Here is a 115,343-nt window from a genome sequence, read left to right on the forward strand (position 1 = left end):
ATTTCGAAAGAAAGGATAGAAAAATGGAAAAGAAAGGGATTATTTTTGATTTAGACGGAACGATTTTGGATTCGATGCATATCTGGGAAGAAATTGATAAGAAATTTCTTGGAAAAAGAGGACTGGAAGTTCCGGAAGATTATTTGAGAAGTATTGCGCCTCTTGGGTTTGAACGGGCGGCAGTCTATACCATTGAACGGTTTGGATTTTTAGAAACACCTGAGCAGATCATTGCAGAATGGTACCAGATGGCAACAGATGCTTATGCAAATCAAGTACAGCTAAAGCCGTCAGCAGAGGAATATCTTCGTTATCTGAAAAAACGGGGGATCAAGATTGGAATTGCAACATCCTGTGAACCACAGATGTTTTTGCCGGCATTGGAGCGAAATGGAATTTTGGATCTGTTTGAGTCCTACACAACTGTGCGAGAAGTACCGAGGGGAAAAGAGTTTCCGGATATTTATGAGAGACAGGCTGAAAAGATGGGACTTTTGCCGGAAGAATGTGCAGTATTTGAAGATATTCTAAAAGCGGTACAAGGGGCGAATGCAGGAGGATTTTATACGGTAGGTGTGTACGATGCACATTCAAAAGATGAATGGGAAGAAATCCAAAGGCACGCAGACAGCTTTATTTACAGCTATAAGGAGTTGATCAGATGAAGAAGATTATTTTAGCTTCCGGTTCGCCGAGACGCAGAGAATTGCTTGCGCAGATCGGATATACATTTGAGGTTGTGACAAGCGAAAAAGAAGAGGTATATCAAAGCACGGAACCGCAGGAAATCGTAAAGGAACTGGCGCTTTTAAAAGCAAAGGACGTGGCGGAGAAGACTGCATCGGATAGAGAAGAAGATTGTGGACAGATAATCATCGGTGCAGATACTGTTGTGGCGCATGAAGGGAAGATTTTAGGAAAGCCAAAAGATAAGGAAGATGCAGAGCGCATGCTGGAAGCACTTCAGGGGGATACCCATGATGTTTATACCGGAGTAGCTGTGATCTGCTATGACAAGGAGGGGCAAGAAGAAGTCATTTCCCATGCGGTCCAGACAAAAGTATATGTAGATGTAATGACAGAGGAGGAGATTCAGTCTTATATTGCGACTGGGGAACCAATGGATAAAGCGGGCGCATACGGAATACAAGGCAGATTTGCAGCACATATTGCAAAGATTGACGGGGATTACTATAATGTGGTCGGACTTCCGGTGTCTTATATTTATAAAGTGCTTCGGGAAAAAATCTGATTATTAAACATGGAAAAAGCCTTTGTTTTTGCGATTTGAAGGAAGTTATAGGGTGAAAAGCAGGAAAAAATAAAAAAACATAGGAATGTAGAAGAAAATCTTTTACATTCTCTTTGTTTTATATTATAATACTGTTGCAATATGCAGAGATGCCGGATTTATGATTCTGACATCCTGTGCAGGAAGCAAGTAAATTAAAGAAATAGATTTGGAGAGTGCAAAAGATGGAACGTAAAGTAGGTACTATATCAAGAGGAATCCGCTGCCCGATCATCAGAGAAGGCGACAACCTCGCAAATATTGTAGTAGAAAGTGTATTAGATGCAGCAACAAGCGAAGGCTTTGAGTTAAGAGACAGAGACGTCATCTCCCTGACAGAGTCAATCGTTGCAAGAGCACAGGGAAACTACGCTTCTGTTGAGGCAATCGCAAGTGATGTAAGAGAAAAATTAGGCGGTGAGACAATCGGTGTTATTTTCCCGATCTTATCCAGAAACCGTTTTGCGATCTGCTTAAAAGGAATTGCGATGGGCGCAAAGAAAGTAGTTCTTATGCTGAGCTATCCGAGTGATGAAGTTGGAAATCAGCTTGTATCTTTAGACAAGCTGGATGAAGCAGGAATCAATCCATACAGCGATGTACTTACTTTGGAGAAATACAGAGAACTGTTCGGAGAGAATAAGCATGAATTTACAGGTGTAGATTATGTAGAATATTACGGACAGCTGATCAGAGAAGCAGGTGCAGAAGTAGAGATTATCTTTGCAAACAATCCGAGAACAATCTTAGATTATACAAAGAATGTAATGACTTGTGATATCCACACAAGAGCAAGAACAAAACGTATTCTCAAAGCAGCAGGTGCAGAGCGTGTATGCGGAATGGACGACATCCTGACAGCGCCGGTAGATGGAAGCGGATGCAATGAGAGATATGGTCTGTTAGGCTCTAACAAGTCTACAGAAGGCATGATCAAGTTATTCCCAAGAGAGTGCCGTGATCTTGTAGATGAGATTCAAAAACAGATCTTAGACAAGACAGGAAAACATGTGGAAGTAATGGTATACGGAGATGGAGCATTTAAAGATCCTCAGGGAAAAATTTGGGAATTAGCTGATCCGGTTGTATCTCCGGCATTCACAGACGGACTTCGCGGAACTCCGAACGAAGTAAAATTAAAATACCTTGCAGATAACGATTTCAAAGATTTAAGCGGAGAAGCTTTAAAAGAAGCAATTTCCAAGAGAATCAAAGAAAAGAGTGACAATCTTGTCGGAGATATGGCTTCTCAGGGAACGACACCGAGACAGCTCACAGATCTGATTGGTTCCCTCTGTGACCTTACAAGTGGTTCCGGAGACAAAGGAACACCGGTTGTGTTAGTGCAAGGATACTTTGATAACTACACAAACTAGTGTAAAAAGCAGAAACGATACAGCAGTAAGAACTGTTAAAAGTTTATAAAGACTGGAAATGAGGCATTGTCGATGATCAGAAGATCATTTGGCAATGCCTTTTTCAATAGTTCAAAAAATGCAATATTTTGTATAAAAAGCACAAGAAAATGTGAAAGAAAGGTGATACGATACAGTTAGATGAAACAGCAAAGGGAGGAAAAGAACTATGGAAATTAAAAAAGAGAATATGGAGTGGCTTGCAGAAGCGATGCACTATGTAAAGAGCAAAGTGAATGAGAGTCTGCCAAAGTATTCAACAGTTTTTCCGACATCAAGTTCCGAAAACCTGATTTATGGAGAAATGGGGAATAAAGATTAGACAGAAGGATTTTGGACAGGGATTTTGTGGCTTTTGTATGAAGACACAAACGAGGAAAAGTATCTTTCTGCATTGGAGACATTGCTCCGCACATTTCAAGAGAGATTAGATCAGAACATTGGTTTAAATACACATGATATTGGATTCTTATACTCTTTATCCACACTTGTGGGTTATAAAATTACAGGAAATGAAAAGGCACTGGAGTTCTCGGTGCGCGCTGCAGATTATCTTATGGAACGATACAGTGAAAAGACTCAGATTATTCAGGCATGGGGCGTTTATGGATTTGCGCTCAGCTATGCACATACGGGAATTCTTGCATGTGGGCTTCTGGAATTAAGTAAGCACCTTCCGGTCTTAGATCCAAGAAAGAAAGAATATGAGGAAACGGCAGTTCAAATTGTGAAGTCACTGTTTGAAAATTATACAACGGAGAAAGATCTTTCAAATGGGATTATCAAACATGGAGTATATGCAATTCCATTCCATGTTGGAGTCGATGAATGTTGTATCTGGGGAGACTATTTTTATGTGGAAGCATTAATGCGTTTAAGAAATGTCTGGAATATGTATTGGTAAGGGAGAAGAATGAGATGATTCTGCATGCGTTGGAAAAAGTAGCATCCGAAAAAGGGTTTTCGGTAGACAATTATGGGATGTATTCTGCAGAAGACGAGTGTCAGTTGACATATGTGCAGGTTGGGATTCTTGCAGCAGTTTTATTAAATGCAGGGGCGGCGGACTATGTGATCACCGGATGCGGAACTGGTGAAGGAGCTATGCTTGCATGTAATTCTTTTCCAGGTGTGATTTGTGGACATGTAGAAGATGCATTAGATGCTTATACATTTGCACAGATCAATGACGGAAATGCAATTGCAATCCCATTTGCAAAAGGATTTGGATGGGGTGGAGAACTGAATTTGGAGTATATCTTTGAAAAACTATTCGCAGAAGAGAGTGGACAAGGATATCCAAGAGAGCGTGCAGTTCCGGAACAGAGAAATAAGAGGATTTTGGATGAAGTAAAAAAAGTGACTTACAAAGATCTGCCTACAATCTTAAAAGAACTTGATCGTGATCTTGTGAGAGGGGCATTGCAGGGGAAAAGATTTGAGGAACTTTTCTTTGCGAATTGCAAATGTGAAACGCTGGCAGAATGTGTGAGAGAAATTTTGAAGGAAGATTAAGATGTTAAAAGTAACAATAAAAAATGCCGAGGGACAAGAAATATTAAGTAAAGAGGGAGAGCAGGAAATTGCATTTCTCTGTGAACGAACTTATGAAGAGGGGGATCGTATTGTAGTGGAAAGCAGTGAGAAAAACTTACCGAAATCTGGCGCTGAATGTCAACAATCAGTCATGTAGTACAACTTGTTATCCACATGTATCTGCAAATGTAGAAACGAGAGGAGAAGCTGTCTTTGCAGCAGTCAATGTAGTTGACGGAGTGACTGCAAATGAAGGACATTGGAAGTGGCCGTTTCAATCGTGGGGAATTAATCGTCGTGAGGATGCGGCGATCAAGATTGACTTTGGAAGAGAAGTGGAGATCGATCGGATCATTCTTTATACGAGAGCAGATTTTCCGCATGATAGTTGGTGGGAGCAGGCTACAATCCGTTATTCGGATGGAAGCACAGAGAAAATTTCGATGAAGAAGAGCATACTTCCACATGAATTTATGATTGAAAAAAGGAAAGTGAGCTGGATAGAACTGTGCGATCTGATCAAAGCAGACGATCCATCGCCATTTCCGGCGCTGACACAGATTGAAGTGTACGGAAACGACTTGTAAGTGAAGAAAATTCCAAAAAAGTTACCACATCCTTCAGGATTGCGCTAACTTTTTTTCTGTTGCGGTTTTATTTGGGTTTGCAGGATGCTGTGTATCTAAAGCCGCTCGGAATATTAAGAAGAAAACTGCGAGTATTTCTTCGGTGAGATGCCGACTGCCTTTGTAAATGTCTTCAGGAAGTTACTGTAATCGTTGAACCCGCATTCCTCACATGCCTCATTGACCGATTTTCCTTCAGCAAGCAATGACTTTGCGATCGTGATTCGTTTGGCAGTAATATATTTGTTGATCGTTGTCCCGGTCGCAGATTTGAAAATGCGGCACAGGTAGGAAGGACTCAGATAGAAATTTTCGGAGAGTTCTTCGATTGTCAGTGGATTCTGAATGTGCTGGTTGATATAAGTCAGAATCCGGTCAACCTGCTGGTGCTGTGTCCAGCGCACAGAAGATGTGACAGGAAGATTGTTGTCAGAGAAAATTTTATTCAAAAATACCATTAATTCTGTGAACGTGGCTTTCTCTATAAGATCTGCGCCGAATCCATCTGTGCTGACAAGTTTATGAATGAAGTACTGAAAGAGCTTTTGCTCCTCGGCATTCAGAGAGCGCTTGTGCAGATTTGGATTGGAAGCATCACGAGAAGAAAAGCAGTTATCCAGGTTGGTCTGCCCAGAAGAAAGCTGTTTTAAAAAGTCTGGGAAGATAGATAAAACAATCCGCTCATGGACTTTCTCATCAATATAAGTTAAATGGTGGCTTTCATACTGATTAATGAAGAAAATATCCCCTGGTTCGATGCTGTAGAACCGGTTATCATCATTGTATAAGTGGGAAACAGCAAAAGTTTTCTGATCTAAACAAGAAGCGATTGCTTCTTTACATGAATGTTGTAATTCCATATCAAACCTTCTCAAAATTTGATAAAATTATAGCAGATTTTGTGGATTTTTACAATTCGTCTTTGGGTGATTGTACTCTTTTAAAAAGTATTTGCTGCCTTTTTCGGAAAACACCTGCTGCCGTATATTGACATTCTAGGAGCGTCAATTTATAATCAACAATTAGGGGACTAACAAATGGAGGATAATATGGAACGGGACATTGCGATTGGCAGAATAATCGGCATTTTGTCAAATCAGATCAAGAGACAATTTGACAGTTCTGCCTCAAAGACAGGTGTGACCGGAGTGCAGGGACGGGTGTTGCATTATCTTTTGGGACAGCCAAGAGAACAGGAGATTTTTCAGAAGGATCTGGAGGAAGAGTTTAATTTAAGAAGATCTTCAGCTACGGGTATCTTACAGCTTATGGAGAAGAACGGATATATCGAACGGGTTCCGGTGGAATATGATGCGAGATTGAAGAAAATAGTAGTACTTCCGAAAGGGTTGGAGGCAAGTGCGGCAGTGGATGAGGATATACGATATGTAGAATCTAAGCTGCAAGATGGCCTGACAGAGGAAGAATTGGAAATTTTTCGACGGGCAGCAAAGAAGATGCTAAGAAATCTTCAACAGTCGAGGGATGGAGAAGAAAAAGGATAATTTTATCTTGTAAGGGAAAAGAGCGGATAGCTGCAAGGCTAAAAATAGAATTGACAAGTGAAAATAACCGTGCTATTCTGTTACGGTGTAAAATAAAGTGCCGGATGGGCTATAAATTTTTTCTGTTTCTGATTTAAACAGAAAAGATTTATAGCCTTTTTGTGTACTAAAAAAGGAAAAGATAAAGGAGGAATTGTTAAATGAAACAATCAGAAAATCAAATGGGAACGAAAGCAATTTTTCCTCTCTTGATGGGGATGTCTGTTCCACCGATGATTTCGATGCTGATTCAATCTTTATACAATATCGTAGACAGTATTTTTGTAGCTAAGCTGGGAGAGGAGGCGCTTACAGCAGTCTCTCTCGCTTATCCGCTTCAGAATTTAGTACTTGCCGTGGCGGTAGGACTTGGTGTAGCAACGAATGCAGCGATTGCAAGAAATCTTGGAGCAAAAAAAAGTGAGGAGGCAAATGATGCGGCGGCACATGGGCTTGTACTGACAGGTATTCATTCGATATTTTTTATTTTGCTTGGAATCTTTTTTACAAAACCATTTTTGCAGATGTTCACAGATAATCCGACTGTGCTGGAATGGTCCTGTCAGTATTCTTATATTGTAATCTGCCTTTCGTTTGGATCGCTCTTTCATATTGAAATTGAAAAGATGTTTCAGGCGACAGGAAATATGTTTTTACCGATGATCATGCAGGGGGTGGGAGCGATTGTGAATATTATCCTTGATCCGATCATGATCTTTGGACTGTTTGGATTCCCGGCGATGGGAGTACGGGGAGCAGCGACAGCGACGATTCTTGGACAGTTTTCCGCGTGCATGTTATCCATCATCTTGTTTTGTAGACACAGTGGAGGGCTTCAGATTCATATGAAAGGATTCCGCATGAAGGGAAGGATTGTCAGACAGCTGTATCTTGTGGCAGTTCCATCTACGGTGATGATGTCCCTTCCGTCTATCCTGATTGGTGTTTTGAATGGAATTCTAGGAGCTGTTTCCCAGACAGCAGTTGCGGTACTTGGAGTATATTTTAAACTTCAGATGTTTGTCTATATGCCGGCAAATGGAATCATTCAAGGAATGCGTCCGATCATCAGTTACAATTATGGAGCAGGGGCTAAGAAGAGGCTTCATGAGACAATTAAAGTTAGTGTGCTGGTGACAGCGGTCATTATGGCAGTGGGAACGATTTTGTTTATGGGATTCCCGGAGCCGGTTCTTTCTTTGTTCAGTGCCACAGAAGAAATGCAGAAGATGGGAGCACAGGCGCTTCGGATCATTGGAACTGGATTTATTGTATCTACATTAGGAACAGTATTTGCTGGTGTGTTTGAGTCGATGGGAAAAGGAATTGCGTCTCTGATCGTATCTCTGTTACGACAGCTGGTCATCATTGTTCCATGTTCTTTGATGCTGATCAAGGTGATGGGAGTTGCGGGAGTGTGGTTGACATTTCCAGTATCAGAGGCAGTGGCAGCAGTTGTTGCCTCTATTCTTCTGTACCGTATGATGAAGAAAATTTAGCATGCATAGTTTAGGGCGGCTGGATAGCACCTGTCCACAATCTTAAAGAAAGATTCAGAAAAACAAGGTGGAATTTTTCAGAAAAAAGTAGTAAAATATAGGAAAGATACAGAAAATAAAACCGATACGCACAAGAAGGGGGCGTCAGTATGAATCAGGAATTGATCAGACAGTTAAAATATGTGAAGCAATGCATTGTAAACAAAGAAATGCGTGGAAATGACTGGGAGGAACAACAGGAGGCTGTCAACAAGTTGGAAGAAGTCATTAATTATCTCAAAGATGAAGAAGGGAAAGCGGTCGAGTTCGATTCTTGATCGGCGAGACGTGGCAGCCGACTTAAAGAATGTGAATCGTATATAGAAGAAAGTAACGGCAGAGAAGGGAAGACCGATTTTGCCGGATGGAAAATCCCCCTGGGCAGACAAGGCGATAAGCGGAAATCTGCTCAGGGATTTTTTGTTCCTGTTTCCAGTTGTGGACAGGAACAATTTTTATTTGCTGAGGAAATTGCTGAGATATTGCTATTCACTTTCTGGATATGATATAGTTGGTGTGGAAAAGGAATATACTGACCATTTTTGGAAGGACAAAACAGAAGAGAATAAGGGAGAGACATATGGCACAGAAGAAGATAACAGCATTGATTTTTGATATGGACGGACTGATCTTTGACTCAGAGCGCGTTGTGCAACGTTCCTGGAACCGAGCAGGAGAGGTGCTCGGAATTCCCAAAATGGGAGAACATATTTATCATACGATTGGATTTAATGTGGTGAGAAGAGAACAATATTTTCGCACAGCCATCCGGGAAGATTTTCCGATGGATAGGTTTAATGAACTGACAAGAGCATTTTTTAAAGAAATCGTAGCATCTGAAGGTCTGGCGATGAAACCGGGGGTGAAAGAGCTGCTTGCCTATGCAAAAGAGAATGGGTATAAGCTTGCGGTCGCCTCGTCTTCGAGAAGAGAACATGCGGTGAACTTGTTGACAGAAGCAGGAGTATACTCGTATTTTGACGGTAGTGTTTTCGGGGATATGGTAAAAAATGCGAAGCCGGATCCGGAAATTTATCGGACTGCCTGTGAAGTGATCCAGGCAGTGCCGGAGGAGACGGTAGCATTGGAGGATGCACCGGCGGGTGTGAAATCTGCATCAGGGGCAGGTCTTCGGGCGATTATGATCCCTGATCTTGTACAACCAGATGAGGAGACGATGAAGGATGTCTGGAAAAAGTACAATACACTTCTGGATGTCTTGGAGTTATTAAAAGAACAAGAGGCAGATAACAAAAGGAATATGTCCGGGGGGAAGGAATAAAAAGAGAAAAAGGAGAGGGAAATGAAAATGAGAGAAAAATCAAGAGAAAATCATAGTGGAAGTCAGGCTTTGGCAGGACATCGCAAAGCACTTTTTCTGACGATTCTTGCGCTGGCATGGCCGACACTTTTGGAACAGATGCTGCAGACACTTGTACAGTATATTGATGCGGCGATGGTCGGAAGAATCGGCGCAGAAGCCACGGCAACGGTCGGGATGAGCACGTCGGTCACATGGCTTGTGAACGGACCGTTGTTTGCAATGGGAATTGGATTTATGGCATTTATTTCAAGGGAAATGGGAGCAGAAGCATTTGATAATGTGAAGAGGGCATCTGTGCAGGCAGTGATCGTTACCGTGGTGACCGGAATCGGAGTTGGGGTATTGACACTTGCTGTCAGTCCGATTCTTCCAACGTGGATGGGAGTAGATCCGGCGATCAAAAAGGATGCGTCCCTCTATTTTGCGATCATCTGCCTTCCGATGCTCTTCCGCAGTGCGATCATTATTTTCGGAGCGCTGCTTCGGGCAGTGGGAGATACAAAGACACCAATGTATGTCAATGTTTGTATGAATCTTGTGAATATCGTCCTGAATTACCTTTTTATCTATGATACAAGAATGATCAAAATCGGTGGAGCTAGTGTGAAGATGTTTGGATTCGGATATGGGGCAGTCGGAGCCGGAATCGGAACGGCAGTCTCCTTTGTAGTTGGCGGAATCTTTATGACGATTGTACTTTATAAAAACCGATATGTATCTCCGGCGGGATGTGAAATCCGACCGGAGCGGGAAATTATGGAACCTTGTATTCGCGTTGGATTTCCGGTTGCGATGGAACGCATGGCTACCTGTCTTGGTCATGTCGTGTTTGCATCGCTTGTGACAGGACTTGGAACAGTGGCTTTTGCGGCGCACTCGATTGCACTGACAGTAGAACAGGCGTTTTACATCCCGGGATATGGAATGCAGGCCGCAGCAGCTACTTTGGCAGGAAATGCCATTGGTGCAAAAGACCAGAAGAGGCTACACGAATTGACAAGGATGTTGATCGTGATCATTCTTGTGATTATGACTGTATCCGGAGCGCTCTTATTTTTCATGGCACCACAGCTTTTGCAGCTGTTTACGAAGGAAAGTGATGTCATTGCACTTGGAACGGTTGTCCTTCGTATGGTTGCAGTATCAGAGCCACTATTTGGTGTATTGATTATCCTCGAGGGAATTTTCAATGGGGTAGGAGATACGGTAAAGCCGTTTTACTATGCGCTATTCAGTATGTGGTGTGTGAGAGTGTTAGGAACATTCTTCTGTGTCAAAGTATTCCATCTTGGACTGTATGCAGTGTGGGGATGCATGATCGCTAATAATGTCTGTCTGGGAAGTTTGTTTATCCTGCGATATCTGCGGGGAGGCTGGAATCCACTGAATAAAGAAAAAAGTAGAAAATAAAAATAGTAGTAGGAATCGTGATAAGTTCAGGAAGGCAATGTGGTAGTGAGGCGATCATATGAAGAAAATTGTAATAATCCCAGATTCTTTTAAGGGAACGATCAGCAGCCAGGAGGCAGGAAGAATTATTGAGGAAGAGGCAAAAAAGAGATGGCCGGATGTGGAAACAGTTCGGATGGAAATAGCGGACGGAGGGGAGGGAAGCGTGGATGCTTTCCTCTCTGTTTTAGATGGGGAGAAAAAACAAGTCAAGGTGAGGGGACCTTATGGCGAGCAGGTGGAAAGTTTTTATGGGAAAATAAAAGAAACAGCAGTCATTGAAATGGCAGCAGCGGCAGGACTTCCTCTGGCAGGGGAACACTTAAATGCCGGGGAAGCTACAACTTATGGGGTTGGAGAGTTGATTTTAGATGCGCTTCAGGGAGGAGTGAAGAAAATCATATTAGGACTTGGGGGAAGTGCTACAAACGAAGGGGGTGCTGGTGCGCTTGCGGCATTGGGAGTTAAATTTTTGAATGAGAGAGGAGAAGAATTTATTCCGGTTGGGAATACTTTACATTGTATTAAAAAAATTGATCTGTCAGAGCTTGACCAACGAATAAAGGAAACGGAAATTTTGGTTATGTGTGATGTCAGTACCGTTTTGTGCGGAGCAAACGGAGCAACTGCAATATTTGGACCACAGAAGGGGGTAGAACCGGAGGAAGTTTCCAGATTAGATTACGGATTGAGACATTTGGCAGAGAAAATATATGAGGTGACCGGAAAGGAAATTTTGCAATTAGAAGGAGGCGGAGCTGCCGGGGGAATGGGAGCCGGCATTGCAGCGATTCTTGGGGGAAAGCTGATGAGTGGAATTGATGTTATGCTGGATACGATCACATTTGAGGAGGTTTTGAAAGATACATCCATGGTAATTACTGGGGAGGGAAAGATTGATGGACAGAGTTCCTATGGAAAAGTAATTTCAGGGGTAGCGAAACGGGCAAAGAAATATCAGGTTCCGGTGATCGCACTTGCGGGGGCAGTTACAGAAGATGCAGATCTGTTGTATGAGATGGGAGTCAGTGCAATGTTTGGGATTAATAGAAGAGCATTGTCATTTGAGGAACTAAAAGCGACAACGAAAATGGATTTGAGAAAGACAGCAGAATCAATCTTCCGTTTGATGGATCTGTCCTCAAAAGTTTAGTTTTTTTTCACTTGACGATGAATGAAATTTGACAGATAATAGAGTTCGATTTAGAGAGAGGAACATAGCAGGACGAAACAGGCGCACTTGTGGCTGTCGGAAGAGGAAAGAAGAAAAAATATATTGAAATAGAATGAAAGAAGAGGAGAATTTATGAAGAGTTTTTATACAAATGGAACGATTTTGACCATGGAAGATGACGCACTGTATGCAGAGGCAGTGTGTGTGGAGAATGGGCGGATCAAGGCGGTCGGAACAGCCGGGGACGTGTTGAAGCTTCGGGAGGATGCAGATGAGATGATTGATCTGAACGGTGCGGTGCTGATGCCGGGATTTATTGATGCACATTCTCATTTTGTCGGTGCAGCCAATGCGATGACACAGTGTGATCTGTCTCTTTGTAAGGATTTCGGAGAGATCATAGAATTGATGAAAGCGTTTAAAGAGAAGAGAAATCTGCCGGGGGATGCATGGATCATCGGATGTAATTATGACCAGAACTTTCTTGCAGAGGGAAGACATCCGGATAAGACGGTGTTAGATCAGATCAGCAGTGAGAATCCAGTTCTCTTAATCCATGCATCTTCTCATATGGGTGTGACAAACAGCCGTGGACTGGAGGTTCAGGGGATTACAGAAGCGACAGAGGACTGTCCGGGTGGACGTTACGGAAGAGTCGCAGAAACGAGAGAACCAGATGGTTACATGGAAGAGAAGGCATTTCTGGCATTCCAGGAAAAGCTTCCGATGACATCGATGGAGGAGTTGATGCGACTGATCGGGGAAGTGCAGAAGATGTATGCAAGCTACGGGGTAACAACGGTACAGGATGGAATGGTTGCAAAGCCGTTGTTTCAGCTGTTAAAGTATGCATCGGGTGCAGGACTTCTGAAGCTGGATGTCGTTGGCTATGCTGATGTAATGACTGCAGCAGATTTGCCGGAGACGGAGCCGGAATATGCGGGACAGTATAAAGATCATTTTAAAATGGGCGGCTTTAAAGTGTTCCTGGATGGTTCTCCGCAGGGAAGAACAGCGTGGATGACAACACCTTACGAGGGAGACGACACATACTGTGGGTATCCGATCCACAGCGATGAGAAATTAAGGGAGTATATTGCAGTCGCTTTGGATAAAAAGCAGCAGCTTCTCGCACATTGTAATGGGGATGCGGCGGCAGAACAATATATCTCGCAGTTTGAGAAAGAATTAGAAGCAAGAGGAGAGAAAGACAGCAACCGTGCAGTGATGGTACATGCGCAGCTTGTCAGAAAAGATCAGCTGGGACGAATGAAAGCAATCGGGATGATTCCGAGTTTTTTCGTGGCGCATACTTATTACTGGGGGGATATTCATATCAAAAATTTTGGAGCGCAGAGGGGAAGCCAGATTTCACCGGTAAAAGATGCGCTTGAGGATGGAATGAAGTTTACATTTCATCAGGATACACCGGTAGTTCCGCCAGATATGATGCGGACAGTTTCTTGTGCAGTGAACCGTGTGTCAAGAACCGGTCAGGTGATTGGGGAAAATCAGAGAATCCCGGTGCTTGATGCGCTCAAAGCGATTACAAGTTATGCGGCATACCAGTACCACGAGGAGCAGGAAAAAGGAACAATCGCTGTTGGAAAATATGCGGACTTTGTCGTGCTTGATAAGAATCCTCTGGAGACAGATGTGAAAGCACTCGCGGATATCCAGGTGCTTATGACATTGAAAGAAAATGAAGTAGTCTATCGCAGAGAAGAAGTGCAAAAAGAGAACGTAAGAGAAGGAGAGGCAAGTCATGAATAAGCGCAGCAAAGGGATTGCACTGGCAGTGATCACTGCAGTTATGTGGGGGATTATGGGGATTTTCGTGAGAGATCTCTCGAAATACCAGTTTTCCAATATTGAGATTTCTTTCTTCCGATGTGCTCTGGCGGGGGCGGCGTATTTTGTATTCCTTCTGATTACAAAGCCGGCAGCGCTTAAAATCAATCTGAAAGGGATTATTATTTGCATCGTGTATGGGGCAGTCGCCTACAGTATCAGCTTTGTCAGCTATAGTGTGGCAGTATCGAGAATTCCGGTTGGGGTTGCGACAGTACTGATGTTTATGAGTCCAATCTGGGTTGCAATCCTTGGAAGGTTTATGTTTGGGGAAAAACTCGAGAAAAGCAAGATTATCACGATCTTTGTCTGTCTGATTGGCGCCATACTTGTGGCAAATCTGATCGGAGGAGGAAATATCAAACTGGATGCGATCGGTATTCTTGCGGGAGTGGTCAATGGAATCGGTGTCGCGTTGCAGATCTTGCTTCCAAAGTTTTTCGCGAAAGATTATGACCGAGATACACTGCTTGTCTACGGATTTCTTGGAGCGGCAGTGGTTCTGTTGTTTGGAATGGATTTTGGTGCAGTTGCAGGACATTTTGCGGCGGCTCCGGTGACCAATCTTTTGTGGGATCTGTTTGGGATTGGAATCCTCTGTACGATGGTGGCGAATGTGGCATGTGTGAAATCTACTCAGTATGTAGAGGCGACGACGACGAGTATTCTATCTGCACTGGAAGTTGTTGTAGGGACATTGGTTGGATTCCTTGTGTTCCATGAGCATCTGACTATTTTGCAGATGATCGGGGCGGTCATTATCGTTGTAGGTGCGATTGGATCTGAGCTGGTTCAGGGGAAAAAGAAGACGGAATTTAAAAAGTAGAGTGAAATAAAAATAAAGTGGACAGCTTGCAAAATCTGATGAAATCTTATAAAATGCAGAGGTAATTTTGCAGAAAGATTTAGAAAGGGGATATTTATGCCAGACATCAGAAGTACGTGCAGCTGTCCGTTAATCTTTACACATCGTATACTGGGAGGAAAATGGAAGATGAGAATTTTGTGGCATATCATACACGGGGAAAATCGTTTTTCCGAATTAAAAAAAGCACTTTCCGGCATTTCGGAGAAGGTACTTTATACAAGTTTAAGAGAACTGGAAGAGGCAGAGATACTGGTCAGAGAAGTTGAGCAGGAACAGAAGCCGTCCATTATCCGCTACTATCTGGCGGAAGAATACGCGGAGGTGAAAGAAATGGTCCGTGCTGCTCACAGCTTTGCCGAAAAATATGTCAGAAAGAATGAGATCAGACAGTGTGGGGACTTACAAAAAAGTAAGGTATTGCAGGAAAAAGAAAAACTGTGTATAGTTGACACGGAATAAGAAATGAATATATTTTTTTACCCATGAGTTAGTGTAAACTAATATATGTAAAATAAAACTAATTGGAGGTGGTGTTATTAAAAAATATATATCAACGATCATTCTGGCAGTGGCGCTTGTGATCTTATCGATCGTATCACTTTTTATCGGCGTGATCGACACAGATCCCGGAGCGCTTTTGACAGGAAATCCGGAGACTGTGAAATTGTTTCTGATCTCGAGAGTGCCGAGACTGCTTGCAATTTTATGTACTGGAATCGGTCTGAGTACGGCGGGACTGATCATGCAGCAGCTCTGCATGAATAAATTTGTCTCTCCGTCCACAGGAGCCACAATTTCATCTGCCCAGCTTGGGATACTGCTGGCGCTTGTATTTCTGCCGAATTCCTCGCTGTGGGGCAGAGCGGCTTTTGCATTTGTGGCGGCGATACTCGGAACATGGATTTTTGTATGGTTTATCCAGCACATTCAGTTCAAAGATGTGGTACTCGTCCCGCTTGTAGGAATTATGTTTGGAAATGTGATCGGAGGCATTACGACTTTCATCGCATATAAGTATGAGATGACACAGGCGCTTTCTACCTGGCTTGTGGGACACTTCTCAATGGTACTCAGAGGCAGATATGAGATTGTATATATGACGGTGCCGCTGGTGATTCTTGCTTTCGTGTTTGCCAATCATTTCAATATTGTGGGAATGGGAAAGGACTTTTCAAAAAACCTCGGTGTTCCGTATAATTTTATTCTGTTTATGGGAATTACGATCGCTGCGATGATCACAGCCTCTGTGATTGTTGTAGTTGGTTCTGTTTCCTATATTGGACTGATCGTACCGAACATTGTTGCGATGTTCAAAGGAGACAAGATCCGCGGTACTTTGATCGATACGGCTCTTTTCGGAGCGTTATTCGTGTTGGTGTGCGATATGATCGGGAGAGTTGTGATTATGCCGTACGAGTTGCCGATTGAGCTGATCATCGGAACAGTAGGAAGTGTTCTGTTCGTGATCCTGCTATTGTATCGTCTGAAGAACGGAAGAAAAGCAGTCCGGTTTGGGAAAGGAGGGATTGGCAATGGGCAGTGCGGCGCATAGAAAAAACAGACGGAAGCTGGCATTGCTGGTATTTCTTGTGGTTGTGTCTGCCGCTGCATACCTGTTTACCGACGTGTCATTTGCAAATGAGCGGCTTTTCCGCTATGCGATGAAGATAAGGATTCCGAAGCTGATCGCAATGCTTGTCACGGCGGCTGCGATCGGAGGGGCCTCCATTGTATTCCAGTCTGTGATCAACAATACGATTGTAACGCCTTGTCTTCTGGGAATGAACTCTCTGTATACACTGATCCATGCCGTGGTCGTGTTTGTGGCGGGATCGGGAAGTTTCCTTGTGGTGAACGGGAACATTTCTTTTGCGGTGGACCTTGTTTTGATGGGAGTGGCGGCGACAGTCATTTACAGTTATCTGTTCCGTAAGACGAATCATAACATTTTGTATGTGCTTTTAATAGGGACGGTACTGACATCGTTTTTTGGGAGTATTCAGAGTACGCTTGTCAGAGTGATGGATCCGAACGAATATGACAGTCTGCTTGCGTCGCTTGTGGCAAGCTTTAGCAATATCAATTCGGAAATTATTGTGTTTGCGGTACTGCTGCTGGCAGTTCTGATATTTGCACTACGAAGAGAACTTGCGCTTCTGGATGTTCTGACACTCGGAAGAGATCAGGCGGTCAATCTCGGGGTGGACTATGACCGGGCGATTCGAAGACTTTTACTTGGAGTGGCACTCTGTATTGCGATTGCCACAGCGATGGTAGGTCCGATCTCATTTCTGGGACTGATCATTGCGAACCTGTCCAGACAGCTTTTGAAGACGTACCGCCATTCACAGCTGATCGCGGGATCAGCACTGTTTGGGATGATTGTTCTGGCAGGAGGCCAGATGATCGTAGAGCAGGTGTTCGTCTACGCAGTTCCGGTTAGTGTATTTATTACAGTAGGGGGCGGGATTTATTTCCTGTATCTTCTGCTTGGAAAAAGGAGGGTTAATTTTTGAGAATCCATGAGTTGAAAAAACAGTATGATGGGAAGACCGTTGTGGATTCCGTTTCCTTTGAGATACAGAAAGGGAAAGTGACTGCCCTGATTGGCCCGAATGGTGCCGGAAAATCCACGGTTATGAGTATGATCTCACGTCTGATCGCAAAAGATGAGGGGCTTGTGGAAGTAGAAGGAAAAAGCATTGAAAAATGGAAGAGCAAGGAGTTATCCAAACATCTGGCGATTCTGACTCAGAGCAACCATATCCAGATGAAACTCACTGTCAGAGAACTGGTGGCATTTGGGCGGTTTCCTCACACAGGAGGAAGGCTTACAGAGGAAGATGAAAAGATCATAGACCAGGCAGTTGCCTATATGGAACTGAAGGAGTTTGAAGACCGTTTCATCGACGAGTTGTCAGGAGGACAGAGACAGAGGGCATACATTGCCATGGTAATTGCGCAGGATACCGAATATGTGCTTCTCGATGAGCCGACGAACAATCTGGATATTTACCATGCGACCAACCTGATGAAAATGGTGAGGAAATTAAGTGATGATCTCGGAAAGACTGTGATACTTGTACTGCATGAGATTAACTATGCATCTTTTTACTCGGACTATATCTGTGCGTTTAAGGATGGGAAAATTGCAAAATACGGAGCAGTCGAGGAAGTTGTGACAAAAGAGGTGCTCTCAGAGATTTACCAGGTAGATTTTGAAATATTGAGGATCGAAGGGAAACCACTGTGCATCTATTATTAAGGCAAAGAGAATTACGGTAAAAGAAACAGAAAATAAAAAGAAAGCAAAGGAAGGAAAAGGAGAAAACGATGAGAAAATTAACAGGAGTATTACTTGCGGGAGCGATGGCGGTCAGCCTGGCAGCATGCGGACAGGCGGAGGAGAAAAGCAATACCTCCAAAAAGGCGGAGACAGAACAGACAAAGGAGCAGACACCGGAGAATGTGATGATCAAATCCTTTAATGGAAACAAGGAAGAGGTGAATCTGGAAGTTCCGTACGATCCGGAGAGAATCGCGGTGCTTGATATGGCATCACTTGACATTCTCGATAATCTGGGAATGGGAGACCGTGTTGTAGGTTCCGCTTCTACCTCTCTGGAATATCTTACTGATTATGTGGATAATGAAGAGGTAGCAAATCTGGGAACGATCAAAGAAGCGGATCTTGAGGCTGTTATGGAGTGTGACCCGGATGTGATTTTCATCGGAGGACGTCTGGCATCTTCTTATGACGCGCTCAGTGAAATCGCACCGGTCGTATTCCTCTCCACAGACAGTGAGCTCGGCATTGTAAAGAGTGTGACAAAAAACGCGGAGACCATCGCATCTATGTTCGGTCTGGAAGATGAAGTATCGAAAAAGACAGAAGGGTTTGACGAACGTATTAAGGCACTGAAGAAAACAGCAGAAGGCAAAACAGCATTAGTTGGTATGACGACAAGCGGAAGTTTCAACTTGATGGGGAATGATGGACGCTGCTCGATTGTTGGAAGAGAGGTTGGATTTGAAAATCTTACTGCGGCAGAGAGCACATCGACACATGGAAATGAAGCATCTTTTGAGACGGTAGTGGAGAAGAATCCAGACTATATTTTTGTTATGGACAGAGATAGTGCGATTGGTGCAGACGGGGCACAGACCGCGAAAGAAATTGTGGAGAATGAACTTGTCATGGGAACAGATGCATATAAGAATGGACGGATTATCTATTTGGAACATCCAGCAGTGTGGTATACAGCAGAAGGGGGGATCACAGCACTTAACATTATGCTTTCTGACCTGGAGAATGCACTGTAAGAGAACAAAAGCATTGTAAAATACTGTTGCAGAGTGATAAAATTATAGAGAAGGAAAAGGTATTTTCCGGCTACAGAACATGTACCGGAGGATGCCTTTTTTGAAGTTACATTTTTACAGAGCATTGCATCTGTTTTTAAAGCGACTGGATCGATGTATTTGTGCAGGGAACCTGGTGGGAATCTGACAGAAAGACAGAGGAGACATGTCCGGCAACCGTAATCTGGAGACAATACCTTGACAAGTATATACTTTATCTCGTATGCTTTTAGAAAGCCCTTTCACGGGGAAATGTAATAAGGAGAGGAAATGGAATCAAGAAACATGAACATTTATGATATAGCAAAAGAAGCAGGAGTCTCAATCTCTACGGTGTCGAGAGTGCTCAATCATAAGGGCAACGTAAATCCTGCGACGAGAGAGCGAGTAGAGGAGGTACTTGAACGCAATCACTATACACCAAGTGCCATTGCACGAGGCATGGTCAGTAAGTCTATGCGTACGGTTGCAGTGCTTACGGTGGATATTCGTGTGCCGCACTATGCTCGGACGGCATACACGATTGAGCGGGAATTAAGTCACAGAGGATATGAGGTTACTCTCTGCAATACAGGTGGAGAGGCAGAGGAGACAGAGAAATATCTGCAGACGATGTTGGAGAAAAAGGTAGATGGAATCGTTCTAGTCGGATCTGTGTTTAATACGATCTGTAAGAAACCAGAAATTAAAAAGCTTCTGCGGACGGTTCCGGTTGTTTTGGCAAATGGAAAGCTGGAAATGGCTAATTCCTATTCGGTTCTCGTAGACGATAAGTATGGAATTGCACTTGCGGTAAATGAATTGCTCAAAAAAGGACACAGAGATATCTATTATGTAAAGGATATGGATACCGTCAGTGCCCGGCTCAAATGGGAAGGATTTGTCGATACACTGCAGCGTGCCGGAATTGCTGAGGCAAAGAAGAAGGTATTACATACAACATCTGATCTGGAAGGCGGAATGCGGGCAGTCAGAGAGCTGATCCAAAGCGGAAAGAAATTCTCAGCATTGGTCTGTGGAGAAGATATTACAGCGGCAGGTGCAGTGAAAGCACTTTTGCAGGAAGGTTACCGGATTCCGGAAGACGTGGCTGTGACAGGGTACAATAATTCAGAATATGCAAGGATCTGTGAGCCGACACTTACAACGATCGACAATAAACCGGAACTTGTTGCGATGTTCAGTGTACAGCTTTTGACAAGTCTGATCGAGAAGACAGATGCATATTCTTCCTGCACGATCCAGCCGGAACTTGTAGCGGGAAAGACAGTCTGAGTTCTTCAGGCCTTATAGGCTGAAGAACTCTTTGATCTGTTCTGCAATAATGTTCATTAATTTTGTCCTCGCTTCGATACTTGCCCATGCGATATGAGGTGTAATAAGAAGGCGGTTACTGTCAGAAAAGCCGCGGAGCGGATTGTCTGTGCACATGGGCTCTTCAGACAGGACGTCTAGACCGGCAGCTCGTATTTCGTCTGTTTCCAGTGCCCGTTTCAAATCTTTCTCCACGACGATCGGACCGCGACCAAGATTTAAGAAAATAGCGTTTTTCTTCATTTTTCGAAATGCCGAAAAATCGATGAGATTTTCCGTATACTTATTTAACGGTGCATGTACGGATACAATGTCGGCAGTCTCAAGGAGCAGATCAAGGGAAACTTGATGAAAACCTTCTTGAGGAGCCGCGCCTGAAGGTGAAGAGTAAATCACGTTTGCTCCGAATGCGTTTGCAATGGAGGCAACTCTTCGACCAATATTTCCAAGACCAATGATTCCCCATGTCTTGCCTTTCAGTTCATAAAAGGTCTTCTCAAAATGTGTGAAGATCGTATCATTTGTATAATGGTCATTTTTGACATAATCGTCATAATATCTCAAATGTTCCAGAAGATAAAACAGCATGGCAAAGGTGTGCTGTGCAACCGATTCCGTAGAGTATCCGGCAACATTCCGCCATGCAATGCCACGTTTGTCTAAATACTCTTTATCAAGATTGTTCGTGCCGGTAGCTGTTACACAGACTAATTTAAGATTTTTTGCAGTTCCAATCGAAGCCTCGTTGATCAGGATCTTATTTACAATAATCACATCGGCATCCAAAACGCGCCCGGGAACTTCCTCCAGAGTAGAAAAAGAGTATTTGACAACCTCTCCGAACTGGTCAAACTGGGAGAGGTCAAGATCATCGCCGATTGTCTTCGCATCTAAAAATACAAGTTTCATATAGTAGTCTCCTTTCTGTTCGCTGCATGGCAGGTTGTTGCCTGTAGACATTTTCTATGACAGCGATAGTTTATAAAAGTTTACCATGAATGTACTAGTTATGTAAATTCTTTGTTTTCGAATATCTTTGAGAATGCCATTGGTGAGATAAATTCCTGATGTAGAACAAGATATTGTGAAAGCCCTTTCTTGAAAATGATTTAAAAACCTTTCCGGAACATAATAAATGTTAAAAATAAATCGTTATTTTGCACTAAAACAAATATAAAAAATAGACATAATGACGAAAATAGTTGTTTTTCATTACATATATTGACAAAAAATGATAGATAACTATAATGAAAAATAAAGAAAGCGCTTTTATAAAGTTTCAAAAAATAATTAGTTTGTTTTGAAATTGACAATTGTAAAAGGCAAAATGTTTCAGAAAGTTGAAAGGAGATCACATAATGAGAGTTCAATATGATGTGATGGTGCAGGAATTTGCACGTGTATTAGAGAAAAAAGGATTTCGGAGAGAGGATGCAGAGAGTGCAGCAGTGATTTTTGCACAGAACAGTCTGGCTGGTGTGTTTTCTCACGGACTCAATCGCTTTCCGCGTGTCGTAAGTTATCTGGAAAAAGGAGAGATCGATCCAGATGCGCGCGCAACATGCGAGATGAGTATGGGTGCGATTGAGCGATGGGATGGACATCGTGGATTTGGTCCGCTGAATGCAAAGCGTGCAATGGACCGAGCATGTGAACTTGCAAAAGAATATGGAATCGGATGTGTTGCTCTTGGAAATAACAATCACTGGATGAGAGGCGGCACTTATGGATGGCTGGCAGCGGAGAACGGATGCATCGGAATCTGCTGGTCTAACACAATGCCGAATATGCCTGCATGGGGTGGAGCAGACAGAAAGATCGGAAATAATCCGCTGATCATGGCAGTTCCTCGCTCGAATGGAGAACATGCAATGGTAGACTGTGCCGTGTCACAGTTCTCTTACGGAAAGATTGAAGACTGTCGTCTGCGCGGTGTGCAGCTTCCGGTTCCGGGTGGATATGACACAAAGGGAGAACTCACAACAGATCCGGCAGAGATTGAGAAAACATGGCGCGTACTTCCGATGGGATATTGGAAGGGAAGTGGACTTTCTATTATGTTAGATTTGATTGCGACGGTTCTGACAAATGGAAATTCAGTACAGAAAATCGGAACATTCGGAGACGAAGTCGGGCTGACACAGATTATGATCGCAGTTGATCCGACAAAATTCCAGACAGCAGAAGAGACAGATAAGATTGTGGACGAGATTCTTGCAGATATCAAATCTTCAGAGCCGGTTACCGAAGGCGGAGAAGTCTTCTATCCGGGTGAACTGGAATTGAACAGCATTCGTGACAACAAAGAACATGGAATCCCAGTTATTGAGGAAGTATGGGAATCTGTTCTGAAAATGTAAAGTGACAGATACTAGGAGGAAAAGTTATGGAATATATCATTGGTATTTTGCTGCTCATCTCATTTGTCGGACTGGCAGTCTATGCGGTTCGCGGTGGAAATTTGATGATGGGTATGCTCATTATGGGAGTGATCTGGACAGTTCTCCCACTCATTGGAAATACATTTGCAACAAATCCTGATTTTATAGCGGCTTACCCGGGAGTGACGGATATTTCTTTCGTAGATGCAATCACGAAAGTCTTCCAGTCAGGACCAGAAGGATGGGGAAGCGTACTTGTAAATGTTGTGTTCGGCGCATGGTTTGGACGTGTGCTGTTAGAGACTGGAATTGCGGATGCATTGATTCGAAAAGCCGTAGAGCTTGGCGGAGATAAACCGATTGTTATATGTGTGCTTCTGTCAACAGTGACAACAGCTATTTTCTCTACATTATTTGGAGCAGGTGCAGTAGTTGCAATCGGTGTGATCATTCTTCCGATCCTTATGAGTCTTGGGATTCCGAAAACGCTTTCCATCGGTTCGTTCATGATGAGTGTCGGTGCAGGAATGTATTTAAACCCGGTGCTTTCTGGTCAGTTCCTCGCATTCTTCCTCGGGGAGGATGGAAAACAACTGATCACATACGATGATCCTGCACGCTTAAGATGGGCGGTGATCGGCCTTGCAGTACAGCTTGTTCTAGTAATCACAATGTGTGCATTTACACTGAGAAAGAAAAAGACAGTACATGCGTGGAGTGCTTCGGCGGCGAGAAAAGCCCGTCCGGGATATGTGCCGACGCCGGCTCTGATCGCTCCGATTCTTCCGGTGCTTCTGCTTGTTATTCTCGATGTGCCGATCATTCTTGGATTTATTATAGGAAGTTTCTACGCACTGATCATCTGTGGAAGATTAAAGACATTCCGCGGGGCATGCCGTGTGCTGAATAAAGATTTCTATGACGGTGTAGTAGACACTGCTCCGCTTGTAGGATTCCTTCTGATGATCCCGATGTTCAACAAAGCAGCAGAACTTTGTGTTCCATATTTCAATGCACTGCTTGGAAATGTTATTCCGAACAACACACTAATCATCAGCATCGCATTTGCAGTACTGGCACCGCTTGGATTGTTCCGTGGACCGTTTACCTTATTTGGATGTGGAGCAGCTACGCTCGGAATTTTAAAAGGAATCGGATTTTCCACTCCATATCTGTATGCGCTGATGGTCATTCCTTCGATCACGATGAATGTATCAATCTGTATGACACAGAGCTGGATCGCATGGGGTGTAAGCTATGCAAAAGTTTCTACAAGAGAACATTTGAAGAAGACATTGCCGGTTGCATGGATCATCTGCGCAATTATGCAGGCAATCACATATATCATGTTTGGTTAAGGAGAGGGTGAAAATGAGTAATAGAAAAGTACGCATGGGAATAGATGTCGGCGGAACCCATACAAAGGCAGTTGCGATCGACAATGCAACACATCAGATCATCGGAAAGTCTTCCGTGAAAACATCGCACGATGACAAAGCAGGTGTGGCAGCCGGTGTTGTTCAGGCATTTCAAAATTGTCTGAAAGAAAACCAGATCGATCCGAAAGATGTTATCTTCGTTGCCCACTCTACGACGCAGGCAACCAATGCGTTGATCGAGGGTGATGTGGCGCATGTAGGTGTAGTCGGAGTCGGACCGAAAGGGGTAGGAGGATGGCTTGCAAAAGCACAGACAAATATGAAAGACATCAATCTAGGGTCCGGAAGATTTATCCGTCTGCACAATCGCTTCATTTGTGATGAGAAACTGTCTGACCAGCTTGTGACAGATACGATCAAATCTCTCGTAGGAGAAGGGGCGCAGGTAATTGTTTCCAGTGAATCTTACGGTGTAGACGATATGGAAAATGAGACAGGGATCTGTGCGATTGCGAAAAATATGGGGCTCGAAGCGACGGCGGCAAGTGAGATCACAAAGCTTTACGGACTTACACGCCGTACACGGACAGCTGCAATCAATGCTTCTATCCTGCCGAAAATGCTGAACACTGCTAATTCTACAGAGCAGAGTGTCAGAAGCGCAGGTGTGGAAGTGCCTCTTATGATCATGAGAGGTGACGGCGGTGTTATGGAGATCAGCGAGATGAAGAAACGTCCGGTACTGACGATGCTTTCCGGACCGGCAGCCTCTGTGATGGGAAGTCTGATGTATCTGCGCGCTTCTAACGGTGTATATTTTGAAGTAGGTGGTACGACAACGAATATCGGTGTCATCAAAGACGGACGTCCTGCCATCGATTATTCCGTTGTAGGAGGACACAGAACTTATATCAGCAGTCTGGATGTGCGCGTGCTCGGTGTAGCAGGTGGAAGTATGGTGCGTGCGGATAGAGGCGGTATCAAAGATGTAGGGCCACGTTCGGCGCATATCGCAGGGATGGATTATGCTGTATTTACTCCGGAAGAAGAAATCGTAGATCCGAAAGTTGTTTTCTTCAGCCCAAAGGAAGGAGATCCGGATGACTATGTGGCAATCGAATTGAAGAGCGGGAAACGGATCACAATCACAAATACTTGTGCGGCAAATGTCCTTGGATTGATCAAGCCGGAATATTTCGCATATGGAAATGCCAATGCAGCAAGAAAAGCAATGCAGCCGCTTGCGGATTACATGGGAAAAACAGTGGAAGAAGTCGCAACACAGATACTGACAAGAGCTTACGAAAAGATTCAGCCGATCATCATGGATCTGGCAGAAAAATATCGTTTGGAAAAAGATCAGATCAGTCTTGTCGGAGTCGGCGGAGGTGCCGCATCTCTGATCGGGTTCTGTTCAGATAAAATGGGACTTCGTTACTCGATTCCGGAAAATGCGGAAGTAATTTCTTCTATTGGCGTTGCGCTCGCGATGGTGCGTGATGTTGTAGAGCGTGTTGTGCCAAATCCGACACCGGAAGATATCCGCTCCATCAAGGCGGAAGCAATCGACAAGGCGGTAGAAAGCGGTGCGGCAGCCGACAGTGTGGATGTCCACATTGAAATTGATCCGCAGACATCGAAACTGACTGCAATCGCACTTGGATCTACAGAAGTGAAGACAACAGACTTATTGAAAGAGTGTACGCCAAAGGAAGCATGCGAGCTTGCGGCAGAAGATTTAAAAGCATCCAAATCAGAAGTCAAAGAAGAATGTGCGACAAAGAACTTCTATGTATTTGGGATGGAACGAAAAGGAAAACATCCAGTCCGTATCCTCGATAAAAAAGGATTTATCAAAGTGCAGAGAAATGATGCAAAAGCAGTGTTATGCAAGGCAGGAAGTTATCGTAATATTGTTTCTCAGCTCTGGGAGGAACTGGCCATTTATCAGCAGGATGCAATCTTAAGACCGGATTATTATATTTGCGCCGGTGCGAGAGTCATGGACTTTGCAGGTTCTATTGACCTGGATAAGATCATGATGCTGATGGAAGTAGAGATGCAGATGATCAATCCGGGAGAGGATGTGATCATCGTGGGAGCAAAGAACAGTTTGTAAAAGAGAAAGGGGTGCCTTTTATATGGAAGGAAGCAGAAAAAAAGAAAAGTGGAATCGTTTGGTAGATGCATTTTCCTTAAAAGGCACTTCTTATGTGGTTCCGCAGTATCCTCAGGTGGAACCGGAGCAGATGGCAGAGGAATTGTCAGAGATATCAGAAACAGTCTGGGGAATGTATGCCTTTGCACGGGAACCACTGGAAGGAAGATTTACAAGAGAGCAGAAATGCCATTATATCGCAAAAGCCAATGCCTGTGGAAGAGAATGGGCAGATAAAGTTGCCAAAGAGTATGGGACAAACGATCCGAAACTTCTGGCAGAACGGATGGGAATGAAAGTCTTAAAGAAAAAGACACCGACAGGAGGCGGAATCGTGTTGTTTGCACAGTTTGTTCAGCCGGATGAGATTACAATTTTTACGGACTGTATTGCAAAGGCACAGCGCATTTACAGAGCGTGTGGCTGTCCGCTTCTGGAGTCGGAAAAACTGACCTCGGTACTGCTTGCCCACGAACTCTTTCATGCGGTGGAAGAGAGGCATGAAAAAGAAATCTATACCCGCACGGAGAAGGTAGAGCTGTGGCGCCGCCCGTTTTCCAACCGTTCATCGATCGTCTGCCTGTCTGAGATTGCAGCAATGGCATTTGCGGCACAGATGACAGGGATCGAGGTATCGCCTTATATGCTCGATGTTCTGCTTGTGTATGCTTATGATCAAAATGCTGCGTGGGGGCTGTACGAGGAAGTGTGCAGTCTGCGGGCAGAAGAGCAGAAACTGCAGGAAAAAAGAGAAAACAAGAATACTTGTCTGGACTGAGATCCGGACAGACAGGGGGCAAATCATGCTGACAACAACAATGAAATACGCTGAAAAATATAATTATCTTGATGAGAAATTTCAGAAGGCATTCTGCTTTCTGAGAGAGACAGATCTTCTGGCACTGCCTGTCGGGAACGTTCCGATCGACGGGGAAGAGATCTATGCAAACGTGCAGAGCTATACGACAATGACACCGGAAGACTGTCCGTTTGAAGCACATCGCAAGTATTTCGATATTCAATATGTCGCAGAGGGGGAGGAAGTCTTCGGTTATGAGCCTTTGGATAATCTGACTCCTGCGATGGAATATGACGAAGAGAGAGATCTGATTTTCTATGAAGAGCCGGATCAGAGCGGCTCCATCGTCTTAAAAGCAGGAGATTTTGCAATCGTGCCTCCGGAGGATGGTCATGCACCACGGAGAATGACAAAAAACGGAGCATGCCAGGTGAAGAAAATTGTAGTTAAAGTAAAAGTATAAGTAATGTCATGAAAGAAAAAGTCTTATGCCAGTTGTGGTGTAGGGCTTTTTTTCATGGGAATCACTATGGGATTCTATGTGATAAGAAACATGTGTTGCGTGAAAAAAATCAGCAGACTTTGTAGAAAAATAGGGAGGAGTATGATAAAATGAAACCATATTTTTATGAGGAGGGATTACTATGAAATATTGTCAGCAATGCGGTGCACAATTGGAAGAGGAAATGAAGTTCTGTGTATATTGCGGTGCGAGTGCGGAAGATAGTGCGAATGCACAGCAGGAGCAGAATCCATGGAACAACTACAACAGCAGTCATCAGTCTCAGGAAACGTATGGCCAAAATCGGTCTGAACAGAACGGGCAAAATATGAACTGCCAGAATAATGGCTTTCAGAATAATAATGCCGCAGGTTATGGCCAGATGCCGGGACCTTACGGAGGAGGTATTCATGGGATTGAGAGAAGAAGTATTCCGCTAAGTGTCATTTTGACGATTGTCACATGTGGACTTTATGGATTATACTGGATCATCAAATTAAATGATGAGATCAATCAGCTTGCCGGAGAGCCGAACGCAACTTCCAGCGGAATGGTAATCTTACTTTCTATCGTCACATGTGGAATCTATGAGTTTTACTGGCTGTATAAGATGGGAGAGCGCGGCGATAAGATCAAAGGAGTGAATTCAAGTTCCGGTATCCTTTATATTGTCATTGCTATTTTAGGACTGAGCATTGTTGACTTGTGCCTGATCCAGGATACGGTCAATAAGAAGGTGGGAAATTAGGAACGGTTTAGGAAAAGAGCAAGATGAAGAAAAAAGCAGGGACAATATGGACCGTGCTGGCAGTCGGAGTGATCTATTTTTGTTGGCTGAAGGTGACAGGGATCGGGATTCCGTGCATATTTCGTAAGATCACAGGGTGGTATTGTCCGGGATGTGGGATAACCACCCTGATTTTATGTATTTCTGAGCAGGATTTTGTGGGGGCTTTTCGGGCAAATCCATTTTTGTTTGTGACAAGTCCGTTTCTTCTGGGAGAACTTGCTGCAGAGTGGATCCGGGTAAAAAGAGGGAAAAAGATGCCAGGATGGAATGAAAAGTTGTTAGTTGTGTATACGATTTTTTTGTGTGCATTTGGAATTTGGAGAAATGTAGCATAGATTCGGTGTTGTGGTGGCAGAGAAAGAGGATTGACGGAAGCTTTTGAAAATGTTAAGATGAAGCAGTTTCAAAAGGAGGAAAAAAAGATGAAAGATAAAAAGAATAAAAAAATATGGATTGCCCTTGCAGTCTTTGTAGTTGTGATCGCTTTATTTGCAGGAGCTTACATGATGTTCCGGCCGCAGGCACAGGAAGGAAGCAAGTCGGTGACGATCACAGTTGTAAATAAAGATGGAGAAAAGAAAGAGTATCAGATCAAGACAGATGCAGAATATCTTCAGCAGGCGATGGATGAGGCAAAAGAAGAAGGGCTTACTTATTCAGGGGAAGACAGTGAGTATGGCCTTATGGTAGATACGGTAAACGGTGAGGAAGCCGTGTTTGAGAAAGACGGTGCCTACTGGGGCTTTTCTGTCAATGGTGAATACTGCAATTACGGGATTTCAGAGCAACCGGTAGCAGACGGAGATGCATTTGAGATTGCGTATACAGTAGGAGAATAGTAATGAAAACAAGAGAGCTTGTTGGAAATGCATTTCTTGCGGCGATTCTGGTCATAGTCCAGGTCGCCTTTTCTTTCCTGCCAAATATCGAGTTTGTATCACTTTTGATCATTCTTTATACACTTGTATTTGAAAAACGTACAGTAGTGATCATCTATCTGTTTGCGCTTCTGGAGGGAATCCTCTATGGCTTCGGGGTGTGGTGGATCATGTATCTGTATGTGTGGACGATTTTATATCTGCTTGTGCGGATATTCAGAAAGAACAACAGCCTGCTTCTGTGGGCGGTTCTGAGTGGATTTTTCGGACTGGCGTTCGGCATGCTGTGTGCAGTTCCATATGCAGTGACAGGAGGAATTGGAGCCGGAATTGCATGGTGGATCAGCGGGATTCCGTTTGACATTCTGCATGGAATCGGCAATTTTATCACGGTTCTTATTTTTTTTAGACCACTTCAGTATATCCTGCGGAAAATCAAGTAAAAAAACTTGACAAATCCGCAGGGCGCATGGTAAGCTATACTGGCGAATGGAAGTAGGTCTTTTTTTTATGCCTAAATTTGGGTAGTCTCGCAAACTACCATGTAACACAGAATTCAATTTAAAAAAAGCGAGGTGGAAGTTGTGCGCACAAGAATCACATTGGAATGTACAGAATGTAAACAACGTAATTACAACATGACAAAGGATAAGAAATCTCATCCGGAACGCATGGAAACAAAAAAATACTGTAAGTTCTGCAAATCACACACATTACACAAAGAAACGAAATAGTCGTTGAAAGGAAGTGAATGTTATGGGCGAAAAAACTAAGGATAAGAAAAAATCCGAGAAAAAAGCTCAGAAGACAAGCTGGTTTCAAGGCATGAAAGCTGAGTTTAAGAAAGTTATTTGGCCAGACAAGAAAACACTTGCGAAACAAACGGCAGCAGTCGTTTCAGTGTCCGTTTTTTTAGGGGCATTGATTTCAGTTATCGATGTTATCGTAAAATACGGTATTGATTTATTGGTGAAATAGGAACGGATATGTGAACTGTTAGCAATAATGAAAGGTGATTTTATGTCAGAGGCAAAATGGTATGTAGTTCATACCTATTCCGGGTATGAAAACAAGGTGAAAGCCAACATTGATAAGACAATCGAAAACAGACATCTGGAGGACCAGATTCTTGAAGTCCGTGTTCCGATGCAGGAAGTGATCGAGCTGAAGAACGGTGCCGAGAAAGCGGTTCAGAAGAAGATGTTCCCTGGATATGTTATGATTCACATGATCATGAATGATGACACATGGTATGTCGTAAGAAATACACGAGGTGTGACAGGATTTGTAGGACCGGGATCTAAGCCGGTTCCGCTCACAGAAGAGGAAATGCTGCCGCTCGGAATCCAGAGTGAAAGCATTGTCGTTGATTTTGAGGAAGGCGATACAATCACTGTTGTTGCCGGAGCATGGGAAGGGACAGTCGGAGCAGTTCAGACAGTAAACCCAGCAAAACAGAGTTTGACAATCAATGTTGAATTGTTTGGTCGTGAAACACCAGTCGAATTAAGTTTCACAGAAGTTAAAAAGATGTAACAATAAGATATGGTCTTTGGAACGGAACAAAGACTATCACTTAACAAATCGAGTGGGAGGGAAATCCCCGCGAATACCACAAGGAGGTACTGAAAAATGGCAAAAAAAGTTCAAGGTTATATTAAATTACAGATTCCAGCAGGAAAGGCAACACCAGCACCACCGGTTGGTCCAGCTCTTGGTCAGCACGGTGTAAACATCGTTGAATTTACAAAACAGTTCAACGCAAGAACAGCAGATCAGGGAGACCTTATCATTCCTGTTGTGATCACAGTTTACAATGACAGAAGCTTCAGCTTCGTAACAAAGACACCACCGGCAGCAGTATTGATCAAAAAAGCATGTAACATCAAATCTGGTTCAGGTGTACCGAACAAGAACAAAGTTGCTACAATTACTCAGGAACAGTTAAGACAGATCGCTGAGACAAAAATGCCAGACTTAAACGCTGCAACAATCGAAGCTGCTATGAGCATGGTAGCTGGAACTTGCAGAAGTATGGGTGTTAAAGTAGAAGAATAAGAAGATTGTAAACAGTTAATGTGGGAGGGCTAGCTCCCGATACTACCACTAGGAGGTTATTTAATATGAAAAGAGGAAAAAAATATATTGAGGCTGCTAAGTTGATCGAGAGAGGAAATCTCTACGACAAAGAAGAAGCAGTAGCATTAGTGAAAAAATCTGCAGTAGCAAAATTCGATGAGACAATCGAAGCACACATCAGAACTGGATGTGACGGACGTCACGCTGACCAGCAGATCCGTGGTGCGGTTGTATTACCACACGGAACAGGTAAAAAAGTTCGTATCTTAGTATTTGCAAAAGACGCAAAAGCAGAAGAAGCAAAAGCAGCTGGAGCAGATTACGTTGGAGCAGAGGATTTAATCCCAAGAATCCAGAACGAAGGATGGTTTGATTTTGATGTTGTAGTTGCTACACCAGATATGATGGGTGTTGTAGGACGTTTAGGACGTGTACTTGGACCAAAAGGTTTAATGCCAAACCCGAAGGCTGGTACAGTAACAATGGACGTTACAAAAGCAATCGCAGATATCAAAGCCGGTAAAATCGAGTACAGATTAGATAAAACAAACATTATCCATGTGCCATTAGGAAAAGCTTCTTTCACAGAAGAACAGTTAGCGGACAACTTCCAGACGCTTATTGATGCAATCAACAAAGCAAAACCAGCAGCAGTTAAGGGACAGTACTTAAAGAGCGTGACTCTTACTTCTACAATGGGACCTGGTGTAAAAGTAAACCCAGCAAAATTAGCTTAATTTGTTATTGACATCAAATATATAAAGATGCTATAATAGCAGAGCAATAACTGCCGAAGACAGTAGGTGCCGTAAGGCATAAGGAGAAAACGCCTACCGAGGAGATGTAAATTCTAAATATGAATTTTCTAGCCTCTCTGTCTTTTGACAGAGAGGTTTTTATATCGGCGGTATAAATCTATAAGGAGGTATACCATTCATGGCAAAAGTTGAGTTAAAACAACCGATCGTACAGGCTATCGCGGAAGACATCCAGGGTGCTCAGTCAGCAGTTTTAGTTGATTATCGTGGATTAACAGTAGCAGAAGATACTGAGTTACGTAAACAGTTAAGAGAAGCTGGTGTAATCTACAAAGTCTGCAAGAACACAATGATGAGAAGAGCATTCGAGGGAACAGAGTTCGCTGAACTTGATTCTTACTTAGAAGGACCAAGCGCGATCGCAATTTCTAAAGACGATGCAACAGCTCCGGCAAGAATTCTTTGCAAATTTGCAAAAGACGCAAAAGCATTAGAATTAAAAGCTGGTGTAGTAGAAGGAACTGTTTATGACAGCGCAGCTTTAAACGAGTTAGCGAAGATTCCTTCAAGAGACGAATTACTTTCCAAATTCCTTGGAAGCATTCAGTCACCAATTACAAACTTTGCTCGTGTTATTAAACAAATCGCTGAAAAAGATGGCGAAGTTGTAGAAGCGGCAGCAGAGGAAGCAGCTGAAGTAACAGCTGAATAATCTATAAAAATCAAAAAACGAAAATAAAGCAAATTTTATGGAGGTAAGTAAAATGGCAAAATTAACAACAGCTGAAATGATCGAAGCGATCAAAGAATTATCAGTATTAGAATTAAACGAATTAGTAAAAGCATGTGAAGAAGAATTTGGTGTATCTGCAGCAGCAGGTGTTGTAGTTGCAGCAGCAGCTGGAGACGGAGCTGGAGCAGCAGAAGAGAAAGATGAGTTCGACGTAGAATTAGTTTCTGCTGGAGCATCTAAAGTTAAAGTAATCAAAGTTGTTCGTGAAATCACAGGACTTGGATTAAAAGAAGCTAAAGAAGTAGTAGACGGAGCTCCTAAGGTAGTTAAAGAAGGCGTTTCTAAAGCAGAAGCTGAAGAAATCAAAGCTAAATTAGAAGCAGAAGGTGCTGAAGTTAACTTAAAATAATTGTATTGTGAAAACACTACAATAAAATAAGATGAGGCTGTCATCCTTGCAGAAAATGCAGGATGGCAGCCTCATTTGCATATGGGGAAAAGTGCTTTAAACTTTAAAAAAGTATCTTGTTGAGTCATAAAATGAGGTGCTATAATGAGAAAAGATCAGGCGAAAACAGATGAAAGATGCTGAAAGAGAGGTGGGGAAACGATATGTTTACACAAAAACTTATGCAGGAGATAGAGCGTAGCTTTGAAGCGCAGCTGAACCGTCTTGGAGAGAGAAGAACAGAGGTGGAGGCTGCCCTTGTCAAATGCAGTAACGATGAGGCGGAGGCGCTGAAATGTCTTTATGCTTCGATGCCGGTCAGCGATGCGGCAGATTATGAGGCGGAATTGTTTTTATCTTATGCAAAACATGGAGTGTTTTTATGGGAGGCAGGTCCATTTGCAGGAACGATTCCGGAGGAGATTTTTGCGGGCTACATACTCCACCATCGAGTAAATAATGAAGATCTGACACCGTGTCGGCCGTTTTTCTATGAAAAGTTGCATAAGAGGATTGAGGGGCTTTCGATGGCGAAGGCGATTTTGGAGATCAATTACTGGTGTGCCGAGGAGGCGACGTATCGCACGACAGATGACAGAACTGCAAGTGCAGAGTGCGTGTACCGTTCCGCATATGGCAGATGTGGGGAGGAGTCCACCTTTGCAGTATCCGTGTTCCGAAGTGTCGGGATTCCGGCAAGGCAGGTGTATGTTCCACTTTGGTCTCACTGTGATGATAATCATGCGTGGGTGGAAGTCTGGAGCGATGGAACGTGGAAGTTTCTGGGAGCATGTGAGCCGGAGGAAGTTCTGAATAAGGGGTGGTTCACGAATGCATCCTCCCGGGCAATGATGGTACATTCCCGCTGGCTGCTTCCGGTCAGACCGCAGGAAGAGCAGGTCGGACGAACAGGTATGGCTCTTGTGGCTAATCAGCTGAAAACGTATGCAAAAACGACCACTGTGGAAGTGACGGTGCTCAATGTTGACAGTACTCCGGCTTCGGGAGCAGAGATCCGCTTTGGGGTGTTGAACTATGCAGAGTTTGGAGAAATTGCCTGTGCCCGTGCAGATGCAAAGGGAAAGAAGGTGCTGGAGACTGGATTTGGCACTTTGCAGGTGACTGCATACAAGGATGGAGCCTATGCGGAACAACTCGTAGATGTGGCAGAGCGGCACAGCTGTATACTTAGACTGGGGCAGACAGCATGTCAGCCAGATGTATGGACGGAGATGATCGTAATCGCTCCGAAAGATTCTCCGGTCAATCGTTGCGTGCAGTCGGAAGAAGAAATTTTGTTTGGAAGAGAAAAAAGCAGAAAAGCGACAAAAAAACGCATGGCAAAGGAAGCGGCTTTTTATGATGAAGATGTGGCGGTAAAGGCAGCAGAATGTATGCCGGAGCGGTTTCGGGCGCGTGCAGTGGAGATTATGAAGCTTGCGTGTGGAAATCAGAGAGAGATTGCAAAATTTCTTGAAAAGGAGATGGAACCTGCGCTCAAGATGGAGCTGTTAAATAGTCTTCGGGAGAAAGATTATCTGGATATTACCGCAGATAGTTTAGAAGAACATTGCAGGCAGGCGGCAGTCTTTGCAGGAAAATGGGACAAAGAGTTATTTGTACCGTATATCTTATGTCCGCGCGTGGATAATGAGATGATTCGTCCATTCCGAAGGTTTCTGCTGTCATGGCTCTCGGAGAAAGAGAGGCAGAAGATGGCGGAGGAGCCAAAGTATGTGTGGGAATTTGTCTGTGCACATCTGAAGTCAGATGAGCAGTTAGAGTATGGAAATCTGATCACTTCTGCACAGGGCGCATTTACCACCGGATATGGAAGTGCACTGACCAAACGGGTAGTAAGTGTGCAGATATTAAGAACACTTGGAATCCCTGCCCGTCTGAATCCTTCTGACCAGATACTGGAAGTGTGGAAGGACGGTGCATTTGTGGCATTGGAAGAGTATGAAGGACAGTCGGAAGTGCGGACAGCTGGGATTGTTGTCGAGAAGCAGGAAGGAAAGACATGGACATACTATCAAAACTGGACGATCGCGAAATTTGATGGAACGAAATACCAGACATTGCGGCTGAGTGATGAGAGCGGGCTTCCAGTCTATGGGGAGATTCCTTTGTTCCCGGGACGGTATAAGATTCTCACAGCGAACCGTCTGCCAAATGGAAATGTGTTTGCCAAACAGTTTGTGTTTGTATTGAAAGAAGGGGAAAAACGGCATATTGTTCTCGAACAGAAGGAGGCAGATGTCAAAGACATGCTGGAAGAGAATGCAATCACAGATTTTACGGTGCAGAAAGAAGACGGAACGCAATGTCATCTTTCGGAACTGGTAAACGAAAAGGAAGGGCTCTTTCTCTGGTTGGAGGAAGGAAAAGAGCCGACCGAACATCTTTTAAATGAGATCCGACAGAGGAGTGAGGCATATAATCAACTGCCTGCGAATCTGTATTTTGTAGTCCGGGATATGGAAGTGAAAAAGGATCCGACGCTTGCGAAAACACTCGCAGAACTGGAGCATGCCCAGTTTCTTGTAGACGACTTTGGAGCAGATATGGAGACGCTGGCAAGAAGGATGTATCTGGAGCCGGGCAAACTGCCGCTGATTGTCATTGTTGATCAGGAAATGAGAGGAATCTATGGTGTTGCAGGGTATAATGTGGGAAGCGCAGATATGATTCTGAAAATTTTAAATAGATAAAGGTGAGAGGATAGATAGAAAAAGGAAATGTGACGGGTGGATTTCCATATGTGGGAAGTTTAATCGATTGAAAAAAGCAGGAGTTGTCTTAAAGGCAATTCCTGCTTTTTCACAACAGAAGATTTTTATTCTCGGACAAGCGAATCACGGTTCGGTTGAGGTTTGCGCTCCACAAGTTTTTTGCCGGAAGAGAATGCAATCAACAAGCCAAGTCCCATGAGTAAAAGAGCAAAGAATAATTGTAATCCATCTGTTAAGAAGGCAAATCCTCCGGTTACGAATATTTTTTTGCAGATGGAGTAAACGCTCATTCCTAAGGATGTCATGGTCACAACTAACATCATTGTCATTGGTGCGTATAACATGAATCCCTTTCTGCCTGTCACTTTTAAGAACACAGATAAAGAAATCAATACCATAGCGGCTAATAACTGATTTGCAGAACCAAACAGTGGCCAGATGTTATTATATCCACCTAAGCTTAACAGATACCCGCCGGCCAGTGTGATGATTGTTGCAAAGTATTTGTTTGTCAGAACTTTTACAGCCGGTGAAACTGCTTTGCCTTCTTCGATTTCAAATAATTCCTGAAAAGAGAGTCTTCCGATACGTGCAACAGCATCTAAGGAAGTTAAAGCCAAAGCAGAAACGAACATAGTCATGATGCATAATCCCCATTCTTGAGGCATTCCAAGCTTACTGATCAATCCCGTTACCCCTACGGAGAATTTCGTAAAAGGAGTAGCGGTGTCTGCCAATGCCATAGCGGCCAGATCATTATTTAATACACCGGTGTCGGCTAAATTTGTCAAAGAGCCTACAATTACAATTACTAATACAGCTAACAGAGATTCCAGAAGCATACTGCCGTAGCCCACTTGCAGCATGTCTTTTTCATTTCGAATCTGTTTGCTGCTCGTCTCGCTTGATACTAAAGAATGGAATCCGCTTACTGCACCGCAGGCAATGGTGACAAACAGTGTCGGAAATAAATAACTTCCATTCGCAGAGACAAAACCGGTGAAGACCGGTGTTGAAATCGTAGGATTTGAAATCACAACTCCGATGACAGCTGCAATGATCATTCCTACAAATAAGAAGGTAGTCAAATAATCACGCGGTTGTTTTAAGAGCCACATAGGGGTGACACTTGCGAAGAAAATATAAACAAACACTAAATATAACCAGCTTTGCTTTTGCAGATAAACAGGAAAAGCAATTCCTGCTGCAAGCATAGCGACAATTAGTACGATTCCTAAAACAGCTTGTTTCCAGCCGTCGATTTTCGTTTTGCGTAAGAATAATCCAAATGCAATCGCCACAAAAACATAAAGAATAGAAATGGAAGCAGCCGCAGCATTTGGTTGTAATTTGGAGCCGTCAGCGCGAAAACCATGAAAAGTTCCCGCAACCATATCTGCGAAAGCCGCAATGACCAATAATGTAAATAACCAGCAGAATAAGAAAAATAACTTTCTTCCGGTCTTTCCAATATATACTTCAATAAGCTGGCCGATTGATTTCCCATCTGATTTTACAGAAGTATAAAGGGAAGCAAAATCCTGAACGGCTCCAAAGAAAATACCTCCGACTATGATCCATAAAAATGCAGGAAGCCAGCCAAACATCATTGCCATCACAGGACCGGTGACAGGACCCGCGCCGGCAATAGAAGAAAATTGGTGGGCAAAGACCTCCCATTTATTGCTCGGGACATAGTCAACCCCATCCTCTTTTTTTACTGCGGGTGTTTTAGCAGTTACATCAATTCCCCACTCTTTTACTAAGTAGCGGCCATACAGCAGATAAGCTCCGATTAATACAACAGCCGTAATTCCTAATAATAATAATCCATTCATACAGTTCCTCCTTTGCATATTCCTTTTTGATAACAGCATGAAATAAAAATAAAAAACTTCGTCTAGCCTCACAGAGGAGAAAACGAAGACGAAATCACAGATTTGTTTTGTAGTACTACTTAGATTGCATAAAAATACAGTGTAACTTTTGGCCTATTTCTTGCTTTATCCCAGTGCTGAAAGCTTTTGTGAAGAAAAAGCAGGAAAAAAGTTATCTTGATATTGTATTTGTATTCATGCGTTGCGTATATATTACAAGAAAAAATACTAGATGTCAATTATTTTTTTGAATAAAATTAAATTGAACTACATATTGAGAAAATACAAAGAAATGTCAAACGGTTATTGACAAAAAAGAGGAAAAAGGTGTAATCTGATAACTAAATAATTTTAGGAGGAGTTACAATGGAAGTAAAATTTATACCCGCAGAACAATTAAAAGAAAAGCCGGATGAGAATGCGTTAGGCTTTGGAAAATATTTTACAGACTATATGTTTACGATGGACTGGACGAAAGAAAAAGGCTGGCATAATGCAACGATTGAGCCTTATGGACCAGTTTCACTGGATCCGGCAACAATGGTTTTACATTATGCGCAGGAAACCTTTGAGGGATTAAAAGCATATAGGACAAAAGAAGGAAAGCTACTTTTATTCAGACCAGAAATGAATGCGAAAAGGTTTGCAAATTCCAACCGCCGTCTTTGTATGGAAGTATTGCCGGAAGAACTGTTTGTGGATGCGATTGCTACTTTAGTCTCTTATGAAAAAGACTGGATCCCAACGGCGGAAGGAACTTCTCTTTACATTCGCCCGTTTATGTTTGCAACGGAACGTGCGGTGGGAGTACACCCAAGCAATGCATATAAATTTATGATCATTCTCTCGCCGGTTGGGGCATATTACCCGGAGGGAGTGAATCCGGTTAAAATTTATGTAGAAGATGAATACGTGCGTGCTACGAAAGGCGGTACAGGATTTGCAAAGTGTGGTGGAAACTATGCTGCAAGTATAGCGGCTCAGGTGAAAGCGGAAAAGTTAGGGTATACGCAAGTATTGTGGCTTGATGGAGTAGAAAGAAAATATGTAGAAGAAGTAGGGACGATGAATGCGATGTTTATCATCGATGAAAAAATTGTGACTGCACCGTGTGATGGAACGGTTTTACCGGGAGTCACTCGTGATTCTGTGATCCAATTGTTAAAATCCTGGGGATATGTCGTAGAAGAGCGTCATTTGTCAATTGATGAATTAATGGAAGCAGGAAGAAACGGAAAGCTGCAGGAAGCTTTTGGAACCGGGACAGCAGCTGTCATTTCCCCAATCGGCAAATTAAATTATAAAGGGGAAAGTATTACCATCAATGACTTTCAAACCGGAGAAATCACACAGCGGTTATATGATACATTGACCGGAATCCAGTGGGGGAAATTAGAAGATTGCTTCCACTGGACGTATGAAGTGAAATAGTGTCGTTCATACGTCCAAATTTTTTAGAGCATAATATTAAAGCGGGTTATTTGCACGTGTTGCGATCAGTTCGCCTGCGATGCTGACTGCAATCTCGGCAGGAGTCTCCGCGCCGATGGAGAGCCCGATCGGGGACTTGCAGCGGTTAATCTCTTCCTTGGTAAATCCGTCAGCCAGAAGTTTTTCGCGGAGTGTCTCGCATTTTCGTCGGCTTCCCATGATGCCGATGTAGGAGACGGGTGTCTGCATCACTTGTTTTTGGACAATGTAGTCACAGAGATGTCCGCGAGTCATAATGCAGACATAGTCTTCCGGATGAAAGTCGATCAGATCTGACAGCTGCTCAAAGTTTCCAGTGATGCAGCGGCAGGCAGAAGGGAATAGTTCTGGGTTGGCAAATTCTTTTCGGTCATCGAAGACGACACAGCGAAAATCCAAATGTGTCAGTACCGGAACAAGTTCCTGCGCCACATGTCCGCCTCCAAAGATATAGACAGTTCCGGCTTTGATGAGGGGTTCGATGTAATAATGCCTGCCGGCAATACTATATTCGGACGGCTCTTCTGGAAGTGCATATCCAGAATCTGTCAAATTGCGCAGTGAGGCGTCTATGGTATCGGTCATATACTGGAAGGTCCAGTTGGATTCTTCCGTCAGATCGAGGAGGAGCCAGAGTTGTTTTGCCTGATCCCAGTTGGCGAGCAGTGAACGGCACTGATCTAAAAAGACTGTATTCTCATGGGAGACATATTGAAAATAGGCAGTGACCTGACCGCCGCAAACCATTCCGAGATCGGCAGCATCATTTGGTCTTAAGACAAAGTCTTTCAAAAAGGAAGTCTGCTCTTGGATCCCGAGAAGCGCCTGCTTTGTTGCTTCGTATTCAATGGAGCCTCCGCCAATCGTTCCGTGGGACGTTCCGTCAGCGAGGACGATCATGCGGGAGCCGGCGCCGCGGGGAGCAGAGCCGGAGCTTTTTGTCACAGTCACGATCATACAGTCATTTTCGGATTCTCCATGTTCTAAAAGGATTTCGAAAAGTTCTTTCATAGTTTTCATAAGATTCTCCAATCTAAATTTTTAATAGTTAATCTTTTTCCCCAATCTAAATTTTTAATTAGGAATCTTTTCCTCTAATCTAGGTTTTTAAGAGGTGTTTTTTGTCCGGTAAAAATTTCTTGAAACAGTTCTGAGGCATAGGCAGAAAGCTGTTCTTCTGCGCGCAGATAATTCTGTAAAAATACCGTTCCCTCTTTTGTGAGAGAGGAGGAACCGCCCCCGCCCCCGCCTGTTTTTGTGTGCAGCAGAGAAAAGCCGAGATGACTTTCCACGGACTTGATCGTCTTCCAGCCTTTGCTGTAAGAAATTTGCATATGCCGGCACGCGGTCTGCATGGAACCGGTATGCTCGATCAGCATCAAAAACCGGGCTGTCTCGGATGTGAAAAATGGGATTTCTCGGCAAAGCTGAAATTCTCCGACGGCGTAGATTGGAAGTGTCTCATTTTTATTGAAGCGTTCAGTATCGGAATCTACGGTGTCTGCGGATAAAATGATGCCGGAATCGCTGACGGAAACTTCTGCTGTGCGGGCGGCGATAGACGGTTGGCGCAACGCACCGCGCAGTCCGTTTTCGCCGGTGTATGTCAGTATTTCTGAAAATAATTCTTCCCGGAGCAGGATCGGATGGCCCCGGTGACCTTCAAAGACCGGGCGGACGCAGGGGGCATCCTCAGACAGCATGGTCTCCAGTGTCTGTGACAGAAGGATCGGATATTTGGCAGGGAGGATAAATACGCTGTCGCAGAGATCCTCCATGTAGTTAAGCCCGGTACAGATTTGGTCAAACATAGAGAGTGTTTCATACTGAGGACTGTACAGACAGATCGTCTGCAGCCCGGATATTTCTTTTTCCACCTGGTCGGCTTCTTCTCCGGTGATCACGGTAATTGGGGAAATTCCTGCCCGTTTTAGAGCCAGGATCACACGGCGGATGACAGAGACGTGATCCAGTTCCAAAAGTGGAAGGAAAGTGCTGTCCTGCTTCCCTCTCTTTGCCGCTAAAATAATCGCACCTGTTTTCATAAAGTCTCAAAAACTCCTTGTAATTTCTAAGAAAATTATATATGATGTATTTCGATATGTAAATAAAAACATAACGAACGGAGTGAGAAAATTGAAATTATGTAAAACAGAAGAGGCAGTCGGACAGATTTTGTGCCATGATATCACACAGATCATTCCGGGTATCGTAAAAGATGCCGTGTTCCGAAAGGGGCATGTGATCAAAGAGGAAGATATCCCCGTACTGTTAAGTGTCGGAAAAGAACATATTTATGTGTGGGAAAATGATGATACGATGCTTCATGAAAATGAGGCAGCAGAGGTTCTATACGAGATTTGCAAAGGGGAAGCGATGCATGGCTCGGAGGTAAAAGAAGGGAAGATCGAACTGATTGCAGACTGTGACGGCGTGCTGAAGATTGACAGAGAGAAGCTTTTTGCAGTCAACAGTCTTGGACAGATGATGATTGCTGCAAGACATGGAGATTTTCCGGTCAAGGCCGGGGAGAAGATTGCAGGGACAAGGATTATTCCGCTTGTGATCGAGAAGGAAAAGATGGAGCGGGCAAAACAAGTGACAGAAGGCGGACCGATTTTTTCCATTCTTCCGTATGTGCAGAAGAAGATCGGGCTTGTGACGACTGGAAGTGAAGTCTACAAGAGGAGAATTCAGGATAAATTTTCACCGGTGATCAAGGAGAAGCTGGCAGAATATGGCATGGAAGTGGCAATGCATGAGATCTGCAGCGATGACCATGAACAGATCACAGCTGTGATCCGGGCGATGCTGGATGCCGGGATGGATATGGTCATCTGTACTGGGGGGATGAGCGTCGATCCGGATGACCGCACGCCGCTTGCGATTAAAAACACAGGCGCAGAGATCGTCACTTACGGAGCGCCGGTGCTGCCGGGAGCGATGTTTCTTCTCGCCTACTATGAGGGAGAAAGACCGGTTGTCGGATTGCCGGGCTGCGTGATGTATGCGAAACGGACCATCTTTGATCTGGTGCTTCCGAGGCTTCTGGCAGGAGAGAAGATCAAGGCAGAAGAATTTTACGCACTTGGAGAAGGCGGGCTCTGTCTGTCCTGCCCGGTCTGTACATTTCCAAACTGCGGATTCGGAAAAGGAGGATATTAATGAGCGGATTTACACATTTTGATGCGAGTGGCCATGCTGTGATGGTCGATGTCAGCGAGAAGCAGGAAACACAGCGCGAAGCGACAGCGAAAGGAAAGATCTATATGAGTCCGGAATGTTTTGCGCTTGTTAAAGCAGGAGAAATGAAGAAGGGTGATGTCCTCGGTGTTGCAAGGATTGCCGGGATCATGGGAGCCAAAAAGACATCTGAGCTGATTCCGCTCTGCCATATTTTAAATCTTTCTAAAGCGGAAATCACATTCACATATCTGGAGGAAAGCTGCGCGATCGAGGCGGCGTGCACGGCAAAGACGGTCGCTAAAACCGGCGTGGAGATGGAGGCGCTGACGGGAGTTAATATCGCGCTGCTTACAATCTATGATATGTGTAAGGCGGTGGATAAGGCAATGCGTATTTCCGATATCCGGCTGTGCAGAAAGACCGGGGGCAAGAGTGGGACACTTATTTTGGAAAGCGAGGACGAATAGGTGAAAGATTCGTATGGAAGAGTCATTGATTATATGCGGATTTCCATCACGGACCGATGCAATCTGAGATGTCGCTATTGCATGCCGGATGGGATCAAAAGCATTCCGATGGAGCAGATCCTTACACTGGAAGAGATTGCAGAAGTCTGCCAGATTGCTTCGGAACTTGGAATCACAAAATTTAAAGTGACCGGAGGGGAACCGCTTGTGCGGAAAGGCTGCATCGAACTGATCCATATGCTGAAAGCACTTCCGCACACAGAGCAGGTGACGTTGACGACAAACGGGATTCTCCTTGCAGTGTATGCGAAAGAATTAAAAGAAGCGGGGCTCGACGGCGTCAATGTAAGTCTGGATACGCTGTGCGCAGAAAAATTTGCGGAGATCACCGGATATGACAGGCTAAAGGATGTGCTGGAAGGAATCCGTACCGCACATGCGCTTGGACTGAAAGTCAAGATCAACACGGTACTTCAAAAGGGCGTCAATGAGGGAGAATGGGAAGCGTTGCTCCAGATTGCAAAGGAAACACCGATCGATATACGGTTTATTGAGATGATGCCGATTGGGCACGGCAGCAGGAAGGCATCTGTTTCCAATCAGGAGTTGTTGGAAAAGATCCGTGGAAAATATGGCGAAATGACAGAAGAAGCAAAGAAGCAGCAGAGCGGTGGGCGAGGAGCATTTTCTGGGCATGGCAATGGACCGGCAGTGTACTACCAGATACCGGGATTCCAGGGAAGTGTTGGATTTATTAGCGCATTGCACGGAAAATTCTGTGACAGCTGCAATCGGATACGAATGACAGCGGAAGGCTTCATAAAGCCATGCCTGTGTTATGATACCGGGATTTCAATAAAAGAGGCGATCAGAAACCATCAGCCGCAGAAAGTGAGGCGGTTGCTTGCACAAGCAATTTCAGAGAAACCGGAAGCACATTGTTTTGAAAAGAAAGAGGAAATCACAGAAAAGCGGGAAATGTCCCGGATAGGAGGATAATATGGGAATCATCAGGGGAATCTGTACAAGCGATATCAGAGGAATTCAAAAAAGCGAAGTGCAGGAAGCAGATATTGAAGTAGACTGGGGGATTGTTGGCGATGCACACGGGGGGAAATGGCACCGTCAGATCAGTCTGCTTTCGTTGGAGCGCATTCAGGAATTTCGTGAGCGAGGGGCGGATGTGGAATTTGGCGCATTCGGAGAAAATATTATCGCGGAAGGGTACGATTTTAAAAATCTTCCGGTTGGTTCGCGCTTCCAGATTGGTGAAGTGATCTTGGAGATGACACAGATTGGGAAAGAATGTCACAGTCATTGCCAGATCTTTCAGAAAATGGGGGACTGTATCATGCCAAGAGAAGGCGTGTTTGCGCAGGTGATCCACGGAGGACATATTAAAGTCGGAGATGAGATCAGGCTGCTGGAGCAAAGTGAATAAAAGAGAAGGGAAAAGGTGGATTCGATGCATCTGAGGAAAATGGTGGGAAGCGGAAAGAAAACATGGAGACGGGCAGGCGCCCTATTGCTGGCAGGATGCCTTTTGAGCGGAAGTGCGGTTGGGCTGACCGGCTGTGCCGGAAAAAATGAAAAGACGGAACCGCAGGGGAAACAAGCAGAAGCAAAAGCAACACAGAAAAAGGGGAAAGCAGATCCCGGCAAGAAAGAAGAGACGGAGATCCAGGTATTTATCGCTGCGAGTCTGAATACGGTCATGACAGAACTGGCAGAAAATTATGAGAAGGAGCATCCGGAAGTGAAGATCACCTACAATGCGGATAGTTCGGGGACACTTCTCACACAGATTGAGGAAGGATACGAATGCGATATCTTTTTCTCCGCAGCGCAAAAGCAAATGGATCAGCTTGAGGCAGACGGGCTGATTGTGGATGGGACAAGAAAAAATGTAGTGAACAATCAGGTTGTCCTTCTTACAAGAAAGGACAGCGGTACCGAGGTTACCGGACTGGAAGATCTGGACAAGGCAAAGAGCATTGCCCTTGCCAGGGGAAGTGTACCGGTTGGAAAGTATACAAGAGAAGCGCTTGTCAGCCTTGGGATCCTTCCGGAGACAGAGGATGTATCAAAGATTCGGACAGAGGAAGTGTCAAAAGCACTCGGAGGCGTGGAAATCAGCGAGCAGGATAATGTCAGCAAAGTTCTGATCGCTGTCACAGAAGGTTCCTGTGAGGTTGGGACAACTTACTATTCAGATACACACGGCTATGAGGATCAGGTAAAGGTACTTCAGACAGTCAGTTATGATCTGACGGGAAATGTCATTTATCCAATCTGTCAGGTGGAAAATAAGGAAGCGGATGATGCACAGAAAGAAGCGGCTGCAGAGTTTTTAGAATATGTCGTCTCAGACGAAGCAAAAGCGATTTTTGAAAGTTATTATTTTGATACACAGGTAGAATAGAGAGAGTATCGTATTAGGAGGAAGGAAACATGGAAGAAGTCAGAAGGATCATGGCAGAACTGGACTGGAGTCCGCTTTGGATTTCTATGAAAACCGGTGTGGTTGCGACAGTAATCTCGTTCTTTTTAGGAATCTACGCGGCTAGAAAATCTGTTCAGGCGGGACCGAGACTAAAAGCGGTTCTGGATGGTATACTGACACTTCCGATGGTACTTCCTCCCACGGTTGCAGGTTTTTTCCTGCTGCTCATATTCAGTGTGCGGCGGCCGTTTGGGGCATTTCTATATGGCAATTTTGATATCAAGGTCGTACAGTCCTGGGCCGGATGTGTGATCGCTGCGACGGTGATTGCATTCCCGCTGATGTATCGGAATGCACGGGCGGCATTTGAGCAGATCGATATCAATCTAATCCATGCGGCGCGGACACTTGGAATGTCAGAGTTTCGTATTTTCTGGACGGTAGTTATGCCGACCGCAGGTCCAGGAGTTACAGCGGGAACGATACTGGCATTTGCCCGGGCGCTCGGAGAATATGGGGCGACTTCGATGCTGGCGGGAAATATTCCGGGAAAGACGGGAACGATCTCCCAGAAGATCGCGATGGTCATTCAGGATGGTGATTATCTGACGGCAGGTGTATGGGTAGGGATCGTGATGGTGATCGCGTTTGGAATGATCTTCGTGTTGAATCTTTTGCTTGGAAGACGGATGAGACATATCAAGAGGTGGTAGTATGGCGATAGAAGTAAGGATACATAGAGAATTTGATGATTTTAAGCTGGATGTGCAGTTTCAGTCGGAAAGTAGAAGAATCGGGATCCTCGGAGCATCTGGATGTGGAAAGAGTCTTACACTAAAAAGCATTGCAGGGATTGAAAGACCTGAAACCGGGAAGATAGAATCCGCGGGGAAGGTCTTTTTTGATTCTGCAAAAAAAATATGGATGCCGCCGCAGGAGCGAAATGTCGGTTACTTGTTTCAGAATTACGCACTTTTCCCGATGATAACTGTGGAAAAGAATATTGGGATTGCACTTCGTTGTGGAAAAAAGGAAAAAGAAAAAAAAGTGCGGGACATGATTGACCGATTTTCCTTGCAGGGACTGGAAAAAAAACTTCCGGGGCAGTTGTCAGGAGGCCAGCAGCAGCGGACGGCGCTTGCGAGGATCATGATTTATGAGCCGGATATGATTCTGTTGGATGAGCCTTTTTCAGCATTGGACAGTTATTTGAAGGAACAGACACAGAGAGAATGTCTGGAACTGCTTCAAGATTATCCGGGCACTGTTATTTTGGTTTCGCACAGTCGGGATGAAATTTATCGTTTTAGTGAAGAAGTACTGGTGATGGATGGCGGAAAAGCTGTTATCCAAAAAACGGTCAAAGAGTTGTTTGAGCATCCGCAGAAAGTAGCTGCAGCGAAGCTGACCGGATGTAAAAATATTGAAGAGATTGTATGGAAAGACGGGAAACACCTGTATGTGCCGGGATGGGATATGGTGATTCCTGCTGGAATGGGAAACGTAGGCGATGCACAGGCAATCGGGATCCGGGCGCATGAATTTACAACAGAGCGTACAGAGTCGGACGGTGAACTTGTATTTCCGGTTTACAAACCGGAAGTGAAAGAGGATTTATTTGAGTATCATGTACAGTTTTTCACATCGGAACGTGCAAAAACTCCAGTTGTGTGGAAAGTTTCCAAGAAACTCTGGGATGTTTGGGAAAAAGGTGTGCCGAAGTGGCTGCATCTGAAGAGAGAGCATATATTGTTTTTGGAGAGAGAGTAGGAAGTTTCCGGAAAGAGTAGAAAATATGCTAGAAAAAGCGTATGATAGCAGAAAGAAGCATATGGAAAGAAATTTTGAAAAATGGGAGAAAGAAATATGAAGTTATTTGACTTACATTGTGATACACTTGTTACCTTGGGAGAGAAAAAGGCAGATTTTTTCTGCCCGGAAACACAGTTCTCATTATGTGAGCTGGAAAAGTTCAGGTGCTTTTGCCAAACGATGGCGATTTTTATTCCGGATCAAGTCCGAGGAGAGGATGCATTTGCATATTTTCTCAAGTACAAAGAATATTTGGATCAGCTTTTGCAGAGACAGGCAGAAGTTGTGGAAAAAATCAACTGTGGAGCAGATATCAGACGGATTACCGGGCAAGGAAAGTGCGCGGTAATTTTGGCGGTAGAAAGTGGTGCGGCGCTTGGAGGAAGGATAGAACGTATAGATGATCTGGCGGAGAGCGGCGTAAAAATCATGACGCTTGTCTGGAATGGAAAAAATGAGCTTGGGTCAGGACATGATACCGGGGAAGGGCTTACGCCGTTTGGAAAAGAAGTGATCAGAAAAATGGAAGAGAGGAGAATGATCGTAGATGTCTCTCATTTAAATGATCGAGGATTTGATGAAGTCTGTGAAGTGGCTGCGCGTCCGTTTGTTGCAACTCACTCGAATTTACGGTCAATCTGTTCGCATCCGAGAAACTTGAAAGAAGAACAGTTTTGTGAAATGGTTATACGAGGAGGATTGGTAGGGATCAATCTTCATCAAACGTTTTTAAGTGATACAGGAGAGGGGAAAGAGGAGGATGTGTATCGGCATATTGACCGCATGTTGGAGCTGGGTGGGGAAAATGTGATCGCATGTGGAAGTGATTTCGATGGAGCGAATATCCATTTGTCGTTAAATACGCCTGTGAAATATGCAGAACTTGCAGAGAAGATGTTAAAAAGAGGGATCAAAGAAGCGGTAGTAGATAAAATCTTTTTTGAAAATGCAGAGCGATTTTTCAGAGAAAATGTATAGAGGGATGTGCAGGGTGGGAAAAGTCCTGCCCTTTTTAAATTGCTGAAAAAAACACTTGACAACAGAAAGTTTTCATGATACAGTTAAAAATGCGCTATTGTGGATAATAATGCCCGTAGTGCGCATATGAAAACACTCATAAATGCTTGTTTTCATTGTATATTCAAGGAAAATACAACGCAACCAAATAAATATACAAGGAGTGAAACGTCAATGGAGAAAAATAGAATTCGTCCCATCACAAATGGAAAAAGTTCCCGTATGAGCTATTCTAGACAAAAAGAAGTATTGCAGATGCCGAACTTGATCGAAGTCCAGAAGGATTCTTACCAGTGGTTTCTGGATGAGGGATTAAAAGAAGTATTCCGCGATATCTCTCCGATTGCTGATTACAGCGGTCACTTGAGTCTGGAGTTTGTAGACTTTACATTATGCGAAGATGATGTGAAGTATACGATCGAGGAATGTAAAGAGCGTGATGCAACTTATGCAGCACCGCTGAAAGTCAGAGTAAGACTTTATAATAAGGAAAAAGATGAGATCAACGAGCATGAAATCTTTATGGGAGATCTGCCGCTCATGACAGCGACCGGTACTTTTGTAATCAATGGTGCTGAGCGTGTTATCGTAAGCCAGTTAGTTCGTTCCCCTGGAATTTATTATGCGATTGCCCATGACAAAATCGGGAAAGAATTATTTTCATCAACAGTTATCCCTAACCGTGGGGCATGGCTGGAGTATGAGACAGACTCCAATGACGTTTTTTATGTTCGTGTAGACAGAACAAGAAAGGTACCGATCACAGTGCTGATTCGTGCACTTGGATTTGGTACGAATGCAGAAATTATTGAATTATTCGGAGAAGAGCCGAAGATTCTTGCAAGCTTTGGAAAAGATACGGCTGAGAATTATCAAGAAGGTCTTCTGGAATTATATAAGAAGATCCGTCCGGGTGAACCTCTTGCAGTAGACAGTGCAGAGAGCCTTATCACAAGCATGTTCTTTGACGCGAGACGCTATGACCTTGCAAAGGTTGGACGTTATAAATTCAATAAAAAACTTGCACTGAAGAACCGTATTTCCGGACAGAAAGCGGCAGAGACAGTTGTAAGCCCTCTGACAGGTGAAGTGCTTGTAGAGGAAGGACAGCTCATTACAAGGGAACTTGCAGAAGCAATCCAGAATGCAGCAGTTCCATATGTATGGGTACAGGGAGAAGAACGTAAGATCAAAGTTCTTTCCAATATGATGGTAGATTTAAAGGCGATCGTAGATATCGATCCAAAGGAAGTTGGAGTGACAGAGGCAGTCTTCTATCCGGTACTGGCAGGCCTTTTGGAGGAAACTGCAGGAGATGTAGAAGAACTCAAAGATGCAATCCGCAAGAACATCAATGAGTTGATTCCGAAACATATTACAAAGGAAGATATTCTTGCTTCCATTAACTACAATATTCACTTAGAGTATGGACTTGGAACAGACGATGATATCGACCACTTAGGAAACAGACGTATCCGTGCGGTTGGAGAACTGTTACAGAACCAGTACAGAATCGGTCTTTCCAGACTGGAGAGAGTTGTTCGTGAGAGAATGACTACACAGGATCTGGATGGTATTTCTCCACAGTCTCTGATCAATATCAAGCCTGTAACGGCAGCAGTGAAAGAATTCTTCGGTTCTTCACAGCTCTCACAGTTCATGGATCAGAACAACCCGCTTGGTGAGCTGACACATAAGAGACGTCTCTCTGCACTTGGACCAGGTGGTCTGTCACGAGACAGAGCCGGATTCGAGGTGCGTGACGTTCACTATTCTCATTATGGAAGAATGTGTCCGATCGAGACTCCTGAAGGTCCGAACATCGGTTTGATCAACTCTCTTGCAACTTATGCGAGAATTAACGAATACGGATTTATCGAGGCTCCGTATCGTAAGATTGATAAGACAGATCCGGCGAACCCGGTTGTCACAGAAGAAGTTATCTACATGACAGCAGATGAAGAAGATAACTACCATGTAGCACAGGCGAATGAGCCTTTGGATGAAGAAGGACACTTCCTTCACAAAAATGTTTCCGGTCGTTACCGTGAAGAGACACAGGAGTACGAGAGAAAGATGTTCGATTACATGGACGTTTCTCCGAAGATGGTGTTCTCAGTAGCGACAGCACTTATTCCTTTCCTGGAAAACGATGATGCCAACCGTGCGCTGATGGGATCCAACATGCAGCGTCAGGCAGTGCCGCTTCTTACAACAGAAGCGCCGGTAGTCGGAACAGGTATGGAAGTGAAAGCCGCTGTCGATTCTGGGGTATGTGTTGTTGCAGAGCAGGCAGGAACTGTGGAGCGCTCTACATCAAAAGAGATTACGATCAGACATGAAGATGGAACAAAGAAAACATATAAATTGACAAAATTCCTTCGCAGTAACCAGAGCAACTGCTACAACCAGAGACCGATCGTAGTCAAAGGAGAAAAAGTAGAAGCAGGTCAGGTAATCGCAGATGGACCATCCACATCAAACGGAGAGATGGCCCTTGGTAAGAACCCACTGATCGGTTTCATGACATGGGAAGGATACAACTACGAGGATGCTGTACTTCTGAGTGAAAGACTTGTACAGGATGATGTTTACACATCTGTACATATCGAAGAATACGAGGCAGAAGCTCGTGATACGAAGTTAGGACCGGAAGAAATCACACGCGACATTCCAGGTGTTGGAGATGATGCACTCAAGGATCTTGACGAGAGAGGTATCATCCGCATCGGTGCAGAGGTGCGCGCAGGAGATATTCTTGTCGGAAAAGTAACTCCGAAGGGAGAGACAGAACTGACAGCAGAAGAGAGACTGCTCCGTGCAATCTTCGGAGAAAAGGCGAGAGAAGTAAGAGATACTTCCCTGAAAGTACCTCATGGAGAATACGGTATCGTAGTAGATGCAAAAGTATTTACAAGAGAAAATGGTGATGAGTTATCTCCTGGAGTGAACCAGGCAGTCCGCATTTACATTGCACAGAAGAGAAAAATCTCTGTCGGTGATAAAATGGCCGGACGTCATGGTAACAAGGGTGTTGTTTCCCGTGTACTTCCAGTAGAAGATATGCCGTTCCTTCCAAACGGACGTCCGCTTGACATCGTGCTGAACCCACTTGGTGTGCCTTCACGTATGAACATCGGACAGGTACTTGAAATTCACTTAAGTCTTGCTGCGAAAGCATTAGGATTTAACATTGCAACGCCGGTATTCGACGGTGCAAACGAAAATGATATTATGGACACTCTGGATCTTGCAAATGATTATGTAAATCTTGAGTGGGAAGAATTTGAACAGAAACATAAAGAAGAGTTGCTGCCGGAAGTTATGCAGTATCTGTCAGACAACAGAGAACACAGAAAACTCTGGAAAGGTGTTCCGCTCTCAAGAGACGGTAAAGTTCGTCTCCGCGACGGTAGAACCGGAGAATATTTTGACAGCCCGGTTACGATCGGACACATGCACTATCTGAAGCTGCATCACTTGGTAGACGATAAGATCCATGCACGTTCTACTGGTCCTTACTCACTGGTAACACAGCAGCCATTAGGTGGTAAGGCACAGTTCGGTGGACAGAGATTCGGTGAGATGGAAGTTTGGGCACTGGAGGCATACGGTGCATCTTACACACTTCAGGAAATCTTAACTGTAAAATCAGATGACGTTGTCGGCCGTGTGAAGACATACGAGGCGATCATCAAGGGAGATAACATCCCAGAACCAGGAATTCCGGAATCCTTTAAAGTACTCTTAAAAGAACTTCAGTCACTTGGACTTGATGTCAGAGTACTCAGAGAAGACCAGACAGAAGTAGAGATCATGGAGACGATCGATTACGGTGAGACGGATTTACATTCAATCATCGAAGGAGACAGAAGATATAATTCAGAAGAAGAATCTTACGGGGAACACGGGTTCAGCAAACAGGAGTTTGACGGAGAAGAACTTGTGGACATCGAGGAGGATCTGACGGATTTTGATGCAACTGATGACATCGATTTTGAAGCAATTCTTGACGAAGAATAGAAGAAGGGAGTGCCACAAATGACAGCCACAAATAATGAAACATCATATCAGCCAATGACGTTTGATGCAATTAAAATTGGATTGGCATCACCTGAGAAGATTTTAGAGTGGTCAAGGGGAGAAGTTACAAAACCTGAGACAATTAACTATAGAACATTAAAACCAGAGCGTGACGGTCTGTTCTGCGAAAGAATTTTCGGACCAAGCAAAGACTGGGAATGCCACTGTGGAAAATACAAAAAAATCCGCTACAAAGGCGTTGTCTGCGACCGCTGTGGTGTAGAGGTAACAAAGGCGAGTGTCCGCCGTGAGCGTATGGGTCATATTGACCTTGCCGCTCCGGTGTCTCACATCTGGTATTTTAAAGGAATTCCGAGCCGTATGGGACTGATCCTTGATCTTTCTCCGAGAACACTTGAGAAAGTATTGTATTTTGCTTCCTATATCGTACTGGATAAGGGAGAGACAAACTTACAGTACAAACAGGTGTTATCTGAGCAGGAATACCAGGATGCAAGAGAGGCATGGGGAAATAATTTCCGTGTCGGAATGGGAGCAGAAGCAATTCAGGAATTGCTTCAGGCAATCGATCTTGAGAAAGAATATGTAGAGCTTCAGGCAGGATTAGAAGGAGCAACTGGACAGAAGCGTGCAAGAATCGTGAAGCGTCTGGAAGTTGTAGAGGCGTTCCGTGATTCCGGAAACAAACCGGAATGGATGATCATGACTGTGATCCCGGTTATTCCGCCGGATTTACGTCCGATGGTACAGCTTGATGGTGGACGTTTTGCTACTTCTGACTTAAATGATCTTTACAGAAGAATCATCAACAGAAACAACCGTCTGAGAAGACTGTTGGAGTTAGGTGCGCCTGACATTATCGTCCGCAATGAAAAGAGAATGCTTCAAGAAGCAGTAGACGCCCTGATTGATAACGGACGCCGCGGACGTCCGGTAACAGGACCAGGAAACAGACCGTTAAAATCACTTTCCGATATGCTGAAAGGTAAATCCGGACGTTTCCGTCAGAACCTGCTCGGAAAACGTGTTGACTACTCTGGACGTTCCGTTATCGTTGTAGGACCGGAACTGAAGATTTATCAGTGTGGTCTTCCAAAAGAGATGGCGATCGAGTTATTCAAGCCGTTCGTAATGAAAGAGCTTGTAGCAAACGGTACCGCTCACAATATTAAAAACGCAAAGAAAATGGTTGAGAGATTACAGCCGGAAGTATGGGATGTCTTAGAAGACGTGATCAAAGAGCATCCAGTTATGTTAAACCGCGCCCCTACTCTTCACAGACTTGGTATTCAGGCATTTGAGCCGATTCTTGTAGAAGGTAAGGCAATCAAACTTCATCCGCTTGTATGTACAGCGTTCAACGCTGACTTCGATGGTGACCAGATGGCTGTTCACCTTCCGTTGTCTGTAGAAGCACAGGCAGAGTGCCGCTTCTTACTCTTATCTCCAAATAACCTTCTGAAACCTTCAGACGGTGGTCCGGTAGCAGTTCCTTCCCAGGATATGGTACTTGGTATCTATTACCTGACACAGGAAAGACCGGGAGCAAAGGGAGAAGGAAAGTACTTTAAGAACTTAAATGAGGCGATCCTCGCGTATGAAAATGGCGTGATCACGCTTCACTCTAAGATTAAAGTGCGTGTTACAAAGACAATGCCAAACGGTGAAGTGAAGACTGGAAATGTAGAATCTACACTGGGAAGATTTATCTTTAACGAGATCATCCCACAGGATCTTGGATTTGTAGATAGAAGCATTCCGGGAAATGAACTGCTTCTGGAAGTAGACTTCCATGTAGGAAAGAAACAGAATAAGCAGATTCTTGAAAAAGTAATCAATACACACGGTGCAACAAAGACAGCCGAAGTATTAGACTTAATCAAGGCGACAGGATATAAGTACTCTACAAGAGCAGCGATGACTGTTTCGATTTCTGATATGACAGTGCCTCCGCAGAAGCCGGAGATGATTCAGAATGCACAGGATACTGTGGATAGAATCACAAAGAACTTCAAGCGTGGTCTGATCACAGAAGAAGAACGTTACAAAGAAGTTGTAGAGACATGGAAAGAGACTGATGATAAGCTGACAGAGGCACTGTTATCAGGACTTGATAAATACAATAACATCTTCATGATGGCAGATTCCGGAGCCCGTGGTTCTGACAAGCAGATCAAACAGCTTGCAGGTATGCGTGGATTGATGGCCGATACAACAGGACGTACGATCGAGCTCCCAATCAAGTCAAACTTCCGTGAAGGTCTTGACGTATTGGAATACTTCATGTCTGCCCATGGAGCTCGTAAAGGACTTTCTGATACAGCGCTTCGTACAGCCGACTCTGGATACCTGACAAGACGTCTTGTTGACGTATCACAGGAACTTGTTATCCGCGAAGTAGACTGTGTGGAAAAAGGCGCTGAGATTCCAGGTATGTATGTAAGAGCATTCATGGATGGAAACGAAGTTATTGAAAGCTTACAGGAACGTATCACAGGACGTTATTCCTGCGAGACTATCTGTGACAAAGATGGAAATGTGCTTGTAAAAGCAAATCATATGATTACACCGAAACGTGCAGAGAACATCATGAAATACGGTGTGAATGCACAGGGCGGAGAGATTACAGAAGTGAAGATCCGTACGATTCTTTCTTGTAAGTCACACATCGGAATCTGTGCAAAATGCTACGGTGCAAACATGGCAACGGGAGAGCCGGTACAGGTTGGAGAAGCAGTCGGTATCATTGCTGCTCAGTCAATCGGTGAGCCGGGTACACAGCTTACGATGCGTACATTCCATACCGGTGGTGTTGCCGGTGACGATATCACACAGGGTCTTCCTCGTGTCGAGGAGCTTTTTGAGGCAAGAAAGCCGAAGGGTCTTGCAATCATCACAGAATTTGGTGGAGTTGCAACCATCCATGATACTAAGAAGAAACGTGAGATCATTGTGACAAACAACGAGACAGGAGAATCCAAAGCATATCTGATCCCTTACGGTTCCAGAATCAAAGTGCAGGATGGAGCAGTATTAGGAGCAGGTGATGAGCTGACAGAAGGTAGTGTGAACCCACACGATATTCTGAAAATCAAAGGACTCCGTGCAGTACAAGATTACATGATCCAGGAGGTACAGCGTGTATACCGTCTCCAAGGTGTAGAAATCAACGATAAGCATATCGAGGTCATTGTACGTCAGATGCTGAAGAAGATCCGCATCGAGGAAAAGGGTGATACAGAATTCTTACCGGGAACAATGGTAAATGTACTTGAATTTGACGATGTGAACGAGAAGATGATCGCAGAAGGAAAAGAGCCTGCAACAGGTGTTCAGGTAATGCTTGGTATTACAAAAGCTTCTCTTGCAACAGATTCCTTCTTATCAGCAGCTTCCTTCCAGGAGACAACAAAAGTCCTGACAGAGGCGGCAATCAAAGGTAAAGTGGACCATCTGATCGGTGTGAAAGAAAACGTATTGATCGGTAAACTCATTCCAGCAGGAACAGGTATGAGAAAATACCGTGATGTAAAACTGGATACAGATATGGCAATGGAAGATGAAATTTCTTTAGAAGACTTTGAGACATTTACATTATCTGAGGAAAGCGTAGCAGAGCTGGAAGCACAAGATGTATTGGTCGAGGATTTATTTAATTCGATAGAAGAATAAAAGAGGAGGGTGAGGCTGAAAAAGTCTTGCCCTCTTTTGCTGCGCGGAAGGCGTTCTGCTGGATATCACTAAGAGGTTTGAAGAAGGAGACATGTATGGTTGACTGGATCATAGGAATTGGAGTTGCTGTGCTGGTTGTTTTGATTATCCGACAGCAGTTTCGAAAGAAAAGAAATGGACAAAGTGGATGTGGATGAGGCGGTTGCAGCGGTTGTGCCGGAATTTGTCCGACGGACAGAAAAGATCAGAATTGACAGTAGAAAGAAGAAGAGAATATAATAAAAATAGAGGGTTCTGCTGGGAGAATTTATCAGTGAAAGGAGAACCAGACAGAAATAGATTAAGAGATAGCAGGAGGAAGAAAAATGTTTCAAGATAAGCTGAACCGTGTATTGAATGCGATGAAAGACGCAGGACTGGAACAAATGATTGTTGCAGATCCTGCATCGATCTACTATCTGACAGGAAGAATGATCCTGCCGGGAGAGAGGATGCTAGTACTGTATCTGAACCAGAATGGAGATCACAAGCTGATCCTATCTAAACTTTTCCCGCAGGAAGGAGAAGTTGGAGTGGATGTCATCTATTTTGATGATGTGGAGGACAGTGTGGAAATCCTTGCACGATATGTGGAAAAAGAGAAAAAAGTAGGAGTGGACAAGATTTGGCCCGCAAAATTTTTACTTCGTCTGATGGAACTGGAAGCAGGAAGTGCGTTTGTCAATGCTTCTTTTGTACTGGACGATATTCGGCAGATCAAAGATGCAGATGAGATTTGTAAAATGAAAGAAGCTTCCAGACTGAATGATATGGCAGTGGAGCGACTGATACCGCTTGTGAATCAGGGAATGACAGAACAAGAGTTGGCAGAAGAATTGCAGAAGATTTATCTGGAACTGGGTGCAGAAGGATATTCTTTTGAGCCAATCTGTGCTTATGGGGCAAATGCGGCAGATCCACATCATATGACAGATACGGTCAGTGTCGGCAAAACAGGAGATTCGGTTGTGCTTGATATTGGCTGTAAGAAGGATGGATATTGCTCTGATATGACGAGAACCGTCTTTATCGGTGAGGCTTCTGAGCAGGCAAGAGAAGTGTATGATACCGTGCTTCAGGCAAATCTGAGGGCGATTGCGGCAGTAAAACCAGGTGCGCGTTTCTGTGATGTGGACAAAGCAGCCCGAGATTACATTACAGAGAAAGGCTATGGACCATATTTTACACACCGCACCGGACACTGCATCGGACAAGAAGTGCATGAGGCGGGGGATGTTTCTTCTGTGAATGAAAACGTGTTGAAGCCGGGAATGATCTTCTCCATCGAGCCGGGCATTTACCTTGAAGGGAAAGTGGGAGTCCGTATCGAAGATCTTGTTCTTGTGACAGAAGAAGGGTGCGAAGTGCTGAATCGAGCAGATAAAGCATTGAGAATTATCTAAGATGGTAGTAAAAAATATGTTGAATATGCAGCTGATGATCTTTCTTCTTGTGATCATTGGTTTCTGCATCCGAAAAAAGGGGATTGTGGGCACAGAGGGGCGGAAGAACATGGTAGACCTCTGTCTTTTTGTCACACTTCCGTTTAATATTATTCATTCATTTTTTATGGAATGGGATTGGGGGATGATGGTTTCCTGCGCAATCGTATTGTTCCTGTCAATTGGATATAATGTAGTCAGTATTGTGACGAGTTTTGTATGCTACCGAAAAGAACCGCATTACAGGCAGAAGACACTTCGGTATGGGACGATCGTGTCAAACGGCGGTTTCCTCGGAAATCCAATTATTGAGGGGATTTACGGAAGCAGCGGGCTTTTTTATGCATCTATTTTTATGATCCCTGTCCGGATCGTGATGTGGACGATTGGAATGTCTGTGTTTATGAAAGGAAGCGGGCAGGAAGAAAAAGCAGGGAAACGCAGCCTGTTTCGAAAAGTGATGACCAATCCCTGCATTGTGGCGGTGTATACCGGGGCAATTCTGATGGGGAGCGGGATCAGCCTTCCGACCTTTCTGGAAAATACTATTTCGGGGATCAGCAGCTGTAATACACCGCTCAGTATGATGCTGGTAGGGATGATGCTTGCCGAAATGAATCCGAAGGGACTTTTGACCAAGTCCGTTGCTTTTTACACATTTGTCCGGCTGATTGTTGTGCCGGGGATTGTGTTTGGATTGACGGCACTACTTCCGATCAATCCGCTTCTTCGGGGAATCACAGTGATCATTGCAGCGATGCCGACACCGATTACAGCAGTACTTCTGTCAGGAAAACATGGCGGGGATGAACAGTGCGCTGCGGGAATGCTGTTTGTATCTACGCTTCTGTCACTCGTGACGTTGCCGATCTGGTGCATGTTTTTATAGAAAAGCAGGGAAAGCAGAAAAAAGTTTGCAGGATTGCGACTTTTTTTTGCTTTTTTTGTCTGGGTGCTTGACATTTGGGGAAAATCGTAATAGACTAATAGAGCGTGCATAGGAATATGTATATTTTTTATGCACAAAAAGAGTGAATAAAAGCTCAGCAACCAGGAGTTCTTCGCGAAAAGAAGAACAGGAAATATCATAGGAGGTGAAAGGAATGCCAACATTTAATCAGTTAGTAAGAAAAGGACGTCAGACATCTGTAAAGAAATCTACAGCTCCAGCTCTTCAGAAAGGTTACAACTCTTTAAAAAAGAAAGCAACTGACACATCTGCACCACAGAAAAGAGGTGTGTGTACAGCAGTTAAAACAGCTACACCTAAGAAGCCTAACTCAGCTCTTAGAAAGATTGCCAGAGTTCGTCTTTCTAACGGTATCGAAGTAACAAGCTATATCCCAGGAGAAGGACACAACCTTCAGGAACACAGCGTTGTTCTGATCCGTGGTGGTAGAGTAAAAGACTTACCAGGTACAAGATACCACATCGTCAGAGGAACACTTGATACAGCAGGTGTTGCTAAGAGAAGACAGGCGCGTTCTAAATACGGTGCTAAGAGACCGAAAGACGCAAAGAAATAAGAATCAGTAACAAAAATCGTATCACAAACAGAACTATGATTCCAGTAGGTTGCGGGTTATATCGATAGAGATAGTAAGTCCCGCACGAACACATTATCATTAGAAAGACACATGTGAGTACCGATGAATTAATTAAGTAATTTTGAACATTTCAAAACAATGATTAAGGAGGGAAGGACCGTGCCACGTAAAGGACATACTCAAAAAAGAGACGTATTAGCGGATCCATTATACAATAACAAAGTGGTTACAAAGCTTATCAACAACATCATGTTAGATGGTAAGAAAGGTGTAGCTCAGAAGATTGTATACGGAGCATTTGAAAGAATCGAAGCAAAAGCTGAGAAACCAGCGATTGAAGTATTCGAAGAAGCAATGAACAACATTATGCCAGTGCTTGAAGTAAAAGCAAGACGTATTGGTGGAGCAACATATCAGGTACCGATCGAAGTAAGAGCAGACAGAAGACAGGCTTTAGCACTTCGTTGGATCACATTGTATTCTCGTAAAAGAGGAGAGAAGACAATGGAAGAAAGACTGGCAAACGAACTTTTAGATGCAGCTAACAACACAGGTGCATCAGTGAAGAAGAAAGAAGACATGCACAAGATGGCAGAGGCTAACAAAGCATTTGCTCATTACAGATTCTAAGGGAGGAAAAAGTCTTGGCTGGAAGAGAATATCCATTAGATAGAACTAGAAACATCGGTATTATGGCTCATATTGATGCTGGTAAAACAACAACAACTGAGCGTATTCTTTACTATACTGGTGTTAACCACAAAATCGGTGATACTCACGAAGGTACTGCTACTATGGACTGGATGGCTCAGGAGCAGGAAAGAGGTATCACAATCACTTCAGCTGCTACAACATGTCACTGGACACTGCAGGAAAACTGCAAGCCAAAAGCTGGTGCGTTAGAGCACCGTATCAACATCATTGATACTCCGGGACACGTTGACTTTACAGTAGAGGTTGAGCGTTCACTCCGTGTACTTGACGGTGCAGTTGGTGTATTCTGTGCAAAAGGTGGAGTAGAGCCTCAGTCAGAAAACGTATGGCGTCAGGCTGACACATACAACGTACCAAGAATGGCATTCATCAACAAGATGGACATCTTAGGTGCAAACTTCTACGGAGCAGTAGAACAGATCAAAACAAGATTAGGTAAAAACGCAATCTGTATCCAGCTTCCAATCGGAAAAGAAGATGAATTCAAAGGAATCATCGACTTATTTGAAATGAAAGCATATATCTACAACGATGATAAAGGTGATGATATTTCCATCACAGATATCCCGGAAGATATGAAAGAAGACGCAGAGCTTTACCGTACAGAATTAGTTGAGAAAATCTGTGAATTAGATGATGACTTAATGATGGAATACCTGGAAGGAGAAGAACCTTCAACAGAAGCATTAAAAGCAGCTTTAAGAAAAGGAACATGTAACTGTGATGCTGTTCCGGTATGCTGTGGTACTGCTTACAGAAACAAAGGTGTTCAGAAACTTCTTGATGCAGTTATCGAATTCATGCCTTCACCACTTGACGTACCTGCTATCCAGGGTGTTGATGAAGACGGAAACGATGTTGTAAGAGAATCATCTGATGAAGGACCGTTCTCAGCATTAGTATTCAAGATTATGACTGACCCATTCGTAGGTAAGTTAGCATACTTCAGAGTTTACTCTGGAACAATGAACTCAGGTTCTTACGTATTAAATGCAACAAAAGGTAAGAAAGAACGTGTTGGACGTATCTTACAGATGCATGCAAATAAGAGAGAAGAGCTTGACAAAGTATACTCAGGAGATATCGCAGCAGCGATCGGATTTAAGTTTTCTACAACTGGAGATACAATCTGTGACGAGCAGCACCCGGTAATCCTTGAGTCTATGGAATTCCCAGAGCCGGTTATCGAGTTAGCTATTGAACCAAAGACAAAAGCTTCTCAGGGTAAATTAGGTGAATCTTTAGCAAAACTTGCAGAAGAAGACCCGACATTCCGTGCTCATACAGATCAGGAAACTGGTCAGACAATCATCGCTGGTATGGGTGAGCTTCACCTTGAAATCATCGTAGACAGACTTCTTCGTGAATTCAAAGTAGAAGCAAACGTAGGTGCACCACAGGTTGCTTACAAAGAATCCTTTACAAAAGCAGTTGATGTAGACAGCAAATATGCAAAACAGTCAGGTGGACGTGGACAGTACGGACACTGTAAAGTTAAATTTGAACCAACAGACGTCAACGGTGAAGAGACATTCTTCTTCGAGTCAACAGTTGTCGGTGGTGCAATTCCGAAAGAATACATCCCGAAGGTTGGAGAAGGTATCGAGGAAGCTATGAAGTCTGGTACACTTGGCGGATTCCCGGTAGTAGGTATCAAAGCTACTGTATATGATGGTTCTTACCATGAAGTCGATTCAAGTGAAATGGCATTCCACATTGCCGGATCTTTAGCTTTCAAAGAAGCTATGGCAAAAGCTGCACCAGTTTTACTTGAACCAATCATGAAGGTAGAAGTAACAATGCCAGAAGAATACATGGGAGATGTTATCGGTGACATCAACTCTCGTCGTGGACGTATCGAAGGTATGGACGACCTCGGCGGTGGTAAGATCGTTCGTGCATATGTTCCATTATCTGAGATGTTTGGTTACTCTACAGACTTACGTTCTAAGACACAGGGACGTGGTAACTACTCAATGTTCTTTGAGAAGTACGAGCCAGTTCCGAAGAACGTACAGGAGAAAGTGTTATCTAACAAAAACGCTTAATCAACCGTAAAATATATCGTATCTGACAACCGGATATGGCTTCTGAGATTTTCTTAGGCAGATTCGGTTGTTTGATATAAAAAAATCAGAAAAAGGCTTGAAAAACAATGCGATTTGAAATATAATCGAAGTAGTCGAGTTAAACTGAAACTAATAGAATTGTCTTCGTTAAGAAGACATATAATAAGGAGGATTATTCAAAATGGCTAAAGCTAAATTTGAAAGAAGCAAACCACATGCTAACATTGGTACAATCGGACACGTTGACCATGGTAAAACAACTTTAACAGCTGCTATCACAAAAACTCTTGCAGCAAGAGTAGAAGGTAACACAGCAACAGATTTCGAGAACATCGATAAAGCTCCAGAAGAAAGAGAACGTGGTATCACAATCTCTACATCACACGTTGAGTACGAGACAGAGAACCGTCACTACGCTCACGTTGACTGCCCAGGTCATGCTGACTACGTTAAGAACATGATCACAGGTGCTGCTCAGATGGACGGTGCTATCCTCGTTGTTGCTGCAACAGATGGTGTTATGGCTCAGACAAGAGAGCACATCTTACTTTCTCGTCAGGTAGGTGTTCCTTACATCGTAGTATTCATGAACAAATGTGACATGGTAGACGATGAAGAGTTATTAGAATTAGTTGAAATGGAAATTCGTGAATTATTAGACGAATACGAATTCCCAGGAGATGACACTCCAATCATCCAAGGATCTGCTCTTAAAGCTCTTGAAGATCCAAACGGAGAATGGGGAGACAAGATCATGGAACTTATGGCAGCTGTTGACAGCTACATCCCAGATCCAGAACGTGAAACAGACAAACCATTCTTAATGCCAGTAGAGGACGTATTCTCTATCACAGGACGTGGTACAGTTGCAACTGGTAGAGTTGAGCGTGGTACACTTCACGTATCTGACGAAGTTGAAATCGTTGGTATCAAAGAAGAAACACGTAAAGTTGTTGTAACAGGTATCGAGATGTTCCGTAAACTTCTTGACGAAGCTCAGGCTGGTGACAACATCGGTGCATTACTTCGTGGTGTTCAGAGAACAGAAATCGAAAGAGGACAGGTTCTTGTTAAACCAGGTAGTGTTACATGTCACACAAAATTCACAGCTCAGGTTTACGTATTAACAAAAGACGAAGGTGGACGTCACACACCATTCTTCAACAACTACAGACCACAGTTCTACTTCAGAACAACTGACGTAACAGGTGTTTGCCACTTACCAGAAGGTACAGAAATGTGCATGCCTGGAGATAACGTAGAAATGTCTATCGAACTGATCCATCCAGTAGCTATGGAACAAGGTTTACGTTTCGCTATCCGTGAAGGTGGACGTACAGTAGGATCAGGAAGAGTTGCTACAATCATCGAATAATTAAAAGATGAATAAATTTTGAGGGATTGCCGTAAGGCAGTCCCTTTTTGCATGACAGGTTGCCAGTTTGTATGATAAAATATTTTTGTATTTTAAGTAAGAGAGAAAAGGGATAGCTACAAAATGTTAAAACAGTCGTACACATTTCAAAGTCCAATCGGTATCCTGACAATTTCAGAAGCAGATGGATATCTGACAAATCTTTTTTTAGAAACGGAAAATGTTACTCTGTTGTCGGAGAAGCAATCTGAACAGCGTTATCATCTGCATTCGGATGTTCTATATGAAACGTACCACCAGATTCAGGAATATTTCGCGGGAGATCGAAGGAATTTTACAATTCCAATCAAGGCAGAAGGGACAGCGTTTCAAAAGCGAGTATGGGAAGAACTACGCAAAATCCCATATGGGGAAACGAGAAGTTATGCAGATATTGCAGCAGGTATAGGAAATCCGAAAGCAGTCCGCGCAGTCGGACAGGCAAATAATCGGAATCCGATTTTGATCCTTGTTCCATGCCACCGTGTGATCCATAAGAATGGAGATATATCTGGATTTGGATGTGGGGATGATGTGAAGCGATATTTGCTGGAACGGGAAGGGAGAAGAAACGAGAGATGGAAATGAGAGTAGATGGGATTATTTTTGATGTAGACGGTACGCTGTGGGATTCGACAGAGATTGTGGCAGGTGCATGGAATCAGGCAATCATAGAAGAGGGAATCACAGACGTTCATCTGACTGGAGAGATTTTAAAGAGATTATTTGGGAAGACGATGGATGTGATTGCGAAAAATATTCTTCCAGAGGCTACAGAAGAACAGAGGGAGCGTATCCTGGAGCGATGCTGTCGATATGAGCACGAGGCGCTGGCTGCCAGCGAAGAGGACATTACTTATCCACAGGTAATAGAAGTTATACGAACACTGGCAGAGAGGTATCCTCTGTTTATTGTCAGCAACTGTCAGAGCGGTTACATTGAGTTATTCTTAGAGAAGACAGGGCTTGGCAAGTTTGTGACAGATATGGAATGCTTTGGGAATACAAAACGTCCAAAGGGAGAGAATATCAGAAGCGTTGCAGATAGAAATGGACTAGATTTTCCGGTCTATGTCGGAGATACGCTCGGGGACTATGAAGCGTGTGAGATTGCCAAGGTACCGATGATATTTGCGGGATACGGGTTCGGTGAGGCGCCGGATGCTGAGGCAGAAATAGGGCAGTTTCAGGAACTTCTTGAGATCTTTTAAGAGCAGTTTATATACTTTTTGCAAAAGGATAAAGGATATAAGAAAATGACTTTTTGCAAAACAGGATATGATATGAGAAAAATATAGAGGTTTTTCGGTAAAAAAGTGTTATACTAAAAGGAGTATGACACTTTTTCTGTATTAGGAAAGATAGGAGCAAATGGATGACACAAAAGAATAATTTATTGAGAAATGCCTCTTTTTTGATGATTGCGGCGTTAATTTCAAAAGTGATCGGGTTGCTGTATAAAAGCCCGCTGTCGGAGATTGTTGGAGAAATTGGGATTGGTTATTATGGGCTTGCACAGAATGCGTATCTGATTTTGCTGATGATCGCATCTTTCAGCATTCCTCAGGCAGTATCGAAAGTGATTGCAGAACGGCTGGCATTTAAGGAATATAAGAATGCACAGAAGTTCTTCAGAGGTGCGCTGATCTATACAATGATCTTAAGTGGTGCAAGTGCGCTGTTTTGTCTGTTTGGAGCAAAATACATGATTCCAAGTAATCAGCCGGGAGCGACTCTTGCACTTCAGGTATTAGCGCCGACGATTTTCTTGTCAGGGATCCTTGGGGTATACCGTGGATATTTTCAGGCGCACAGCAACATGCTTCCGACTTCTTTGTCCCAGATTATTGAGCAGATTCTCAATGCGGCAGTCAGCATCGGGGCGGCATGGCTTTTTATCCATTTTTTTTCCGATGGAACAAAAGAAGGAATTGCAAAATGGGGGGCAGCAGGAGGAACCGTTGGAACCGGAGCAGGTGTATTGATCGCGTTGCTTTTTATGGCAGCTGCCTATGAGGTCAACCGAAAACAGATCGCACGGCATGTGAGAGCAGATCAGACCGGGAAGGAAGATAGTTATCGAGAGATTTTCCGTGTTTTATTTCTGATTGTAACACCGATTATTTTCAGTTCGTTCATCTATAATATCAACGGTTATATCAACGGTGTCATGTATTCCGAACTGGCAGGCAGGCAAGGGGTAAACTCGGAGGTGGTGAGTACACTCTATGGTGAGTATTCGGTCTATTTTCTTACGATTATCAATATTCCTCTGACGCTTGCTGGAGCGGCGCCTACATCGATGATTCCGGAGGTGTCTGCACTGTATGCGCAGCATAGGAGGAAGGCGGCCAGAAGGAAGATCGATGAGGCGACTCAGTTATCGATGTTTATTTCAATTCCGGCGGCTATAGGGCTTGCAGTATTGGCTTATCCGATCACAAGACTGTTGTTTCCGAATACGAATGGAACCGCCGGCACTTTGCTGCTCATCGGCGCAGTAACGATTATTTTTAATACAAATTCAAATGTATCCAATGGTGTTCTGCAGGGAATCGGCAAGGCAAATCTGCCGATGTGGAATGCGGCGATCGCATTGGTCATCAATGTCGGGCTGCTTGTTGCGCTTCTTCAACTGACTTCACTTGGGATTTATGCAGTGCTGGTGGCAACGATTGTCTATTCAATTGTCATCTGTATTTTAAATGATATTTCAATGAAGAAGTACATTCATTATAAAAACCCATGGGGAACTGCCTATCTCTGTCCGCTTCTGGCATCTATTCCGATGGGAGTGGCAGCAGGTGGGATTTATTATCTTTTGGAGCTTGTTACCGGATCTAATCTGATCAGTCTTTTGTTTGCTATTGCCATCGGAGGAATGATTTATCTGAGTTTTTATACAACGATCATGACTAAGCTGAAAGCTGTGGAGAAAAGGCGGCGTATGGAACAAAGATACAAAAGGGAACGGGCAAGAGAGAGACGGTAGATGAAACAAAGTGAGATGTTCTGCATAGAATAATGATAAAGAAATTTATCGGGAGTAGAAACATGCCATATTCAATTATGTTAGATGCCGGGCACGGTGGACGTGACCCGGGAGCAGTATATAACGGTAGACAGGAGAAGGATGATACACTGAAGCTTACGTTAGCGATTGGGCAGATTTTACAGAATAACGGATTAGATGTAGAGTATACAAGGACAACAGATGTGTATGAGTCGCCGTATGAGAAGGCAATGGAGGCGAACAAAGCCGGAGTAAATTTTTTTGTGTCCATTCACCGGAATTCCTATCCGACTGCCAACGCAGTATCAGGGGTAGAGTCACTTGTCTATGACAAATCTGGGATCAAGTATGAGATGGCACAGAATATCAATGAGCAGCTGGAATCGATTGGATTTGTGAATCTCGGGGTCAAGGCAAGACCGAATCTGATCGTGTTGCGCAGAACAAAAATGCCGGCAGTTCTTGTGGAAGTTGGGTTCATCAATTCAGACACAGATAATCAGCTGTTTGATGATAATTTTCAGGATATTGCAGAGGCGATCGCGTCAGGTATTCTTGATACCTTGGAGGGCAGCAGTGGTGGAACCGTGCCGGGAAGTGGTGGAACTGCCGGAGGAGCAGGAGGAAGATACCGTGTCCAGGTCGGAGCATTCCGGAATCAGGTATATGCAAATAACTTGTTAAGAGAGCTTCAGGAGCAGGAATATCCCGCAAGAATTGAAGACTCTAACGGGTTTTACCGTGTAGTGGTCGGGAGTTATCCGACTTTGCAGGAGGCAGCGCAGATGGAACAGCGGTTAAAATGGGCAGGATATCCAACGATTGTGATCCATTAAGCAGTGAAACTACATGGCAATAGAGCATAATGCTTTACAAAAGCAGGGAAAATAGGTAGAATAGGGAAATATACAAAGCAGAAAAGAGGATAAAAGTATGAGTGATAGATTAGAATTTCGGGAGAAACTAGGAGGAATTCTTCAGAAGGCTCAGGGAGCGCAGAATGTACTTTCGGTAAGAGAAGTAGAAGAATATTTTGCAGAGGACGGACTTTCCAGAGAACAGATGGAGTTGGTCTGCGACTATCTGCTGTCGCAGAAAGTAGCAGTCAAAGGCTATGTAAAACAGGGAGGAACTGTTACTGAGAAGACAGAAGAACAGGCAGAGGAGCACTATACAGAGGAAGAAAAGCGTTATCTCGCACGCTATATGGAAGAAATCAAAACAATAAAGGCAGAGGAAGCAGGCGAGAGACAAAAGTTATTTGCAGCCTCGATAGAAGGAGATGCACTTGCAAGGGGAAGACTGATCGAGCTGTATTTGGAGAAAGTTGTGGAAGTAGCGAAAGAGATGTATCACAAAGAAGTATTTCTCGGAGATCTGATCCAGGAGGGAAATGTAAGCCTGATGCTTGTACTGGATGAATTGAAATCCGCAGAGGAAGCGCATGGGAAGATTATGGAGGAAGTACGCGCGGGAATGCAGATGCTGATCGAGGAGCAGACAGAAGTGAAGCGAAGAGACCATACGCTTTTAGAGAAGTATACAGATTTAGATGATAATATCAAGAAACTGAAAGAGGAAACAGGAAGAGATGTAACGATAGAAGAAGTATCTGCTTTTCTGGATATGACGGAAGAAGAGATCAATGATATTCTCAATCTGGGAGAACAATAGGTGAATGCATAGAAAATAAAAATGTTGCTGTAAAATGGTAAGATACCATATTGCAGCAACATTTTTGTTAGATTAGAAGTCGAAAGAGTCTTCTTCTTTCCGATCGTAGAATCCTTCCGGAATATATAAGTGAACACTTTCTACACGATTCTTCTGGAGTGCCTCCACGACGAGCCGGATTCCATCATCTGTCGTCAATTCATCCCCCTGTTCAGGAAGACGGTCAAGATGTTCGATGATGAATCCACCAAGGGAATCGTAGTCTTCAGAGGAAAGATTTAATCCGAGGCTGTCGTTGAGATCGTCAAGATTCATGGAACCTTCAATGATATATTCCCGGTCATTGATCTGACGGACAAACTCCTCTTCGTTCTCATCGTACTCGTCATGAATCTCGCCAACAATCTCTTCGAGTAAGTCTTCGAGGGTAATCAGTCCGGCAGTTTCTCCATATTCATCGAGGACGATGGCGATGTTGATCGAAGCCTGTCGCATTTCTACTAGCAATTCAGAGATGCTCTTATACTCGTAAGTAAAATAAGCTTCTCTTAAAATATCTCTGACATGAAATTCCTTCTTGTCATTGTAATTGTATAACAGAAGATCCTTCATATTGATTGTACCGACGACATTGTCAGTGGTCTCTTCGTAGATCGGAAGTCTTGTAAACTTGTCCTCACGGAAAATCTCGATCAGTTCATCGTAAGTGCTGTTTATATCAGCGAACGTCACATGGACACGAGGCACCATAATATCTTTTGCTTTGGCATCTCCCATATCAAATACATTGTAGATCATTTCTTTTTCTTCTGATTCAATCACGCCGTCCTCATGGCTGACATCCACGATGGTCCGAAGTTCGTGTTCGGTCATTGTGTTGACCTTCTGATCCGGATTGACACGCAGAAGAAACAGAACTCCCATGGAAAGCTTGTTCACAATAAAAATGACCGGGGTAAAAATCTTCATCAGAAAATGGATCAGCGGTGCATAAAGCAGCGCCATCTTTTCGGAATGGATCGTTGCCAGTGTCTTTGGAGAAATTTCTCCGAAGATCAAGATCAATAAAGTGATCACACCGGTCGCAATACCGACCGCAGAATTTCCGAATAGCTGAATGATCAGAGACGTCGTGAGCGCGGTTGCCGCATTGTTCACGAGGTTATTCCCGATCAAGATCGCACTCAGCATCTTACCAGAATCTTCTGAAATCTTTAGAAGAATGCGGGCGCGCTTGCTTCCCTGGTCTGCCAGAGATTGAATTTTTAGTTTGTTAGAGGTTGTCAAAGAGGTCTCTGCCGATGAAAATAATGCTGATAAAAGAATCAGTATGGCTAAAATAATTAATTGTATGACGACACTCGAGTCCAATGATAAGTTCACTCCTTTTTTGCTTTACATTTTGCTTCTAATATACCGTATTTCGGGAGATTTTGCAAGTGTACATTGAATTTGCGGGGGCTTTATAGTATGATAAAGATACTGCCCGGAGGAATACTTCGGGACAGGATGAATAAGAACAGAATGAATGATGCATATAGATAGAAGCAGGAGATAGAGCATGAAGAAAGAATTTTATGACGCATTGATACAGCTGACCGAAGAAAAAAATGTGCTAACAGACGAACCGTTGAAAAACCATGTGACGTTCCGTGTCGGAGGAGCAGCGGATTACTTTGTATCACCGGAGAGTGCAGAAGAAGTACAGAAGATTATTCTCTTATGCAAAGAGGCAGGAATGCCATATTATATTTTAGGAAATGGAAGTAATCTTCTTGTTAGCGATCAGGGCTACCGAGGGGTTATCATACAGATTTACAAATCCATGAGTGAGATTTCTGTAAAAGGAGAATTTGTGACAGCGCAGGCAGGTGCGCTTTTATCGGCAATTGCAGCAAAGGCAGCAGGAGAGTCGCTGGCTGGATTTGAGTTTGCTTCCGGAATTCCGGGAACAATCGGAGGAGCTGCAGTGATGAATGCCGGAGCATACGGCGGTGAGATGAAAGATGTGCTGGAGCAGGTGACAGTTCTGACAAAGGAAGGAGAACTGCTCACGATTCCGAGAGAGGAACTGGATATGGGATATCGCACAAGCAAGGTTGCGAAAAATCAGTACATTGTACTGGAAGCGGTAATCCATCTTGCACATGGGGAGCAAGAAAAAATCCGGGAAAAAATGAATGAACTCAAAGAGAAGCGCACGACAAAGCAGCCGTTGGAATATCCAAGTGCAGGCAGTACCTTCAAACGTCCGGAAGGATATTTTGCCGGAAAGCTGATTGAGGAAGCCGGGTTACGAGGATTTCAAGTAGGAGGCGCACAGGTATCAGAAAAGCACTGTGGGTTTGTGATCAATAAGGATAATGCGACAGCTGCGGAAGTACGAGAACTGATCCGCCAGGTATCGGAGCGCGTAAAGGCAAATTCCGGGGTGACACTGGAACCGGAAGTAAAGATGTTAGGAGAATTTTAAGATGAGATTTGTGATCGTTACGGGAATGTCCGGTGCGGGAAAGAGCACTGCATTGAAGATGCTGGAAGATGTTGGATATTTTTGTGTAGATAATCTTCCGATTCCTGTGATTCCGGCGCTGGCAAGTCTTTTGAGTGGGGCCAATTCAGAGATTGATAAGCTGGCTCTTGGGATTGACATTCGGGATGAGCGGAATTTTACAGAATTAGAAGAAGTGTTAAAGAAGATTGATGACACTGGATTTGCTTATGAAGTGTTGTTTCTTGAGGCAGGGGATGATGTGCTGATCAAGCGATATCAGGAGACAAGGCGGACTCATCCGATTGCAGGAAATGAGCGGCTGGATAAGGGGATCGAACTGGAACGTGAGAAATTAAAGTTTTTAAAATCCAAAGCAACATATATTGTAGATACAAGTAAAATGCTGACAAGGGAACTAAAGGGTGAACTCAACAAAATTTTTGTAGAGAATAAAGAGTTTAAAAATCTGTATATTACAGTATTGTCGTTCGGATTTAAGTATGGAATTCCTAATGATGCAGATCTGGTATTCAATGTGCGTTTCCTTCCGAATCCATATTATATAGAAGAGCTCCGGCCGATGAGTGGAAATGACAGTCCGGTCAGTGAGTATGTGATGAAGGAACCAAAAGCACAGGAATTTTTAGAGAAGTTAAAAGATATGGTTACCTTTCTGATTCCAAACTACATTATAGAGGGAAAGAATCAGCTTGTCATTGCAATTGGATGTACCGGGGGAAAGCACCGATCTGTTACACTGGCAAATGAACTGTATCAGTTTTTGAAGCAGGATGACAGATATGGAGTAAAGGTAGAACACCGGGATATTGAAAGAGATTCATAGGGAAAAGTAAAATAAATGGAAAAAATGTCATTTTCAGCAAAAGTAAAAGAAGAACTGTCCACGCATATGAGCAGTGCAAGACATTGTCAAATTGCAGAACTTGCGGCGATCATAAGTATCTGCGGGAGAATTTCCATCTCCAGTTCGGATAGATACCGGGTGACGGTACATACAGAAAATATAACTGTTGCAAGAAAGTACTTTACATTAATCAAAAAAACATTTAATATATGTACTGAAACTTCTATTCGAAAGAACCTTAAAAAAGGAAGTGTTTTTTATTCCGTTATCATTGCAAGGCACGAAGAGGCAGTGAGAGTGCTTCAGGCAGTGAAGTTATTGGATGATACGGGTGAAATTAGAGAGGAACTTTCCATTGTAAAGAATGTGGTGATTCGTCAGCTATGCTGTCGGAGAGCGTTTCTAAGGGGAGTGTTCCTTGCATCAGGTTCAATCAGTGATCCTTACAAATCTTACCACTTTGAAGTGGTATGTGCGACTGAAGACAAGGCGAAGCAATTACAGTATATTATGAACAGTCTGCATATGAGTGCCAAGATCGTGCTTAGAAAGAAATCCTATGTTGTCTACCTCAAGGAGGCAGATCAGATTTCAGATATGCTAAATATCATGGAGGCACATGTTGCACTGATGGAGTTTGAAAATATTCGTATTTTAAAAGATATGAGAAACACCGTGAATAGAAAGGTAAATTGTGAAACTGCCAATATTAATAAAACCGTTTCCGCAGCAGTCAAACAGCTGGAAGATATTGTATATATCAGAGATGAGATCGGTTTTGAAAAATTAGCAGACGGATTAAGAGAGGTTGCTCTTGCGAGAATCGCCTATCCGGAAGCAACATTGAAGGAACTAGGTGACGCACTGACACCGCCAGTCGGGAAGTCGGGTGTGAATCATCGGCTAAGAAAGTTAAGTGAGATCGCTGAGAAGGTAAGAGCGAACAAGGAGGTACACAATGATTAGGAAACCAGTAACAATTCAACTTGACAATGGACTAGAGGCAAGACCAATTGCTCTGCTTGTTCAGGAAGCAAGTCAATATGCAAGCCAAATCTATATTGAGATCAAGGAAAAAAGAATTAATGCCAAAAGCATTATGGGAATGATGAGCCTGAACGTTCACAGCGGAGAAGAGCTGACAGTAGTTACTGAGGGTGAGGACGAAGAAAAGGCAGCACAGGGTATTGAATTGTTTTTAAATAATGTAAAGTAAAAGAGGTAGGAAAAAGAGCATGTGATATGCTCTTTTTTATCCTATAAAAATAGTAGAAAGGAGAACGCGATGAAGAAATTATTATTTATTTATAATCCGAACGCAGGGAAGGGATTGATCAAGCCAAAACTGTCAGATGTACTTGATATTTTTGTGAAAGCAGGATACGAAGTGACCGTTTATCCGACACAGAAGTACCGGGATGGATATCACAAAGTGCGTCACTTTAAGGAAGAATATGACTTAGTTGTGTGCAGCGGTGGAGATGGCACGCTTGATGAAGTCGTAACCGGGATGATGAAGAGAAAAGAACAGATTCCAATCGGTTATATCCCGACTGGGACGACGAATGATTTTGCCAGAAGTTTACATATTCCAAAAGATATGCTAAAGGCTGCAGATACGGCAGTGAATGGAATTGTCTTTCCGTGTGATATCGGGAAATTTAACCACGATTTTTTTGTGTATATCGCAGCATTCGGGCTTTTTACAGATGTTTCATATCAGACAAAGCAGGAAGTGAAAAATGTTCTCGGACATCTTGCATATGTGCTGGAAGGAATGAAGCGCCTTTATAATGTGCCGTCTTACCGGATTAAAGTGACGCATGATGATCAGGTGATCGAAGATGAATTTATCTTCGGGATGGTAACAAATTCCAGGTCGATCGGCGGATTCCGAAATATGGTTGGAAAGAGTATTGTATTTGATGACGGAGAGTTTGAAGTGACTCTGATTAAGACGCCAAAGAATCCGTTAGCATTGCAGGAGATCATCGCAGCGATTCTGATCGAACAGATTGATACAAAACATATGTATACATTTAAGGCAAACAGCTTGAAACTGGAGTCTCTGGAAGAGATTCCGTGGACACTGGATGGTGAGTTCGGAGGGGAACATGATGAAGTGATGATTGAGAACCAAAGACAGAAATTAAAGATTATGGTGCCTATCGATAAAGTCAAATCTCTGATGAAGGAACCAGATACGTTACAATTAGAGGAAGGAATTGAAGAGGATTAATGGAAAAGAGAGAAAAATTTTCATCCCGGTTGGGGTTTGTATTGATTTCAGCCGGTTGTGCAATCGGTCTTGGTAATGTATGGAGATTTCCATATATTACGGGAAAATATGGAGGGGGAGCATTTGTACTTGTATATTTGTTTTTCTTATTTATACTTGGTCTGCCGATTGTTGTTGCAGAGTTTTCAGTAGGGAGGGCGAGCCAGAGAAGTATTGCTACTTCCTTCAATAAATTAGAGCCAAAAGGGACAAAATGGCATTGCTATCGTTATTTTGGAATGGCAGGTAATTATTTGTTGATGATGTTTTATACAACCATCGGTGGATGGATGCTTGCGTATTTCTTCAAGATGCTCAAAGGAGAATTTACAGGACTGAAGCCAAAGGAAGTTGAGCAGGTATTTGCTACATTTACATCTGATCGAAATGCGATGATCTTCTGGATGTTATTAATTTCAATAGCAGGATTGTGTGTGTGTTCGCTTGGACTTCAGAAAGGCGTGGAGGGAATCACAAAGATCATGATGTCTACGCTGTTTGTAATTATGGCGGTGTTGGCGGTGAAGTCACTAACACTTCCAAACGCAATGGACGGTCTCCGTTTTTATCTTGTACCGGACTTCGGTAAGATGAAAGAGGCAGGGATCGGTACTGTGATTTTTGCAGCCATGGGACAGGCATTTTTTACACTGAGCATTGGAATCGGGGCACTGTCAATTTTCGGAAGCTATATTGGGAAAGAACGAGCACTGACTGGAGAGGCCATCAGCGTTGGTTTACTTGACACAACGGTGGCGATTGTTTCTGGTCTGATTATTTTTCCAGCATGTTTTGCATTTGGAATCAATCCAGGAGAAGGTCCGGGACTTGTATTTGTAACATTGCCGAACGTATTTAACGAGATGGCAGGCGGAAGAGTGTGGGGAAGTCTGTTCTTCCTGTTCATGACATTTGCGGCATTTTCTACGATTATCGCAGTGTTCCAGAACATTATCACATTTGCAAGAGAGATGTGGGGGTGGTCCTTACAGAAATCTCTGCTCATAAATGGTGCGCTTTTGATCCTGTTAGGACTTCCGTGTATACTTGGTCTGACAGATTGGTCTGGAATACAGATCCTTGGAAAGAATATTATGGATTTTGAGGATTTCCTTGTCAGCAACAACCTGCTTCCACTCGGATCTTTGATCTATCTGTTATTCTGTGTGACAAAATATGGGTGGGGATGGGATCATTTCCTGAAAGAAGCCAATACCGGAATCGGAATCAAATTCCCGGGTGGCCGTCCGATGAAGTTGTACCTTACATTTGTTCTTCCGGCGGTAATCTTGTTTATCTTTGTGCAGGGATATATGTCCATGTTTGCCGGAGGAATGTAGGAAAAATCAGCAGCAGAAGCCGAGGGGCGAAAAGCGCCTGGTTTCTGCTGTTAAAATCTATAAAGGGAAGGTTTGGGCGATAGATAAGAATTGTTCAAGTATAGAAGCAAAAAATAGAAAAACAAAAAAGTTTAAAAAATTTGAAAAAAATTGAAAAAAAGACTTGCATAATCCCAAAAAGTGTTCTATACTATACAGGTACCAAACGAATGGCTCCATGGTCAAGCGGTTAAGACGCTAGCCTCTCACGCTGGAATCAGGGGTTCGATTCCCCTTGGAGTCACTTTTAGGAGTTTCAAAAACCTTGTGAATATAGGTTTTTGAAACTTTTTTTGTTGCAAAAAAGTGCAGGGTATCAAGCATAAAATCAGAGTAAATTTAGGAAAGGGAGTATACGAGTCAAATAGAGGTTGAATTTTGATGAAAAATTTAATATCTTTAAAATTTTTAATTCCTTTAATAGTCTGTTGGTTGTAAAATGTAGGATTCTGATAAAAAGCAGTTGTATAACACACCGCAAGATAACATTTTTTCTATAAAAGATAGTGGTATTCACAAAGAAAAGTTAGTTATAAATATGGAGGTTGGATTTACAATGGACATTACAAAAGAAATTTTAAGACGTGCAACTATACAAGGTATTACAGAATATTTGCTCTATGGATCCGCGATCGAGGCAAAACAGACAGAATTAGATTATAACAAAAAGTTAGAAGAAAGTTATAGTAAAAATGAAGAGGTATTAAGAGAACATGAAAACAAAACAGTTTCAGAACTGATAGATTCAGCAAATGAAATGGCAAGTGAGGTTTCCGAAGTTTATACTGCGCTTGGTCTACAAGCGGGTATGAAAATCATGCAGGAACTGTTGAAAGGCATGAATAAATAGCAAATTTCCTTGTTTGTTTACATTCAAAAAACAGTGTCTTGCAGGATGCCCCGAGCAACGGCTTCTAACAGGTTGGTGGGGCATCGGGGCAAGCGTTACGCTGACAGAATATTATGGGTTCTTTCTATTTGACAATCCGAGCATATAATCAGCAGATACATTGTAAAATTTGCATAATGCTATCAGATAATCAATAGGCATTGGTCGCTTTTCTAATTCATATTGAGAATAAGTTGTTTGAGCAACTCCTAGCATATCAGCTACTTTCTTTTGAGAAAGATCGTTATCTTGTCTTAAATTTCTCATTCGTTCAGCATAATTCAAAGTTATCACCTCAAATTGATTTTATTATAGAAAGAATTTGAGGATTGACTTTCAAGTCGGTGCGAGTTAAAATAAAAATATAACTCGGAACGAGTTGAAAATGTGTTGAATTTAAGGATGATAGAAGAGGGGATAGAATTCGGGTTCTTAAATATTGTCTTTAGATTCATGAAGGCAAATTTTAGGAGGAGATACAAATGAGAAAGAAATTTGTTGTTGCGTTGGTTGCTGCTATGTCTTTGACTGTTGCAGGAACGGGAACAGTATTTGCGATGGATAAAGTATCAGCAATAGCAAGCGAAAAAGAGCATGTACATGGGGATAATTGCGAGTGGGTAGTGGATAAGGAAGCGTGGCAGGAAACTATTCACCACGAAGCAGAATACAAGACGGTTCATCATGAAGCTGAAGGATATTATGAAAAACAACAAGTACAAGTAGGTACTAAGCCTATTTACGAAAAACAGAAGCATGCAATTTGTCAAACATGTGGTGGTATAGATATAGGTCTTTACGAAGATCCTGTAGAAGGCGGTTTATCTAAAGAGTATGGAGAACATATCGGATATCATGCGGATCGTGGTGAATTCCGTATAATAATAAAGGCTAAATGGGTTGATGTACAAGTTGGTGAGGAGCCTATTTATGAAGAGAAGGATATCTGGATTGAAACAAAGCCGGCATGGGATGAACAAGTTCTTGTAAAAGAAGCATATGATGAGGTGATTAATCACCCGGAAGAGGGACATTGGGTATGTAATGGAGAATCACAAGAGCCGGATCAGAAACCGGAACAGCCGGAGAATCCGGATCAAAAGCCAGAACAGCCGGAGAACCCAGATCAAAAGCCGGAACAGCCAGAGAACCCAGATCAGAAACCGGAACAGCCAGAGAATCCAGATGTAGAAACACCAGAAGTACCGGAACAGAAGCCAGAAGCACCAACAACACCAGAAGAAAATAAGGAAAATGTTCAGACACAAGCAGCAGAAACAAAGAAAGAGGGAACAACACCAAAAACTGGTGACACAGCTTCCTCACTTCCGGTTGCAGGAGCAGGAATTGTTTCACTCAGAGTTGCTCTTGCAACAATCTTAAAGAAACGGAAATAATTTGATAATTTTATTTGATCGAAGCCTAATCGCTTATGCGTGAGGGCTTCTTTGTATGGGACGTTGTTTACTAAAAAATAGATGAGCATAGGAAAGAAAGAGCGGACGTATGATTACACCCACTTGTTTTTCTATTTTAATTAAAACAGCAGGCAAGATACGACCGGAAAGTTTCTGTGATAAAAAGGTTTCCTTTTTTTTACATATGAGGTATAATAGGGCATGTGAAATAACGTAAAAGAAGCGGAGGAAGAAACATGTTAGTATCAGCAAAAGAAATGTTAGAAAAAGCAAAAGCAGGTCACTATGCAGTTGGACAGTTCAACATTAACAACCTGGAATGGACAAAATCTATCTTATTAACAGCTCAGGAATGCAATTCACCGGTAATTCTCGGAGTATCTGAAGGTGCCGGAAAATATATGACAGGTTATAAGACAGTAGTAGGTATGGTAAATGGAATGTTAGAAGAACTGAACATCACTGTTCCGGTAGCACTTCACTTAGACCACGGAAGCTTTGAAGGATGTATGAAGTGTATCGAAGCAGGATTTTCTTCTATTATGTTCGACGGTTCTCACTACCCGATCGAAGAGAACGTTGCAAAGACAAAAGAGTTAGTAGCAATCTGTGCTGAAAAAGGAATGTCTCTGGAAGCGGAAGTAGGTTCTATCGGAGGAGAAGAAGACGGAGTTGTAGGAAAAGGTGAGTGTGCAGATCCTCAAGAATGTAAGGCAATCGCAGATTTAGGCGTAACAATGCTTGCAGCAGGTATCGGTAATATCCACGGAAAATATCCGGAAAACTGGGAAGGACTTAGCTTTGAGACACTAGATGCGATTCAGCAGCTTACAGGGGCAATGCCACTTGTACTTCACGGAGGAACAGGAATTCCGGAAGATATGATCAAAAAAGCAATTGACCTTGGTGTAGCGAAGATCAATGTAAATACAGAGTGTCAGTTAGCATTTGCAGCAGCAACTCGTGAGTATGTGGAAGCAGGAAAAGACCTTCAGGGAAAAGGATTCGATCCTCGTAAATTATTAGCTCCGGGAGCAGAAGCAATCAAAGCAACTGTAAAAGAGAAAATGGAATTATTCGGATCTGTAAACAAAGCTTAATATTTGCAGAAGAATTGTTCAGAGATAATTGAAAAGAGATTTCGGAAAAAAGATCAGTGTGACTGCACCGATCTTTTTTCCTTATCAATATTTATAAGAAATTACAAGTGTTAGGAACCTTGCTTTTTTTCTGAAATTAGAGTATCGTATTAAAGTGTATTTGAAAACGAAAACAAAAGCGAAACAAATATTTGGAAGGATGGGAATATGAGTGAAGTAATGAAGGTAACGGAAATCTTTGGGGAAAATGTCTTTAATGATGCTGTCATGCAGGAACGTCTGCCGAAGAAAGTATATAGAGAATTAAAGAAGACGATTCAGGAAGGAAAGGAGTTAGAGACTTCCATTGCTGATGTTGTCGCACATGAGATGAAAGAGTGGGCGATTGAGAAGGGGGCAACACACTACTCTCATTGGTTCCAGCCTCTGACAGGAGCGACGGCAGAAAAGCATGATGCATTTATTTCTGCACCGAAGCAGGACGGAAAAGTACTGATGGAATTCTCAGGCAAGGAACTTGTCAAAGGGGAACCAGATGCTTCCTCCTTTCCTTCCGGAGGATTGCGCGCCACATTTGAGGCGAGAGGATATACGGCATGGGATTGTACTTCTCCTGCATTTGTGAAAAAAGATGCGGAGGGAAATGGAGCAATTTTATATATTCCGACAGCATTCTGTTCGTACAATGGAGAGGCGCTCGATCAAAAGACTCCGCTGCTGCGCTCGATGGAGGCAATCGATAAGGAGGCAATGCGTCTCCTTCGTCTGTTTGGAAATACGACCTCTTCTAAAGTAATCCCATCGGTAGGGGCAGAGCAGGAATACTTTCTTGTAGATCGGGAAAAGTATTTAAAGAGAAAGGATCTTGTATTCACAGGAAGAACACTGTTCGGAGCAATGCCGCCGAAAGGACAAGAACTTGACGATCATTATTTTGGTGCGATCAGAGAACGAATTGCAGCGTTTATGAAAGATGTGAACAAGGAACTGTGGAAGCTTGGGGTATCTGCAAAGACGCAGCACAATGAGGTGGCTCCTGCTCAGCATGAACTTGCTCCGATCTATGCACAGTGCAATGTGGCAGTGGATCATAATCAGCTTGTCATGGAGACATTAAAGCAGGTGGCATACAAACATAACCTTCAGTGCCTGCTTCATGAAAAGCCGTTTGCAGGAGTGAATGGATCAGGAAAACATAATAACTGGTCGCTGACGACTGATGATGGAATCAATTTGCTGGATCCAGGAAAGACGCCGCACGATAATATCCAGTTTCTTCTTGTGCTCACTTGCGTATTAAGAGCGGTAGACCGCCATGCGAAACTTTTGAGAGAGTCAGCAGCAGATGTAGGAAATGATCAGCGTCTCGGGGCAAATGAGGCGCCGCCGGCAATTATTTCTGTCTTTCTTGGAGAACAGCTGGAGGATGTTTTGGAGCAGCTGATCAGTACAGGAGAAGCGACACATAGTCTGAAAGGCGAACGACTGCACACTGGCGTGTCGACACTTCCTGATTTTACGAAAGATGCAACAGACCGAAATCGTACTTCACCATTTGCGTTTACTGGGAACAAATTTGAGTTCCGTATGGTTGGTTCCAGAGATTCGGTTGCAGCGCCAAATGTCATTTTAAATACAATTGTGGCGGAAGCATTTGCGGAGGCATGTGATTATCTGGAAGAGGCAGAAGATTTTGACAGAGGTGTCCATGATCTGATCAAAAAATATGCTTACGAACACCAGAGAATCGTTTTCAGCGGAAATGGGTACTCAGATGAGTGGGTTGAGGAAGCAAAGCGGAGAGGGCTTCCGAATTTAAAAACAATGGTAGATACGATTCCGGCATTGGTAGAAGAGGAATCGGTTGAAGTCTTTGAAAAATTCGGTGTATTTACAAGAGCAGAATTAGAGTCAAGAGCGGAAATCAAATATGAGGCATATGCCAAAGCGGTAAATATTGAGGCGAGAGCAATGATCGATATTGCAAGCAAACATATCATTCCGGCAGTGATCACCTATATTACATCGCTTGCGAAGTCTATCAATGAAGTGCGTCAGGCATGTGCAGTAGCGGTGATCGATGTGCAGGAAGAACTTCTTACCCAGTCATCGAATCTTCTTGCAGAGACAAAGAATGCGCTAAAAGAGCTGGAGAAAGTAACAGAAGAAGCTGCAAAGAAAGAGGAAGGAATGGAGCAGGCATGCTTTTTTGAACGTCATGTTGTGCCTGCGATGGAGCATCTGCGTCGTCCGGTCGATCAGCTGGAGATGATTGTTGATAAAAATATTTGGCCGATGCCATCTTATGGAGACCTTCTGTTTGAGGTATAGTACAGATCTTTTGTTGTGAAGATAGAATAGTGGAAATTGTAAAAATTCTTAGATTCTTTTAATAAAATATTAAGGATGTTCCTATTGGATTCAAAAGAAGTTTATGTTATTCTTTATTTTGAAAGAAGATAAGAAACATCAGACAGTCCCCCGCCTGGTCTGCCTGGCGGGGGACTGTTTGTCATAAGGGACTGTGACTGCATGGAAGGCATTCTCTTCGGCATTTGTTGTGGGAGTGTCAAGTAGATACAGGAAATCTGGGGGAAATAGATGAATAGACATGAATTTTTAAAACAGTTGGAGCATGCTTTGGAAGCCGAGATGAATCCGGCAAAGGTCAGAGAGCATGTGGACTATTACCGAAGTTATATTGCAGAGGAAGTCAAAAATGGAAAGTCAGAGAAGGAAGTGATGGATCTTCTCGGGGATCCGTGGGTGATCGCAAGGTCTATCATTGACTCTCCTTTAAATGAAACGGAGGATCAATACACATATGCCGATTATGAAGAGGCAGAGCAGGAGGCACCATTTGGAACACCGGAGATAAAGATTAAGAAAATTACCGGATGGAAGATAGCGGCAGTTTGTGTCGGGATTGTGCTGATTTTGGTGCTTGTAATTTCGTTGCTCACTGGGTTGATCAGTATGTTGGCACCTGTGCTGGTTCCTCTTCTTGTGATTTGGATTGTGCTGCGAATCGTAGAAAATCACAGGCGGTGAGAAGAATCTGAAAATAGTAAAAATGGGGAAAAGTGGGGAGAATAAGCCTAAAATAGCAAAATAAAAGACCGTTGGGGGAGCCAACGGTCTTTTGAGGGGAGTATAAATAATTAATAAGGGGTTGTAAGAAGTTTCCTTCCTACAAGCAGTAGTATAATATAATACGTAATAAAAAGCAAGCTTAAATTAGAAAAAAAGCAAAATATTGGCAAAATTTACAAATGCAAAACCTCCGGAAGCTGCATAGTTTTTTACTGAACAGGGATAATAAGAATGTAACTATTCACGAGTGAGCAGCAAATTGCAGGAGGAAATTTAAAATGGCAAAGAATGCGAAAACAACAAACAAAGCCAAAAACAGTGAATCTTATTCATCTTATTCTGATGGATATTCCGGAAACAGCAGCAAAGCTTCAGATCGAATGACATCAAAAAATAGCAACAAGACATCGGATCGAATGACATCAAAAAACAGCAGCAAAGCATCTAACAAAAATAAGAATTCAGAGAGCAACGAAAATTCTTACGGAAATTGCGATTACTAATCAGCAGAAAAGAGCCAGCGCTGTAATACTTCAAATGTCTTAAATAGGAATACTTTTAAAAGAATCTGACAGAAAGCCTTTGGTAGTATGAAAATACCGCCGGAGGCTTTTTTATTGATGCGAAAATAGTTGTGCATCCAGACAAGTTGCGGTATCATAAAAATGAAATACAGAACATCGGGAGGAAGAAGATGGAGAAACTGGAACTGATTGCACCATGCCATTTTGGGCTGGAAGCAGTTTTAAAGAGAGAAATACAAGATTTAGGATATGAGATTATAAATGTAGAAGATGGAAGAGTGACTTTTGCCGGGGATGCAAGTGCGATTTGCCGGGCGAATGTGTTTTTGCGGACCGCGGAGAGAGTGCTGCTGAAGGTTGGAAGTTTCAAAGCAGTGACGTTTGATGAATTGTTCGAGCGGACCAAGGAGATCCCGTGGGAAAAATATATTCCGGAGGATGGAAAATTTTGGGTGGCCAAGGCCGCTTCTGTAAAGAGTAAATTGTTCAGTCCTTCAGATATTCAGTCTATCATGAAAAAGGCGATGGTTAACCGGATGAAGCAGCATTATCATATTGACTGGTTCGAAGAGAATGGGGCGTCTTATCCGGTGAGGGTATTTTTAATGAAAGATATCGTGACGGTAGGAATCGACACTTCGGGAGTTTCTCTTCATAAGAGAGGATATCGTCAGTTGTCCAGCAAAGCGCCGATTACAGAGACATTGGCAGCCGCTTTGATTTTGTTGACACCGTGGAAAAAAGACAGGATTTTTATAGATCCATTCTGTGGAAGTGGGACATTTCCAATTGAGGCGGCGATGATCGCTGCCAATATCGCACCGGGGATGAATCGCTCTTTCACGGCGGAGGAGTGGACAAACTTGATTCCGCGAAAACTCTGGTACGAGGCGGTGGATGAGGCGAATAGCCTGATTGACGATGATATTGAAGTGGATATTCAGGGATATGATATTGATGGGGAAGTTGTAAAAGCGGCCAGAGAGAATGCGAGAGAGGCAGGCGTAGAGCATTTGATTCATTTTCAGGAGCGGGCAGTAAAGGATTTAAGACATCCAAAGAAGTATGGATTTATCATCACCAACCCTCCATATGGAGAGAGACTTGAGGAAAAGTCTGCACTTCCGGCTCTGTATAGAGAATTCGGTGAGAGCTTTAAGAAGCTGGACAGCTGGTCGGCATATATGATTACGAGTTATGAGGAAACGGAACGGTATTTTGGAAGGAAAGCAGACAAGAACCGAAAGATTTACAATGGAATGCTAAAGACGTACTTTTATCAATTCCTCGGTCCAAAGCCGCCGAGAAGGAAGAAATATCCGGAAATTTAGACAGAACATAAATAGAAAGTGAATGACAATGCAGGATATGGATGTGCAAAGAAAAGGATCTGTATCCTGCTTGCAAAAAGGGACAGGGAGAAAGAACATGGAAAGAAAGATCATATTTGCGACAGGGAACCAAGATAAAATGAAAGAAATCCAGATGATTTTAGAGGATCTCGGAATTGTGGTATCCTCAATGAAAGAGGCTGGGATTGACGTGGATATCGTGGAAGATGGAACCACATTTGAAGAAAATGCGATGATCAAGGCAGAAGCGATTGCAAAATTGACAGATGCAATCGTGCTGGCAGATGATTCGGGATTGGAAATTGATTATTTGAATAAAGAACCGGGTATCTATTCGGCGAGATATGCAGGAACAGATACTTCTTATGAGATTAAAAATAATCTTTTGCTGCAGCGTTTGGAAGGAGTTCCAGATGAGAAGCGCACAGCAAGATTTGTCTGTGCAATCGCAGCAGTATTTCCAGATGGAAGCAAAGAGACTGTAAGAGGTACTATTGAGGGGCGGATTGGATATGAGATTGCCGGAGAACATGGATTTGGATATGATCCGATTTTTTATCTTCCAGAATACGGATGTACAACTGCAGAACTGGACCCGGAAAAGAAGAATGAACTTAGCCACAGGGGAAAGGCACTCCGTTTGATGAGAGGGATTATCGAACAAAAAATGCAGCAGGAAGATTAGGATCCAAAGAAATAAAAGGTTCGTGTTCCGAAAAAAGGAAACGCTAAAATAATATTCGAAGAAAATGACAGGTGAAAGAATGAAGATACTGATCGTGAGCGATACGCATGGGAGACACCGGAATCTGGAGGAGGTTCTGGACAGAGAGGGACCGATTGACATGCTGGTCCATCTTGGAGATGTAGAGGGGGGAGAAGACTACATCTGTGCACTGGCAGACTGTGAGACACATATTATTGCGGGAAATAATGATTTCTTTTCAGATCTGAGCAGGGAGCAGGAGTTTTTTATAGGAAAGTATAGAGTGTTTATCACACATGGGCACTCTTACTATGTCTCTATGGGAACGAAAGAACTGAAAAAAGAGGCAAGAAGACGAGGGGTAGATATTGTAATGTATGGACATACTCATGTGCCGCATCTGGAAGTAGATGGAAATCTTACTGTGCTCAATCCGGGAAGTCTTTCTTATCCAAGGCAGGCAGATCGCCGTGCAGGGTATATGATTATGGAAATAGATCACAATGGAAAAGCATATTTTGAGCAATGTTTTGTATAAAGTGCCAAATGAATAAAAAAATAAAAAAAATTAGAAAAAAGTGTTGACTTTTGTTTGTTGCTATAATATAATAACTCTTGTCTTAAGGACAGAGACAAAAACAAAAACACAAAATAGCAACTACGGGGTGTGGCTCAGCTTGGCTAGAGCGCCTGGTTTGGGACCAGGAGGTCGCAGGTTCGAATCCTGTCACCCCGACTCCGCGGGTGTAGTTCAATGGTAGAACACTAGCCTTCCAAGCTAGATACGTGGGTTCGATTCCCATCACCCGCTTTCCTAGAGCCTTAGCTGTTAGGAAGAAAAAAGAATGCGTGTTTGTAGCTCAGTTGGATAGAGCAACGGCCTTCTAAGCCGTGGGTCAGGGGTTCGAATCCCTTCAAGCACGCTTATGGTGGGTATGGTGCAGTTGGTTAGCGCGCCAGATTGTGGTTCTGGATATCGTGGGTTCGAGTCCCACTATCCACCCTTATTTTTTGCCTATTTTTAGGCGATGCATGATGGGCTATCGCCAAGCGGTAAGGCACAGGACTTTGACTCCTGCATTCGTTGGTTCGAATCCAACTAGCCCAGTTGAAGTTTTATATTATGGAGCATTAGCTCAGTCGGTAGAGCACTTGACTTTTAATCAAGTTGTCCGGGGTTCGAATCCCCGATGCTTCACTAGAACAAGCCTAGGCTTGTTCTTTATTTATGCGGATGTGGCGGAACTGGCAGACGCGCTAGACTTAGGATCTAGTGGGAGACCGTGCAGGTTCGATTCCTGTCATCCGCAGCCTAAAAGTGCCTAGAATAAGGCACTTTTTTTATTTGTGTTGCATTTCGTGTTGCATAGACTCAAAATAGTTATTGGCTTTATCATCCATTTCTGATACTTTATCTTTCAGAGCATGTCTATAAACTTCTTTTAATACTCGATCATTACCCCAGCCGCCACGCTGCATGATATAAGCATCCGGAATTCCGAGGGCGTGTTGCACGCTCGCGCAATAATGCCTTAAATCGTGGAAGCGAAAATGAGGTATTCCGGCTCTTTCCAAAATATCTTTAAATCGGTCTTTTATTTTTATTCAGTATCCTGAAAATAATTTGATGATCAGAGAAAAATGTTGATATACGTATACGTATATGATATTATATACTTGTAGGGAGGTGAGAGGTGCGCATGCAAAACAGTGAGGAAAAGAAAAACAGACCGCAAGATAAGTGGGATGAGAAAGCAGGGTTAGTTCCGAAGACATACAAAGTCGATAAGGAAGTAGCTGAAGAGTTCAAAGAAGTTTGTAAAGAAGTAGGTGTTGCGATGGGCACACAACTTACAAGGATGATGAAAGAATTTATTGAAGAAGTGAAAAAATAAATAGTAGTGAGGCAATTGAGAAAGGATAAGGAGAGCTCAGATGGAAAAATTATTAGAACAGATTTTGCAGGAACGCTATCAAAAAACAATCAAAGAAGCATCGAACAAAGAAATCTATACAGCACTTTTTATTCTCACGAAGGAGAAGATGAAAGGTGCAAAGCGAAATGAAGGAAAGAAGAAGCTTTATTATATTTCAGCAGAATTTCTGATTGGGAAATTGCTGTCAAATAACCTGATCAACCTCGGATTGTTTGAGGAGACAAAAGAAGTGTTAGAAAAGCATGGACATCAGATCACGGAGATCGAGGAGATCGAGCAGGAGCCTTCTCTCGGAAATGGGGGCTTGGGACGTCTTGCAGCATGTTTTTTAGATTCGATTGCCACACTCGGATTGAATGGAGACGGTGTTGGTCTGAACTACCACGACGGGCTGTTCCGTCAGACGTTTGCAGATCATAAGCAGAAGGAAGAGAAAAATCCATGGATCACAGATCTTAGCTGGCTCACAAAGACAGACGTGCAGTTTGAAGTGCCGTTTAAAGACTTTACGCTGACTTCCACGATGTACGATATCGACGTGCCGGGATATAGAAATGGATGCAATCGTCTCCACTTATTCGATGTAGATACGGTAGATGAATCCATTATCCGGGACGGAATCGATTTTGATAAGACAGATATCCCGAGAAACCTGACGTTGTTCCTCTATCCGGATGACAGCGATGAGGCAGGACAGTTACTCCGTATCTACCAGCAGTATTTTATGGTGAGCAATGCCGCGCAGCTGATCTTAAAAGAGGCAGAGGAACATGGATATGACCTTTACAGACTCCATGAGCATGTGGCAGTGCAGATCAACGATACCCATCCGACGATGGTGATCCCGGAATTGATCCGTCTTCTGATGCAGAGAGGATTTAATATGGATACCGCAATCGATGTTGTGAGAAAGACATGTGCATACACAAATCATACGATCCTTGCAGAGGCGTTGGAAAAATGGCCGGTGGCTTATCTCGAGAAAGTGGTGCCGCATCTGATGCCAATCATCCGGGAACTGGATGCGCGTGTCAGAAGAGATTACCATGACGAGCGTGTGTATATCATCGATGAGATGGACCGTGTACATATGGCACACATCGATATTCATTTTGGATATGCAGTCAATGGGGTTGCAGCGCTTCACACACAGATTTTGGAAGAATCGGAACTGAAACCGTTCTATGACATTTATCCGGAGAAATTCAATAATAAGACAAATGGGATTACCTTCCGAAGATGGCTCGTGCACTGTAATCCAGAACTGGCTGCCTATCTGAAAGAACTGATCGGATCGGAATATATGGAAGATGCCAAGCATCTGGAGAAATTGCTTGCATACAAAGATGACGAGCAGGTGCTGAAAACGTTAAGAGAGATCAAAATGCACTCCAAACAGGAGCTTGCGGATTATCTGAAGCGGACACAGCATGTGGAGATTGACACCAATTCTGTATTTGACATTCAGATCAAACGTCTGCATGAGTACAAGAGACAGCAGATGAATGCACTCTATGCAATCTATAAATACAAAGAGATCAAAAAAGGGAATCTTCCGAAACGTCCGATCACAATGATCTTCGGAGCAAAGGCAGCGCCGGCTTACACAATCGCAAAAGATATTATCCATCTGATCCTCTGTCTGCAGCAGCTGATTGAAAATGATCCGATCGTGAGCAAACATATGAAGATTGTCATGGTAGAGAATTATAACGTGACAAAGGCAGAAAAATTGATTCCGGCATGTGATATTTCTGAGCAGATTTCCCTTGCATCCAAGGAAGCATCCGGAACCGGAAATATGAAGTTTATGTTAAATGGCGCAGTCACACTTGGAACGGAAGACGGGGCAAATGTGGAAATCCACGAGCTTGTCGGCGATGAGAATATCTATATTTTTGGAAAGAAATCGGAGGAAGTCATCAAACTTTATGAGGATGCTTCTTATTGCTCGAGAGAGATTTATGAGAGTGATACCACCGTAGAAGAGCTTGTGGACTTCATTATCAGCAAGGAGATGATTCAGATTGGAGATCCGGTGAACCTTGGAAGACTCTACAAAGAAATCGTGTCCAAAGACTGGTTCATGGCGCTTCTGGATATCAGAGAATATATTCAGAAGAAAGAAGAAATGCTCGCAGATTATGAGGATCAGACCGCGTGGGCAAAGAAAGCGCTTGTCAACATCGCAAAGGCAGGGTATTTCTCCGCAGATCGTACAATCGCTGAGTACAACAGAGATATCTGGCAATTATCATAAGAGGAAACGAACATGAGAGAAACAGGGATATTGATGCCCGTATCTTCGCTCCCGTCACACACGGGAGTCGGAGAACTGGGAAAAGAGACAGAAAAATTTATCGGATATCTGAGTGCCTCCGGTGTGAAAATATGGCAAATTTTGCCGCTCAATCCGGTTGGCTACGGAAATTCTCCGTATCAGCCGTACTCTTCTTGCGCCGGGGATGAGATATACATCAGTCTCGAAAAATTGTGGGAACAGAAGCTTTTAAAAGAACTTCCGGTGTCAGAGCTTGCAGGAAGTACGAGGGTGCAGTATGAGCAGGTGCGGACGTGGAAAGAAACGTATCTGCGGGAGGCATTTCAGGCATTTATCGAAAAAGGATTGGACCAGACAGAGGAGTATCAGACGTTTGCTGCACAGAAATGGGTGCAGGAATACGGACTGTTCCGTGCATTTAAGAAAGCAAACGGAGGACTCTGCTGGAATGACTGGAAGCCGGAACATAAAAACTGGCCGGAACACAAAACGGAAGTTGCGAAAGCGGTCAGAGAAGAGGCAGACTATCAGATCTTCTTGCAGTATCTGTTTTACTGCCAGTGGATGGAAATGAAGAATGCTGCAAATGCAAATGGGATCCGCATTATGGGGGACGTGCCGTTCTATGTCGGGGTGGATTCTGTCGATGTGTGGGCGGGAAAGAAAAACTTTCTTCTCGACACAGATGGAAGACCGATCTTTATCGCGGGCGTGCCGCCGGATTATTTCAGCGCGACCGGACAGAGATGGGGGAATCCAATCTATGACTGGGAGTATCTGAAAAAGCAGAACTATCAGTTCTGGGTGGATCGGATCGGGTACAGCAGTCGCTTGTTTGACATTATTCGTATCGATCATTTCCGGGCATTTGATACATTTTGGAAAATTCCGGCATCTTGTCCGACAGCTGTTGAGGGAGAGTGGATCCTGGCGCCGGGATATGAAGTGATCGACACCCTTCTGGAGCAGATCCCGGGAGTGAACCTGGTGGCAGAAGATCTCGGAGATCTTCGACCGGAAGTGCTGGAATTAAAGGAACATTATCACTTAAAAGGTATGAAGGTTCTAATATTTTCCATCGACCCTACGGGAAAATATGCAAAAGATATTTTTGGCGATGTGGAAAATATGATTATTTACACGGGAACTCATGACAATGATACATTAATGGAATGGTATGAGGGTTTGTCTGTGGCAGAGAAACGAAAAGTGCGCCGTTTCCTATCAAGAGAAGGTATCCGGCAGGGATCCGTGAAAGAGCGTCTGCTCACCTACACGTTAAAGAGCAGGGCGGAGTATGCGATCATTCCGCTTGCGGATATTCTTGGAATGGGAAAAGAGGCACATCTGAACACGCCAGGAACGGTGGAGAGTCCAAATTGGGAGTGGAGAATGCCTAAACTGGAGAAAATTGAGAGTGGACTGAAAAAATATAGAAGGCAGTTTATTGACAGATAAGAAAGAATTATTTATATAGAAAAGAGATTAAATTGCACAAGGAGGAATTGGCTCGTTTGGGTCAATTCCTCCTTGTATTTTGGTGTAATTGTTAGAGGTTTTTGAAAGCAGTCTCTTCTGCATTCTTTATAACCTGGCGGATGATATCATCGCTTCCGTATAATTTCTGAATGCGCTCTAATTCATGGGCCATCCTTGTGTTGCTGACGGTGCGGTTGTCGGTGTTGACACTGACTTTGACGCCTGCATGTAAGAAGGTATCGAGTGGGTAATTGTTCCAGCTGTCGATAGCATGTGTTTGGAGATTGCTTGTCGGGCACATTTCGATTCCGATTCCTCTTCGGGCAATCTCCTGCATCAGGTCCGGATCTTGAATCAGTGCAAGACCATGGCCGATGCGGGCTGCGCCGTACTCCATGGCTGTGCGGACATTTTCCACATTGCCAGTCTCACCAGAATGGATGACAAAAGGAATCTTTCGGTGTCTTGCCTCCTCAAAGAGTTCATGAAAAAGAGGATTTGGAAACTTTGACTCATCTCCGGCAAGGTCAAGCGCGCAGACACCGTGTCCGACATATTTTTCCATACTGTCAAGGAGCTGCATATTCTGCTCTGGCGCAAAATGGCGCATTGCACAGGTGATCACATTATAATCAATTCCTGTCTCAGATTTTCCTTTTTCCAGTCCCCGCAGGACACTCTCAATCACGTCTTCACAGGAGAGACCATCCTGCGTGGAGAGTGTAGGGGCAAACCGAACTTCGATGTATTTCATCTGGTCTGCAGCAAGTTCTTTTAAGAATGTGTATGCAGCCAGTTCTAAGTTCGCTTTTGTCTGAAGACAGTGCAGCGGGAGATCGAATTTCTTTAAATACTCCGTGAGGGAAGTGCAGGAATCATCTACCGAAAGTTCGGAAAAATCTGGTGTACGATGCAAAAAATGGGAAAGTGTAGTGGCGGAAAGGGATCCGTCCAGGTGACAATGTAAATCTGTTTTTTTCAATTCTTTTATATTCAACATAAGTCCTCCTCTATATTCAGTCTGTTAGTTGCTTTCAGTATAACTGATTGCGAAGGGGGATACAAACATTTTCGTGTTGACAACCTTTGAAAAATTGTGATAAAGTGTGGATAGATTCAGAAGAAATAGTTTCTCGGAATCAATAAGAAGAGGATAGGAGCTGGAAAGATGAGCAGTATTTCTTGCAAATAGTAAAAACTAAACAGGCACAAGAAGGAAAAATAGTCTGCCAAGAATCGTTGGATGGGCAGATTGTATTTTGTATGTTTGTGCATTTGCAGGAAAATCTTTCGCAGTCTTATTATGTTGCGGCACAAGCTGTAGCGTAGAGATATAATAACAAGAGAACATAAGCAGTATGTCCATAACCGCAGATGAGCAGGAGTGGGATGTTTGAAGATGCAGAAAGTTTTTGAAGCGTTCTGTGTCTTTTTTATTACGCAGAAACTTTCTTCGGAATACTATGGGATGTGACAGAGAGGTTGTAAGGAAGGCAACGAACTTTGTTGGATTTATTAGGAGTAGATTTTCCATCAGATGCACAGCAAAAAGATGGAGGGGTAAAGATGTCGCAGATTTGTGTGAATGACTTAACATTTTATTATGAAGGAAGCTATGATAATATTTTTGAGCATGTTTCGTTTCGGATCGATACGGACTGGAAACTTGGTCTGATCGGAAGAAATGGAAGAGGCAAGACCACGCTTTTAAAATTATTGGAAGGGATTTATGAATACCGAGGCACAATCACAAGTGCAGTGACTTTTGAATATTTTCCATTTTCGGTAGAAAATCAGGAGAAGATGACGATTGATATTGTGGAGGAAGTGGATCCGTTGTATGAACTTTGGAGGATATGCAGAGAATTGTCTTTGATGGATACTGATGCAGAAGTGTTGTACCGTCCGTTTGAGACACTCAGCAACGGAGAGCAGACAAAGGTACTGCTGGCAGTATTGTTTGCAAAGGAGAATGCATTTCTGTTAATAGATGAGCCGACCAATCATCTGGATCTGGATACAAGGGAGATTGTAATGGCATATTTGAAAAAGAAGAAAGGATTTCTTTTAGTTTCCCATGATAGATATTTTCTAGATGGATGTGTGGATCACATACTGGCAATTAACAAAGAGGGAATTGAGATCTGCCAGGGGAATTTCACTGTGTGGCAGGAAAATAAAGAGCGAAAAGATGCTTATGAGGCTGATGAACAGGAGCGTTTGAAAAAAGAGATTGGAAAGCTTACAAAGGCGGCGGGAAGAACATCAGGATGGTCGGATCAGATCGAAAAAAGTAAGGTCGGGAATGGTCCGGTAGACCGTGGGTATATCGGTCATCAGGCGGCGAGGATGATGAAGCGGGCGCTTGTGATCGAACAGCGGGCGCAGAAGGCAGTAGAGGAGAAGAAAAAACTGTTGAAAAATCTAGAAAAAGCGGAAGAATTAAAACTGTTTCCACTCAGACATCACAGAGAAACGGTAATCAGGGCAGAAAATCTGGAGCTATTTTACGGAGAAAAGAAGGTGACAGGTCCACTGAATTTTGAAGTGAAAAATGGGGAACAGGTCATTCTAAGAGGGAAAAATGGATGTGGAAAATCAAGTATGCTAAAGCGGATTCTGGGAGAAGCTATTTCTTATCGGGGCAAATTAGAGGTTGCCTCCGGCTTGAAAATATCTTATGTTTCTCAGGATGCAGAGCAGCTTTGTGGGATGATTGATGAATTTGCAATAAAAGAAGGAGTGGATCCAACACTTTTGAAAGCGTTACTGCGAAAACTGGATTTTTCCCGGGTACAGTTTGAAAAACCAATCGAATCTTACAGTGGAGGGCAGAAAAAGAAAGTACTGCTTGCAAAAAGTCTCTGTGAGCAGGCACACCTCTATATCTGGGATGAACCGCTGAATTTTATTGATCTGTTTTCCAGAACACAGATCGAAGAGCTGATACAGACCTATCGTCCGACGATGTTTCTGGTGGAGCATGACAGATTTTTCGGGGAGAAGATCGGGGCGAGATATGTGGAAATCCAGTGTACGCAGGATTGATCAAACTGTGAGGATACCGTGCATCGGCATTGCTATTTTCAAGGAAATGCGTTATGGTAGAAAAAAGATAAAGGAGGTATTTTTCACATGCGTTTAAAAGGAAAAGTTGTACTGATCACAGCTTCTACAAGAGGAATTGGACTGGCTTGTGCGGTTAGATGTGCAAAAGAAGGAGCGGTTGTCTATATGGCAGCGAGAAATATGGAGCGTGCAGAGGCGCGTGCACAAGAGTTAAATGAGCAGGGTTATACAGTGAAGACGGTATTTAACGATGCTTCCGACAAGGACAGCTATCGCACAATGGTAGAGGAAGTGATCCGCCAGGAAGGAAGGATCGATGTTCTCGTCAATAATTTCGGAACATCCAATCCGAAGAAAGATTTGGATATCAAAAGTACAGAATACGAGGAATTTATTGGAACATTGGATATGAATCTGGCGAGTGTATTTCTTCCGGTACAGGCAGTGATCCCACATATGGCAAAGCAGGGCGGTGGAAGTATTATCAATATTTCTTCCATCGGAGGACTTCGTCCGGATATCTCGCAGATTGCTTATGGAACGAGCAAAGCGGCAATTAATTATATGACAAAGTTGATCGCAGTGCAGGCGGCAAGAGATAACATCCGCTGTAATGCAGTGCTTCCGGGAATGACGGCAACAGATGCGGTCAAAGATAATCTGTCAGATGATTTCCGAGAGTTCTTTTTAAAACATACTCCGATCCGGAGGATGGGAGAACCAGAAGAAATTGCAGCAGCGGTTGTCTATTTTGCGAGTGATGATGCAGCCTATACAACAGGGCAGATCATGGATGTCTCCGGAGGATTTGGGATGCCTACACCGGTATACGGAGATATGATTGAGCGGACAGATAGAAGATAAAGCAAGGTGATTGCAGGAAGAACGGAAAATAGGTTTACAAATGTGCTTATAAAAGGAGACGAAAAGAGAAAAAATCTTTGTAATTTTTGATGCTTACTGCTAAAATAATATAAAGAAATTACAAAGAAATGGAGAGAACGAGTGGATAAAGAATACAAGATTAAGATTGGAAAGATTATTTTTCAAGCAGCGAAGATTGCAGTTGGAAGCTGTGGGGCGATTTCTATTGCAATGGCACTGAATCTGGAGTATGCAACGACGGCAGGGATCATTACACTGCTTTCAATTGTACCGACGAAATGGGATACACTGAAGCTTTCGATGTATCGGGTCATTACTTTTTTGTTGTCGGTGATTGTTGCGTGGACCTTTTTCCAGCATATGCACAGTGAGTGGCTGGCATACGGATTGTTTATATTTCTTCTGGTTGTGTTCTCAGAATGGACGGGATTGAAAGCGACGATCTCGGTCAATGCAGTAACGGGAACTCATTTTTTGATGACACACGATTTCAGTCTGGAATTTATTCTCAATGAATTTCTTCTTGTACTGATCGGGATTGGATTTGCAGCGGTGTTGAATCTGTTTCATTATAATAATGCACAGCAGAGAAGTCTTGTGGAAGATATGCGGTATGTAGAGAGAAAACTTCAGCAGATTATGGAAGAGTTGGAGAAATATCTCCGGAACATTCCGATGGATGAGAATGTGTGGGATGATATTATCGCGTTGGAGAAGAAATTGGAATACCATGTAGAAGCCGCATATGAATACCAGAACAATACATTTCAGTCTCATCCGGGATATTACATCGACTATTTTGAAATGCGTACAAAGCAATGTAATGTGTTGCACAACCTGCATTATGAGATGAAAAAGATTCGTTATATCCCGAAAGAAGCAGATATCGTTGCGGATTACATCTCCTATCTGCGACCATTTGTGACAGAGAAAAATGATCCTACTCCACAGATCGAGAAATTACATGAATTATTTGATGAAATTCATTACTATGAATTGCCAAAGACAACGGATGATTTTGAGAGTCGGGCAAAGTTATACCATATTTTGATGGATCTCGAAGAATTTCTCATTTTTAATCGAAGATTTGTGGAAGGCTTGGATGAGCGACAGAGAAGAATTTACTGGGAAGAATAGAGTAAGCACAAATGTAGGTCAAAAAGAGAACAGCATTTCTGTAAAATAAAATATGAAAAAACTTGGGGCACTTAAGATTTCTTCCCACAATCTTAAGTGCCTGTTTCTTTGCGCTAGAGAAATCAGTGTATAAGGAAAGAAAACTGCTTGACTTTTGGAGAAGAGTTTCTCTTATAATAGAGAGGACATACTGGATTACGAAAGAGGGTGTGTCCTCTCTATCTGTGTACAATCGGAAATAAATAGAATTGGAGCGATAAACTATGGCGATCATACTTGATTATCAACTGAGAGAACAAATTCCCCATGGTGTTGAAAAATTTCCTATTACATATTTTTGTGATGAACTTGCTGCGCTTCCCAACTGGGCAGGACCTTTACATTGGCATCCTGATTTTGAAATTGCCACTGCGGTAAGTGGTGTGCTGGACTTTCAAGTTGGGCAACATCATGTGATACTGAAAGCAGGTGACAGTATATTGGTTAATGGAAATATCCTGCATGGAATCAAGCAGTTATCTGGCGATATTCCTGATCCGATGCCGAATATTGTCTTTTCGGGTGCTTTAATTGCATCTGAAACTAGTGATATTTATCAAAAATATATTCAACCTGTCGCAAACTGTGATGCTTTGCCTTTTATTGTGTTTGATCAAAAAAATAGTTGGCACAATGAAGTGAATCAGTTGGTTAAAAATGTTTACGGTCTGATGTCTGAACAAAGGCAATGTTACGAAATGGCTGTGCAACGCGAACTTAGCAGTATATTTCAATGCATCTTTTCGAATTTTGATGAATTACCTAAAACAGAAAATACACGCATCCAAATCAATACTCAAATACGCATCCAAAAGATGCTCTCGTATATCCGGGAGCATTATGCAGAAGCCGTCACACTGGAAGAGATTGCCCGATCTGCCAGTATCAGCCGCAGCGAAGCGGGACGTTGCTTTAACGCATATGTAGGATGTTCTCCAGTGGATGCGTTGATTCAGCATCGACTTCAAGTTGCACACAGACTTATAAAAGATACAACGCGGTCTCTTCAAGAAATCAGTTATTCCTGTGGTTTTAATTCGGTACACTACTTTAGCCGTCAGTTTCGGAAAACCTATGGGTATACACCGGGACAATATCGTGCTTTGGGTAAATAGTGCTTTTATTTGGGTCTTTTGTGCCTTTGTTTTGATTGGATATGATGATATAATGCAATCCGACTATAATATTACATTCATTTTAAAGGAGCAGTTATGACAAAACAAAAAAACTACAAAAAAACACTTATAGCTTGCTATCTCGGTTTTGTTACCCAAGCGATATCTGCCAATTTCACTCCTCTGTTATTTTTGACGTTTAAGAACACTTATGGAATTGGATTTGAAAAGATTGCGCTGATTCCGATGGTATTCTATCTCACACAATTACTGATTGATCTTGCTGCCACAAAATTTGTTGACAAAATAGGATACCGTACCTGTGTAGTTTCGTCTCAGGTGTTATCTGCAGCAGGGCTTGTTTCAATGGCTATTCTGCCTGAACTGCTTCCTGTTTCCTTTGCGGGTATTCTGATTGCAGTCATCCTTTATGCTATGGGCAGTGGTCTTATTGAAGTATTAGTAAGCTCGATTGTGGAAGCTTGTCCTTTTGAAAACAAAGATGGGATGATGAGTTTACTACACTCCTTTTATTGTTGGGGGGCTGTAGGCGTGATTTTAGGTTCCACTCTCTTTTTTACAGTATTTGGTGTAGAAAATTGGAAGATACTTACAATGATTTGGGCAGTGGTGCCGTTATATAATGCATTCAATTTCATCTCTTGTCCGATGGAACGTTTAGTGGAAGATGGAAAGAGTATGCGGATCAGCCAATTGCTTAGATTGCCGTTGTTCTGGTTGATGATATTGCTTATGGTATGTTCCGGTGCATCTGAAGCGTCTATGGCTCAATGGGCATCTTCGTTTACAGAATCTGCGATGGGTGTTTCTAAAACGGTTGGTGATTTGGCGGGGCCTTGCCTGTTTGCGGTATTTATGGGAATATCCCGAATAGTATATGGAAAAATGAGCGAGAAGCTGGACTTGACTAAAACAATGTTGGCATGTGGTGTGTTATGCGTAATATGCTATTTGATGGCATCTCTGTCTTCAACACCAATGATCGGATTGGCAGGCTGTGCCCTTTGCGGACTTTCGGTTGGAATTATGTGGCCGGGAACGATCAGTATTTCGTCACAGAAGTGTCCAAGGGGGGGCACGGCAATGTTTGCATTTTTAGCTCTGGCAGGAGATTTAGGCGCTACGATCAGTCCTGCAATGGTAGGAAATATTTCTAATATGTTTGGCGGGAATCTCAAAGTGGGATTGTTTGCTGCGACTGTATTTCCACTGATACTGATTGTCGGATTGGCTGTACAGCTGAAAGGAAAGAGGAAAGAAAAAACGGCATAGCCAAAAAGGCATGCCGTTTTAAAGTGAAAATTTGAGAGATAAAATCATTGGGGCACCTTCCGAAAGGAAAGTGCCCCAATGATTTTATCTCTGTTCAAATGTATGCGGAAAATGGGACTTGAACCCACACGTGGTAACCCACACTAGAACCTGAATCTAGCTCGTCTGCCATTCCGACATTTCCGCTAACAAAATGTATTTTATCATATGGAAAATGAAAAAGCAAGAGAAAAATAAAAAAATGTTGACAAAATTGATTATTGTGATATACTTTGAATATCAAAATATTTTAAAACAAAATAATAAGGAAGAAAAAGTAAAACAATGGTAGGAAGAGTGACAGGAACCGGCTCGTATGTGCCGGAGAACTATTATGACAATTATGATTTAGAGAAGTTTGTGGATACGAGTGATCCATGGATTCGGGAACGGACCGGGATCGCAAGACGACATATTATATCAGAAGAAGAGACAACGGTCACGATGGCATGGAAAGCTTCCGAGAGGGCGCTGGAAGATGCAAAGATCCATGCAGAGGAAATTGATCTGATCATTGTAGCGACGATTTCTTCGAATGTAGTCCTTCCGTGTACCGCATGTGAGGTGCAGAAGAAACTTGGCGCGAAACATGCAGTCTGTTTTGATCTAAATGCAGCATGTACAGGATTTCTATTTGCTTACAATACTGCGCAGACTTATATTGCAGCGGGACTTGCAAAATGCGCACTTGTTATAGGAACCGAGAGTTTGTCTAAGCTTGTGGACTGGACAGACAGGAGTACTTGTATTTTGTTCGGTGACGGAGCAGGAGCCGCTATACTTCAGGCAGAAGAGGGCGATTTTCCGTCGATGGTATTCCATTCAAACGGGGCACAGGGGGAGGCGCTCTCCTGTGGCAGTAGAGCAGACTATATTCATATGGATGGACAGGCGGTATTTAAATTTGCGGTCCGACAAGTGCCTCTATGTATCAGTGAATTGTTAGAGAAGGAGGGGCTTGCACCGGAAGATATCGATTATTTTATCCTGCATCAGGCGAATCAGAGAATTGTAGAGGCAGTTGCAAGGAGGCTTGGACTTACAGTAGAAAAATTCCCAATGAACCTTCAGGAGTATGGAAATACTTCCTCGGCAAGTATTCCAATCCTGCTTGCTGAGCTGAAGCAATCAGGTGTACTGAAACAAGGACAGAAGATTGTGCTGGCAGGGTTTGGAGCAGGACTTTCCTGGGGAGCCACATTGATTGAGTGGTAATAAAAAGGGTAATTCCCGGAGAAATGAAAGATGTTTCTGCCGGATTACAAATAAAATGAAAAAATGAAAAACGCATGCAGACCATCTGCATGTAAGAGAAAAAGGAGAATATTCACTATGTTAGAAAAGGTAAAAGAAATTGTAGCAGATTCATTAGGAGCAGATGTAAGTACATTGACTGCAGAGTCATCTTTTAAGGAAGATCTGGGAGCAGATTCCCTTGACTTATTTGAGATGGTTATGGCTTTTGAGGAAGAATTTGGAAGAGAGATTCCGACAGAGGATTTAGAACAGCTGACAACAATCGGAGCAGTTGTTGCATACTTAGAGAAATAAAAAAGACAGGAAAAGGAAAGGTGTCCGTATGAGAACAGATGTGACAAAACTACTTGAAATTGAATATCCGATTCTTCAGGGAGGAATGGCATGGGTTGCAGAGCATCATCTTGCAGCCGCTGTATCCGAAGCCGGAGGTCTGGGATTGATCGGAGCAGCGAGCGCGCCGGGAGAATGGGTGCGGGAGCAGATCCAGAAGGTGAAAGAGCGAACAGAGAAGCCGTTTGGAGTCAACATTATGCTGATGAGTCCATATGCCGATGAAGTAGCGAAAGTCGTGGCGGAAGAAGGTGTGAAGGTTGTGACGACCGGCGCAGGAAATCCGGAAAAATATATGAAACTGTGGAAGGATGCGGGCATCAAAGTTATTCCAGTTGTGGCATCCGTCGCGTTGGCAAAGAGAATGGAACGGTGCGGCGCAGATGCGGTTGTGGCAGAAGGTTCTGAGGCGGGGGGACATATCGGAGAAAACACGACGATGGTACTCGTTCCTCAGATTGCCGATGCAGTATCCATCCCAGTCATTGCAGCGGGAGGAATTGCAGATGGGCGCGGGGTTGCAGCATCCTTGATGCTGGGGGCATCCGCAGTGCAGGTTGGCACACACTTTGTCGTGACAAAGGAGTCGGTGGTGCACGAGAATTATAAGAAATGTATTATCAAAGCGAAAGATATTGATTCAAAAGTAACAGGAAGAAGTACCGGACATCCAATCCGTGTACTGAGAAATCAGATGACAAAAGAATACCTTCGGCTGGAAAAAGAAGGAGCTTCTTTTGAAGAATTAGAAAAGCTTACGCTTGGAGCGCTTAGAAAGGCAGTCGTGGAAGGAGATGTAGTCAATGGCAGTCTGATGGCAGGATTAAGTGCAGGTCTTGTCAAAGAGGAATTCAGCTGTCGGGAATTGGTTCAAAAACTGATGAGCGAGGCGGAAGCGTGTCTGAAAGGGGCGAAGCTTTATGAGTAAAATAGCATTTATTTTCCCGGGACAGGGTGCACAGAAGACTGGTATGGGAAAAGATTTTTATGAACAAAGCCAGAGGGCAGCAGAAATTTATGATGCTGCATCTAAGAGGCTAAAAGAAGAAATGGAAATAGACATCAGAACTCTTTGTTTTGATGAGAATGATAAATTAGACCAGACAGCTTACACACAGGCAGCACTTGTGACCACTTGTCTTGCGATGGCAAGGACCTTGGAAGAAAAGGGTGTTCGTGCAGATGTAACGGCGGGTTTAAGTCTAGGGGAATACTGTGCTATCGCAGTAGCAGGCGGAATGTCTGATCTGGACGCAGTCTGGGCAGTACGAAAAAGAGGAGTCCTTATGGAAGAGGCAGTGCCGACGGGAGTTGGTGCAATGGCAGCAGTTCTAGGACTTTCTGCAGAGCAGATCGAGAAAGTAACAGAGGAGATCAAGGGAGTGACGGTCGCAAACTATAATTGCCCGGGACAAGTGGTGATCACCGGGGAAACGGACAGTGTGGATGCGGCAAAAGAAAAGCTATTGGAGTGTGGTGCCAAGAGAGTACTTCCGCTAAATGTGAGTGGTCCATTTCATTCGCCGATGTTAAAAGAGGCAGGAGAAAAACTGTCCGAGGTGCTTGACCAGATCCACTTCCATGAGCTGGAACTTCCATATGTGACAAATGTGACAGCAGAACCGATCACAGATATTTGTAAGACAAAAGAACTGCTGAAGGAGCAAGTGGCGGCCTCTGTCAGATGGCAGCAGAGTATGGAGCGGATGATCGAAGATGGTGTAGATACATTTATAGAGATTGGTCCGGGAAAGACACTGGCAGGCTTTTTAAAGAAGATCAATCGAACGGTCACGGTTATGAACATTAGTTGTATTGAAGATGTGGATAAAGTAGCTTCGGCAGTAAATCTATGTGGAGAACTTTAATGGGAAGGAAAGCGCCTGGCAGAATCTGACAGAAAGGAAGCAGAGAGGATAGCATTCTCTGGTACGAAAAAAGATGGATAGAAAAGAAGAACAAAATCAGGAAAGAAATGGACAGAAAGAAATTTTTGCGGGAAAAGTTGCGGTTGTGACTGGAGCTTCTCGTGGGATTGGACGTGCAATCGCTCTGGAACTTGCCCGAAAAGGAGCAATGGTTGTGATCAACTATAACGGATCGGAAGAGCGAGCGCAGGAAGTACAGAAGTGTATCGAAGAAGAAGGAAATGAAGCAGCCATCATGCAGTGCGATGTATCTGACTTTCAGGCATGCGAAGCATTTTTCAAAAAGGTGATCGAACAGTTTGGAAGGCTGGATATTCTTGTAAATAATGCGGGAATTACGAAAGATGGATTGTTGATGAAGCTGTCTGAGGATGATTTTGACAGTGTGGTGGATACAAATCTGAAAGGAAGCTTTCACTGTATGAGATTTGCGGCAAGACAGATGATCCGGCAGAGAAGTGGAAGGATTATCAATCTGTCCTCTGTTTCCGGTGTAATGGGAAATGCAGGGCAGACAAATTATTCTGCGTCAAAAGCAGGCGTGATTGGGCTGACAAAAGCGGCAGCGCGGGAGCTGGCGGCAAAAAATATTACAGTGAATGCAATTGCACCTGGATTTATTGCAACAGATATGACAGAAAAACTTTCCGATCGCGTAAGAGAAACGGTGGTGACACAGATTCCGATGGGGCATTTCGGGACAGTGGAAGATATTGCACATGCGGCAGTATTTCTTGCTACAGAAGAAGCGGCATATATTACCGGGCAGGTACTCTGTGTGGACGGCGGAATGGCAATGTAGAAAATGAGGGAGAACGACATGAAAAGAAGAGTAGTTGTGACAGGATTAGGAGCAGTGACTCCGATCGGCAATAATGTGGAAACATTCTGGAATGGAATCAAAGAGGGGAAAGTCGGGATCGGGCCGATCACAAAGTTTGATACAGCTGAGTATAAAGTAAAGATTGCGGCGGAAGTGAAAGGGTTTTCCGCAAAAGAACATATGGATTTTAAAGCAGCAAAACGAATGGAATTATTTTCCCAGTATGCAGTGGCGGCGGCAAAAGAGGCCTGTGCCGATGCCGGACTTGAGATGGAAAAAGAGGATCCGTATCGGGTAGGAGTTATCGTAGGATCTGGGATCGGAAGTCTTGCCACAGTCGAGAAAGAGTATGAAAAGATACTGGAAAAAGGGCCGGCAAGAGTCAATCCGCTCATGGTGCCATTGATGATCTCCAATATGGCAGCAGGAAACGTGTCGATTCACACTGGAGCTAAGGGAAAATGTACAAGTGTTGTTACAGCCTGTGCATCTGGAACCAATTCGATTGGAGATGCGTTCCGGGCAATCCAGTATGGCGATGCAGATGTGATGTTTGCAGGTGGAAGTGAGAGCTGCATCTGTCCGACCGGAGTTGCAGGGTTTACGGCATTGACTGCATTGACAACAACAGAAGATCCACTTCGTGCCTCCATCCCGTTTGACAAGGAACGGAGCGGATTCGTACTCGGAGAAGGAGCGGGCATTGTTGTGCTTGAAGAATTAGAACACGCAAAGGCAAGAGGAGCGAGAATCTACGCAGAAGTCATCGGATATGGCTGTACTGCCGATGCATTTCATATCACTTCTCCGGCGGAAGATGGAAGCGGCGCCCAAAAGGCAATGCAGCTTGCGATGGAGGAGGCAGGAATTGCGCCGGAAGAGGTGGATTATATCAATGCACATGGAACAAGCACCCACCACAATGACTTGTTTGAAACAAGGGCAGTGATCGCTGCATTTGGAGAGGCAGCACATAAACTTAAGATCAATTCTACAAAATCGATGATCGGTCATCTGCTCGGAGCGGCAGGCGCTGTGGAATTTATTACTTGTGTCAAATCCATAGAAGAAGGGTTTATCCATCAGACTGTGGGAACTACGGAGGCAGATCAAGAGTGCACACTTGATTATGTGCTCGGTGCGCCTGTCAGACAGGAAGTGTGCTGTGCGATGAGTAACTCGCTTGGATTTGGCGGACATAATGCAACACTTCTGATCAGAAAGTATCATTAGTACGATTGGATTCGCTTTCAGAAAGTCATTGGGAAAAGAGGTACAAGAAATGGAAACAGAACAGTTAATACAGCTGATTCAGGCGGTGTCTGTATCGGAACTGACACAGTTTAAGTATGAAGAAAAGGGAGTGAAGCTCTCTCTTAGAAAAGGAGAAAGAAGGACTGGATGCCATACCGGTATAACTGCAGAAGGAGATATGGAAAGTCAGATCAGTTTCTCTGGAAATGCAACTTCCGGGAAGAAAATGTTAGAGGAAGAGGCAAACAGATTGGATTCGCAGAAAGAAAAGAAGCAAGAGAATCTGGAACAGAACTGCGAGGGAGTTCAGGAGAAACCAGAAGGAACGATTGTGACCTCACCGCTTGTCGGAACATTTTATGAAGCTCCGGCAGAGGGAGAAGCGCCTTATGTGAAAGTGGGCGATATTGTTCAGAAAGGGCAGATGCTTGCAATCGTGGAGGCGATGAAGCTGATGAATGACATTGAAAGCGATTTTGCAGGTACTGTGGCAGAAATCTATGTGGCAAATGGAGAGGCGGTTTCTTACGGACAACCGTTGTTTCGAATTGTAGAAGGGAAGTAGAGAGATGAAACGATTGAATGTAAAGGAAATAGAAGCGATTATTCCACATCGCCATCCATTTCTTCTGATTGATTACATAGAAGATTATGAGCCGGGGAAATATGCGGTCGGATATAAATGTGTGAGTTATCGGGAGGAATTTTTTAAAGGACATTTCCCACAAGAACCGGTGATGCCGGGGGTATTGATCGTGGAGGCACTGGCGCAGGTCGGAGCTGTAGCCATTTTGAGCATGGAGGAAAATCAAGGCAAAACAGCTTATTTCGGAGGAATCCAGAAATGTCGCTTTCGTGAGAAAGTGATTCCGGGAGATCAATTGAAACTGGAAACAAAAATCATCAGACAGAAAGGACCGCTTGGAATTGGTGAGGCAGTCGCAAGTGTGAATGGGAAAATCGCAGCGACTGCAGAGCTGACGTTTATGGTAGGATAGGAAAAAGGGTGGAACTATGATAAAGAAAGTATTAGTCGCGAACCGCGGAGAAATCGCGGTGCGTATTATAAGGGCATGTCGGGAGATGGGAATTGAGACAGTTGCAGTGTATTCGCAGGCAGATGAGGAGGCGCTTCATACACAGCTTGCAGATGAAGCAATCTGTATCGGACCGGCACAATCTTCGGAAAGCTATCTGAATATGGAGCAGATCATCAGTGCCACCTTAGTATCCGGGGCAGATGCCATTCATCCAGGATTTGGATTTTTATCGGAGAACAGTAAATTTGTGGAACTGTGTGAGAAATGCAACATTACGTTTATCGGTCCTTCCTCTGAAGTGATTCAAAAAATGGGGAATAAAGCACAGGCTCGGAGAACAATGATAGAAGCGGGTGTTCCGGTCATTCCGGGAAGTAAGGAAGCAGTAAGAGACGTTTCACATGGCGCTGAAATTGCAGAGGAGATCGGTTATCCGGTAATGATCAAGGCGGCGCTTGGAGGCGGCGGCAAGGGAATGCGTGTGGCAGAAACCCGCGAGACATTTGCGGCAAGCTTTCAGACGGCTCAGAAAGAAGCACAGATGGCATTCGGAGATGGAACGATGTATCTTGAGCGATTTGTGAGAAATCCACGTCATATTGAATTTCAGATTCTGGCAGATTGTTACGGGAACGCAATCCATTTGGGAGAGCGTGACTGTTCGATTCAGAGAAATCATCAGAAGATGATTGAGGAGTCACCGTCTGCGGTGATTGATGAGGAACTTCGCAGTAGAATGGGACAGGCGGCAGTGCAGGCGGCAAAGGCGGCAGGCTATACCAATGCAGGAACCATTGAATTTCTTCTGGAAAGAGATGGTCAGTTCTATTTTATGGAGATGAATACGCGGATTCAGGTGGAGCACCCGGTGACAGAGTGGGTGACCGGAATCGATCTGATCCAGGAACAGATACGGATTGCATCCGGACTGCCTCTATCTTACCGGCAGGAGGACATCAAGCTTTCCGGGCATGCGATTGAGTGCAGGATCAATGCGGAAAATCCGGACAAAAATTTCCGCCCATCTCCGGGTACGATCACAGATCTTTATCTGCCGGGCGGAAAGGGTGTGCGGATTGACACGGCGATTTACAGCGGATATACAGTTCCGGCATATTATGATTCTATGCTGGCGAAGCTGATCGTACATGCAGATACAAGAGAACAGGCGATCAGCAAAATGCGTACTGCGCTTGGCGAAGTGATCATCGAAGGAATTGACACGAATATTGATTATCAGTATGAAATTATGAATCATCCGGATTATCAATCCGGAAAGATTGATATTGAATTTATCTCTAAATGGCAGAGGTAGGAGTGAAAAGACATGAAGCTGAAAAATATGTTTAAGAAAACCGGTGGAAAGAATTATATTTCCCTGACGGAAGGAAGAAAGCCGGAAGTACCGGAAGGGCTTTTGCGAAAATGTAATAACTGTAAAGCTGCAATCATCGCGGAGGATGTCAGAAGAGGATATTATATCTGTCCAAAGTGTCATGCGTACTTTCGTATGGATGCATGGAGAAGAATTGAGACAATCGTAGATCCGGATAGTTTTGAAGTGTGGGAGGAAGCAATTTTAGATGGAAATCCCATGGGATATCCGGGGTATGAAGAAAAATTACAGAATGTGCGGGAAAAGACCGGACTTGATGAGGCAGTTGTGATCGGAAAGGCAGAGATTGAAGGAAGGAAAGTTGTACTTGGAGTCTGTGACGGAAGATTTCTCATGGCAAGTATGGGGGAGGCTGTCGGCGAAAAGATCGCGGGGGCAGTAGAGCGTGCGACAAAAGAGAAACTTCCAGTCATTCTCTTTGCCTGCTCCGGTGGGGCGAGAATGCAGGAAGGGATTTTTTCTTTAATGCAGATGGCAAAGACGGCAGCGGCATTAAAACGTCACAGTGATGCGGGACATCTGTATATCTCGGTGCTTACCGATCCGACGACCGGAGGCGTAACCGCAAGCTTTGCGATGCTTGGGGATTTGATTTTAGCAGAGCCAAATGCGCTGATCGGTTTTGCGGGTCCTCGTGTTATTGAACAGACGATCGGACAGAAACTTCCGAAGGGCTTTCAGCGGGCCGAGTTTCTTTTAGAGCATGGCTTCATTGATCAGATTGTAGAGCGGGAAAAGCTGCGGGAAACCTTGGGAAAAATCTTGAAATTACATCCGGGCCAACCAGATCGTACTGCGCAGACTAAAGAAGAGGAGATGCAGAACAAAAAGCAAAGCGAGAAAGAAGAGGAGAAACTGTGTCAGATACGGGAAATGACACCGTGGGAGCGTGTACAGGTTTCCAGAAAAAAAGATCGCCCGGTTGGATCTGACTACATCAGGGAGTTGTTTGATGATTTTGTGGAACTGCATGGAGACCGTCTTTTTGGAGACGACAAGGCGGTTGTCGGCGGGATTGCACAGTTCTGTGGGGAACCAGTCACGGTCATCGCACAGGAAAAAGGGACAACGACAAAAGAAAATATTGCGAGGAATTTTGGAATGCCGTCACCGGAGGGGTATCGAAAGGCATTGCGCCTGATGAAGCAGGCGGAAAAATTTCATCGTCCGGTTCTCTGTTTTGTCGATACACCGGGGGCATTTTGCGGCCTGGAGGCAGAAGAGCGAGGACAGGGAGAGGCAATTGCAAGAAATATTTATGAGATGTCTGCGCTCAAAGTTCCAATCCTCTCTGTGATCATCGGGGAGGGTGGAAGCGGCGGTGCACTTGCACTGGCGACAGCAGATGAGGTGTGGATGCTGGAAAATTCAATCTACTCGATCTTATCACCGGAAGGGTTTGCATCAATTTTGTGGAAAGACAGTAAGCGGGCAAAAGAAGCCGCGGAAGTTATGAGACTGACTGCAAAAGATTTGTATGAGGCAGGAATTGTAGAACAGGTTTTTGCAGAACCGGAAGCATTCACAAGTGAGACATTTGCCCCGGTGACAGAGAAACTTCGAGAGCATATCAGAAGATTTTTGAAAACGTATCAGGGAATGGAAGAGTCAGAGCGCACAGAAAGAAGATATCAGAGATTCCGGAGACTGTAAGAGAAATACACATCGAAAATGAGTAAGCAAAGAGATAGGTATCAGGTATGAAGTTAGAAGAAAAAGGATTACGAGTTGGGGAAAAGCAGTTAAAAGTCCCGATCATCCAGGGAGGAATGGGAGTCGGGATCAGTCTTGGAAGACTGGCCGGGAGCGTGGCAAAAGAAGGTGCGGTTGGTATCATTTCAGCAGCGCAGATAGGGTATCAGGAGCCCGATTTTGACACAGATGCAAGAAAGGCAAATTTGCGTGCAATTGGAAAAGAGATGGAGAAAGCAAGGGCAATCTCGCCGGATGGGATTATTGGATTTAACATCATGGTAGCGATGCGCCATTATGAAGACTATGTCCGGGAGGCTGTCTGCGCCGGAACAGATCTGATCATTTCGGGTGCAGGCCTTCCGACAGAACTTCCGAAATATGTGGCAGGGAGCAGCGTACAGATTGCACCGATTGTCTCTACGGAAAAATCAGCGAAAGTCATTCTGAAATATTGGGATAAGAAATATCAGCGAACGGCAGATGTGCTTGTGATCGAAGGACCGTCTGCCGGAGGGCATCTCGGATTTACAAAAGAACAGATTGCATATTATGATGTAGAAACTTATGCCGGGGAAATCAAAAAGATCAAGAATGTTGTCCGAGAATACGAAGAGCGCTATGGAAAGAAGATTCCTCTGTTTTTGGCAGGTGGAATTGAGAATCACAGTGATGTAAATCGGGCACTTTCACTTGGTATGGATGGTGTACAGGTGGCGACAAGATTTGTGACAACAAAAGAATGTGATGCCGATCAACGATATAAAGAAGCATATTTAAATGCAACAGAAGAGGATATCGTTATTGTGAAAAGTCCGGTGGGAATGCCGGGACGTGCGATTTTAAACTCGTTTATGAAGAAAGTGATAGCGGGGGAGCAGATCCCTCACAGTCCGTGTCATGGATGTATTAAAAATTGCAGACCGCAGGAGATTCCTTATTGTATTACGGATGCGCTGATCGCGGCGGCAAAGGGCGATATTGAACATGCGCTGCTGTTTTGTGGAGCATATGCTTACCGGGCACAAAAAATAGAAACCGTGAAAGAAGTCATTGCTTCTTTGATGAATCCGTGTGTATAATATCAACATAAGAATGTCGGCAGCAGACAAAAACAAGATGTTGGTAAAGGAGCCGGAGACAGTGAATACATATGAAACAATCAATCATGTTCTCGTTCATTTGTTTAATGAAATATGGGAGCTGGAAGAAAAGGCGATCATCACAGAAGAATACAAAGATATCAGTAACAATGACATGCATATCATCGAAGCAATCGGGCTGGGGGAAGGAAGTACGATGTCTGTGATTGCAAAAAAACTGAATATTACCGCAGGATCACTTACGACATCGATGAACAGTCTTGTGAATAAGAAATATGCGGTCAGAGAGCGGAGTGAGCAGGATAGGCGTGTCGTTCATATCCGTCTGACCAAAAAGGGAGAGCGGGCATTTTATCACCATCAGGAATTCCACCGGAAGATGACAGAGGCAGTGATCAATTGTCTCGGGGAAGAGGAACTGCCGGTGCTTTTAAAGACACTGGATAAATTGTCGGAATTTTTTAGAGAATATCCGATTGAGCAGGGAGAGAAAAAGGAATAGGAGGAATGCTCGTGGAAGAGGAAAGCAGACGCGAGATAGAGCGGTTACAGCAGATGATCGATGAAAGTCAAAAAATTGTATTTTTCGGCGGCGCAGGGGTATCTACGGAGAGTGGGATTCCTGATTTCCGAAGTGCAGACGGGCTGTATCAGCAAAATTATAAGTATACCCCGGAGCAGGTTGTGAGCCATAGTTTCTTTGTGCGCAATCCGGAGGCATTTTATGAATTTTATAAGGAGAAAATGATGTTTCTGGAGGCGAAGCCGAATCCAGCCCACGAAAAGCTGGCACAGTTGGAGCATGTGGGGAAACTGACTGCGGTGATCACGCAGAATATCGATGGTTTGCACCAGAAAGCGGGGAGTGAACAGGTGCTGGAACTGCATGGAAGCATTCATAGAAATTACTGTCAGAAATGTGGAAAGTTCTATGACGCAGCCACCGTGAAGGAAGCAGAAGGAATTCCGAGATGTATCTGTGGAGGAATCATTAAGCCGGATGTTGTTCTGTATGAGGAGGGCTTGGACAGCAGTGTGATCCGGCGTGCGATCCGGGCGATCAGCGAGGCAGATATGCTGATCATCGGGGGAACATCCCTTGTTGTTTATCCGGCAGCTGGATTTATTGATTATTTCCGTGGAAAATATCTTGTGGTCATTAATAAAAGTGAGACAGCGAGAACTGTGGAGGAAGATCTTTGTATCCGCAGGCCAATCGGGGAAGTATTTGCACAGATTCAGCTGTAAATTGAGATGATTCATCTGGCGGGGAATATCTCCATTCTTTTTCATATAAGAATGTAACATAAGAAGGATTTGGAATTTTGCCAAATCCTTCTTATAATTTTGTGTCATATTTTTCTAGAGTGCAAAGATTATTGTGGTTCGGTCATCGTAAATGGATTAAGCAGCACATCTGCTTCACTTGGGCATAGAAGCCCTTTTTCGATGACGAGTTTGCGAACCGGAATTCCAGTCTTTAAAGATTCTTTCGCAATCTCAGCAGAAGGTTTGTAACCGATCGTTGGGCATAATGCAGTGGAGATTCCAACACTTGCATCGACTAATTCTTCGCAGTGCTTCTCATTTGCGGTAATTCCAAGGATACAGTTATCTGTCAGAGTCTGTACTGCTGATGTCAAGGTTTCAATCGATTCAAATAAATTATAGAAGACGACCGGTTCGAAGGCATTTAATTCTAACTGTCCCGCTTCCGCAGCCATCGTGATCGTGCAGTCATTACCGATAATGTTAAATGCGACCTGAGATACGACTTCCGGAATGACTGGATTGATCTTTCCAGGCATAATCGAGGAACCGTTCTGTTTTGGCGGGAGCGTGATTTCGGCAAAACCAGTGCGTGGACCACTGCTCAGAAGGCGAAGGTCATTACAAAGTTTGGATAAGTTGACGGCACAAGTTTTTAAAGAGGAAGAGACCGTCACAAATCCGTCCAGATTCTGTGTCGCATCAAACAAGTCATCTGCGGATACGAACGGAAGTCCAGTCAGTTCTGCAATTTTCGGGCAGATGTGCTGTAAATAGGAGTGGCTGACGTTGATTGCAGTTCCAATGGCAGTTCCCCCCATATTCAGGCGGTACATTTCTTTCTGAGCGTTTTCCAGACGATGGATATCTCTTTGGATCACGGAAGCATAAGCATGGAAAGACTGACCGAGTCGCATCGGCACAGCATCCTGAAGCTGTGTACGTCCCATTTTTAAAATGTGGTCAAATTGTTTTGATTTCTCTAACAGTGCATTCAAAAGCCGTTCCAGTTCTCTGAAAAGAGGAAGAAGCAGTTTTAATACAGTTAGTTTTCCGGCGCTTGGAATGATATCATTTGTAGACTGAGCCATATTGACGTGGTCATTAGGATGTACATGCTGATAGGAACCTTTTGTTCCGCCAAGTAATTCGTCAGCACGATTAGCAATAACTTCGTTAGCATTCATATTTGCAGAAGTTCCGGCACCACCCTGAATGGCATCTACGATGAACTGATCAAAAAGTTTCCCCTCTAAAATTTCGTTGCAGGCAGTGCAGATCGCTTCGGACACTTCGCTGGAAAGTTCGCCCGCATTTTCATTTGTAAGTGCGGCAGCCTTCTTTAAAATGACGATGCTTTTGATAAACTCCGGATGGAGTGGTCTGCTTGTAATGGGAAAATTGTGCTTGGCGCGAAGGGACTGTACTCCATAATACGCATCAGCAGGGACTTCTAAAATACCTATAGAATCAGCTTCTAATCTTGTTTTCATAGTTTCTTTCCTCCGTAATCTCTTTCAAAATGCTGTCTGCTGGTAACATATACTTACAGACAAATTTCTTCTGACTTATATATAACACGGGCAGAGAAAGGAGAAAAGGAGAAGAGAAAAAGTGTGAAAAGAAAGAAAAAATAAAGTATAAGTAGTTAGAAATGTTAATATGAAACGATAAAAACTTTATTTTTTTAAGAAAGATTTAGGGGAAAGTTTTTGGCAAAATTAGTAGAAAGGATTGTAATTCTTTGAGAAGTTCTCTATAATGGCAGGAAGGAGGAAGGATGATGGATCAGATAGACAGAGAGATCATGAATATGCTGCAGAAGAATGCGAGAATACCACTGAAGGCAATCGCACAGGAAGTACACTTGTCTATTCCTGCAGTTTCAGCGCGGGTAGAGCGATTGGAGCGGGAGAATGTCATCTGTGGATATACAATGATCGCAGATCCGGTGAAGATGGGATACCATATTACTGCATTTATCAATATGGAGTTAAAACCGGAACAAAAGGATGGATTTTGCAAATTTATCCGGGGGGTTCGGAATGTGGCAGAGTGCAATCATATTACAGGAGCCTACTCTATGTTGATCAAAGTACTGTTCCCAAGTACCATGGAATTAGATCGGTTTGTTGGAACGCTTCAGAAATATGGAAAGACACAGACACAGATCGTATTTTCTTCGATTGTAAGTGCAAGGAGTATAGGTCCGCTTGAGCAGGAGGAGTCGAAGAAAAAAGGATAGTCTTCAGAAGGAATAGAAAAAGATAAGAATATATAAGGCGTCTGTAATAGAAGAGGCAGTTACAAAATGGAAAAAATCATTTTGTAACTGCCTTTTTCAGAAAATCTAGTTCTATTTTCCGCAAATACTGCATCCAAGCGCACATCCGGTTGGAGTTCCGGCGCATCCGCCCATAGCTGTTTCCCGCAGTTCGAATGGAAGGCTTTGCCCGACACGGTGCATAGCTTCTGCCATTTCGTCAAATGGAATCGGATGTTTCACACCACTTAATGCGAGCTCTGCACAGGTGATTGCATTTGCGACACCGATCGCATTCCGGCTTTGGCATGGGGATTCTACAAGACCTGCAATTGGGTCGCAGACGAGTCCGAGTAGATTGGAAAGTGCAAAGCTTGCAGCGTGAAGACACATCTCAGGAGTTCCCCCCATGATTTCAACGACAGCGCTGGCAGCCATTGCAGAGGCCGCGCCTACTTCTGCCTGACATCCGGCTTCCGCACCGGAGACAGAGGCATTTCGCATTAAGATATAACCAATCGCGCTTGCATTTAGAAGACCGTCGTAAATGCTGTTATCCGGAAGGGCATGTACTTCCTCCAGAGCGAGCAGGACACCTGGCAACACGCCTGAAGAACCGGCAGTTGGTGCTGCAACGATCAGTCCCATGGAAGCATTGACTTCAAGAACAGCCATACTGTAAGCAATTGCTTTTGATAGCATAGAACCACATACACTGTTTGGGGAGGAGGAATGATCTGCTACTTTCTTCGCTTCTCCGCCGAGGAGACCGCCGATGGAGCGGACTGGTTCTTTTAAAGGCTTATGAACGGAATCTTTCATGATGGCAAGCACCGTCTCCAGTTTTGCCTGAATTTCTTCGGCAGAGAGACTGCCCATAGTAATCTCGCGCTGCTTCATGGCAGAAGAGATTGATATCTTTTCTTTTTGACATAAATCTAATAAATCTTGTCCTGAATAAAAATCCATAATGTCTCCTCCTACATCTGAATGAGCATCAGATCAGATACATGCTCATGTGTTTTGATTTTCTCTAATACAGACGATGGAATCGTCTCATCGGATTCTACAACGGTAAATGCATTGGCGCCTTTATCCTCGCGGAAGAGACGCATAAATGCGATATTTACATTTTCTTCGCTCAGACACTGGGTAATGTGGGCTACTACGCCAGGTTTGTCTGTCTGACTGACGATGAGGGTGCTGTATTCTCCCGTGAACTCTACATCGATCTGGTTGATCCGGACAATTTTCATCTTGCCCCCTCCGATCGATTCGCCGCGGATCGATAAGGTATGCCCGGTCACGCCTATAAGATCAATGTCGGCAGTGTTTGGGTGATTCGTCATCGTTTTCTCATCAATGATATATTCGTATTCCACACCTCGCTCGGTTGCAATGGAAAACGCATCACGGATCCGTTCATCATCGGTAGAAAAACCGAGAATTCCCCCCAGCAGCGCACGGTCGGTTCCATGTCCGTGGTAAGTTTTGGCGAAAGAGCCATAAAGGGTGAACGTTACTTTTTTCACTTCTTCCGGAAACATTTTTCTTGCGAGAAGTGCAATCGATACGGCGCCGGCCGTGTGTGAACTGGAAGGACCGATCATGTTAGGGCCAATCACATCAAATATACTTAAAAAGTTCATAAACTATCCTCCTGAGAGATTTTTTGCATAACTACTTATAGTATAGCATAAAAGGAGCAGGAAAATAAAGAACCGGGAGCAGAATTTGTTGAGAGATTACGAGGAACCGTTCCAAGGATAGAAAAGAGGATCAGATTCCAAAAGTGTAAAAAGAGAGTGAAAAAATCGTCGGATAGCACAAAAAGGATATGGTAAAATAACCAAAATAGGATAGCTAAAACTATGGAGAATATACAAAAAGACGAAGTGGGAGGGAAAATTGATTGACAGTATCATCACATGTATATAGAATGTAAATATGTTTATAGAGTCGGATGATAAATTCGAGAGAGACTACACGGGAAACCGATGTGGCGCCGAAGGGGAAAGGAGTACCAAAGCTCTCAGGCAAAAGGATTGAATTTGGACGAGCTCTCTGGAGAACGCGAGTATGCGTACCGAAGAAGAAACTTATGAAATACGGAAGTTAAGAATGATAATTGAAGTAAAACATAAGGAAACTTTCAGGTTCGAGGACAGAGATGAACAAAAGTATAGGCGTGCTTTGTTTGTCTGTGTCTTTTTTTGTTCGCATTTTCCGGGAACAGGAACTGCAAAAGAAAGAGGAGGCAAAAGAATGGCAGTAATATCAGGGTTAGGGTTGTTGTTAGTCACACTGGCGGCATTTTCGCTGTTTAGTATGAAGGCACCGAAAGGATCAGAGGCGATGTCCGGAATGGCAAGTGCAGCGGTGGCTACATTTCTTGTGGAGGCAGTACACAGATATATTTCGGGTGACTTACTGGGAGTCAGCTTTCTAGGTGAAGTAGGAAGTACAGCCGGAAGCTTAGGTGGAGTTGCAGCAGCGATCATGGTGCCGATCATGATGGGAGTAAATCCGGTATACGCAGTTGTTGCGGGGGCAGCGCTGGGAGGATATGGAATTTTACCGGGATTTATTGCAGGATATGTAGTTGGATTTGTTGCACCGCTTCTTGAGAAATATTTACCGACAGGGCTGGATGTGATTGTCGGAGCGCTCTGTGTGGCACCGCTGGCAAGAGGAATTGCATATATTTCCGATCCAGTTGTAAATGCAGCGATGGAACACATAGGATCTATGATCACAGCAGCGACAGATCAGTCACCGGTATTGATGGGATTTATGCTCGGAGGCTTGATGAAAATGATCTGTACCTCACCGCTTAGTTCTATGGCGTTGACGGCGATGCTTGGACTGACCGGACTTCCGATGGGAATTGCATGTATCGCATGTGTCGGTGGGGCATTTACAAACGGAATGATTTTCAAAATGCTCAAATTAGGGGATAAGAGCAGTACGATCGCAGTTATGGTAGAGCCATTGACACAGGCTCACATTGTGACGAAACACCCGATCCCAATTTATGGATCTAATTTCTTTGGTGGAGGAATTGCAGGTATTGGAGCGTCCCTACTTGGAATTGTATGTAATGCGCCGGGAACAGCATCACCGATTCCGGGATTGATCGCACCATTTGCGTTCAATTCACCGGTAAAAGTAATCCTTGCATTAGCCATCGGTGTGGCAGGCGGGACCTTGGCAGGATATGTGGGAGGACATATTTTCAAAAAGCATTACGCAGAATCTGACGCACACATGGAAGGATAGGGAATCGGAGAGATACCGAAGAGAAGTAATCCGTACAGAACGAGCAGGCCTATTTTTTGCAATCCGTAAACATAGGGAGAAAAGTGGCATAAAGTAAAAAGAGGCAAATATGTAAAAAGAAGAAACCGCGAAACCTCTGGGGAGAGGCGACGATGTTTCTTCTTTTTGTATTGCACAAAATATGAAAAAGATGTTTGTTGTACTATAAAATACTAAGAGAGATCAAATAATTCAATGCTGCGGAAAAGGATCCCTTTCATCTGTGCGATCGCAATCCCGTAATTTGTGATTGGGACATTCTGATCTTCGGCACAGGCAATCCGGTATTTCATCTCGCGGTCATTGAGCATACAGCCACCACAGTGGATGATCAGCTTATATGGGGATAGATCAGCTGGAAATTCTGTGCCGCTTGTAAAGTGAAATTCCGGTTCACAGTTTGTATAGCTGCGAATCAGGCGTGGAAGTTTCACAGTGCCGATATCTTCGCATTGCCGATGGT

Annotated in this window: 113 protein-coding genes, 9 tRNA genes, 1 pseudogene, 2 riboswitches and 1 other annotated feature (1 of these 126 running past the window's edge); of the genes and pseudogenes, 109 read left to right on the forward strand and 14 right to left on the reverse strand. The window is 43.6% G+C overall.

Features of this window, described 5'->3' with window-relative positions:
• Positions 1-23 precede the first annotated feature (23 nt).
• The 8 genes from ACESPO_RS05240 to ACESPO_RS05275 all read left to right on the forward strand — a co-directional run bounded on the left by ACESPO_RS05240 (position 24) and on the right by ACESPO_RS05275 (position 4,829).
• The gene (locus ACESPO_RS05240; protein ID WP_016439673.1) at positions 24-665 is read left to right on the forward strand and encodes an HAD family hydrolase; all 642 of its coding nucleotides are present in this window, start codon (positions 24-26) and stop codon (positions 663-665) included.
• Complete coding sequence (locus ACESPO_RS05245) at positions 662-1,252, forward strand: Maf family protein (RefSeq protein WP_320619461.1); 591 nt, start codon at positions 662-664, stop codon at positions 1,250-1,252. Before ACESPO_RS05240 ends, ACESPO_RS05245 begins: the two co-directional genes overlap by 4 nt.
• Positions 1,253-1,476: 224 nt before the next feature.
• Positions 1,477-2,667 carry a coenzyme F420-0:L-glutamate ligase gene (locus ACESPO_RS05250; protein WP_008976766.1) on the forward strand — a complete coding sequence of 397 codons (1,191 nt, stop codon included), beginning with the start codon at positions 1,477-1,479 and terminating at the stop codon, positions 2,665-2,667.
• A 208-nt stretch (positions 2,668-2,875) separates the two neighbouring features.
• On the forward strand, positions 2,876-3,028 hold the full coding sequence (locus ACESPO_RS05255; protein WP_320619460.1) for a hypothetical protein: 153 nt from the start codon (positions 2,876-2,878) through the stop codon (positions 3,026-3,028).
• 33 nt (positions 3,029-3,061) lie between these two features.
• Complete coding sequence (locus tag ACESPO_RS05260; RefSeq protein ID WP_320619459.1) at positions 3,062-3,610, forward strand: hypothetical protein; 549 nt, start codon at positions 3,062-3,064, stop codon at positions 3,608-3,610.
• A 14-nt stretch (positions 3,611-3,624) separates the two neighbouring features.
• Positions 3,625-4,221: an RpiB/LacA/LacB family sugar-phosphate isomerase gene (locus ACESPO_RS05265; RefSeq protein WP_320619458.1), complete on the forward strand. Its 597-nt coding sequence runs from the start codon at positions 3,625-3,627 to the stop codon at positions 4,219-4,221.
• A 1-nt stretch (position 4,222) separates the two neighbouring features.
• On the forward strand, positions 4,223-4,399 hold the full coding sequence (locus tag ACESPO_RS05270) for a hypothetical protein (RefSeq protein ID WP_320619457.1): 177 nt from the start codon (positions 4,223-4,225) through the stop codon (positions 4,397-4,399).
• Positions 4,347-4,829, forward strand: coding sequence for a hypothetical protein (locus ACESPO_RS05275; protein ID WP_320619456.1), 483 nt, complete (start codon positions 4,347-4,349; stop codon positions 4,827-4,829). Before ACESPO_RS05270 ends, ACESPO_RS05275 begins: the two co-directional genes overlap by 53 nt.
• A 113-nt stretch (positions 4,830-4,942) precedes the next feature.
• Here ACESPO_RS05275 and ACESPO_RS05280 read toward each other — a convergent pair whose 3' ends face one another.
• A complete protein-coding gene (locus ACESPO_RS05280; RefSeq protein WP_320619455.1) occupies positions 4,943-5,728 on the reverse strand; it encodes an AraC family transcriptional regulator in 786 nt (261 codons plus the stop codon).
• Positions 5,729-5,917: 189 nt separating this feature from the next.
• On the opposite strand from ACESPO_RS05280, the gene ACESPO_RS05285 reads away from it, so the two are divergent.
• The 15 genes from ACESPO_RS05285 (at position 5,918) to ACESPO_RS05355 (ending at position 20,253) form a co-directional block, all read left to right on the forward strand.
• On the forward strand, positions 5,918-6,373 hold the full coding sequence (locus ACESPO_RS05285) for a MarR family winged helix-turn-helix transcriptional regulator (RefSeq protein WP_009263142.1): 456 nt from the start codon (positions 5,918-5,920) through the stop codon (positions 6,371-6,373).
• 200 nt (positions 6,374-6,573) lie between these two features.
• The gene (locus ACESPO_RS05290) at positions 6,574-7,911 is read left to right on the forward strand and encodes an MATE family efflux transporter (RefSeq protein WP_120092173.1); all 1,338 of its coding nucleotides are present in this window, start codon (positions 6,574-6,576) and stop codon (positions 7,909-7,911) included.
• 149 nt (positions 7,912-8,060) lie between these two features.
• Positions 8,061-8,228 carry a hypothetical protein gene (locus ACESPO_RS05295; RefSeq protein WP_008976757.1) on the forward strand — a complete coding sequence of 56 codons (168 nt, stop codon included), beginning with the start codon at positions 8,061-8,063 and terminating at the stop codon, positions 8,226-8,228.
• A 79-nt stretch (positions 8,229-8,307) separates the two neighbouring features.
• Positions 8,308-8,565: a hypothetical protein gene (locus tag ACESPO_RS05300; RefSeq protein WP_120092170.1), complete on the forward strand. Its 258-nt coding sequence runs from the start codon at positions 8,308-8,310 to the stop codon at positions 8,563-8,565.
• Positions 8,531-9,232: an HAD family hydrolase gene (locus ACESPO_RS05305; RefSeq protein ID WP_008976756.1), complete on the forward strand. Its 702-nt coding sequence runs from the start codon at positions 8,531-8,533 to the stop codon at positions 9,230-9,232. Before ACESPO_RS05300 ends, ACESPO_RS05305 begins: the two co-directional genes overlap by 35 nt.
• 21 nt (positions 9,233-9,253) lie before the next feature.
• Complete coding sequence (locus ACESPO_RS05310) at positions 9,254-10,684, forward strand: MATE family efflux transporter (protein WP_320619454.1); 1,431 nt, start codon at positions 9,254-9,256, stop codon at positions 10,682-10,684.
• 58 nt (positions 10,685-10,742) lie between these two features.
• Positions 10,743-11,876: a glycerate kinase family protein gene (locus ACESPO_RS05315; RefSeq protein WP_016439684.1), complete on the forward strand. Its 1,134-nt coding sequence runs from the start codon at positions 10,743-10,745 to the stop codon at positions 11,874-11,876.
• A 153-nt stretch (positions 11,877-12,029) separates the two neighbouring features.
• A complete protein-coding gene (locus ACESPO_RS05320) occupies positions 12,030-13,670 on the forward strand; it encodes an amidohydrolase (protein ID WP_016439685.1) in 1,641 nt (546 codons plus the stop codon).
• Complete coding sequence (locus ACESPO_RS05325) at positions 13,663-14,574, forward strand: DMT family transporter (RefSeq protein WP_016439686.1); 912 nt, start codon at positions 13,663-13,665, stop codon at positions 14,572-14,574. The genes ACESPO_RS05320 and ACESPO_RS05325 overlap by 8 nt, the downstream gene beginning before the upstream one ends.
• A gap of 96 nt (positions 14,575-14,670) precedes the next feature.
• On the forward strand, positions 14,671-15,075 hold the full coding sequence (locus ACESPO_RS05330; protein WP_270196321.1) for a winged helix-turn-helix transcriptional regulator: 405 nt from the start codon (positions 14,671-14,673) through the stop codon (positions 15,073-15,075).
• Positions 15,076-15,193: 118 nt separating this feature from the next.
• On the forward strand, positions 15,194-16,168 hold the full coding sequence (locus tag ACESPO_RS05335; protein ID WP_499788559.1) for an ABC transporter permease: 975 nt from the start codon (positions 15,194-15,196) through the stop codon (positions 16,166-16,168).
• On the forward strand, positions 16,149-17,132 hold the full coding sequence (locus ACESPO_RS05340) for an iron chelate uptake ABC transporter family permease subunit (RefSeq protein ID WP_499788560.1): 984 nt from the start codon (positions 16,149-16,151) through the stop codon (positions 17,130-17,132). Before ACESPO_RS05335 ends, ACESPO_RS05340 begins: the two co-directional genes overlap by 20 nt.
• Positions 17,129-17,881: an iron ABC transporter ATP-binding protein gene (locus ACESPO_RS05345; RefSeq protein WP_009263133.1), complete on the forward strand. Its 753-nt coding sequence runs from the start codon at positions 17,129-17,131 to the stop codon at positions 17,879-17,881. Before ACESPO_RS05340 ends, ACESPO_RS05345 begins: the two co-directional genes overlap by 4 nt.
• 68 nt (positions 17,882-17,949) lie before the next feature.
• Positions 17,950-18,939 carry a siderophore ABC transporter substrate-binding protein gene (locus ACESPO_RS05350; protein WP_270196324.1) on the forward strand — a complete coding sequence of 330 codons (990 nt, stop codon included), beginning with the start codon at positions 17,950-17,952 and terminating at the stop codon, positions 18,937-18,939.
• 309 nt (positions 18,940-19,248) lie between these two features.
• On the forward strand, positions 19,249-20,253 hold the full coding sequence (locus ACESPO_RS05355) for a LacI family DNA-binding transcriptional regulator (RefSeq protein ID WP_016441044.1): 1,005 nt from the start codon (positions 19,249-19,251) through the stop codon (positions 20,251-20,253).
• Positions 20,254-20,265: 12 nt separating this feature from the next.
• Here ACESPO_RS05355 and ACESPO_RS05360 read toward each other — a convergent pair whose 3' ends face one another.
• Positions 20,266-21,201 (reverse strand): D-2-hydroxyacid dehydrogenase, encoded by a 936-nt coding sequence (locus ACESPO_RS05360; RefSeq protein WP_499788561.1) that lies wholly within the window; start codon positions 21,199-21,201, stop codon positions 20,266-20,268.
• Positions 21,202-21,650: 449 nt separating this feature from the next.
• Here ACESPO_RS05360 and yiaK point away from each other — a divergent pair, with 449 nt between their 5' ends.
• The 17 genes from yiaK (at position 21,651) to ACESPO_RS05445 (ending at position 35,911) form a co-directional block, all read left to right on the forward strand.
• Positions 21,651-22,652 (forward strand): 3-dehydro-L-gulonate 2-dehydrogenase, encoded by a 1,002-nt coding sequence (yiaK, locus tag ACESPO_RS05365; protein WP_008976744.1) that lies wholly within the window; start codon positions 21,651-21,653, stop codon positions 22,650-22,652.
• A gap of 26 nt (positions 22,653-22,678) precedes the next feature.
• A complete protein-coding gene (locus ACESPO_RS05370; protein ID WP_499788562.1) occupies positions 22,679-24,031 on the forward strand; it encodes a citrate transporter in 1,353 nt (450 codons plus the stop codon).
• Between the two features lie 13 nt (positions 24,032-24,044).
• Complete coding sequence (locus tag ACESPO_RS05375) at positions 24,045-26,171, forward strand: hydantoinase/oxoprolinase family protein (protein WP_320853093.1); 2,127 nt, start codon at positions 24,045-24,047, stop codon at positions 26,169-26,171.
• 22 nt (positions 26,172-26,193) lie between these two features.
• The gene (locus ACESPO_RS05380) at positions 26,194-26,988 is read left to right on the forward strand and encodes a hypothetical protein (RefSeq protein ID WP_499788563.1); all 795 of its coding nucleotides are present in this window, start codon (positions 26,194-26,196) and stop codon (positions 26,986-26,988) included.
• 25 nt (positions 26,989-27,013) lie between these two features.
• Positions 27,014-27,472 carry a NanQ anomerase/TabA/YiaL family protein gene (locus ACESPO_RS05385; protein WP_120092144.1) on the forward strand — a complete coding sequence of 153 codons (459 nt, stop codon included), beginning with the start codon at positions 27,014-27,016 and terminating at the stop codon, positions 27,470-27,472.
• 181 nt (positions 27,473-27,653) lie between these two features.
• Positions 27,654-28,259: a DUF4234 domain-containing protein gene (locus tag ACESPO_RS05390; protein ID WP_390109412.1), complete on the forward strand. Its 606-nt coding sequence runs from the start codon at positions 27,654-27,656 to the stop codon at positions 28,257-28,259.
• A 23-nt stretch (positions 28,260-28,282) separates the two neighbouring features.
• A complete protein-coding gene (locus ACESPO_RS05395; RefSeq protein WP_008976738.1) occupies positions 28,283-28,636 on the forward strand; it encodes a DUF2752 domain-containing protein in 354 nt (117 codons plus the stop codon).
• An 87-nt stretch (positions 28,637-28,723) separates the two neighbouring features.
• Entirely contained in the window at positions 28,724-29,140 is a 417-nt protein-coding gene (locus ACESPO_RS05400) for a DUF4430 domain-containing protein (RefSeq protein WP_317344929.1), read from the forward strand.
• Positions 29,141-29,142: 2 nt separating this feature from the next.
• On the forward strand, positions 29,143-29,622 hold the full coding sequence (locus tag ACESPO_RS05405; protein WP_008976736.1) for a hypothetical protein: 480 nt from the start codon (positions 29,143-29,145) through the stop codon (positions 29,620-29,622).
• A gap of 141 nt (positions 29,623-29,763) precedes the next feature.
• Entirely contained in the window at positions 29,764-29,913 is a 150-nt protein-coding gene (rpmG, locus tag ACESPO_RS05410) for a 50S ribosomal protein L33 (protein ID WP_008976735.1), read from the forward strand.
• A gap of 22 nt (positions 29,914-29,935) precedes the next feature.
• Positions 29,936-30,157, forward strand: a complete 222-nt coding sequence (secE, locus tag ACESPO_RS05415; protein ID WP_016441040.1) for a preprotein translocase subunit SecE — start codon at positions 29,936-29,938, stop codon at positions 30,155-30,157.
• A 42-nt stretch (positions 30,158-30,199) separates the two neighbouring features.
• Positions 30,200-30,715, forward strand: a complete 516-nt coding sequence (nusG, locus tag ACESPO_RS05420; protein WP_008976733.1) for a transcription termination/antitermination protein NusG — start codon at positions 30,200-30,202, stop codon at positions 30,713-30,715.
• Between the two features lie 96 nt (positions 30,716-30,811).
• The gene (rplK, locus tag ACESPO_RS05425; RefSeq protein WP_008976732.1) at positions 30,812-31,237 is read left to right on the forward strand and encodes a 50S ribosomal protein L11; all 426 of its coding nucleotides are present in this window, start codon (positions 30,812-30,814) and stop codon (positions 31,235-31,237) included.
• Between the two features lie 65 nt (positions 31,238-31,302).
• Entirely contained in the window at positions 31,303-31,995 is a 693-nt protein-coding gene (gene rplA / locus ACESPO_RS05430; protein ID WP_009263123.1) for a 50S ribosomal protein L1, read from the forward strand.
• Between the two features lie 35 nt (positions 31,996-32,030).
• Positions 32,031-32,166 (forward strand) — a sequence feature (ribosomal protein L10 leader region).
• 28 nt (positions 32,167-32,194) lie between these two features.
• Complete coding sequence (gene rplJ, locus ACESPO_RS05435) at positions 32,195-32,728, forward strand: 50S ribosomal protein L10 (RefSeq protein WP_008976730.1); 534 nt, start codon at positions 32,195-32,197, stop codon at positions 32,726-32,728.
• A 52-nt stretch (positions 32,729-32,780) separates the two neighbouring features.
• Entirely contained in the window at positions 32,781-33,158 is a 378-nt protein-coding gene (gene rplL / locus ACESPO_RS05440) for a 50S ribosomal protein L7/L12 (protein ID WP_009245166.1), read from the forward strand.
• Positions 33,159-33,361: 203 nt separating this feature from the next.
• The gene (locus ACESPO_RS05445) at positions 33,362-35,911 is read left to right on the forward strand and encodes a transglutaminase-like domain-containing protein (RefSeq protein WP_499788565.1); all 2,550 of its coding nucleotides are present in this window, start codon (positions 33,362-33,364) and stop codon (positions 35,909-35,911) included.
• Positions 35,912-36,036: 125 nt separating this feature from the next.
• Here ACESPO_RS05445 and ACESPO_RS05450 read toward each other — a convergent pair whose 3' ends face one another.
• Positions 36,037-37,770, reverse strand: a complete 1,734-nt coding sequence (locus ACESPO_RS05450; RefSeq protein ID WP_499788566.1) for a carbon starvation CstA family protein — start codon at positions 37,768-37,770, stop codon at positions 36,037-36,039.
• Positions 37,771-38,175: 405 nt separating this feature from the next.
• On the opposite strand from ACESPO_RS05450, the gene ACESPO_RS05455 reads away from it, so the two are divergent.
• Positions 38,176-39,240, forward strand: a complete 1,065-nt coding sequence (locus ACESPO_RS05455; RefSeq protein ID WP_270457924.1) for a branched-chain amino acid aminotransferase — start codon at positions 38,176-38,178, stop codon at positions 39,238-39,240.
• A 36-nt stretch (positions 39,241-39,276) separates the two neighbouring features.
• Here the strand turns inward: ACESPO_RS05455 and ACESPO_RS05460 are convergent, their stop codons facing one another.
• The gene (locus tag ACESPO_RS05460; RefSeq protein WP_499788567.1) at positions 39,277-40,299 is read right to left on the reverse strand and encodes an XdhC family protein; all 1,023 of its coding nucleotides are present in this window, start codon (positions 40,297-40,299) and stop codon (positions 39,277-39,279) included.
• 74 nt (positions 40,300-40,373) lie between these two features.
• A complete protein-coding gene (locus ACESPO_RS05465; protein ID WP_270196330.1) occupies positions 40,374-41,324 on the reverse strand; it encodes an NTP transferase domain-containing protein in 951 nt (316 codons plus the stop codon).
• A 91-nt stretch (positions 41,325-41,415) separates the two neighbouring features.
• Between ACESPO_RS05465 and ACESPO_RS05470 the strand changes: the two genes are divergently transcribed.
• The 22 genes from ACESPO_RS05470 to ACESPO_RS05575 all read left to right on the forward strand — a co-directional run bounded on the left by ACESPO_RS05470 (position 41,416) and on the right by ACESPO_RS05575 (position 67,832).
• Positions 41,416-42,444, forward strand: a complete 1,029-nt coding sequence (locus ACESPO_RS05470) for a molybdopterin-binding protein (RefSeq protein ID WP_016439697.1) — start codon at positions 41,416-41,418, stop codon at positions 42,442-42,444.
• Positions 42,444-42,932, forward strand: coding sequence for a cyclic pyranopterin monophosphate synthase MoaC (moaC, locus tag ACESPO_RS05475; protein WP_390109427.1), 489 nt, complete (start codon positions 42,444-42,446; stop codon positions 42,930-42,932). Before ACESPO_RS05470 ends, moaC begins: the two co-directional genes overlap by 1 nt.
• Positions 42,933-43,931 (forward strand): GTP 3',8-cyclase MoaA, encoded by a 999-nt coding sequence (moaA, locus tag ACESPO_RS05480; RefSeq protein WP_499788568.1) that lies wholly within the window; start codon positions 42,933-42,935, stop codon positions 43,929-43,931.
• A gap of 1 nt (position 43,932) precedes the next feature.
• Positions 43,933-44,373, forward strand: a complete 441-nt coding sequence (locus ACESPO_RS05485) for an MOSC domain-containing protein (protein ID WP_117577145.1) — start codon at positions 43,933-43,935, stop codon at positions 44,371-44,373.
• Between the two features lie 24 nt (positions 44,374-44,397).
• Complete coding sequence (modA, locus tag ACESPO_RS05490; protein ID WP_499788570.1) at positions 44,398-45,354, forward strand: molybdate ABC transporter substrate-binding protein; 957 nt, start codon at positions 44,398-44,400, stop codon at positions 45,352-45,354.
• 29 nt (positions 45,355-45,383) lie between these two features.
• On the forward strand, positions 45,384-46,088 hold the full coding sequence (gene modB / locus ACESPO_RS05495) for a molybdate ABC transporter permease subunit (protein ID WP_009263111.1): 705 nt from the start codon (positions 45,384-45,386) through the stop codon (positions 46,086-46,088).
• A 1-nt stretch (position 46,089) separates the two neighbouring features.
• Entirely contained in the window at positions 46,090-47,145 is a 1,056-nt protein-coding gene (locus ACESPO_RS05500) for a sulfate/molybdate ABC transporter ATP-binding protein (protein ID WP_499788571.1), read from the forward strand.
• A gap of 96 nt (positions 47,146-47,241) precedes the next feature.
• Complete coding sequence (locus ACESPO_RS05505; protein WP_499788572.1) at positions 47,242-48,165, forward strand: dipeptidase; 924 nt, start codon at positions 47,242-47,244, stop codon at positions 48,163-48,165.
• Positions 48,166-48,378: 213 nt separating this feature from the next.
• Entirely contained in the window at positions 48,379-52,227 is a 3,849-nt protein-coding gene (gene rpoB, locus ACESPO_RS05510; protein WP_008976712.1) for a DNA-directed RNA polymerase subunit beta, read from the forward strand.
• An 18-nt stretch (positions 52,228-52,245) separates the two neighbouring features.
• On the forward strand, positions 52,246-55,920 hold the full coding sequence (rpoC, locus tag ACESPO_RS05515) for a DNA-directed RNA polymerase subunit beta' (RefSeq protein WP_008976711.1): 3,675 nt from the start codon (positions 52,246-52,248) through the stop codon (positions 55,918-55,920).
• A 95-nt stretch (positions 55,921-56,015) separates the two neighbouring features.
• Positions 56,016-56,117: a FeoB-associated Cys-rich membrane protein gene (locus ACESPO_RS05520; RefSeq protein WP_009263107.1), complete on the forward strand. Its 102-nt coding sequence runs from the start codon at positions 56,016-56,018 to the stop codon at positions 56,115-56,117.
• A gap of 168 nt (positions 56,118-56,285) precedes the next feature.
• The gene (locus ACESPO_RS05525; RefSeq protein WP_008976710.1) at positions 56,286-57,362 is read left to right on the forward strand and encodes a M24 family metallopeptidase; all 1,077 of its coding nucleotides are present in this window, start codon (positions 56,286-56,288) and stop codon (positions 57,360-57,362) included.
• Between the two features lies 1 nt (position 57,363).
• Positions 57,364-58,290, forward strand: coding sequence for an AEC family transporter (locus ACESPO_RS05530; protein WP_499788575.1), 927 nt, complete (start codon positions 57,364-57,366; stop codon positions 58,288-58,290).
• A gap of 214 nt (positions 58,291-58,504) precedes the next feature.
• Positions 58,505-58,927: a 30S ribosomal protein S12 gene (gene rpsL, locus ACESPO_RS05535; protein WP_009263105.1), complete on the forward strand. Its 423-nt coding sequence runs from the start codon at positions 58,505-58,507 to the stop codon at positions 58,925-58,927.
• A gap of 180 nt (positions 58,928-59,107) precedes the next feature.
• The gene (gene rpsG, locus ACESPO_RS05540; protein ID WP_009263104.1) at positions 59,108-59,578 is read left to right on the forward strand and encodes a 30S ribosomal protein S7; all 471 of its coding nucleotides are present in this window, start codon (positions 59,108-59,110) and stop codon (positions 59,576-59,578) included.
• A 14-nt stretch (positions 59,579-59,592) separates the two neighbouring features.
• The gene (fusA, locus tag ACESPO_RS05545; protein WP_499788578.1) at positions 59,593-61,710 is read left to right on the forward strand and encodes an elongation factor G; all 2,118 of its coding nucleotides are present in this window, start codon (positions 59,593-59,595) and stop codon (positions 61,708-61,710) included.
• Between the two features lie 202 nt (positions 61,711-61,912).
• Positions 61,913-63,106, forward strand: a complete 1,194-nt coding sequence (gene tuf, locus ACESPO_RS05550) for an elongation factor Tu (protein WP_009263102.1) — start codon at positions 61,913-61,915, stop codon at positions 63,104-63,106.
• Between the two features lie 123 nt (positions 63,107-63,229).
• On the forward strand, positions 63,230-63,733 hold the full coding sequence (locus tag ACESPO_RS05555; protein ID WP_499788580.1) for a methylated-DNA--[protein]-cysteine S-methyltransferase: 504 nt from the start codon (positions 63,230-63,232) through the stop codon (positions 63,731-63,733).
• Complete coding sequence (locus ACESPO_RS05560; protein WP_499788581.1) at positions 63,724-64,356, forward strand: HAD family hydrolase; 633 nt, start codon at positions 63,724-63,726, stop codon at positions 64,354-64,356. Before ACESPO_RS05555 ends, ACESPO_RS05560 begins: the two co-directional genes overlap by 10 nt.
• A gap of 164 nt (positions 64,357-64,520) precedes the next feature.
• Positions 64,521-66,137: a putative polysaccharide biosynthesis protein gene (locus tag ACESPO_RS05565; protein WP_499788583.1), complete on the forward strand. Its 1,617-nt coding sequence runs from the start codon at positions 64,521-64,523 to the stop codon at positions 66,135-66,137.
• A gap of 62 nt (positions 66,138-66,199) precedes the next feature.
• Positions 66,200-66,994, forward strand: coding sequence for an N-acetylmuramoyl-L-alanine amidase (locus ACESPO_RS05570; RefSeq protein ID WP_499788584.1), 795 nt, complete (start codon positions 66,200-66,202; stop codon positions 66,992-66,994).
• A gap of 97 nt (positions 66,995-67,091) precedes the next feature.
• The gene (locus ACESPO_RS05575; RefSeq protein ID WP_117577100.1) at positions 67,092-67,832 is read left to right on the forward strand and encodes a sigma-70 domain-containing protein; all 741 of its coding nucleotides are present in this window, start codon (positions 67,092-67,094) and stop codon (positions 67,830-67,832) included.
• Between the two features lie 72 nt (positions 67,833-67,904).
• Here the strand turns inward: ACESPO_RS05575 and ACESPO_RS05580 are convergent, their stop codons facing one another.
• Positions 67,905-69,203, reverse strand: a complete 1,299-nt coding sequence (locus ACESPO_RS05580; RefSeq protein ID WP_009263096.1) for an HlyC/CorC family transporter — start codon at positions 69,201-69,203, stop codon at positions 67,905-67,907.
• A 190-nt stretch (positions 69,204-69,393) separates the two neighbouring features.
• Here ACESPO_RS05580 and murB point away from each other — a divergent pair, with 190 nt between their 5' ends.
• The 8 genes from murB to ACESPO_RS05620 all read left to right on the forward strand — a co-directional run bounded on the left by murB (position 69,394) and on the right by ACESPO_RS05620 (position 75,698).
• Entirely contained in the window at positions 69,394-70,305 is a 912-nt protein-coding gene (gene murB / locus ACESPO_RS05585) for a UDP-N-acetylmuramate dehydrogenase (protein WP_008976698.1), read from the forward strand.
• A 1-nt stretch (position 70,306) separates the two neighbouring features.
• Positions 70,307-71,170: an RNase adapter RapZ gene (rapZ, locus tag ACESPO_RS05590; protein ID WP_009263094.1), complete on the forward strand. Its 864-nt coding sequence runs from the start codon at positions 70,307-70,309 to the stop codon at positions 71,168-71,170.
• A 24-nt stretch (positions 71,171-71,194) separates the two neighbouring features.
• Positions 71,195-72,157, forward strand: a complete 963-nt coding sequence (gene whiA, locus ACESPO_RS05595; RefSeq protein ID WP_035103098.1) for a DNA-binding protein WhiA — start codon at positions 71,195-71,197, stop codon at positions 72,155-72,157.
• Positions 72,150-72,407, forward strand: coding sequence for an HPr family phosphocarrier protein (locus ACESPO_RS05600; protein ID WP_008976695.1), 258 nt, complete (start codon positions 72,150-72,152; stop codon positions 72,405-72,407). Before whiA ends, ACESPO_RS05600 begins: the two co-directional genes overlap by 8 nt.
• A gap of 69 nt (positions 72,408-72,476) precedes the next feature.
• Entirely contained in the window at positions 72,477-73,430 is a 954-nt protein-coding gene (locus tag ACESPO_RS05605; protein ID WP_008976694.1) for a diacylglycerol/lipid kinase family protein, read from the forward strand.
• Entirely contained in the window at positions 73,430-74,809 is a 1,380-nt protein-coding gene (locus ACESPO_RS05610; RefSeq protein ID WP_270602430.1) for a sodium-dependent transporter, read from the forward strand. The genes ACESPO_RS05605 and ACESPO_RS05610 overlap by 1 nt, the downstream gene beginning before the upstream one ends.
• A 211-nt stretch (positions 74,810-75,020) precedes the next feature.
• Positions 75,021-75,092: transfer RNA gene (locus ACESPO_RS05615), tRNA-Glu, on the forward strand.
• A 312-nt stretch (positions 75,093-75,404) separates the two neighbouring features.
• A complete protein-coding gene (locus ACESPO_RS05620; RefSeq protein WP_336304595.1) occupies positions 75,405-75,698 on the forward strand; it encodes a hypothetical protein in 294 nt (97 codons plus the stop codon).
• A gap of 111 nt (positions 75,699-75,809) precedes the next feature.
• Here the strand turns inward: ACESPO_RS05620 and ACESPO_RS05625 are convergent, their stop codons facing one another.
• Positions 75,810-76,022 (reverse strand): helix-turn-helix domain-containing protein, encoded by a 213-nt coding sequence (locus tag ACESPO_RS05625; RefSeq protein ID WP_035103059.1) that lies wholly within the window; start codon positions 76,020-76,022, stop codon positions 75,810-75,812.
• Between the two features lie 197 nt (positions 76,023-76,219).
• Between ACESPO_RS05625 and ACESPO_RS05630 the strand changes: the two genes are divergently transcribed.
• From ACESPO_RS05630 to ACESPO_RS05700, 15 genes are all read left to right on the forward strand, one after another.
• Complete coding sequence (locus ACESPO_RS05630) at positions 76,220-77,134, forward strand: LPXTG cell wall anchor domain-containing protein (protein ID WP_336304596.1); 915 nt, start codon at positions 76,220-76,222, stop codon at positions 77,132-77,134.
• Positions 77,135-77,391: 257 nt separating this feature from the next.
• On the forward strand, positions 77,392-78,255 hold the full coding sequence (fba, locus tag ACESPO_RS05635; protein ID WP_009263083.1) for a class II fructose-1,6-bisphosphate aldolase: 864 nt from the start codon (positions 77,392-77,394) through the stop codon (positions 78,253-78,255).
• A 207-nt stretch (positions 78,256-78,462) separates the two neighbouring features.
• Positions 78,463-80,586, forward strand: coding sequence for a glutamine synthetase III family protein (locus tag ACESPO_RS05640; RefSeq protein ID WP_117577075.1), 2,124 nt, complete (start codon positions 78,463-78,465; stop codon positions 80,584-80,586).
• A 270-nt stretch (positions 80,587-80,856) separates the two neighbouring features.
• The gene (locus tag ACESPO_RS05645; protein ID WP_009263081.1) at positions 80,857-81,306 is read left to right on the forward strand and encodes a DUF1700 domain-containing protein; all 450 of its coding nucleotides are present in this window, start codon (positions 80,857-80,859) and stop codon (positions 81,304-81,306) included.
• 320 nt (positions 81,307-81,626) lie between these two features.
• Positions 81,627-81,851, forward strand: a complete 225-nt coding sequence (locus ACESPO_RS05650) for a hypothetical protein (protein ID WP_009263080.1) — start codon at positions 81,627-81,629, stop codon at positions 81,849-81,851.
• A gap of 191 nt (positions 81,852-82,042) precedes the next feature.
• Positions 82,043-83,203: a THUMP domain-containing class I SAM-dependent RNA methyltransferase gene (locus ACESPO_RS05655; RefSeq protein ID WP_009263079.1), complete on the forward strand. Its 1,161-nt coding sequence runs from the start codon at positions 82,043-82,045 to the stop codon at positions 83,201-83,203.
• A 97-nt stretch (positions 83,204-83,300) separates the two neighbouring features.
• Positions 83,301-83,909 carry an XTP/dITP diphosphatase gene (locus tag ACESPO_RS05660; RefSeq protein ID WP_009263078.1) on the forward strand — a complete coding sequence of 203 codons (609 nt, stop codon included), beginning with the start codon at positions 83,301-83,303 and terminating at the stop codon, positions 83,907-83,909.
• A 79-nt stretch (positions 83,910-83,988) separates the two neighbouring features.
• Complete coding sequence (locus ACESPO_RS05665) at positions 83,989-84,468, forward strand: metallophosphoesterase family protein (protein ID WP_009263077.1); 480 nt, start codon at positions 83,989-83,991, stop codon at positions 84,466-84,468.
• Positions 84,469-84,591: 123 nt separating this feature from the next.
• Positions 84,592-84,666 (forward strand) — tRNA-Pro (locus ACESPO_RS05670).
• 4 nt (positions 84,667-84,670) lie between these two features.
• Positions 84,671-84,741 (forward strand) — tRNA-Gly (locus ACESPO_RS05675).
• Between the two features lie 38 nt (positions 84,742-84,779).
• Positions 84,780-84,853: transfer RNA gene (locus ACESPO_RS05680), tRNA-Arg, on the forward strand.
• 6 nt (positions 84,854-84,859) lie between these two features.
• Positions 84,860-84,933: transfer RNA gene (locus tag ACESPO_RS05685), tRNA-His, on the forward strand.
• Between the two features lie 33 nt (positions 84,934-84,966).
• A tRNA-Gln gene (locus ACESPO_RS05690) sits at positions 84,967-85,038 on the forward strand.
• Between the two features lie 17 nt (positions 85,039-85,055).
• Positions 85,056-85,128 (forward strand) — tRNA-Lys (locus tag ACESPO_RS05695).
• Positions 85,129-85,160: 32 nt separating this feature from the next.
• A tRNA-Leu gene (locus ACESPO_RS05700) sits at positions 85,161-85,240 on the forward strand.
• Between the two features lie 31 nt (positions 85,241-85,271).
• On the opposite strand, the gene ACESPO_RS05705 is transcribed toward ACESPO_RS05700, so the two are convergent.
• Positions 85,272-85,535, reverse strand: coding sequence for a tyrosine-type recombinase/integrase (locus ACESPO_RS05705; protein ID WP_412403008.1), 264 nt, complete (start codon positions 85,533-85,535; stop codon positions 85,272-85,274).
• A 95-nt stretch (positions 85,536-85,630) separates the two neighbouring features.
• On the opposite strand from ACESPO_RS05705, the gene ACESPO_RS05710 reads away from it, so the two are divergent.
• From ACESPO_RS05710 to malQ, 3 genes are read left to right on the forward strand one after another with little or no spacing between them, the layout of a single operon-like run.
• On the forward strand, positions 85,631-85,825 hold the full coding sequence (locus tag ACESPO_RS05710; RefSeq protein ID WP_009263076.1) for a hypothetical protein: 195 nt from the start codon (positions 85,631-85,633) through the stop codon (positions 85,823-85,825).
• A 40-nt stretch (positions 85,826-85,865) separates the two neighbouring features.
• Positions 85,866-88,127 carry a glycogen/starch/alpha-glucan phosphorylase gene (locus ACESPO_RS05715; RefSeq protein ID WP_336304647.1) on the forward strand — a complete coding sequence of 754 codons (2,262 nt, stop codon included), beginning with the start codon at positions 85,866-85,868 and terminating at the stop codon, positions 88,125-88,127.
• 12 nt (positions 88,128-88,139) lie between these two features.
• Positions 88,140-89,606 carry a 4-alpha-glucanotransferase gene (malQ, locus tag ACESPO_RS05720; RefSeq protein ID WP_336304648.1) on the forward strand — a complete coding sequence of 489 codons (1,467 nt, stop codon included), beginning with the start codon at positions 88,140-88,142 and terminating at the stop codon, positions 89,604-89,606.
• A 91-nt stretch (positions 89,607-89,697) separates the two neighbouring features.
• Here malQ and add read toward each other — a convergent pair whose 3' ends face one another.
• Positions 89,698-90,627, reverse strand: coding sequence for an adenosine deaminase (add, locus tag ACESPO_RS05725; protein WP_499788588.1), 930 nt, complete (start codon positions 90,625-90,627; stop codon positions 89,698-89,700).
• A 566-nt stretch (positions 90,628-91,193) separates the two neighbouring features.
• Here add and abc-f point away from each other — a divergent pair.
• The 5 genes from abc-f (at position 91,194) to ACESPO_RS05750 (ending at position 97,165) form a co-directional block, all read left to right on the forward strand.
• On the forward strand, positions 91,194-92,675 hold the full coding sequence (gene abc-f / locus ACESPO_RS05730) for a ribosomal protection-like ABC-F family protein (RefSeq protein WP_499788610.1): 1,482 nt from the start codon (positions 91,194-91,196) through the stop codon (positions 92,673-92,675).
• 87 nt (positions 92,676-92,762) lie between these two features.
• The gene (gene hdhA / locus ACESPO_RS05735) at positions 92,763-93,560 is read left to right on the forward strand and encodes a 7alpha-hydroxysteroid dehydrogenase (RefSeq protein WP_120105436.1); all 798 of its coding nucleotides are present in this window, start codon (positions 92,763-92,765) and stop codon (positions 93,558-93,560) included.
• 141 nt (positions 93,561-93,701) lie between these two features.
• The gene (locus ACESPO_RS05740) at positions 93,702-94,718 is read left to right on the forward strand and encodes an aromatic acid exporter family protein (RefSeq protein WP_320853073.1); all 1,017 of its coding nucleotides are present in this window, start codon (positions 93,702-93,704) and stop codon (positions 94,716-94,718) included.
• 263 nt (positions 94,719-94,981) lie between these two features.
• Positions 94,982-95,872, forward strand: a complete 891-nt coding sequence (locus ACESPO_RS05745) for a helix-turn-helix domain-containing protein (protein ID WP_499788589.1) — start codon at positions 94,982-94,984, stop codon at positions 95,870-95,872.
• 96 nt (positions 95,873-95,968) lie between these two features.
• Positions 95,969-97,165: an MFS transporter gene (locus ACESPO_RS05750; protein ID WP_499788590.1), complete on the forward strand. Its 1,197-nt coding sequence runs from the start codon at positions 95,969-95,971 to the stop codon at positions 97,163-97,165.
• A gap of 103 nt (positions 97,166-97,268) precedes the next feature.
• On the opposite strand, the gene ACESPO_RS05755 is transcribed toward ACESPO_RS05750, so the two are convergent.
• A tRNA-Leu gene (locus ACESPO_RS05755) sits at positions 97,269-97,351 on the reverse strand.
• Between the two features lie 138 nt (positions 97,352-97,489).
• On the opposite strand from ACESPO_RS05755, the gene ACESPO_RS05760 reads away from it, so the two are divergent.
• The 13 genes and pseudogenes from ACESPO_RS05760 to ACESPO_RS05820 all read left to right on the forward strand — a co-directional run bounded on the left by ACESPO_RS05760 (position 97,490) and on the right by ACESPO_RS05820 (position 109,278).
• Positions 97,490-98,419, forward strand: coding sequence for a beta-ketoacyl-ACP synthase III (locus ACESPO_RS05760; RefSeq protein ID WP_349160285.1), 930 nt, complete (start codon positions 97,490-97,492; stop codon positions 98,417-98,419).
• Between the two features lie 117 nt (positions 98,420-98,536).
• The gene (gene acpP, locus ACESPO_RS05765) at positions 98,537-98,755 is read left to right on the forward strand and encodes an acyl carrier protein (RefSeq protein WP_008976653.1); all 219 of its coding nucleotides are present in this window, start codon (positions 98,537-98,539) and stop codon (positions 98,753-98,755) included.
• 25 nt (positions 98,756-98,780) lie between these two features.
• Positions 98,781-99,722: pseudogene (fabK, locus tag ACESPO_RS05770) on the forward strand (enoyl-[acyl-carrier-protein] reductase FabK); the annotation flags it as partial.
• Positions 99,715-100,662 (forward strand): ACP S-malonyltransferase, encoded by a 948-nt coding sequence (fabD, locus tag ACESPO_RS05775; RefSeq protein WP_009263066.1) that lies wholly within the window; start codon positions 99,715-99,717, stop codon positions 100,660-100,662. The pseudogene fabK and the gene fabD, both read left to right, overlap by 8 nt.
• 73 nt (positions 100,663-100,735) lie before the next feature.
• Complete coding sequence (gene fabG / locus ACESPO_RS05780) at positions 100,736-101,524, forward strand: 3-oxoacyl-[acyl-carrier-protein] reductase (RefSeq protein ID WP_349160284.1); 789 nt, start codon at positions 100,736-100,738, stop codon at positions 101,522-101,524.
• Positions 101,525-101,542: 18 nt separating this feature from the next.
• Positions 101,543-102,778: a beta-ketoacyl-ACP synthase II gene (gene fabF / locus ACESPO_RS05785; RefSeq protein ID WP_009263064.1), complete on the forward strand. Its 1,236-nt coding sequence runs from the start codon at positions 101,543-101,545 to the stop codon at positions 102,776-102,778.
• Between the two features lie 49 nt (positions 102,779-102,827).
• Positions 102,828-103,364, forward strand: a complete 537-nt coding sequence (gene accB / locus ACESPO_RS05790) for an acetyl-CoA carboxylase biotin carboxyl carrier protein (RefSeq protein WP_120106352.1) — start codon at positions 102,828-102,830, stop codon at positions 103,362-103,364.
• 4 nt (positions 103,365-103,368) lie between these two features.
• Positions 103,369-103,797 carry a 3-hydroxyacyl-ACP dehydratase FabZ gene (fabZ, locus tag ACESPO_RS05795; protein ID WP_008976647.1) on the forward strand — a complete coding sequence of 143 codons (429 nt, stop codon included), beginning with the start codon at positions 103,369-103,371 and terminating at the stop codon, positions 103,795-103,797.
• Positions 103,798-103,813: 16 nt separating this feature from the next.
• Positions 103,814-105,154 (forward strand): acetyl-CoA carboxylase biotin carboxylase subunit, encoded by a 1,341-nt coding sequence (locus ACESPO_RS05800; RefSeq protein WP_317343899.1) that lies wholly within the window; start codon positions 103,814-103,816, stop codon positions 105,152-105,154.
• 12 nt (positions 105,155-105,166) lie between these two features.
• Positions 105,167-106,888 carry an acetyl-CoA carboxylase carboxyl transferase subunit gene (locus ACESPO_RS05805; RefSeq protein WP_009263061.1) on the forward strand — a complete coding sequence of 574 codons (1,722 nt, stop codon included), beginning with the start codon at positions 105,167-105,169 and terminating at the stop codon, positions 106,886-106,888.
• 47 nt (positions 106,889-106,935) lie between these two features.
• Positions 106,936-108,009, forward strand: a complete 1,074-nt coding sequence (locus ACESPO_RS05810; RefSeq protein WP_009263060.1) for an NAD(P)H-dependent flavin oxidoreductase — start codon at positions 106,936-106,938, stop codon at positions 108,007-108,009.
• A 61-nt stretch (positions 108,010-108,070) separates the two neighbouring features.
• The gene (locus ACESPO_RS05815; RefSeq protein WP_009263059.1) at positions 108,071-108,532 is read left to right on the forward strand and encodes a MarR family winged helix-turn-helix transcriptional regulator; all 462 of its coding nucleotides are present in this window, start codon (positions 108,071-108,073) and stop codon (positions 108,530-108,532) included.
• Between the two features lie 5 nt (positions 108,533-108,537).
• Positions 108,538-109,278, forward strand: coding sequence for an NAD-dependent protein deacylase (locus ACESPO_RS05820; protein WP_499788595.1), 741 nt, complete (start codon positions 108,538-108,540; stop codon positions 109,276-109,278).
• A gap of 128 nt (positions 109,279-109,406) precedes the next feature.
• Here the strand turns inward: ACESPO_RS05820 and ACESPO_RS05825 are convergent, their stop codons facing one another.
• Positions 109,407-110,792, reverse strand: a complete 1,386-nt coding sequence (locus ACESPO_RS05825; protein WP_009263057.1) for an aspartate ammonia-lyase — start codon at positions 110,790-110,792, stop codon at positions 109,407-109,409.
• Positions 110,793-111,082: 290 nt separating this feature from the next.
• Here ACESPO_RS05825 and ACESPO_RS05830 point away from each other — a divergent pair, with 290 nt between their 5' ends.
• Positions 111,083-111,544, forward strand: coding sequence for an Lrp/AsnC family transcriptional regulator (locus ACESPO_RS05830; RefSeq protein ID WP_009263056.1), 462 nt, complete (start codon positions 111,083-111,085; stop codon positions 111,542-111,544).
• A 111-nt stretch (positions 111,545-111,655) separates the two neighbouring features.
• On the opposite strand, the gene sdaAA is transcribed toward ACESPO_RS05830, so the two are convergent.
• Together sdaAA and sdaAB are read right to left on the reverse strand one after the other, a co-directional pair.
• Positions 111,656-112,531 carry an L-serine ammonia-lyase, iron-sulfur-dependent, subunit alpha gene (gene sdaAA, locus ACESPO_RS05835; RefSeq protein WP_009263055.1) on the reverse strand — a complete coding sequence of 292 codons (876 nt, stop codon included), beginning with the start codon at positions 112,529-112,531 and terminating at the stop codon, positions 111,656-111,658.
• Positions 112,532-112,542: 11 nt separating this feature from the next.
• The gene (gene sdaAB / locus ACESPO_RS05840) at positions 112,543-113,211 is read right to left on the reverse strand and encodes an L-serine ammonia-lyase, iron-sulfur-dependent subunit beta (RefSeq protein ID WP_009263054.1); all 669 of its coding nucleotides are present in this window, start codon (positions 113,209-113,211) and stop codon (positions 112,543-112,545) included.
• A 314-nt stretch (positions 113,212-113,525) separates the two neighbouring features.
• Positions 113,526-113,620: riboswitch (glycine riboswitch) on the forward strand.
• Positions 113,621-113,740: riboswitch (glycine riboswitch) on the forward strand.
• 87 nt (positions 113,741-113,827) lie between these two features.
• On the opposite strand from sdaAB, the gene ACESPO_RS05845 reads away from it, so the two are divergent.
• A complete protein-coding gene (locus ACESPO_RS05845) occupies positions 113,828-114,841 on the forward strand; it encodes a PTS sugar transporter subunit IIC (RefSeq protein ID WP_009263052.1) in 1,014 nt (337 codons plus the stop codon).
• Between the two features lie 212 nt (positions 114,842-115,053).
• Here ACESPO_RS05845 and hydF read toward each other — a convergent pair whose 3' ends face one another.
• On the reverse strand, positions 115,054-115,343 hold the end of the coding sequence (gene hydF / locus ACESPO_RS05850; RefSeq protein ID WP_009263051.1) for a [FeFe] hydrogenase H-cluster maturation GTPase HydF. Its footprint extends 928 nt past the window's final position; only the last 290 of its 1,218 coding nucleotides appear in the window; its start codon lies off the right edge, out of view; its stop codon occupies positions 115,054-115,056.

The organism is Coprococcus sp. HPP0074 (assembly GCF_964238105.1).
Taxonomy (GTDB): domain Bacteria; phylum Bacillota; class Clostridia; order Lachnospirales; family Lachnospiraceae; genus Faecalimonas; species Faecalimonas umbilicata.

Coding starts and splice junctions, on each gene's coding strand:
- ACESPO_RS05320 (WP_016439685.1), top strand. CDS start 12,030: ATGAAGAGTTTTTATACAAATGGAACGATTTTGACCATGGAAGATGAC.
- ACESPO_RS05655 (WP_009263079.1), top strand. CDS start 82,043: ATGGAGAAACTGGAACTGATTGCACCATGCCATTTTGGGCTGGAAGCA.
- ACESPO_RS05715 (WP_336304647.1), top strand. CDS start 85,866: ATGGAAAAATTATTAGAACAGATTTTGCAGGAACGCTATCAAAAAACA.
- ACESPO_RS05465 (WP_270196330.1), bottom strand. CDS start 41,324: ATGAAAACAGGTGCGATTATTTTAGCGGCAAAGAGAGGGAAGCAGGAC.
- ACESPO_RS05565 (WP_499788583.1), top strand. CDS start 64,521: ATGACACAAAAGAATAATTTATTGAGAAATGCCTCTTTTTTGATGATT.
- ACESPO_RS05360 (WP_499788561.1), bottom strand. CDS start 21,201: ATGAAACTTGTATTTTTAGATGCGAAGACAATCGGCGATGATCTTGAC.
- ACESPO_RS05805 (WP_009263061.1), top strand. CDS start 105,167: ATGAAGCTGAAAAATATGTTTAAGAAAACCGGTGGAAAGAATTATATT.
- ACESPO_RS05710 (WP_009263076.1), top strand. CDS start 85,631: ATGCAAAACAGTGAGGAAAAGAAAAACAGACCGCAAGATAAGTGGGAT.
- rpsL (WP_009263105.1), top strand. CDS start 58,505: ATGCCAACATTTAATCAGTTAGTAAGAAAAGGACGTCAGACATCTGTA.
- ACESPO_RS05290 (WP_120092173.1), top strand. CDS start 6,574: ATGAAACAATCAGAAAATCAAATGGGAACGAAAGCAATTTTTCCTCTC.
- ACESPO_RS05315 (WP_016439684.1), top strand. CDS start 10,743: ATGAAGAAAATTGTAATAATCCCAGATTCTTTTAAGGGAACGATCAGC.
- ACESPO_RS05395 (WP_008976738.1), top strand. CDS start 28,283: ATGAAGAAAAAAGCAGGGACAATATGGACCGTGCTGGCAGTCGGAGTG.
- ACESPO_RS05645 (WP_009263081.1), top strand. CDS start 80,857: ATGAATAGACATGAATTTTTAAAACAGTTGGAGCATGCTTTGGAAGCC.
- ACESPO_RS05620 (WP_336304595.1), top strand. CDS start 75,405: ATGGACATTACAAAAGAAATTTTAAGACGTGCAACTATACAAGGTATT.
- rpoC (WP_008976711.1), top strand. CDS start 52,246: ATGACAGCCACAAATAATGAAACATCATATCAGCCAATGACGTTTGAT.
- ACESPO_RS05455 (WP_270457924.1), top strand. CDS start 38,176: ATGGAAGTAAAATTTATACCCGCAGAACAATTAAAAGAAAAGCCGGAT.
- ACESPO_RS05560 (WP_499788581.1), top strand. CDS start 63,724: ATGGAAATGAGAGTAGATGGGATTATTTTTGATGTAGACGGTACGCTG.
- sdaAB (WP_009263054.1), bottom strand. CDS start 113,211: ATGAACTTTTTAAGTATATTTGATGTGATTGGCCCTAACATGATCGGT.
- ACESPO_RS05640 (WP_117577075.1), top strand. CDS start 78,463: ATGAGTGAAGTAATGAAGGTAACGGAAATCTTTGGGGAAAATGTCTTT.
- ACESPO_RS05390 (WP_390109412.1), top strand. CDS start 27,654: ATGAAATATTGTCAGCAATGCGGTGCACAATTGGAAGAGGAAATGAAG.
- ACESPO_RS05570 (WP_499788584.1), top strand. CDS start 66,200: ATGCCATATTCAATTATGTTAGATGCCGGGCACGGTGGACGTGACCCG.
- ACESPO_RS05280 (WP_320619455.1), bottom strand. CDS start 5,728: ATGGAATTACAACATTCATGTAAAGAAGCAATCGCTTCTTGTTTAGAT.
- ACESPO_RS05605 (WP_008976694.1), top strand. CDS start 72,477: ATGAAGAAATTATTATTTATTTATAATCCGAACGCAGGGAAGGGATTG.
- ACESPO_RS05245 (WP_320619461.1), top strand. CDS start 662: ATGAAGAAGATTATTTTAGCTTCCGGTTCGCCGAGACGCAGAGAATTG.
- ACESPO_RS05285 (WP_009263142.1), top strand. CDS start 5,918: ATGGAACGGGACATTGCGATTGGCAGAATAATCGGCATTTTGTCAAAT.
- ACESPO_RS05660 (WP_009263078.1), top strand. CDS start 83,301: ATGGAAAGAAAGATCATATTTGCGACAGGGAACCAAGATAAAATGAAA.
- ACESPO_RS05500 (WP_499788571.1), top strand. CDS start 46,090: ATGGCGATAGAAGTAAGGATACATAGAGAATTTGATGATTTTAAGCTG.
- rpoB (WP_008976712.1), top strand. CDS start 48,379: ATGGAGAAAAATAGAATTCGTCCCATCACAAATGGAAAAAGTTCCCGT.
- ACESPO_RS05830 (WP_009263056.1), top strand. CDS start 111,083: ATGGATCAGATAGACAGAGAGATCATGAATATGCTGCAGAAGAATGCG.
- ACESPO_RS05325 (WP_016439686.1), top strand. CDS start 13,663: ATGAATAAGCGCAGCAAAGGGATTGCACTGGCAGTGATCACTGCAGTT.
- ACESPO_RS05610 (WP_270602430.1), top strand. CDS start 73,430: ATGGAAAAGAGAGAAAAATTTTCATCCCGGTTGGGGTTTGTATTGATT.
- ACESPO_RS05375 (WP_320853093.1), top strand. CDS start 24,045: ATGAGTAATAGAAAAGTACGCATGGGAATAGATGTCGGCGGAACCCAT.
- ACESPO_RS05265 (WP_320619458.1), top strand. CDS start 3,625: ATGATTCTGCATGCGTTGGAAAAAGTAGCATCCGAAAAAGGGTTTTCG.
- ACESPO_RS05760 (WP_349160285.1), top strand. CDS start 97,490: ATGGTAGGAAGAGTGACAGGAACCGGCTCGTATGTGCCGGAGAACTAT.
- rplA (WP_009263123.1), top strand. CDS start 31,303: ATGAAAAGAGGAAAAAAATATATTGAGGCTGCTAAGTTGATCGAGAGA.
- fabG (WP_349160284.1), top strand. CDS start 100,736: ATGGATAGAAAAGAAGAACAAAATCAGGAAAGAAATGGACAGAAAGAA.
- fba (WP_009263083.1), top strand. CDS start 77,392: ATGTTAGTATCAGCAAAAGAAATGTTAGAAAAAGCAAAAGCAGGTCAC.
- abc-f (WP_499788610.1), top strand. CDS start 91,194: ATGTCGCAGATTTGTGTGAATGACTTAACATTTTATTATGAAGGAAGC.
- rplK (WP_008976732.1), top strand. CDS start 30,812: ATGGCAAAAAAAGTTCAAGGTTATATTAAATTACAGATTCCAGCAGGA.
- ACESPO_RS05745 (WP_499788589.1), top strand. CDS start 94,982: ATGGCGATCATACTTGATTATCAACTGAGAGAACAAATTCCCCATGGT.
- ACESPO_RS05255 (WP_320619460.1), top strand. CDS start 2,876: ATGGAAATTAAAAAAGAGAATATGGAGTGGCTTGCAGAAGCGATGCAC.
- murB (WP_008976698.1), top strand. CDS start 69,394: ATGAAGAAAGAATTTTATGACGCATTGATACAGCTGACCGAAGAAAAA.
- ACESPO_RS05295 (WP_008976757.1), top strand. CDS start 8,061: ATGAATCAGGAATTGATCAGACAGTTAAAATATGTGAAGCAATGCATT.
- add (WP_499788588.1), bottom strand. CDS start 90,627: ATGTTGAATATAAAAGAATTGAAAAAAACAGATTTACATTGTCACCTG.
- fabZ (WP_008976647.1), top strand. CDS start 103,369: ATGAAACGATTGAATGTAAAGGAAATAGAAGCGATTATTCCACATCGC.
- hdhA (WP_120105436.1), top strand. CDS start 92,763: ATGCGTTTAAAAGGAAAAGTTGTACTGATCACAGCTTCTACAAGAGGA.
- ACESPO_RS05650 (WP_009263080.1), top strand. CDS start 81,627: ATGGCAAAGAATGCGAAAACAACAAACAAAGCCAAAAACAGTGAATCT.
- acpP (WP_008976653.1), top strand. CDS start 98,537: ATGTTAGAAAAGGTAAAAGAAATTGTAGCAGATTCATTAGGAGCAGAT.
- ACESPO_RS05340 (WP_499788560.1), top strand. CDS start 16,149: ATGGGCAGTGCGGCGCATAGAAAAAACAGACGGAAGCTGGCATTGCTG.
- ACESPO_RS05450 (WP_499788566.1), bottom strand. CDS start 37,770: ATGAATGGATTATTATTATTAGGAATTACGGCTGTTGTATTAATCGGA.
- fabF (WP_009263064.1), top strand. CDS start 101,543: ATGAAAAGAAGAGTAGTTGTGACAGGATTAGGAGCAGTGACTCCGATC.
- ACESPO_RS05665 (WP_009263077.1), top strand. CDS start 83,989: ATGAAGATACTGATCGTGAGCGATACGCATGGGAGACACCGGAATCTG.
- ACESPO_RS05460 (WP_499788567.1), bottom strand. CDS start 40,299: ATGAAAACTATGAAAGAACTTTTCGAAATCCTTTTAGAACATGGAGAA.
- ACESPO_RS05250 (WP_008976766.1), top strand. CDS start 1,477: ATGGAACGTAAAGTAGGTACTATATCAAGAGGAATCCGCTGCCCGATC.
- sdaAA (WP_009263055.1), bottom strand. CDS start 112,531: ATGGATTTTTATTCAGGACAAGATTTATTAGATTTATGTCAAAAAGAA.
- ACESPO_RS05355 (WP_016441044.1), top strand. CDS start 19,249: ATGGAATCAAGAAACATGAACATTTATGATATAGCAAAAGAAGCAGGA.
- moaC (WP_390109427.1), top strand. CDS start 42,444: ATGAGCGGATTTACACATTTTGATGCGAGTGGCCATGCTGTGATGGTC.
- ACESPO_RS05370 (WP_499788562.1), top strand. CDS start 22,679: ATGGAATATATCATTGGTATTTTGCTGCTCATCTCATTTGTCGGACTG.
- ACESPO_RS05485 (WP_117577145.1), top strand. CDS start 43,933: ATGGGAATCATCAGGGGAATCTGTACAAGCGATATCAGAGGAATTCAA.
- ACESPO_RS05630 (WP_336304596.1), top strand. CDS start 76,220: ATGAGAAAGAAATTTGTTGTTGCGTTGGTTGCTGCTATGTCTTTGACT.
- tuf (WP_009263102.1), top strand. CDS start 61,913: ATGGCTAAAGCTAAATTTGAAAGAAGCAAACCACATGCTAACATTGGT.
- ACESPO_RS05350 (WP_270196324.1), top strand. CDS start 17,950: ATGAGAAAATTAACAGGAGTATTACTTGCGGGAGCGATGGCGGTCAGC.
- ACESPO_RS05305 (WP_008976756.1), top strand. CDS start 8,531: ATGGCACAGAAGAAGATAACAGCATTGATTTTTGATATGGACGGACTG.
- ACESPO_RS05825 (WP_009263057.1), bottom strand. CDS start 110,792: ATGAAAACAAGATTAGAAGCTGATTCTATAGGTATTTTAGAAGTCCCT.
- ACESPO_RS05445 (WP_499788565.1), top strand. CDS start 33,362: ATGTTTACACAAAAACTTATGCAGGAGATAGAGCGTAGCTTTGAAGCG.
- ACESPO_RS05380 (WP_499788563.1), top strand. CDS start 26,194: ATGGAAGGAAGCAGAAAAAAAGAAAAGTGGAATCGTTTGGTAGATGCA.
- ACESPO_RS05505 (WP_499788572.1), top strand. CDS start 47,242: ATGAAGTTATTTGACTTACATTGTGATACACTTGTTACCTTGGGAGAG.
- ACESPO_RS05600 (WP_008976695.1), top strand. CDS start 72,150: ATGATTAGGAAACCAGTAACAATTCAACTTGACAATGGACTAGAGGCA.
- rapZ (WP_009263094.1), top strand. CDS start 70,307: ATGAGATTTGTGATCGTTACGGGAATGTCCGGTGCGGGAAAGAGCACT.
- ACESPO_RS05310 (WP_320619454.1), top strand. CDS start 9,254: ATGAAAATGAGAGAAAAATCAAGAGAAAATCATAGTGGAAGTCAGGCT.
- nusG (WP_008976733.1), top strand. CDS start 30,200: ATGTCAGAGGCAAAATGGTATGTAGTTCATACCTATTCCGGGTATGAA.
- ACESPO_RS05750 (WP_499788590.1), top strand. CDS start 95,969: ATGACAAAACAAAAAAACTACAAAAAAACACTTATAGCTTGCTATCTC.
- ACESPO_RS05800 (WP_317343899.1), top strand. CDS start 103,814: ATGATAAAGAAAGTATTAGTCGCGAACCGCGGAGAAATCGCGGTGCGT.
- fabD (WP_009263066.1), top strand. CDS start 99,715: ATGAGTAAAATAGCATTTATTTTCCCGGGACAGGGTGCACAGAAGACT.
- ACESPO_RS05845 (WP_009263052.1), top strand. CDS start 113,828: ATGGCAGTAATATCAGGGTTAGGGTTGTTGTTAGTCACACTGGCGGCA.
- ACESPO_RS05270 (WP_320619457.1), top strand. CDS start 4,223: ATGTTAAAAGTAACAATAAAAAATGCCGAGGGACAAGAAATATTAAGT.
- accB (WP_120106352.1), top strand. CDS start 102,828: ATGGAAACAGAACAGTTAATACAGCTGATTCAGGCGGTGTCTGTATCG.
- modA (WP_499788570.1), top strand. CDS start 44,398: ATGCATCTGAGGAAAATGGTGGGAAGCGGAAAGAAAACATGGAGACGG.
- ACESPO_RS05405 (WP_008976736.1), top strand. CDS start 29,143: ATGAAAACAAGAGAGCTTGTTGGAAATGCATTTCTTGCGGCGATTCTG.
- ACESPO_RS05330 (WP_270196321.1), top strand. CDS start 14,671: ATGCCAGACATCAGAAGTACGTGCAGCTGTCCGTTAATCTTTACACAT.
- ACESPO_RS05520 (WP_009263107.1), top strand. CDS start 56,016: ATGGTTGACTGGATCATAGGAATTGGAGTTGCTGTGCTGGTTGTTTTG.
- whiA (WP_035103098.1), top strand. CDS start 71,195: ATGTCATTTTCAGCAAAAGTAAAAGAAGAACTGTCCACGCATATGAGC.
- rplL (WP_009245166.1), top strand. CDS start 32,781: ATGGCAAAATTAACAACAGCTGAAATGATCGAAGCGATCAAAGAATTA.
- ACESPO_RS05810 (WP_009263060.1), top strand. CDS start 106,936: ATGAAGTTAGAAGAAAAAGGATTACGAGTTGGGGAAAAGCAGTTAAAA.
- ACESPO_RS05240 (WP_016439673.1), top strand. CDS start 24: ATGGAAAAGAAAGGGATTATTTTTGATTTAGACGGAACGATTTTGGAT.
- rplJ (WP_008976730.1), top strand. CDS start 32,195: ATGGCAAAAGTTGAGTTAAAACAACCGATCGTACAGGCTATCGCGGAA.
- ACESPO_RS05530 (WP_499788575.1), top strand. CDS start 57,364: ATGGTAGTAAAAAATATGTTGAATATGCAGCTGATGATCTTTCTTCTT.
- ACESPO_RS05385 (WP_120092144.1), top strand. CDS start 27,014: ATGCTGACAACAACAATGAAATACGCTGAAAAATATAATTATCTTGAT.
- ACESPO_RS05820 (WP_499788595.1), top strand. CDS start 108,538: ATGCTCGTGGAAGAGGAAAGCAGACGCGAGATAGAGCGGTTACAGCAG.
- ACESPO_RS05555 (WP_499788580.1), top strand. CDS start 63,230: ATGTTAAAACAGTCGTACACATTTCAAAGTCCAATCGGTATCCTGACA.
- yiaK (WP_008976744.1), top strand. CDS start 21,651: ATGAGAGTTCAATATGATGTGATGGTGCAGGAATTTGCACGTGTATTA.
- ACESPO_RS05525 (WP_008976710.1), top strand. CDS start 56,286: ATGTTTCAAGATAAGCTGAACCGTGTATTGAATGCGATGAAAGACGCA.
- ACESPO_RS05400 (WP_317344929.1), top strand. CDS start 28,724: ATGAAAGATAAAAAGAATAAAAAAATATGGATTGCCCTTGCAGTCTTT.
- secE (WP_016441040.1), top strand. CDS start 29,936: ATGGGCGAAAAAACTAAGGATAAGAAAAAATCCGAGAAAAAAGCTCAG.
- malQ (WP_336304648.1), top strand. CDS start 88,140: ATGAGAGAAACAGGGATATTGATGCCCGTATCTTCGCTCCCGTCACAC.
- modB (WP_009263111.1), top strand. CDS start 45,384: ATGGAAGAAGTCAGAAGGATCATGGCAGAACTGGACTGGAGTCCGCTT.
- ACESPO_RS05575 (WP_117577100.1), top strand. CDS start 67,092: ATGAGTGATAGATTAGAATTTCGGGAGAAACTAGGAGGAATTCTTCAG.